Source organism: Aliidiomarina maris, assembly GCF_003987335.1.
Classification (GTDB): Bacteria; Pseudomonadota; Gammaproteobacteria; order Enterobacterales; family Alteromonadaceae; genus Aliidiomarina; species Aliidiomarina maris.
The window spans coordinates 1-115343 of sequence record NZ_PIPK01000004.1 but is presented as its reverse complement, the minus strand read 5'-3'; the positions used below and the strand labels follow the sequence as shown (position 1 = coordinate 115343).

The following is a 115343-nucleotide window of genomic DNA, read 5'->3' as shown; positions in this document are numbered from 1 at the left end:
ATAAAGATGTCGCGATGATGGCGCGCACTCACGGCCAACCAGCTACGCCGACCACAATGGGCAAAGAATTTGCGAATGTCGCGATTCGTCTCAAGCGCCAAATCAACCAGCTACAAGCCGTGCCTTTACTGGGTAAATTGAATGGTGCTGTGGGTAACTATAACGCTCACTTAGCGGCCTACCCTCAAGTTGATTGGCATCAGATATCTCAGCAATTCGTCGAATCACTTGGGTTGACTTGGAACGCGTACACCACGCAGATTGAGCCCCATGACTACATCGCAGAATGGTTTGACGCATTAGCGCGCTTTAACACCATTGTGATTGATTTAGACCGTGATTTATGGAGCTACATTGCGCTTAACCACTTCAAACAAAAAACCGTAGCTGGGGAAATTGGTTCCTCGACCATGCCACACAAGGTAAACCCAATCGATTTTGAAAATTCAGAGGGTAACTTGGGCATCGCCAATGCGATTATGGCGCATTTAGCGCAGAAGCTGCCGGTCTCACGCTGGCAGCGTGATTTAACGGACTCTACGGTATTGCGTAACTTAGGTGTTGGCATTGCACATGCGGTGATAGCGTACCAAGCTACCCTGAAAGGCTTGAACAAACTGGAAGTGAATCGCAGTAGCTTACTGAATGAATTAGACCAGAACTGGGAACTACTCGCTGAACCGATTCAAACCGTAATGCGTCGCTATGGCATTGAAAAGCCGTACGAAAAGCTAAAGGAACTGACGCGCGGTAAGCGTGTTAACCAAGCAGCAATGGCCGAGTTTATCGATTCGCTTAGCTTGCCTGCTGAGGTTAAGGCCGAACTTAAACAATGGTCACCTGCCAGCTACATTGGTCGTGCGGAAGCCTTTGTTGACGAGCTCGACACCGCGCTCGCTAACCTCGTATAGGGCTTGTAAACATGGCATTTGAATTTGACCGTGCAGTATTCGACGCCAAGAAGTTTCTGGCGCATGATTGGCAACGACAACCCCGCGTTTTTCGCCGAGTATTTGCAGACTTCGCCGACCCGATTAGCGCCGACGAATTAGCAGGCATCGGCTTAGAACCAGGAGTCGACTCACGCTTAGTTTCAAATGCCGACGACCAATGGCAATTAACCCACGGACCTATTGAAGATTTTAGTGCCGTGGGTGACAGTCACTGGTCCCTATTAGTGCAAGCGGTCAATGAACATTTCCCGCCAGCGCAAGCGCTGCTTGAACCGTTTAGATTTATTCCCGACTGGCGCATTGACGACTTAATGGTGTCATACTCAACGCCTGGTGGTGGAGTGGGCGCTCATCTGGACCAGTACGACGTATTTATTATTCAAGGCCAAGGTCAGCGTCGCTGGCAGGTGGGTGCTCGTGGCAATTACAAAGTACATACGCCCCACCCTGAGCTCAAGCAAATTGAAGGTTTTGTGGCTGACATCGATGTCGTGCTAAACCCGGGCGATATGATTTACATCCCAGCCGGTTTTCCCCACGCTGGTGAAAGCATCACTGAATGCTTGAACTACTCCGTCGGTTTTCGTGCACCCAGCCAAGCAGAAATGCTGTCGGCTCTCGCAGACCATGCACTCGATCAAGAGCTTTTAGCAACGCGCTACCAGGATGCTAACGACATCCTCGACTCAGACCAGCCTAGCTGGCATTTGAGTGACAAACAGATGGCGCATTTTCGCCAGTTCATTCGTTCTGGATTGGAAGATGATCAATTACTTAATACGGTGATTGCTAATATGTTGTCGCAAAATCCTCGTCCGCCGCTCTTGATTTGGCCGCAACGAGAGGTTACTGAATCTGGTTTAATCCGCTACTTGCAGCAATACGCCACCCTTCAGCGTGCGGTAGGCTTGCGAATGATTACTGCAAAATTGGATGGGCAACTAACCGGCTTAGTACAAGCTCAGCAATGGCCGCTTGATGAAAGCAGTCAGCTACTTTTTGAAACTCTGGTGAATACGCCTCTGGAAATAAGCTGCCAGACGCTACTACCACTGCTCAAAAGTGGTAGTGCGCGACAGCTTATGCTTGATTTACTCAATGAGGGCTTCTGGTTCGTCGGTGACGACGACGCATAGCTAGGACGGTAGTAGGCGTGGTATTACGCCTGCTGCCATAATTTTTCGTTATCTGACAACTGATATAGAGCTTCCGCATTACGCACTAACAAAGTCGCCATTTGGCGCTGTGTGGTATCGGCTGCGTCACCCAACGCCGCAATATTCTCGGCTTTCAGTTGCCATTGAAAACTAAAATAACGTACCGCCTCTCGTGCTGTCTTGGCCGCTTCAGCGCTGACATGGTCGGTGGTGACGCGGCCATTAATGACCCACACCCGCTTACCGTTTTGCAGTTTAAATTTCCACACTGCGATGTCTGGCACTAAATAACGCGACTCCTTGGTAAGAATCGTCTCGCTTAGCAAGCCACGTTCGGCCAAATAGCGATTAGCATTTTGAAATTGTGTACGTACCCACTCTTGGCGTTGTTCTTCAGTCATTGCAGCAGGCTGTTGATTTTGTTGTTGTGTTGTTTGCTTTTCGCTCATGATTCTACTTCTTTTTTACATCCTGAAAATTGAATCCTACCAACTTACGTTCTTAGTTGGAAGCCTACAGGCGTTATTTTATCTAGCCTAGCGCGGTGTAAACTCTAGTTGCTAAACGAGTGTTCGAATTTTATCTAATTTGCATCGTTGAAACTGGAGTTGCTTGCATTTAAGTGGTAGCTTACGCGCATTTTCATAGGCCACTCGGATATTGTGGTCTTATATAACAACACAATGAGGTCAACGGAACTTATGTCAGTATTTGATCATGCAGAATTTGATAACCACGAAGAGGTCGTGTTTTGTCACGATGAAGCTACCGGTTTGAAAGCTATTATTGCTGTACACGACACCACCATGGGCCCCTCTTTGGGCGGTACTAGGATGTGGAATTATGCAAGTTCTGAAGAAGCATTGACTGACGTATTGCGTCTTTCACGCGGGATGACCTACAAGAGTGCGTTGGCCGGCCTGCCTTTAGGCGGCGGTAAAGCAGTTATTATTGGTAATGCAAAAACTGATAAGTCGCCTGAGCTATTCAAAGCTTACGGCCGCTTTGTTGATTCACTGGGCGGTAAATACATTACTGCTGAAGACGTCAACATTCGCACCAGCGACATTGAGTTAGTCGCTACTCAAACTCGCTTCGTTGCTGGCACCGAAGGTAAAGCTGGCGATCCGTCGCCGCATACTGCATTAGGTACGTATCTTGGCGTTAAAGCAGCTGCCAAACACGCCTTTGGTAGCGACGACTTAAAAGGCCTGAAGGTTGCGGTGCAAGGCATTGGCGCGGTCGGCTATGACTTCGCGGCCTACCTGGCGAAAGAAGGCGCTATTTTAACCGTCTGTGATGTCAACCAAGACGCCGTGGATAAAGCAGTCAAAGAGCTTGGTGCCACAGCGGTCAGCATCGATGACGTTTATGATGTCGACATGGATATCTTTGCCCCCTGTGCCCTTGGCGCCACAGTCAATGATGCCACCTTACAACGTATTGGCGCTAAGGTTATTGCTGGTTCGGCGAATAATCAATTAGCCACGCCTGCGCATGATAAGATCGTGCAAGATATGGGTATTCTGTACGCACCTGATTACGTTATCAACGCAGGTGGCGTGATCCACGTCTGTTCAGAAGCCTCAGCAATGAGCACTGAGGAAACTGCGGCACGTGTGCGCGCTATTTACGACACCCTTGACCGTATCTTTACCCGTGCTAAAGCAGAAAACCGCCCTACCGGTGAAATTGCAGATGAAATGGCACGTGAAATCTTAGCCGCTAAAGCAGCGTCTCGCGGTTAACTGCTTACCACGCAAACTTTGCGAATTTAACCAACAGCCCGGCATTGCCGGGCTGTTTTGTTTTAACATAGCGCGTCTAACAAGTGTTGCAGCGGATGTTTTAACGGCTGCTGGGCAAAACGTTTGCTTTGGCAGCGGCAACTAAAACCACTTGCTAATGGTTGCGTGCTCTTACCAAGTTGCACCTGCCAACTCATCGCAAACAGTGCTCGGCTTTTGCTTTGATGCTCACTTTCATGACCATAAGTCCCCGCCATACCACAACAACCCACGGCTGGGATTTCACAAGGCACACCGACTTTAGCAAACACTTGTTGCCAAGCCGCACCGCTACCGGCTGCATTGGTTTGCTCCGTGCAGTGTAACAAGAGTTGCACGGGGGCACTGGCTTCATTCTGGGTTGGCTGCACATGCACGAAATCACGTAACACACTTGGGTCGATATCTTGTAGCAACCAATCCTGCACCAGTTTGACCTCAAAATTACCGCGCGCCTCGCCTAACACCTGGCGATACTCATCGGCGTAGCACAGCACGGTCGATGCATCGAGACCAACTAGGGGTAAGTTTAATGCGTCAGCACGGTTAAGTTGCTTTGCCTGGCGTGCTGCAATGTCGCGAAACTCGGATAAAAACCCTTTCACGTGGGCCGCTTTACCATTTGGCTGATAAGGCAATATCACCGCCTGAATCCCAAGCCGACCACATAATTTGATAAAATCTTCAACCAAGTCCGCTTCATAAAACGAGGTAAATGGGTCTTGTACCAAACCAACGTAATGACGTCTTTCTTCGTCCCCTAATGGTCCTTTCAAATGCTGGCTAAATTGCTCCAGCGTCATGGCCCGCGCGAACAAGTCGCGCTTGGCTAATGCGGGCACGGATAAGCTTGGCATATCCTCGTAGCCGAGCCATTTGCGGGTTAGCTTTTGAGTCACGCTAGCTTGAGTGATACGGTTAACCCAAGTCGCGTGCTTGGCCATACGTGGGAGCCAAGTTTCAATGTTCTTGACCACATAATCTTTCAACGGCCGTGGATATCGGCTGTGGTAATGGGCTAAGAAATTGGCACGGTGCGTTGGAATATCTACCTTGACCGGACACTGTGATGTACAGGCCTTACACGCTAAACATTCATCCATGCTGGCTTTGACTTCGTGATTGAAGTCCTGCGTTCGCGCCTTAGCTTTCCGTTTACCCCACCAAGACAAGCTCGCCTTCGGCGGATGCGACACGTCATAGCCTAAGCCCTCTTGGCGGCGCAGCCACTCGCGAATTAAACTTGCACGGCCTTTGGGTGAATAGCGGCGATCTCCCGTGACCCGAAACGAAGGACACATCGGGCTACTGGCTTCGAAGTTAAAGCATAAACCATTACCGTTACAGTCCATGGCGCTTTGAAAGCGTTGCTGGGTGGCAATTGGTATTTGGCGATCGAACCAACCGCGCTTACGATCGTCAACCCGAACCAGCCCTTCAACTGGATCGGAGTCTGCATAAGGCGTGCAAATTTTACCCGGGTTCAGCCTATTTAACGGGTCAAACGTCGCTTTGACTTTGCGCAGTTCTTCAAACAACTGTGGTCCGAAGAGCTCAGGCCCGTATTCAGAGCGAAAGCCTTTACCGTGTTCGCCCCACATTAACCCACCGTATTTGGCGGTTAGTTGCACCACCTGGTCACTGACTTGGCGCACCAAGCGCTCATCGGCTTCATCTTGCATATTTAACGCAGGGCGCACATGTAAAACACCTGCATCGACGTGCCCAAACATGCCGTAATGCAAATTATGGGCATCCAACAACGCACGGAACTCAGTGATATAGTCCGCCAGTGCGTGTGGCGGCACGGCGGTGTCTTCAACAAAGGCAATCGGCTTACGCGCGCCTTGAGTGGCGCCTAATAGCCCAACCGCTTTTTTACGCATGGCGTAAATGCGCTGAATGCTATTCGCATCGTCACACACTTGAAAACCAAGCACGCCTTTACCTGCTTGCATGTCGTCTTCTAACGTAGCCACTAAGGCTGCTACTTTTTGCTCAACCGCGTACTTTGAAGTCGCGGTAAATTCGACCATGTTAATGCCATCCATTGGCTGATCTGGCAGTTCCTGCAACAAGTCTTTCACACCGTTCCAAATGATGTCCTGGCGCGCTAAATTAAGAACCTTACTATCAATCGTTTCAACTGACGTGGCTTGTGCACGGACTAAATCTGGTGCATGGCGCAGTGCAGATTGAAAGTCGCTATATTTCACATTGACTAGCACTTTCGCTTTCGGCAAGCGAGTCATGTTCAATTTCGCTTCAGTCACCACCGCCAATGTCCCTTCGGAGCCAGCGATTAAGCGACTAAGGTCAATCTGCTGGGTATCAGCATCATAGCAATGCTTTAAGTCATAGCCGGTTAAAAAGCGGTTGAGTGCAGGAAATTTATCCACCACCGCGCCGCGCAAATCCACACAGCTCTTGATAGCTTGGCGATACAATGGTGCTTCGAAGGTGTCCAGTTCAGCTAGTTGCCGCGCATTTGCCAGTGGCACAGGAAAAGTGTCTAACCGTTCGCCCGACACCACATAACTGCCAAGGGCAAGAATATGGTCGCTGGTTTTACCGTAGACCAAAGAGCCTTGCCCGGACGCATCGGTGTTGATCATGCCGCCTATGGTGCAACGATTGCTGGTCGAGGTATCTGGGGCAAAGAAAAAGCCATATGGCGCAAGCGCCTGGTTCAGAGCATCTTTAACGATACCAGTTTCCACTCGAACCCAACCTTCGTCGGCGTTTATTTCAAGTACGCGGGTTAAGTAACGACTTAAATCCAGTACCAACCAATGGGTAAGCGACTGACCATTGGTGCCTGTGCCACCCCCGCGTGGCGAAAAGCGCACACTTTGATGCTCAGGACGCGCCGCCAAGCTAAGCAGAATACCAACATCGTCCTGGCTTTTCGGGTAGATAACTGCCTGTGGCATTTGCTGGTAAATACTGTTATCTGTCGCTGCGACCAACCGCCCCGCGTAGCTGGTATCAATGTCGCCCGCAAAGCGCCCTGCTTGCTTGAGCGTCTGTAATGCGCGAATAAATGCTTGATAATTTGCATCCAAGGCAGCTTCTTGCTGTTCTTGAATAACCGGCAAAACCTTATGCTGTGACAAGTAGCTACCTCATTTAAATAAATAGGGCATGCGATGCATGCCCTGTCTATGCCTCGCACTCAATGCAAACTGCGCATTGTGTGCCTTATGCATGAAAGGGCCGAACGTCGACCCGATTGCATTAGCCCAGTTCTTTACCTAAATATAGCCAAGTATCCAGCACTGTGTCAGGGTTTAACGACACAGAATCGATGCCTTGGTCTACCAGCCACTTTGCAAAGTCGGGATGATCAGACGGGCCTTGACCGCAAATACCCACATACTTGCCGCGTGTCTTGGCCGTTTGAATAGCCATAGATAACAACGCCTTAACTGCTTCGTCACGCTCTTCAAACAAGTGCGCAATCAGGCCAGAGTCCCGGTCTAAGCCTAGGGTTAACTGAGTTAAATCGTTCGAGCCAATGGAGAAACCATCAAAAATATCCAGGAATTTATCGGCTAACAGCGCATTGGACGGCAATTCACACATCATAATTACGCGTAAACCGTTCTCGCCTTGCACCAAGCCATGCTCTGCAAGTATTTCGATCACTTGACGGCCTTCGTCCAAAGTACGCACAAACGGGATCATAATTTCTACGTTAGTTAGACCCATTTGGTTGCGCACGCGCTTAATAGCTTCGCATTCAAGGGCAAAACAATCGCGGAAATATTCAGAGATATAGCGTGACGCCCCTCTGAAACCAAGCATCGGGTTCTCTTCCTCTGGCTCGTACTGGCGCCCGCCCACCAAGTTAGCGTATTCGTTCGATTTGAAATCAGACATGCGCACAATCACGCGCTCAGGCGAAAACGATGCTGCAATGGTAGAAATACCTTCAACTAAACGCTGAATGTAGAACTCTACAGGGTTTGCATAGCCTGCCATCATACGCTGAATTTCTTCTTTCAATTCTGCACTTTGCTGGTCAAAGTTAAGCAGCGCTTTTGGGTGAACCCCTATCATTCGGTTAATAATAAATTCTAAACGTGCCAAGCCCACACCCGCATGCGGCAAACGCGCGAATTCAAAGGCGCGGTCAGGGTTACCCACGTTCATCATAATTTTTAACGGCAGCGCCGGCATAGCGCCCACTTCAGATTGGGTCACTTCAAAATCGAGTTCGCCACGATAAATTAAGCCGGTGTCACCTTCTGCACATGAGACGGTGACCAATTCGCCGTCACTGATCAAGTCAGTCGCATTGCCACAGCCAACTACTGCAGGTATGCCCAATTCACGGGCAATGATGGCAGCATGACAGGTTCGCCCGCCGCGGTTAGTGACGATGGCGCTTGCGCGCTTCATGATAGGTTCCCAATCTGGGTCTGTCATATCGGTGACTAACACGTCGCCAGGTTGTACTTGGTCCATTTGCGCAATTGAGCTGAGTAAACGCGCGCGGCCTTTACCAATTTTCTGCCCAATGGCACGCCCAGAGGCGATCACATCCGACGTTTGTTGTAAGGTGAAACGCTCAATTGCCTGACCTTGCTCATTTGAGCGCACCGTTTCAGGGCGCGCTTGCACGATATACAGCTTGCCGTCATGCCCGTCTTTCGCCCACTCAATATCCATCGGACGACCATAATGCTTTTCAATCGTCACGGCTTGACGTGCGAGCTCTGCGATTTCATCGTCTGAAAGCGCGAAACGCTGGCTGCGCTCGCTGTCAATGTCTTGAATCTGCACTTGCTTACCGTGACTGGTATCATCGGAATAGACCATTTCAACCAATTTACTGCCCATAGTGCGGCGTACAACGGCTGGGCGGCCCGCGGCTAAGGTTGGCTTATGTACAAAAAATTCGTCTGGGTTCACCGCACCCTGCACCACCATCTCGCCTAAACCATAAGACGCAGTAATAAATACCACTTGGTCAAAGCCTGATTCGGTATCAATAGAGAACATCACGCCCGATGACGCTAAATCACTACGTACCATGCGCTGAATACCAGCCGATAAGGCCACACCACGGTGGTCGTAGCCTTGGTGCACACGATATGAAATAGCACGGTCATTAAACAGTGACGCGAACACGTGTTTAATCGCTTCCATCACGGCATCGATACCTTTTACATTCAAAAAGGTTTCTTGCTGTCCAGCGAATGACGCATCTGGCATGTCTTCTGCGGTGGCTGAGCTGCGTACCGCAAAGCTTGCATCTGGATTGCCTTGGCTAAGTTCTTGGTAAGCTTGGTGGATGGCGTGGTTGAGATTATCTTGGAAGGGAGTGTCGATTATCCATTGGCGGATAGTTTTGCCGGCTTCGGCGAGGGCTTTAACATCATCTACATTCAGGTTATCAAGCAGTTGGTAGATTTTTTCGTTAATCCCGCTTTGCTCTAGAAACTCGTTAAAAGCGTCGGCAGTGGTGGCAAACCCGCCGGGGACTGTCACCCCTGCACCTGCCAAGTTACTAATCATTTCACCGAGGGACGCATTCTTTCCCCCCACTCGGCCGACATCGTTCATACCTAGTTGCTGATACCAAAGCACGTATTCTTGCACAATAAAGTCCTTCCTAAGATTCAATCTATGCGTGGTGAGAAGCCACTATTTTACACATTGTTGCCCAACAAGTTAATATCTGTGTCACATTGAACTAAGGATTGCTGCCCATGCGTACCGCATTTTATATTTCCGATGGCACTGCGTTAACCTCCGAAGCATTTGGCCACGCCATGCTGTCACTGTTTCCAATGAAATTTAAGCATCGCACATTGCCGTTTATCGACAGCCTTGAGAAGGCTCAGCGCTGCGCCCATCAAATCAACTTAGCTGCCGCTGAAGACGACGAGAAGCCCTTGGTATTCCACACGTTTGTAAATACTGAGATTAAACGGCTGGTGACCCAAAGTGACGCCATTCATTATGACTTTCTAGATCACTTTGTCGGGCGTATGGAAGCCGAGCTTGGGGTTAAAGCTCAGCCCAAAACCAACCGTACCCACGGTATTCACCAAGACTATAATTTTCGCATTGATGCGGTCGATTACACCTTAGCCAATGACGATGGCGTTAGCACGCGAGAATATGACCAGGCCGACATTATCCTTATCGGCGCATCGCGCACCGGTAAAACACCGACCTGCCTGTATCTTGCTCTGCAATACGGCATCAAAGCCGCCAATTACCCGATTACCGAAGATGATATGGACAACCTGCAGTTAAGTTACGACTTGAAGATGCACCGGCATAAACTGTTCGGGCTCACCATCGACGTCGAACGCCTGCAACACATTCGTGAGGCGCGTAGAGCCAACAGCCGCTATGCGTCGCTTGAGCAGTGCCAACGTGAAATTGATAAAATTGAGAATCTGTATCGCCAGGAGGCTATTCCATTTTTGAACTCGACTCATGCATCGGTAGAAGAATTGGCAGCCAAGATCATGGATGAAGCTAAACTCGAACGCCATCGTTACTAACGATAAGGCATCAATTTGGCCCCAAAAAAAAGCCCACGCAAGCGTGGGCTGTGATACACAATAATTGACCTAGCCTTTGGCATTCGTGCTTTCAAAGATTTTGTCGGCTGACGCCGCAACAAAACCAGTGTAAAGCTCGCCGTCAGGCATATTGTAGCGCTTAGCAAATTCGTAAAAACAGCTTGGAATTTGTGCTGACTGGTCAGCAAATGCCACATCAATGCGATCCGCCATGGTGGATGACTGTTCTAAGAATACGTCTGGGTTGCCCTTTACTTCACCGCCAGCACTATTTAAAACAAAGCCTTCATCTTTGAGTTTTTGATTGACCTGCTCAACAGAATCGTAGCCCGGTAAACGATTCACGCTCACGGTAAAGTGGTTGGCGCAAAAGCCAAACGCGCTCATCCATGCAGCGTATTCGCTTTCCTCAAGTAAGCGGTCGTACTGCGCCTTAGTAACTTGCCAGTGCGTGCCTGAATATAAAAACTCAGCTTGCTCAACGGCTTTCGGGTCTATTGACGCAACCATGTCGACAATAATCTGTTGCACGTCATCAGGGAATTCTTCCACTAATAGCTCAGAGATAAAGATTTTTGGCAAATCTTTGTTGTCGTGCTCATAGTGTTTGGCGCGCAATTTTTTGGCTTCGAAATGGTAATCACCATTTGCGAAATACCCCATGTTTTCAAATAACTCAGCCAGCTTCTCAAGTTTGACTGGAGCAATATTGAAGGTTCGGAAAGCCACGTGATCGTTAATGATCTCGGCACCGCCTCCTAGCACTTGATGTACTTTGCCCGCAGATGGTGTTTTTTGCAGGTAATCTTGCCAAAGGTGCTCGAAAAATTGCTCTACTTGTTGCGACATGCCTATAAATCCTCGTTTAAATTAGTTGCCGTAGGAATTAACCACGGCCGTTACGCGCTTCGCGTAGGGTTTCGGCGATTAGAAACGCTAATTCTAGCACTTGATCAGCGTTCAAGCGCGGATCACATTGGGTCTGGTAGCGTTTTGCCAAATCTGACTCGCTAATTTGATACGCGCCGCCAGTGCACTCGGTCACGTCCTGCCCCGTCATCTCTAAATGTATACCACCTGCGTAACTATTTTCGCTTTGATGTACCGCAAAGAACTGTTTTAACTCGCGAATAATGGCATTGAAATTACGTGTTTTAAAGCCGTTGTCAGCTTTCACTGTATTGCCGTGCATTGGATCGCTCGACCAAACGACTTGGCGCCCCTCACGTTGCACGCGACGGATTAATGTTGGTAACTTTTCAGCTAACGCATCAGAACCCATGCGGGTAATCAATGTCAGGCGCCCAGCGGTGTTAGCAGGGTTCAGTGCATCCAGCAAACGCATGAGCTCATCCTCGTGCATTGACGGGCCGATTTTTACCCCAACCGGGTTATGAATACCTCGGAAAAACTCAACGTGCGCATGGTCGAGCTGACGGGTGCGCTCGCCTATCCATAACATGTGCGCTGAGCAATCATATGGCAGCCCAGTCAATGTATCCACTCGAGTCAGCGCCTCTTCATAAGGCAAAAGTAACGCCTCATGGGAGGTAAACAACTCTGTTTCATGAATGGTTGGATGGCTCTGGGCATTAATACCCAAGACTTCCATGAAGCGAAGCGATTCTTCAATTTGCTCGGCTACACGCTGATACTTGTCTTTCAATGGGTTAGCCGCCACAAAGCTCATGTTCCACTTATTCACTTTGTGTAAATCAGCTAAACCGCCCTGGGCAAATGCGCGCAACAAATTCAAAGTTGCCGCGCTTTGGTGGTAAGCCGTTAACATCCGCTCTGGCTGCGGTATGCGGGCCTGTTCCGTGAAATCGATGCCATTAATGATATCACCACGGTAGCTCGGTAAGCTTACCCCGTCGATAGTTTCAAGATCGCTCGAGCGCGGTTTAGCATACTGCCCTGCCATGCGCGCCACTTTGGTCACAGGGCAAGAACCCGCGAAGGTTAGTACGACTGCCATTTGCAGCATGACTTTAAAGGTATCGCGGATTTTTGGTGCATTGAAATCGTTAAACGATTCGGCGCAATCACCACCCTGGAGTAAAAATCCATGGCCATGACATACATCGGCCAAATGATGCTGCAAACGCCGTGCTTCCTCTGCAAACACTAAAGGTGGATAGCTACGAAGCTGGTCCTCAACATACTTAACTTGCGCGCTATCGGCATAAGTTGGTTGCTGTTGAATCGGTTTACTGCGCCAGCTATTTGCTTTCCATGAGGTCATCTTACTACACCTACCTTTAGTTATTAAAAATACCGTTGTTATATAAATTTCAATGTATTAAGAAGTGTTGTTAAAAGCAATCCTTAAAACATCGATTGCGATAATTTATTTAGGTCGTGCAATTTCAAACGGGGCGTCAATCCCAGCGTACTGTGCTCCGCCTAAACGCGCTAACGGGTTTAGCTTGCGGGCATCCACCATTAAACGCTCACTGGTATCACCATTGGGTTTGCGCACCGTATTGAATTGCGCGACCTCCGGGCTGATATAAATTTGCTCAATATGCGCGAAAACCAGGCTTTGGGGTGCCCCTTTTATCCCTTGTATATCGTGCAAGCGGCAACCATACGCCACGCTGCAGTTGGCCAAGCGTGGCATGTCGAAACCTTCGAACGGCACGGTTTCAAGGCCCGCGTGAACCAACTCAGATTCTTCTGCCGCCAGGGGTGCGGCAGTCTCTGTGACCGCTGCAGCGTCACCTAACGATGGAATATGAATGGTAAAATACGGATGTGATGTAATGTTAACTTTGGTGTCCTTCCCTTCGCCCGGTGCTTTATCACCGACCGAAAAAACCAGTAAGGGAGGATCACTGGATACCGCAGTGAAATAGGAGAACGGCGCAAGATTAAAATGACCGCTTGAGTGCTTTGTCAGCACCCAAGCGATAGGTCTGGGTAATAAGGTTTGCGTCGTCGCATGGTAAATTTGCTGCGCACTCATCTTCGCCGTTTCGAAAATCAAAACCGTCCCTCCTGCAGCGCAGCAATGCGTTTTTCAATCGGTGGATGGCTTAAAAACAATTCGCTTTTCGCCCGTTTGCCTTTGATACCAAAAGCCGCCATGGTGGAATCTAACTGCGAATCTCGACCGGCATTCAGGCGTTGTAACGCGCTAATCATCTTGTGCGGGCCGACCAATTTAGCCGCCCCTGCATCCGCACGGTATTCACGTTGCCGCGAAAAGTACATCACGATAATCGAAGCCAAAATGCCAAATACAATCTCCAGCACAATTACAATGCCATAATAGGCAAAGCCACCACCGATAGTGTTGCCGCCGCCCTGCTGATTGCCGCGCATCGCATTATTAATAAAGCCAGCAACAACGCGGGCAAGGAAAATAACGAAGGTATTCACCACACCTTGAATTAAAGTGAGCGTTACCATGTCGCCATTCGCAACGTGACTCACCTCGTGAGCCAGCACCGCTTCAACTTCATCTTTATTCATTGCGTGCATCAGGCCTGTGGATACTGCCACCAACGAGTCGTTTTTACTCGGCCCAGTGGCAAATGCATTGGGCTCTGGGGATTGGTAAATCGCCACCTCTGGCATCTTGATCCCCGCTTGCTTTGCCTGACGAGCGACGGTTTCAACCAACCAACGCTCAGTCTCATTGCGCGGTCGCTCGATGACCTGTGCACCAGTCGACCGTTTTGCCATCCATTTCGACATCATTAAAGAAATAAACGCACCACCAAAACCAAAGATAGCGGCAAATACCAGCAGCCCTTGATAGCTACCAAAATCAAGGCCAAACATCGCCATCAGCACGTTCATGACAATGCTTAGTACCACAATGACCGCTAAATTCGTACCGATTAATAATGCAACTCGTTTCATATTGGTTTAGTTCCTTCATATCGCCAAATGGCGGTTTAACTTGCTACTAAGCAGTAATATGGGGGCGATAGCCAAGCCGATCAATCACTAACTACGATATTGTATGGAACTATAAGGTTCAGTTACCCTTACGCCTTTGTTTCCTTCAAAGGTGTTCACACATGTCTTCAGGATCTTCCCGCTTACTCTTGATCAGCGCCTCTAAAGCTGATGACACAGGTTATCTAACCCATGCCAAAGCTTGGCTTGAGGATCATATCGATGGCGCTGAGCTCTTGTTCATACCCTACGCAGGGGTAACCATTTCTCACCAAGATTACACCGCCAAAGTCCAACACGCGCTCGCAGATACATCGATTAAAGTGCGTGGTATCGAAAGTTTTGCATGCCCCAAACAAGCCATTCGCGACGCCAAAGCGATTGCAGTGGGTGGCGGCAATACTTTCGTGCTGCTGAATACCTTGTATCAGCTCGGGCTGCTCGATTTAATTCGCCGCAAAGTACAGCAAGGAACGCCTTATGCGGGCTGGAGTGCAGGCTCTAATATCGCGGGGCTTAGCATTCGCACCACCAACGATATGCCAATCGTCCAGCCGCCCTCGTTTAGTGCGCTTAAGTTGGTACCATTTCAGCTCAACCCGCATTACACAGATTTTGTGCCTGCAGGATTCCATGGCGAGACACGCGATCAGCGCCTCGCTGAGTTCAATCAGTTTGACCCGCACACACCTGTGTTAGCCATTCAAGAAGGGACCGCGCTCAAGATTGAAGGCAAGCGCATGCAGTTGCTCGGTCACAAACCCGGTTATGTATTTACCCGCGAGCGCAAACTTAAGCTGACGCCTCAGCGCGATTGCAGCCAATGGCTTTAATTAAACGCTGACGGGCTGGAGCAGGCCAAGCGGAGGTATCGTCAGGGCTATAGCCAAGGGTCACTAAGCGCTCTACCGGCATATGGGCCTCAAGATAGGCTAATGTCTCCGCTTGGCGGCTCATTGGCTGCGCTGAGACTTGGTTCGCTACCCAACCAACCAGCGGCGCGCCCGATGCCAACACAGCTTGCGCGGTCAACAATGCATGGTTGATACAACCTAGCTTAAGACCAACCACAATGATCACCGGCATGTTATGTGCTACCGCCCAATCGGCAATGGTTTCACGAGGATTCAGGGGAACACACCAGCCACCCGCACCCTCAACTACCACCACATCAGGTTGAGCGCTTTGTTTACCGTTATGGATTGGCGTTTTCAAAGCGTGTGTGTGACGCAGTCGCTCAAAGGCAGCATCAAACTCAGTATGCGACACTTCGATACCAGCTTCCAAAGCTGCAACATGGGGCGCAATCGCGGGCTCTAAACAGTATGGGTTTAGCGTCGCGTAAGGAATGTTTAATTGACTTGCATTGGAAAGACGCACCGCATCTTCATTCACCATATCACCGAGCGCCACTGCATGTAGTGACTGTACATCGGCTTTAGACGCCGCACGTGCACCACTTGCAATGGGCTTAAACCCGCATGTTAGTAGACACTCTTCCTGCAGGCTTTTAATAATCGACACTACTACATGGGTTTTACCACAGTCAGTATCAGTACCGGTTACAAATACACATTTCATCATGATTTTTTATCATCACCAAGGTTAACAGCTGACTGCTTTGTTAATATAAATACATAGCACTTCATAGTGTAATGGCAGTCCAGATGGTTCACGAAAATCTTCGTAATGCTGCATGAGTTGCCTATATAGGCGGGGTGTCAGCGCACGTGCTTGGTGGGTTTGGACATTGGCGCCTACACCTCGAATATCGCCTAGTAATTGGCGTAGCGTGGGGCTATAAACCGTCACTCGAGATGGCACCCATTGCACGTCAACCGTTGCACTATTGGGTAACATCTGTTGCCATTGCTGCAAGTCCAATTGTGAGTTAACTTGCTGTTTGCCATCGATACTGGCACGTAAGTCAGCCAGCGGTTGCATACCGCCGCTGATTAATGTGCTAATGAACGCATGACCGCCGGGGCGCAGACAATCGACCAAACGCTGTAGTAATGGTTTTGGCTGGCTACTCCACTGCACGGCTAAATTTGAAAATATAATATCGAGACTTGCCGGCGCTATTGGTAATGCATCCATATCCGCCTGCACCCAACGACAGCTAGCGCGCGTATCACCGGTTTCGATTGCCATCAGCTTAGCATCCTGCAAGCGTTGGCTTTGACGCAACATCTCAGCGCTTAAGTCTAAACCGATATACTGTGCACAGTAAGTCGACAAAACATCTAAGTTAACCCCAGGGCCGCAGCCTAAATCGAGTAAGCACGAAGCTTTCGGCTGCGCCTCATACACCCGAGCCATGCGTTGCAATAGCATGTTGCTGACCTGGCGCTGTAAATGCCCATGCTCACTATAGGTTTGGCTGGCACGGTCAAAACTGCGCGCGACCGATAGCTTTAACTGGTCATTCACTGCCTAAAGTTCCCATTGCTGAGGTGTGCCTAAGGTGTCAAGAAACCTATCTAGATCACCGCGACTATGTCGCGCGGATAAGGTCACGCGCAAACCCGTTTGAGTGGCCGGTACTGTGGGTGGGCGAATCGGCACACAGCGGATCTGAGCATTGGCTAACTGCATGCTAATACGCTGTGTTGTAGCAATGTCGCCAATCTGAATCGGCTGAATCGCATGATTCAAACCTGCATTTTCACTACTTGAGCGCCAACCGAGCTGTAACAGGCCTTGTTTGAAGTAATCAATATTTAGCTTTAATTGTCTGCGCCATTCAGGCTCATCACGAATCACTTGCATGGCCTGCTCGATCGCGCAGGCTTGTGCAGGCCCAAAGCCGGTGCTGTAAATAAAATGTCTGGCATGCTGCCAGCATGATGCGATCAGTTCATGGCTACCCACAACCATGGCGCCATGCAAACCAAACGCCTTACCGAAGGTCGCAGTGACGACTTCAACCTGCTGCGCATTGAATTGACCACACACCCCTGCACCATCATCGCCCATCACACCTAAACCGTGGGCATCATCGACCCACAGCAAGGCGTTGGCTTGGGTTTGTTTCAGTGCCACTAAATCACGCATTGGTGCAACGTCACCGTCCATGCTGAACACTCCCTCCGATGCAATCACCGTAGCTGACGCCAGCGGTGCTGCAAGGGTTTGCTGCTGACGCGCGAGCTGCTGGGTTAAGTGTGCAGTATCGTTGTGGCGAAAGCGCGCCAAGCGCTGGTTGGCGCCACTATCATGCTTAACTGCGTCATACATCGACGCATGGTTGCGCTTATCAAACCAATAATGGGGTGATAATGACGATAACCCCGCTGCCACCGCATAGTTGGCCGCATAGCCACTAGTGGTAAGTAACACTGCGTCTCGCCCTAACCAATCAGCCAAGCGCTCACTAAGGCGCTGGTGCGGCGTGTGAAACCCACTAATCAGCGGGCTGCCACCGCTACCACAACCATATGCCGCCAACCCAGTTTGGTACGCCGACACGACCTTGGGGTGCTGACTTAACCCTAAGTAATCGTTGCTACAGAAGTTAAGCTCGTGTGCTTGCAATGCTAACGGCTGACGCCAAAGCCCTTGAGCTTTGCGTTGTTCATGAAGCGCAGACAGTGTTGCTTGCCAATTTGGCTTAGTGCTCACTAAAGGTCTCTCTTACCGCATTACGATGCGCGTTTTACGCTCGTGTTGGTTGTGTGCTTAGCTGGGTAAAACAGCTCTGGCTCAGCACTTTGCTGGCTTGCTGCGACGGCTTCCATCGCCACCGCGGTGTGAACCTCATCGTCATAACCAGCAACGGCTTCTGGTTCGATACCCAAGCGCGCAAACAACAATTGGTCACGTTCAGCGTCAGGGTTTCCTGTGGTGAGTAACTTTTCCCCATAAAAAATTGAATTCGCACCCGCCATAAAACAAAGTGCCTGCATCTGCTCGTTCATCGCCTCGCGGCCAGCCGACAAACGCACATGAGAGTTAGGCATTAGAATACGGGCTACCGCGATACAACGAATGAAATCAAACGGGTCGAGATCTTCAACGTCAGCCATTGGTGTGCCGGGCACTTTGACCAACATATTGATCGGCACACTTTCAGGGGGCTGTTCAAGGTTTGCCAACGCGAGCAATAATCCAACACGGTCTTGGGCTTCTTCGCCCATACCAACGATGCCACCTGAACACACTTTCATTCCAGCACCACGCACATTGTCGAGGGTGTTGATGCGGTCAGCATAGGTACGAGTGGTGATAATCTGCTCGTAATACGACTCTGAAGTATCCAGATTATGGTTGTAGTAATCTAAGCCCGCTTGTTTTAAAACCATCGCTTGTTCGCGCGTTAACATACCCAAGGTCATGCAAGTTTCCATGCCTAGTTCACGCACCCCTTCAATCATTTTGATAATATAAGGCATGTCACGGTCTTTAGGGTTACGCCACGCAGCCCCCATACAAAACCGCGTCGAACCTATGTCTTTGGCTCGTTTGGCGGCCTCAAGTACCTTCTCGACTTCCATCAAACGCTCTTTTTCCAAACCCGTGTCATAACGCGCACTTTGTGGACAATATTTGCAATCTTCCGGGCATGCCCCCGTCTTAATCGACAACAATGTGCTCACCTGCACTTGATTCGGCTTAAAGTGCGCACGATGCACTTGTTGTGCGTCAAAAATAAGGTCCATAAATGGCTTGGCAAACAAGCCTTCAACTTGGCTGCGAGTCCAGCGCGGTGCGTTATCAGTCATAAAGATCACTTGTTGTTGTGCGTGTATGTATCGACATAGCTTAAGCACCGAGGGTACACTGTCAACTATTTACAACCAAATAAGTTAACTTATGGATGAATTTTGCACACCCGCTGATTTAGACTTCGACCAGCAACACTTATGGCACCCCTACACCTCGCTGCTTAACCCGTTGCCATGCTATGCGGTCGAGCGCGCCGAAGGTGTGACCCTTGAGTTAACCGACGGGCGTCAGCTGATTGATGGCATGTCGTCATGGTGGGCGGCCATTCATGGCTACAACCACCCTACACTCAACCAAGCTTTACTAACCCAAAGCCAGCGTATGAGCCACGTCATGTTCGGTGGCATTACCCATAAAAGCGCTATTGAATTAGGTCGGCGCTTAGTCGCGATGACCCCAGACAACCTTGATGCGGTATTCCTGGCTGATTCCGGTTCAGTCAGTGTGGAAGTAGCGATAAAAATGGCGCTGCAGTATCAGGTAAGTCGCGACCAAGCACATAAGAACCAATTGCTGACCATCCGTGGCGGCTACCATGGTGATACCTTTGCCGCTATGTCGGTATGCGACCCAGTTAACGGCATGCACGGCTTGTTCCAAGGCGTACTGCCTAAACATTGGTTTGCCGAACCACCACAATTGACCCCCAACGACCCTTGGGACCCAAGTGATATCGCTGATTTTCGAACGCTAATTGAGAGTAAGCATCAGAGTTTGGCGGCCGTTATTTTGGAACCCATTGTTCAGGGCGCAGGTGGTATGCGGTTTTATCATCCGCAATACCTTACTGAAGTCCGCGCGCTATGTGACCGCTTTGATGTGCTTTTAATCTGCGATGAAATTGCCACAGGTTTTGGCCGTACCGGTGCTTTGTTTGCCTGCGAACATGCAGGTATCAAGCCCGACATTATGTGTGTCGGTAAAGCATTGAGTGGTGGTTATATGACCTTGGCAGCGACTCTGGCCACGCGCCAAATTGCCAACACCATTGGCCAAGGCCTTGGCGGAGGTGCATTAATGCATGGCCCCACGTTCATGGGGAATCCGCTTGCATGCGCGGTGGCGTGTGCCAGTTTAGATATTGTCGCAACGGGTGCATGGCAAGCCCAAGTCGCGAGCATCTCAGCCCAGCTTGAAGTTGAACTAGCCCCGTGCAGGGACTTATCTAGTGTGGCAGACGTACGGGTATTCGGTGCGATTGGCGTGGTTGAAATGAAACAAGCATTGAACGTTGCAAACGCGCAGAAGTTGTTAGTCGAACGCGGCGTTTGGATCCGGCCATTTGGCAAGCTTCTGTATGTAATGCCACCTTACATCATCAGCGCTCAGCAACTCAGTCAGCTTACCGCCGCGATGTTCGAATTAGCTAGTTCCGAAGTTTAGGCAGCGGCGGTAATTGGCTAGCTGCTATAGGCACGAATAAAGTAACCTAAAATACCAGCACCGGTCGCCAGCAATAACATTAAATTGACCCAAATATGAGTGCGTTTAGCACGATACAGATAAATGTTCAGCGCCAGCGCGACTAAGCTCACCAATATGCCGACGCTCATGAAGAATATAAACATATCCGCATAGGTTGCGTCCCATGATGCGTTGGGGCGTGTATCTAAAATAGTGTCGTAGAAATTATCGGGGTCTGGGGTAGCGTAGTGGAACATGTACAACGCAATAATAAAAAATACCCAGCCGATTAAGCTTAATACCCCGAGCGTCTTGTTAAGAATGATGAGGCGCATGACGGTACTTGGCGCGACAGCATTTTTAGCACGGGTGCGTCGACTCGATCGCGAGCTCTTAGGTTGCCCTCGCTGCGGTGTTCTTGTAGTAGCCATGCCTACGATTCCTTGAAGTAATTACACCTTCAGATACTAGTTTTTGTTAATTTTGCTCGCTTTTACTGCTTTATCCACTTGAGTCTAGCGTAAAGCGCGGTAACATAGCAGCCCAAAGACTTAAAACTAGTAATCTTTACCATTGGAGTAACCTTTTAATGCAATACGCTGCTGTTAAGGATGTTCTTGCTGGCCAATACAGTGCGGGCGAAACCGTTACTGTGCGCGGCTGGGTGCGGACTCGTCGCGATTCCAAAGCGGGCATTTCATTTGTAAACGTACATGACGGATCATGTTTTGATGCCATCCAAGCCGTGGTACCGAGCGACTTAGATAATTACAGCAGTGAAGTGCAGAAACTGACGACAGGCTGTTCAGTGGCAGTTACCGGTACTGTTGCTGCTTCAGCGGGCCAAGGCCAGGACTTTGAGCTCCAAGCCAGTTCTGTACACGTGTACGGCTGGGTTGAAGATCCTGACACCTACCCGATGGCACCTAAGCGTCATAGCATGGAATACCTACGTGAATTCGCACACTTACGTCCGCGCACCAACGTTGCAGGTGCGGTGACTCGCGTACGCCATTGTCTAGCCCAAGCCGTGCACCGCTTCTTCCACCAGCATGGTTACTATTGGATTAGCACGCCAATCATTACCACGAGTGATGCCGAAGGTGCCGGCGAGCTATTCCGTGTATCCACACTGGACATGCAAAACCTACCGAAAGATGACAAAGGCCAAGTCGACTATAGCCAAGACTTTTTTGGTAAAGAGGCGTTCTTGACGGTGTCCGGTCAACTTAATGTTGAAGCATTTGCATCATCGCTATCCAAGGTTTATACCTTTGGTCCTACATTCCGTGCCGAGAATTCTAACACCAGCCGCCACTTAGCTGAGTTTTGGATGATCGAGCCTGAAGTCGCTTTTGCCGATTTGAATGATGTCGCCAAGTTGGCGGAAGACATGCTCAAATTTGTTTTCAAAGCGGTACTCGACGAACGTGCCGATGACATGGCGTTTTTTGCTGAGCGCATCGACAAGCAAGCCATTAGCCGTTTGCAACACGTGATCGACAATGATTTCGTGCATATGGATTACACCGATGCCATTGAAGTGCTGCAGAACTGCGGCAAACAGTTTGACTACCCAGTGGCTTGGGGGGTTGACTTGCAATCGGAGCATGAACGCTATTTGGCTGAAGAACACGTCGGTGCACCGGTGATCTTGAAGAATTACCCACGTGACATTAAAGCGTTTTATATGCGTCAAAACGATGATGGCAAAACCGTCGCAGCAATGGACGTGTTAGCCCCAGGCATTGGTGAAATCATTGGTGGCAGCGCCCGTGAAGAACGTCTGGATCTACTTGATAAGCGCTTACGCGAGATGGATTTACCTGCAGAGGAATATAGCTGGTATCGCGATTTACGTCGTTACGGTAGTGTGCCGCATGCTGGGTTCGGCTTGGGCTTTGAACGCCTGGTCGCGTATGTCACCGGCATGACCAATATTCGCGACGTTATTCCATACCCACGTTCACCTAAAAATGCTGACTTTTAACGCGGCTATTTATAAAAATACCGGCTGTGAATATACTCACAGCCGGTTTCTCTCTCTCGAACTTCTCACCAATATTTAGCGGACTTTTGGCACCACTTCCTGTGGCGTAATCCAAAACTCCAAACCAAATTCATCACAGTTATGCCGCCGTGGACATAATTCACAGTCTTTCATCACTTTTTCAGGCCAGCGTGATTTGTCTGCGTCTTTAAACCCAAGGCGACGGAAAAACTCAGCCGCACGAGTCAGTACTATCACACGTTTAATGTGCAGCTCGCGGGCTTGCCCCATCAAAAAATGCACCAGCGCTGCACCCAGCCCCTGCCCTTCGAGCCCGGGCTTTAAGCCCAATGAGCGGATTTCAGCGAGGCCTGTGCCATAGACATAGAGTGCGCTACAACCGACGACCTTCTGATCCTGCTCAACCACTGCAAATGTATGAATCGCCTGCATGATATCAGCTTTCGGGCGCGGTAAATGCTCGCCTTTACCGGTCCAATAGGTGATCAATTCATGAATCGCATCTACGTCGGATAAACGTGCTTGACGTACCTGCTTGAGTTCGGCTTTTTGCGCATTAAATTGCAACATTGCACGTTTCAAAGCAGCATCAACCTGGGCACGCGAGGTGCCGCCAAGGGCGCCACGTGCCTGCAAACCTGCTTCAAGCTCTAATACCGCATATACGTCGTCTTGAATATCTGGGTTAATCCGCTGCATCTCAGCTAATTCAAGCTGTCCTAGGGCACAGCCTTTATCAATGGCCTGCAACACCAATTGACCACTTTGTTCGTGGGCATCACGAAATGGCACGCCAAGGCGAACCAGATAATCTGCCAAGTCCGTCGCGTTGCTGTAACCAAGTTCAGCGGCATCACGGCCCGCTTGCTGGTCAACTTCAATATGCCCAAGACTGTAAGTAATAATACTTAACGCGTCGTGCCATTGGGTCATCGCGTCAAACAAGCATTCTTTATCTTCCTGTAAGTCTTTATTGTACGCCAGGGGCAAGCCTTTTAGCGTCATCAACATCGCTTGCAGGTGACCGGCAACACGTCCGGTCTTGCCACGCACCAGCTCGAATACATCCGGGTTTTTCTTTTGCGGCATCAAAGAAGAGCCACTGCTAATCGCATCGCCAAGTTTAAAGAAGCCAGCTTCGCCGGAGCAATAGAACACCACGTCTTCACACAAGCGTGATAAATGCACCATCGACAAGCTGGCAAGCGCCAGCGCCTCAACAACGAAATCACGATCGGATACCGCATCCAGGCTATTTTCACTCGCGCTATCAAAACCTAGTTGCTGCGCCAAGGCTTCACGGTCAATATTTAACCCCGTTCCTGCCAATGCCCCACACCCCAGTGGTGATTGGTTCATATGCTTCAAACAGGCTTGTAAACGCATGTGATCGCGTTCCAGCATTTCTACATAAGCCAACGCCCAATGCGCCACTAACACCGGCTGAGCACGCTGCAAATGGGTGTAGCCTGGAATTACTGCTTGTTGATGCAGCTGCGCGAACTTCAACAGGCCTTGAATACAACCGAGTAGCGACTCTTGAATATGACCTAAGCGTGCTTTGAGCCACAATTTTAAGTCCGTCGCGACCAAATCGTTGCGGCTACGCCCCGTGTGAAGCTTTTTACCCACCGCACCAAGGGTATCTTGCAACTTAGCTTCTATCCAGCTGTGGATGTCTTCCGCCCGATCACGCACGGGTAAATCAGGTGTTTGCGCCAACTCGTCGGCTAGTTGTTCCAAGCCACCTATCAGTGCTTCACATTCCTCAGCGCTCACAATACCAGCGCCTTGCAGTGCCTTGGCCCATGCTTTGGATGCTTCAACCTCAAACGGCGCTAACACATAATCGAATGGCAGCGAGTCGTTGAAGCGCTTGAATATGTCTGCTGTGGGCGCCGCGAAGCGCCCTCCCCACATACTCATATTCCCTCCTTGCTCGGGTTACGCTGCTGATCATGCAAAGCGCGAATCCGGCTCGCTAAGCTATGTAAGCGAATAAACCCAGCCGCGTCTTTCTGGTTGTAGACATCGTCGTCTTCGAATGTCGCGAACGCTTCTGAGTAAAGGCTTTGTGGAGACCGACGTTGGCTGACCACAGCTTGGCCTTTGTATAAGGTCAGTACCACTTCGCCAGTCAGAACTTTAGCTAAATCTTGCGCTGCTGCACATAACGCCGTGCGCACTGGAGTGAACCATTGCCCGTCGTACAACAGGTGGGCTAACTGCTGAGACAGGTAGCGCCGTAGCTGGATACTCGGGCGATCCATGGTCAATTGCTCGAGCCCTTGCAGGCCAACGTACCAAAGGGTTCCGCCCGGCGTTTCATAGCAACCACGGGATTTCATGCCAACTAAACGGTTTTCGACAATATCAATCCGCCCAACACCGTGGCGCCCACCGAGTTGGTTAAGCTCTTCCAGCATTGAAGTCAACGTACCGTGACGGCCATTAACCGCGCTCAAGCTACCTTGGACAAACTTCAAGCTGACTTGCTCAGCGGTATCTGGTGCTTGCTGTGGGCTTTGGCTTAACGTCCAAACTTTGTCTGTAGGTGCTTGCCATGGGTCTTCTAATTCCCCCCCTTCGTGGGAAATATGCCAAAGGTTGGCATCGCGGCTATACATCTTGTCTTTGCTCGCGGCACAAGGAATATTGCGCTCAGCAAGGAAGTTTAATAAGTCCTCGCGCGATTTGTACGGCCACTCACGCCACGGTGCAATGACTTTCAATTGCGGCGCTAATGCAGCATAGGCACCTTCAAAGCGCACCTGATCGTTACCTTTGCCCGTACAACCATGGGATACTGCATCCGCGCCAATCTCAAGGGCCAATTCAACCTGTGCTTGGGCAATAATTGGCCGCGCTAATGCGGTACCCAACAGGTAGTCACCTTCATAGTGCGCACCGGCTTGCATCGCTGGCACCACGACATCAGCTAACATCTTTTCTTTTAAATCGACGATATAACAAGCCGATGCGCCTGATTGCTTGGCTTTTTGCTCAATGCCTTCAAGTTCTTGGGCACCCTGGCCGACATCAGCCACAAAGGCGATGACTTCACAGGCATAGGTTTCTTTCAACCAAGGCACGATGGCAGAGGTATCCAGGCCACCAGAGTAGGCTAAAACGACTTTTTCAATCTTGCTATGTTGACTCTGGCTCATACCATGTCTCCTTGTAGAATTAATGCTAATAAGGCTTTTTGCGCGTGCATACGGTTTTCGGCTTGGCGCAATACCACGTCTAACTGGTTGTCTAACAAACTACTTTCAATTTCTTCATCGCGGTGTGCAGGTAAACAATGCATCACATGCTCGGCGCCCGTTTGCTGCATTAATACATGGGTCAATGCGTAGGGTTGAAATTGCGCCTTTTTCTCATCCGCGCCTTGCCCCTCCTGGCCCATGGATATCCAAGTGTCGGTGTACAGCACATCACAGCCATCTAAGTCCGCGAGCGCATGGCTGACTTGCACATTGTGATCTGGATAGTGCTGTGCCAACTGGTTAGCAAATTCAGAGGTGGGTGCAAAACCTTGTGGCGTCACAACCCGCATCTTGAGCCCCAACGCGGCAGCGCCCAGCATCAGCGACTGACACACGTTATTGCCATCACCGACGTACCCTAATTGCACCTGGCTCAAGTCATCGCCATACAGTTCCTGCAGCGTCATCAAATCGGCCAAGGTTTGACATGGGTGATGCTCGTCACATAGCGCATTGACCACAGGCACCCGACCTTGGGCCAATTGTTGCAAAGTAGTGTGTTGATACACACGTGCTACGATAGCCTGGGTCCAGCAGGCTAAGTTATTAGCAATATCTGTAACCGTTTCACGCGAACCTGGACCCACTTGCTTGCTATCTAAGTAAACTGCGTGGCCACCTAATTGCTGAATACCCACATCGAAGCTTACCCGAGTGCGCAAGCTCGGCTTTTCAAACAGCAGCGCCACCGACTTACCTGCCAGGCATTGACGGTAATTCGCAGGGTTCGCTTTCATTTCATGGGCCAGCGCTAAAGTTTGCTTAATTTGCACAGCGCTTAAGTCAAACAAGGATACACACTGCGTGATCGCCGCATTCGGCGTGTTCACAGGTTGAGTTGTTGATGTTGCTTTCATGATGCTTCCTCACAACGCCCTCGCAGCATGGCTTACAGCAGCTCGGTGAAGGCGGTTATCATTACAATCAGTTGTGGTGGGCGTGTTACGCCCTTATCTTGCAGAACCTTACGCGTCGCTTTGAACGCCAAGAATTCGAGTGGCCAGCGCATGGCCGGTGAAATGTGCGGCTAGCTCAGCTTGGCTATACCAAGCAGCAACCGCGGTGGTTCGTCGCGACAAGGTTGAAGCGGCGAGCGCAGCTTCAAGTTTGACTTTCATGCCGCCCACAACAACGCCAGAGGCTATTAAGACCTGTGCCTGACCCTGGTTTATTGTATCCAGCACAGTGCCGGAGGCATCTAAAATTGCGTCGACATCCGTCAGCAGCAACAAGTCAGCGTCAAGCACTGCGGCGACTGCAGCGGCTGCTAAATCTGCGTTGACGTTTGCTAATCTACCGTTAGCGAAAACACCCACGGAGTTCACTACTGGCAAATAGCCGCCTGCAAGTAGATGCACTAAATATTGAGCTGCGCTTTGCTCGACAAGCGGTATGCCAACCTGCCCACGTAGCGTGTCTTGAGTTAAATGACACCATGCGTCATCAGCCAACGACACCCCCACGGCATGCGCTTGATTTGGGTGTAATTGGTTAAGTTGCGCAACTAACTGGGTATTCAATGCACCCGCTAATGCACCTGCGATAATCGGCATTTCTGCCTGCTGAGTGACACGCAAGCCGTCTTGCTTAACCACTTGATGGCCAAATTGTTGTAACCAAGTATCAATTAATGCGCCCCCCCCGTGGACCAGAACACATCCACGCTCCGACTTCGCATTGACTAGTTTCTGCAATAGTGGCGTTAACTGTTCAGGATGGTCTAAACCGCGTCCGCCAACTTTTACCACCAAGGGGCGATGTGAGGATGCCGAGGCCGATACTGTCATAGTAGCGCCTCCATTTGTGGCCAACCGAATTTAACATTACACGCCTCAATAGCTTGAGATGCCGCGCCTTTCAGTAGGTTATCAATGGCACTTATCACCACCACGTGCTGGCCTTGTACTTTAATAAACAGATCACAAAACGGCGTATGAGCCACATCATCCGCTTGCGGCGGCTGATTGCGCAAACGAATACTGGGGTTGTTTTGATAAGCGCTTTCGAACGCTGCTTGCACCTGGGCTGGACTCACGCCTGCTTGCACACGCGCTGCACAGGTCGCCACAATACCGCGCTTAAAGTTACCTAGTTGCGGAATAAACATGACTTCGAGCCCCAAATTCTGGGCTATTTCACATTGGTGACGGTGCTCAAGCACACCATACGGACGTAAGCTTACTTCACAAAAACTTGTCGCTAAACTGGCTTTGCGCCCTGCCCCAGACACCCCACTCACAGCAGAAATAACTGGGGTTTGCGTGGTATCTAAAAGCTTATTTAATAGCAACGGCGCTAACGCCAAGCTGGCTGCCGTCGGGTAACAACCCGGCATGCTCAGCAATTGGTGTGCCTGAATCGCAGCAATGGCCTGTTCTTTTTTATCATGCTTTGGAACTGGTAGCGCGTGAGGTAGTGCATAACTGCGTTGTTGCAGCCACTCTGGATGGGTGTGAGTAAACCCATAAAAAGTTGGATAATTATTCAAATCGCGCAGGCGGAAAGCGGCGGATAAGTCGACCACACAGCAGCCAGCAGCTAAGAATTTCGGCGCTAGCTCCAAACTTGCTTCATGTGGCAGTGCCAAGAATACAATATCCACTCCGGCAGCTTCATCAAGGACTTCGTCCTGCCACTGCTGCAACTGAATATCAACCTGCATAGAGAGGTGAGGAAACAATTCGGGCAAAGGCATAGCATTTTGAGCGCTAAAGGCAAAAGCGCGGGCTAATTGCATGTGCGGGTGACGGCTTACTAAACGACAAAGCTCAGCGCCGCTATAGCCACTCGCTCCTAAAATCCAAACTGTTTTTTCGGCTTTCATCTTGGCTCACCACTACGTCTACCAACTGATAGGCGCATGGTAACCAAGGCAAAAACCGATGTAAAGAATTATTATGCAGAAATTATGAATTTATATCTATTTTTGCCATTCGGAAAATTGTATTTTCTTTTGCCGGCTTAATTGGCGTCGGCACTGCTGGCGTACCAACATATAAGAAACCAACAATATCGTCGTGATCAGCAATGCCCAATCCTGCTTTAACTGTGGCTGAGTGCGTATAAGGGCCACTACGCCAAATGGCCCCAAGGCCCTGCGCAAAACACGCCTGTTGCATCGCCATGGTGGCACATGCAGCGGTCGCAAACTGTTCAGTTTTGGGGACTTTATCGTGATCTTGATACGCAGTGCTGACAACAATCAGCATGGGGGCGCGCAGTGGCAACTGTGCCGCTCGGTCAACATCTTGGGAATTAAAACCCGCTTCGGTGCGGGCCGCTTTTTCAAACAACTGCCCCAAGGCAATTAAACTATCGCCTTGCACGATATCGCAGCGCACTGGCATCAATGCCATGTGATCAGGCACCCGTAGTGCGGCTTGCTGGATTAGCGCTAGACTATGCGCATCCGGGGCGGGTGCAATTAAGCGCGGCATTGACGAACGTGTCGTAAGTAATTCGATAGCATCCATAGTCAGTTGCATACCTCTGAAAGGTCATAGATTCGGCGGGCACCATAGCATATCTGTAGACTTTTGTTACAAAGTGATAGGTGTTTGTTCGCTGCTTTTTAGCTACTATAGCTTTTTATAATCTTAACTGTGCTTGCAGCTCTATGGGTATCAATTTATGAAGTTCTTACGTCAGCTTTTTGCCAAAATATGGCGGGTGCTTAATTCCATCCGTATCATATTGTTAAATGTGATTTTTTTCTCGTTACTGATTATTATCATCGCGGCCATGAGCAGTGGCGAAGATATCCCTGAGGTGCCGCAAGACGGCTTACTCGTGCTTAACTTATCTGGCTTCCTGGTGGAAGAAGAAACCTATGTCGACCCGTTTGAGCAAATTATTCAAGAGTCATTCAGTGGCGGCAGCATTATCCCTGAAATTAATTTGTATCACTTATTAGCGACTATCGAGGAAGCGACCAACGATGAACGTATCGGTGGCATCGTGCTCGATTTACGTTACTTCTTAGGTGGTGGACTGAATAAAATGACCTTGGTTGGTGAGCAGCTCAATGCATTCAAGGCAACTGATCGCCCGGTGATCGCAGTCGGCGATTACTACACTCAGAATCAGTACTTCTTAGCCAGCCACGCAGACACTATCTACCTGAACCCAATGGGCGCAGTCGCACTTGATGGTTTGCATTACTATCAAATGTACTATCGTCAGTTGCTGGAAAACTTGAAAATTACCCCGCACATTTTCCAAGTTGGTCAGTATAAATCGGCGGTTGAACCATTCATGCGCGACGATATGTCTGCAGAAGCGCGCGAAGCGAACGAAGCTTGGTTGAACGAGCAATGGACGATGTTCCTTAACGGCATCGCGTTGAACCGTGACCTTGACCCTCAAATCACTTCTGGTCAGTTAGATGATTTTATGGCGTTAATGGAACGCGCAAGCAATAACCAAGCACGCTTAGCGATTGAAGCCAACTTGGTCGATGAATTGCGTTCACGCCAGCAAATGCGTGAAGCATTAATTGACTTAGCGGGTCTTGATACAGATAACCACAGCTATCGCCATATTACCTACGACGACTACCGTCGTGTCATTCAATCACAAACCAGCCCGGCAGAAGCGATGCTGGACAACCGCCCTAAAGTGCAAGTGATTGTTGGTCGTGGTGTGATTATGGATGGTAGCCGCCAGGCCGGAGAAATTGGTGGTGATACCATGGCAGCGCAGTTACGCGAAGCACGCAATGACGATGACGTCAAAGCAGTGGTACTGCGCATTGATAGCCCAGGCGGAAGTGCTTTCGCATCGGAACTGATTCGTCAGGAAGTATTAGAGTTACGCAAAGCTGGTAAACCTGTAATTGCGTCAATGAGCTCAACTGCTGCCTCAGGCGGTTACTGGATTGCTGCAGGTGCGGATGAAATCATCGCTGCACCCACTACGATTACAGGCTCAATTGGGGTCTTCGGTTTATTAATGACGTTTGAAGATAGCTTGGATTACATCGGTATCAATACCGATGGCATTTCAACCACCGAATTACCGTACTTGAATTTAGGTAAGCGTCTGGACCCAGCAGCTGAGCATATGATTCAAGCTTCAGTTGAGCAGGTTTACACTGACTTTTTAACGATTGTGGCTGAGGCACGTAACATGAGCGTGGCTGACGTGCACGAAGTAGCGCAAGGCCGTGTGTGGACAGGTCAAGCCGCATTGAGCTTAGGCTTGGTAGATGCCCTTGGCGAAACCGACCTTGCCATTGCACGCGCTGCCGAGCTGGCGCAACTTGAAGCCGATTCGTTTAGAGTGGCATGGCCAGAGCGCAAGATGTCACCTTTTGAAACCTTCATGGCGGATATTTTTGGCACCACCGTGGCTTGGTTACCGCAGCGTGAGAATGACACAGCCTATGGTTTGGCCGAAAAAGCTTTGATGCAAGTATGGCAAGATGTGAAAATTCTAAATGAATTTAACGCTCAAGATGGGGTTTACACCCGTTGCTTGCAATGTAAGGTTGATTAAGATTGACACAAAATAGCCGTAAACGCGTGTATGTAGCTTATACAGGCGGCACCATAGGCATGAAAAAATCGGCGCAGGGTTATGTCCCTGCGCCGGGTTTTTTAACCGAAACGGTGCATAAACTACCCGAATTTACCCGCCCTGAAATGCCTGAGTTCGTGATCAACGAGTATCAGCCATTAATGGATTCATCTGATATGTCGCCAGCAGACTGGCAGCGCATAGCGGACGACATTCAACGTAACTATAAAGCTTACGACGCCTTCGTGATTCTGCATGGTACAGATACCATGGCGTACACCGCGTCGGCGTTGTCATTTATGTTTGAAGACTTAGATAAACCCGTCATTATCACTGGCTCGCAAATACCTTTAGCGGCGCTGCGTTCAGACGGCCAGATCAACTTACTCAATGCGTTGTATATTGCGGCCTACTACCCGATACATGAAGTGACCCTATTCTTTAACAACCGTTTGTTCCGTGGGAATCGCGCGACCAAATCGGACGCCGATGGGTTTGATGCATTTAGCTCTCCCAACCATCCAGCGCTGTTAAAGGCAGGCATTGAAATTGAATTGCTGAACGGTGAAATTGGCCTCAACGTCAACCAAAGTCTGCACGTTCAAGCGGTCATTCCGCAAGACATTGGCGTGGTCACGCTCTACCCCGGTATGAGCAGCGCGATTATTGACAGCCTTGTGCAGCAACCGGTAAAAGCGCTGATATTACAAAGCTATGGTGTAGGCAATGCTCCGCAAAATAGTGCCCTTCTCGGCAGCTTGCAGCGCGCGATTGAGGCCGGCGTCACGGTAGTCAATTGTACCCAATGTTATAAAGGCACGGTCAACATGCACGGGTATGCAACTGGCAACGCGCTAGCCGACATTGGCGTCGTCAGCGGCCAGGATATGACGGTCGAAGCGGCTTTAACCAAACTGCATTACTTACTCAGCCGTGGCGACACAGGGCGTGATTTGCAAAATGCATTAGAACGCTCGTTGCGAGGTGAGCTGTCTATCAACAAACGCAGCCGTATTGAGCGCCTGCGCAAAGATCATTAAACATCGTTGGTTAGTAGGCTGGCGTTGGGGCTGAATTAAGCGAGCACCCAACGACTGCCTCCTGCCCTCTTCGCCTCATAGGCGGCATGGTCGGCACGGGTTAAAAGTTCTGCATAATTATCGTCGCTTGCTAAACGCTGACAGATACCTACACTTAACTTTACATTTTGTGCTTCTTGATTCCGTTCACCTAATTTCGCCACTGCGCGGATCAAGCCATCCGCCACTTGCTGCGCACGCTCTAAGGTACAGCCGGGTAACATCACCACAAATTCGTCACCGCCTAAACGCCCAATCACGTCACTTTCTCGGGTGAAGCTTCGCATCACCTGTGCCACATCACTCAGTACTCGGTCGCCAAAGGCGTGACCATGGGTGTCATTGACCTGTTTAAAGTTATCCAGGTCAATCATCACTAATACCAAGGGTTGTTGGTTCTCGACACTGTGCTGAAACGATTCATGCATGGCTTTTTCTAAACCCCGGCGATTAAGCAAGCCTGTTAAGGTGTCTTGCAAAGCGGCGTGACGTAACGCATCAATCTTTTCCCGCTCGCTGGTGATATCAGTCACCGTACCCACGTGCCCCACACATTGTTTATTTAATAATACCGGCGATGTCTCTATACGTAACCATACCAACTTGCCATCGTTATGGCGCAACTGAACCTCAACCGAAGCCGTGGCTACATCGTCAATGGCCTGTTTAACTTTGCTGGTGAAATGCGCGCGATGTTGTTCATTGAGCTGTTTGACAAAGCCGTTTTTAATTAAGTCTTTGGTATCGTAGCCTGTCATATCCACCATACGCTGATTCACATATTCAATCTGGCCTTTGCGATTGGCCATGAACAAACCAGCGGACGAGGTTGCCAGGATTTGGTCTAAGTAGGCTTGGCGACGTTGCAGGCTTTGCTGTGAAGCCGCATTTTGCGCCAATAGATTATTAAAACGGTACACTAAATTGCGCAGTTCTAGAATGCCAGGTTCCGTCAGATGTTCTTGATGCCCGCGTTGCACCGCAGCGACTTCGTCCTGCAAACGAGTTAACGGCCTTAAATAAGCGTGGATAATGACTGACAATAAACCGAGGGTTACCACTAATGCGACAAAGCCTAAGACCCACTGCACATTACGCACAAACCGAACTGGACGCATCGCTTCACGCAAACTTACTTGCGCAACCACGATCCATTTACCAGCCGCTACTGGTTTTACGGCTTGTAAAATCTCCTCACCGTTAATCCCAACGGTTTGTTCGACGCCCTGCCAGCCCGACTGAATTGCGCTGAAAACCAGCGGCGCCTGGCTCGCACTTAATTGCGAGCCCAATAACAAACGATCCGGATGCCCAACCACATACCCCTCGTGGTCGACGATCGCGACATGCCCACTGTCGCCAATACGAGTTGTTACTATTCGATTTAACACCTCATTATTGCGCAGTGAAAAGACGCCGACGACCGCGCCTAAGAATGAGCCGTCGCTATCAAACACTGGCACACTGGCATGTACGACCATTTCATTGTTGTAATAAGAGGGCTGCGGCGCAGTTAAAATGAAGTTATTTCCATCGAGCAAACTCTGAAACATAGAGTTTTGTGACAAGTTAAGACGTTCCTGAGCAGCACCAATACGAGGCCATTCATCGATAACCACACCAGCGCGATTCACTACCCAAACGTGATCAAACAATTGACGTAATCCAGCTTCATCCGCAAGGCCTGGGTGGTCCTCACCCCAGCGTTGCAGGTTATCCGCTAAATTCACTAAACCTTGCTGGCGGGTATTCAGTATCACATCAAGATTAGTCTGGAAGGCGCTTGCTACGCGGTCTAGATTCTGCTCTGCCTCGTCTATTAGCGTACGCTGCTGGATGTTGACAGACACCATAATCAGACTCAAGGTTGCGATGGTAAAGCATAAGCTAACAACCAAGTATAACTGTATGGATAACCTACGAAAAAAAGTCCCCAAACTGACCTCAAAAACTACTTTTGCTAATTTTATGTAAACAACTGACGAAAAAACTAGCAATTAAAATGGCTTGTTCTACAATGAAAATATGTAATGAATTTGCCAGTTAGCGCACGGCTCAATCCCATTGAGCCATTCCCCTGAGCTCGGGGTCCTAGTGACCTCGAGCCTTTTTTTATTCTGTAATATTTGGCCGCTTCGCCAGTGCAAATAAGCGATAAAAGTTATCTCGCGTTACTTGTGCAACCTCTTCAATACTGACACCTTTTAGTTTTGCTACAAACGCTGCCACGTCTTTCACATAGGCTGGCTGGTTTTCCTTACCACGATGCGGCACAGGTGCTAGCCAGGGTGAGTCGGTTTCGATGAGCAATCGCTCAAGTGGAACCTGGCGCACAACCTCGCGTAATTCATCCGCGCTATTGAAAGTAACAATGCCTGAGATTGAAATATAAAAACCAAGATCTAAGGCTTGCTCAGCCATCCACTGATTCTCGGTAAAACAATGCAGTACCCCGCCACACTGCTGCGCTTGTCCAGCTTTTAGCATTGCAATGGTGTCTTCTCTTGCATCCCGGGTATGAATAATCAGTGGCTTTTGCAAGCTATTAGCAAGCTCAATATGATATTCAAAGCTTTGCTGTTGACGCGTGTGATGGTCTTTATCATAGAAGTAATCCAAGCCCGTCTCCCCCACGGCGACCACATCTGGGCGGCTACAAATCTGCTTAAGCTCTTCAAAATCGATGCGATTCTCGACCACATAGAGGGGGTGCAAACCGCATGACATGCTCACGTTATCGGCGCCCTCAACCAATTTAGCCATTGGATAGAAGTCGTCTAACGTGACGCCAACACACAGCATATGCTCAACGCGCTCGGCTTTTGCATGCCGCAGCACCGAATCTAAACCTTGTTGCTGGACTTGCTTGATTTTGTCTAAATGACAGTGAGAATCGACAAACATACTACCTTCCTATTCTCGCTTATGCTGGTTGCACGGCGGTGCGCATTTGAATGAGTAACTCTTGTAATGCTAACTGAACGTTCAGCCCTTTCGGGCCTTGTAACATGCGCCGGGCCTGTTGGCAGGCGCGCTGCGCATTCATTAGTTCGCGGCGTTTAAAATGGCTTGGCGGCCATTGACGAATTGCTAATGTATCACAAAGTTCAGGCAGTCGGCAGCCTGCAAGGGCCCCCCCCTGTGCTAACCAGCCAATATCGCGTAGTAATGACTCCATATGGCTAATCAGGAACAAGCCTTGCTCGGGCGTCGCTAAACTTTTATCGACGCTGGCATGACTGAGCAGCGTATGCAAATGCGCTTGGCTGAGGTGCTCTGCACCTGCTGCCTGATTATCCTGCGCTGTGGAAAAGTGGCTTAGCGCTAACAGCGGCTTTGCACACCATGGGCGCAACGATTCCTGAGCAGCAACTGGCGTATGGGCATACTGGCTTAACCATTGGGCAAGGCCCTCAATATCCGGCGCGTATATCGGATAATACTGCAGCCGACTGCGTATTGTTGGCAGCAAGCTTTGCCAGCGAGCCGGCGCGATAATGATAAGGACATCACCAGGCGGCTCTTCCAAAGTTTTTAGTAACGCATTCGAAGCCGCGACCGTCAGCATATGCGCATTCGCGAGTACCGCAACTTTACGTCCGCCTTGGTGAGAGGATTGTTGCAGCTTTTGCTGCAAGTGCCGCACGTCGTCGACACCAATGGAATCACTGGCTTGCTCACCAAACCGAATGAAATCAGGATGGTGACCAGAGGCGAGCAACGTACAGCTTTTGCAGTGTCCGCACGCCTGCATACTATGCTCACGCTGCTGACATAGCGCCCAATGGCTCAATTGCGTGATTAATTTGTCGCTGCCCAGTTCTGGCTGCCACGGCAAGGCGATACCATGGGCTAAACGCTGTTGCTGCGCGCTTTGCATGATCTGCTGCCAACACTGGCGTAACCATGGCATTTTCATCTTGCAAGACTCAAGTGTCGCTGCATCACCGTGCGAATATCCTGTTGCACTTGTGCTAGCGGCTGCTCGGCATTCACGATATGGGTATTGGGATTTTGCTCGGCGAGCTCAAGGTAGCGCGCGCGCGTGCGCTCAAAAAAATCTAAGTTTTCCAACTCGATCCGGTCTAGCTCACCGCGGCCACGCGCTCGTTGCAGGCCTACAGCTGGGTCAATATCCAGATAAATAGTCAAGTTAGGTACGAAGTCACCCAGCGTCATTTGCTTCAGTTGGGCTAACATCTGCTGACTTAATTGACGTCCGCCACCCTGGTAGGCTTGTGACGACATATCATGACGATCGCCAATCACCCACTCGCCGCGCGCCAGTGCAGGCTGAATCACATTGCGGACTAGTTGCACCCGAGCGGCATACATCACCAGTAACTCGGCTTCAGCACTGACATGCTCCTGCCAAGACTGCTTGATTAGATTTCGCAACGCTTCAGCTAACGGCGTGCCTCCGGGCTCACGTACTTGAGTATGCGGCAGCCCTGCTTTTTCAATACAGGCTCTAATAACATCCACCGCGCTACTTTTGCCTGCGCCTTCCAGACCCTCAATGACAATAAAATGACCGCTCATCGATTCCTCTGGTATTTATACACTGCCCGATTATGCTCTTCTAATGTACGGGAAAACACATGTTGTCCGTCGTTACTGCTGACAAAGTAAAAGTAGTCTGATTCATCCGGCTGCAGTGTGGCGCGGATGGCATCATAGCCAGGCATCGCAATTGGCGTTGGCGGTAAACCATTAATTCGATACGTGTTATATGGGGTGTATTGATTAATATCCGACCGATAAATAACGCCACGGTAGTTATCACCCAAACCATAAATAATGGTCGGATCTGACTGCAGGCGCATCCCCGTATGCAAGCGATTTACAAATACCGATGCCACTAAACCTCGCTCATGCGCTGCGCCGGTCTCTTTTTCAACAATAGAGGCCAAAATAAGGGTCTGATAAGGAGAGCTAATTGGCAAATTATCGTGTCTTTGTGGCCATAGTTCATCTAACGTACGCTGCATGCGCTGATAGGCTTGGCGTAATAGCTGTAGGTCTGTGGTACCAGCAGTAAACCGATACGTGTCTGGAAAGAATAACCCCTCGGGGTGTTCCCAGTCACTGTCTGGAGCTACTCGCTGCATAATCTCCGCATCACTTAAATCGTCAAGTACCGAGGTCAGGTAGGTTTGGTTACTCAACTGCTCGCGCCATTGGCGAAACTCACTCCCTTCAATGAAGGTAATTTGAAACTGGTGCTGTTGCCCTGCAGAAATACGTTCCCAAATACTGCGTGGACTATCGGCGGGGTGAATCGCATACACGCCGGCCCGGATCTGATGGGCATCTAAAAACAACCGCGCGGCCCAAAAGTTAAGCGTCGGATGATCGATATAACCTTGCTCCGCCAGCATCTCAGTTAAGCGACGAGCATGGGTACCGCGGGGCACTTCAAACAGCACAGGTGCAAACATGTCTGCTTCTTGCATGGTCACTTTAGGTTGCTGGAACCACCAATACAATGCACCTAGCGCTGTTCCGAACAACAAGGCGCTGAGCATCAGCAATGCAACGACATATTTTAAAATACGAATCATGTTACGGCTCTTCTTGGCACATGTGAGTGGTTAATTGCTGCGTAAAGTCTGATATTACCGAAAATTGCGTTGATCTTGTAGCGTGTTGACGAATCTCTCCTACGCTCACAAACCCCATTAAGGCATTGCAGATGATAACGTGCTCTGCTTGGATTAAAGCGTCTAACGACCACGCACCAAATTCGACCTTATGCTGGCGCGCGAAAAACTCGGTTGCTGTTCCCTTAATGCCACCAAACGCCAGATCTGGTGCATACCATTGCCCTGCTCGCGACCAAATGATATTTGCCATACTCGTCGCGGTTACCTGCTCACGCGTATTTAGCAGCAACACATCATCTGCGTCAGGATAATCAGCCAGCTCTTGCTTCGCTAGCACCTGTTCTAATCGATTGAGGGTCTTGAGCCCATTTAAACTGGGTTGGTGCCCAACTTGTTGGCGCGCGAGGTGCAAGCAAACGCCCTGGGACTGCCAGTTAGCATAATGACTTGGGTAATCGCTCGCAGCAACGATAACCTGCAGCGTTGCGTCCTGCGGCGGTGCATAACCACGCCCGCCTACGCCCCGAGTCACGGTAATGCGGACCACAGCTTCAGACGCCCCATCGATTGCACGCAAACACTGTGCGTACAAAGTATCAGGCTGCAATTGCGGATCATGCTGATTAAAGCCTAGGCGCTGAGCGCAAGTTTGTAACCTAGCCATATGCGCAGGCCATTGCACCAAACGCCCGGCTGCCACCCGCAGCGTAGTGAAAAAACCATCACCATACTGCAGGCCGCGGTCATTAACCGCAACATAATGACTCGCTTGGCCATTGATTAAGGTAACGCCGGTCAATGCAAAAATACCCCTGTATGATCGCCCGTTTGCTAAATAGCATAAAACAAAAAGCGGCATGACTGTATAGTATGCCGCTTAACCTTAGCGCGCTCAATCACAGGCGAGCATTTCTACCTGTCACAGCTGAATTTAATTGCCTTTCAGGCGACTAAATAGCAATGAACCGTTGGTACCGCCAAACCCAAAGGAATTACATAAACTCATATCAAACGCTAAATCGCGCGCGGTATGTGGCACATAATCAAGGTCACAGCCTGGTGCTGGGTTATCTAGGTTAATGGTCGGCGGTATTTTTTGATCAAACAATGCCTGGATACTGAAAATCGCTTCAATCGCACCCGCTGCGCCCAATAGATGCCCAGTCATCGACTTGGTCGAGCTCACAGGCACCTGATAGGCATCATCACCAAACACAGCTTTAATCGCTTGGGTTTCGGCAATGTCGCCGGCACCAGTTGAAGTGCCATGGGCATTGATATAACCGACTTGCTGAGGATTTACGCCCGCGTCATTCAAAGCGTTGCGCATCGCAGCCGCAGCGCCGCGTCCATCTTCCGGCGGCAATGTCATGTGATAGGCATCTGAACTCATGCCAAAACCACTTAGCTCCGCATAAATACGCGCGCCACGGCGCTTGGCTTGTTCATACTCTTCCAGCACCACGACCCCTGCACCGTCACCTAAGACAAAGCCATCACGGTCTGTGTCCCATGGGCGGCTGGCCGCTTGTGGGTCGTCGTTGCGTGTTGACAGCGCACGGGCTGCATTAAAACCTGCGATGCCAAGCTCGGTGGACGCTTTTTCTGCGCCACCAGCCAGCATGGTGTCTGCGTCACCATAGGCAATCATGCGCGCTGCTTGTCCGATATTATGGACACCAGACGTACAGGCCGTGACTATCGCTAATGTGGGACCCGTGATGCCATAATGCATAGAAAGCTGACCAGACAGCATATTGGTAATCGACGCTGGGACAAAGAACGGTGACACTCGACGCGGCCCACTATTCATTAGCTTGGTGTGATTTTCTTCAATGCCGAGAATACCGCCAATCCCAGAGCTGACCATCACCCCAATACGATGGCGATTGCTGTCGTTAATGTCCAACCCCGCATCAGCGACTGCCTCCATGCCTGCCACGACACCGTATTGAATAAAGATGTCCATTTTTTTGGCATCTTTCGCCGACATATACCGGCTAACATCGAAATCTTTCACCTGACAGGCAAACTTAGTGGCAAAGTCACTGGTATCAAAATGGGTAATCGGGCCTGCACCAGAACGGCCGTCAAGTAATGCCGACCAAGTATCTGCTGCGGTTAGGCCCAAAGGCGTTACCATGCCAATACCTGTTACTACTACGCGTCGCTTTGTCATCGTGGTGTCCTCACATTATGATTCTTGCTTTACAGACACAAAAAAAGGCGGAATGGTCCATTCCGCCCTCTTTCTTAGTACTTGCTTACTCTTCAGAGTGAGCAGTTACGTAATCGATTGCTGCCTGAACGGTACGGATTTTTTCCGCTTCTTCGTCAGGAATTTCAGTTTCGAATTCTTCTTCCAGCGCCATCACCAGCTCAACTGTATCCAGAGAGTCAGCGCCTAGGTCGTTTTCAAATGAAGCTTCTGGCTTCACTTCTTCTTCTTTAACACCTAGTTGCTCAACGATGATTTTTTTTACGCGTTCTTCGATAGTGCTCATTATTATTCCTCAAAAATAGGTATAGCTCGTCTTCATTTGCGAGTAGTGTAGTAAATCGGCGCAGCAGTTAAAAGGAAAAATTTAGCTTAACCTGCGAGGTCTTACCTCGCAAGCGCAGAAATCACCCTAAAATGGCACCTAAATCTTGTTCTTGATCCATAACCAGCGGCTTTATACCGGTTTAGACCATGCTCATGCCGCCATTGACATGAATGGTCTCACCCGTGATGTAAGCTGCTGCCGGCGACGCTAAAAATACCACCGCAGCGGCGATTTCTTCCGGCTTGCCTAAGCGCGCCGCAGGAATACCGCTAAAAATGCTCTCTTTTTGCTCATCCGTCAAGGCTTGGGTCATATCTGTGTCAATAAAACCAGGCGCAACTGCATTCACGGTAACACCGCGGGCCGCTATCTCTTTGGCCAATGACTTAGTAAATCCGATCAAACCAGCTTTGGCTGCGCAGTAATTGGTTTGCCCCGGGTTACCCGTGGTGCCAACGACTGACCCAATATTAATGATGCGGCCATGGCGTTTTTTCATCATGCCGCGCATGACTGCTTTCGAGGTGCGGAATACCGACGTCAGATTTGTGCTCATGACGTCATTCCATTCCTCATCTTTCATGCGCATCAATAAGTTATCTTTAGTGATACCCGCGTTATTGACTAAGATATCAATGCCGCCATGGGTCTTCTGGATGTCACTGATAACTTGATTAACCGACTCTGCATCGGTCACGTTCAGCACCATACCAGCCCCTTGGTCGCCCAAATACGCACTAATGGCGTCGGCACCTGAGGCTGAAGTGGCGGTACCAATCACAAATGCCCCTTGCGCTGCCAGACTTTCAGCGATAGCACGTCCAATACCACGACTTGCGCCTGTCACTAATGCAACTTGTTCATTCAATGAAAACATTATTTTGCCTGCTCCTTGATTATCATTTGCACCGACTCCGGATCGTTGACGGCTTGCGTGTCGAGTGCTTTATCAATACGTTTACTTAAGCCCGTTAACACTTTGCCTGGACCTATTTCATAAACCTTAGTAATCCCATCGGCAGCCATTCGCTGCATCGTTTGCGTCCAAAGTACCGGTGAGTGCAATTGCGCCACGAGATTTGCTGCGATGGTGGATGCGTTCGCCTCACTGACATCGACGTTATGCAACACAGTCATGTCCGGGGCCTGAATTGAGACTTGCGTCAACGCATCTGCAAGTACCTCTGCGGCTGGGCGCATCAATTCACAATGCGAAGGGACACTGACAGGTAACGGCAGCACACGTTTGGCACCTGCCGCTTTACATGCGTCGCCTGCGCGCGCAACTGCATCTTTCTGGCCCGCGATGACAACTTGGCCAGGCGAATTGTAATTCACCGGCGCAACCACCTCGCCTTGAGCCGACTGCTCACACGCGATGGCAATTGCCTCGTCGTCCAAACCAATGACCGCCGCCATCGCACCCGTACCCTCTGGCACTGCTTGCTGCATAGCTTGACCGCGCAATTGCACCAGTTTGATAGCGGACGCAAAGTCTAATGCGCCACTGCACACCAGCGCTGAATATTCACCCAAGCTATGACCTGCCATCAATACAGGCTGACCAATATGCGGCGCCACGCAGCGATAAATGGCGACACTTGCCGCGAGCAATGCCGGTTGCGTGTATTCAGTTTGGTTAAGCTTGTCGTCTGGGTTGCTTTGCACCAAGTCCCATAAGTCATACCCCAGAACCTCAGACGCTTGCGCAAACGTTTCTTTCACTGCGGTGTATTCGTCCGCAAGGTCAGACAACATGCCGGTTACCTGCGAACCTTGCCCAGGGAAAACCAACGCAAATTGTGATGCCATGTAAACCTCGTTATTGCTATGAAATATTTAAATATTAATAAGTTACCAGCGCCGAACCCCAAGCGAAGCCGCCGCCGAAAGCCTCTAATAATAGCTTGTGTCCGCGTTGAATGCGACCATCGCGTATGGCGACGTCTAACGCAATAGGCACCGACGCGGCACTTGTGTTACCCGTGTATTCGAGGGTTAGAACCACCTGCTCAAGGGACATATTAAGCTTTTTCGCGGTCGCTTGAATAATTCGACGGTTCGCTTGATGCGGAATGAGCCAGTCTAACTCTGCTTGGCTAACTTGATTATGCGCAAGTGTGTCGGCCACTAACTCACTGAGCTTATTCACTGCGACTTTGAATACTTCGCTACCTTTCATGTAAAGCCATGCGTCATCGTCACTAGCAGCTGCGTTAAAGGCATTGACATGCCCAGCGCCGAGTAATTCAGAAAATTCACCCGCACTATGTAAATGGGTCGAATGCACCCCTGGCTCCTCGCTGGCAGACAGTACCATCGCACCGGCACCGTCCCCGAACAACACAATAGTATTGCGGTCATTTGGATTGCATAAACGTGCGAGTACGTCAGCACCAACCACCAATATATGTTTGGCTTGGCGATTTCGAATGTATTGGTCGGCTATCGACATTGCGAACATAAAGCCAGCACATGCAGCGCCAACATCAAATGCAGGGATATCCGTCACGCCCAATGCATGCTGAAGTTCGCATGCAGCACTGGGAAACGCTTTATCGGCAGAGGTGGTCGCAAGGACGATCATATCTAAATCTTGGGCATGCAACCCTGCCGCCGCCAATGCCGCTTTTGCTGCAGGTACGCTCATGGTGACTACGGTCTCGTCAGCCCCAGCGATACGCCGCTCAGCTATGCCGGTGCGATCGCGAATCCATTGATCTGAGGTATCAACGCGCTGTTCTAAATCATGGTTGGTCAAGCGTTGGCGAGGGAGATAATGGCCTGTTCCAGAAATTCGTGCGTGCATTGTCAACAATCAGCCTTATATAGGCGTGCTGACCACTATTCATTACGGTTATCGGAAACCTGTGCCAGCAACGCATGTTCAATTCGGTCATGAATTCGTTGGGGAAGCTCCACACTGGCTTCGTCAATGGCATGTGCAATCGCACTAAAATAGGCATTTGCAGACGCATTCCCATGGCTTTTCATGACCACGCCACGCAATCCTAACAGACTCGCACCGTTGTACTGGTCGGGGTTGAGCCACTGCCATGATTTTTTATGGCGTTTGAAAAGCAACTTGGCGAGCACTTTAGTCAAGAGATGGCCTTGAATGCTCTGTTTTAAATTATGATAAAGTAGCTCTGCCATACCCTCGCAAGCTTTTAATGCAATGTTGCCAGTAAAGCCATCACAAACAATCACATCAGCACGACCTGAGAACAAATCGTTGCCTTCCACAAAACCAATGTAGTGAATACCCGGAGTTGCTTTAAGTAACTGCGCAGCCTGCTTCACCGTATCATTACCTTTCAAGTCTTCGCGACCCATGTTAAGTAAGGCTACACGAGGATAACTTTGGCGATTAATTTGTTGCGCCATCACCGAACCCATGATGCCAAACTGGCACAAAGTTTCCGCGTCGCACACTGGGTTGGCACCCAAATCGAGTAATAAGCTTTGACGCCCGTCTTGCTGTGGTAAAGGAGCAACAAGTGCAGGCCTGACAACCCCTGGAATGGGTTTTAAGGTAAGGTAAGCCATCGCCATTAATGCACCGGTATTACCCGCGCTGACACAGGCATCGGCACTACCATTATTGACGAGATCTAATGCAGCACGCATGGATGAATCAGGCTTGGCGCGGACAACGGCACTAGGTTTATCGTCCATAGCAACCACTTGACTGGCATGCTGTAGCGTTACCCGAGGCGATTGTGAAATAGCCGGATAACGGTCAAGAATCGGCTGCAGCACTTGCTGGTCGCCGACTAAGATAAAATCAACTTGCGTATACGAAGACAGCGCTCTTGCGAGCGCTGTCACCACGATGTCGGGGCCTTGATCACCCCCCATCGCGTCTAACGCAATGGTTAGTTCAGTCATACACCTTACTTGGCGACGACTTGCTTGCCTTTGTAATAGCCATCAGCAGACACATGGTGACGACGATGCGTTTCACCAGAGGTTGAATCCACCGACAGTGTAGGCCCGCTCAGCGCGTCGTGAGAGCGACGCATGCCACGTCTTGAACGTGTCTTTTTGCTTTTTTGTACAGCCATTTACCCTATCTCCTAAACTATTTACTTACGTTTTAAACCTTGTAATACCGCAAATGGATTCGCTTTTTCTTCCGCCTCAGGCGGTAGCTCACCATAAGTCATGGTATCACGGTCAACTTCACATTCTTGCGGTGCATGCATGGTGACGATAGGTAATGCCAAAAGAAGTTCATCTTCGACAACATTATGCAGCATGACTTCACCCAATTCGTTCAGCTCGACGCCCTCATAGGCTTCTGGCAGCTCATCTTCTTTTTGGCGCTTCGTTAAAGGCGCGTATTGAAAATCGCTGACTAGCTGTAACTGCATCGGTTTATTACAACGCTGACACAATACCTCAACCGTCGCTTCTGCATGACCTGCGAAGAAGCTGATTTTTTGTTCATCAACACCAAACCGTAAGGACACCTCAATGTCTTGCGGTGTGTTGACGACTGCTTCCCCGAGCCGGAGCATTTTTCCTGATGGCACAAGGCCGTCATAGGTCAATCGCTTCTGCGCGCTCTTAATGGGGTCTACCGATATCGGTATTCTTACCTTTTGCATAGCGCGCGAATGATATAGGCTCTGCCCCTTAGAGTCAAAGGAAATTCTTGTTTATTCCCAGTTATGTAAGAGGTACACCATGGGCACAACCACCACCCGACCAATACTATTAGCCTCGAGTTCACGTTACCGGCGCACATTATTAGACAAGGTTGGCTTGCAGTTTAGCAGCGCAAGTCCAGATATTGACGAAACGCCACTAGCCGGCGAATCAGCACCGCAACTCGTCGCGCGGCTGGCGGCAAGTAAAGCTCAGGCGCTTACTAGCCAATACCCTGAGCACATTATTATTGGTTCTGACCAAGTCGCAGCATTAGCCAACGATGACGGTAGCAGCCAGATACTCGGCAAGCCAGGTAACTACGCCAACGCCGTGCGCCAATTAGGCGCCTGTGCGGGGCGTCGAGTGGTGTTCTATACCGGACTAAGTGTGCTATCGGCGGCTGACGACACCCAAGATACCATGATCAGTGAATTTGAAGTTAAATTCCGGGACTTGTCGTTACAAGAAATTGAAGGCTATATAAAGAAGGAAGAACCTTTTGATTGCGCTGGCAGTTTTAAAAGCGAGGGTCTAGGAATTACCTTATTTGAATATTTACGCGGCGATGACCCGAATAGCTTGATTGGGCTACCGCTGATTGCACTATTGCGCATTTTGCGTCAACAATATGCGATCAACCCACTGACGACAGCTTAATGCTCAATGTTGCACTCGCTTACCCTGCCAGCAGTAGGTCCTGCAATGCGGTGATATCATCAATCACCGCATAGGGCGCTGCGTCTGCGAGGCGCTGTGCTGAATGTACACCATAGGTCACGCCAATGCCGACAACGCCGGCGTTACGCGCCATGTGCATATCATGAATAGAATCGCCGATCATCAACGCCTGATGCCCTTGCACGCCGACTTGTTGCAAAATTTCATTCAGCATTTGCGGGTCAGGCTTGGATAATACCTCTTTGGCGCACCGAGACGCACTAAAGTAATGGCCTGTATTGGTTTGTCGCCAAGCCCGCTCCAAACCAGGGCGCGCTTTCCCCGTCGCGACCGCCAATTGATAACCTGCCTGCTGCAATGCACTGAGCACACCTTCCGCACCTGCAAACATTGGGGTTGGCGTTTGCTCACGCTCTACATAAATCTCGCGGTATACATCAATGAGCTGCTCTTGTTCAGCTTCACTGACGTTAAAAAGACGCGCTAATGCGACGGGCAAACTCAGCCCAATAATGTCATGAATCGCTGTGACGCTCGGAATCGGTAGCTTGCATTCCCGAGCCAGAGTCTGCAATGCCGAAACGATACGAGGCACGGAATCCATCAAGGTACCGTCCCAATCAAAGATAACCAACGGATGGGTATGCGGAGTAAACCGAGTCGAAGCGCCCACAGTCATCAAGCCTTAAATCTTAGTTAGTTTATCAAGTACGCTGAGTAATTCAGTATCTAACGGTGCCGATACTGTGAGCCATTGCTGCGTTTTGGGATGCGTAAAGCTTAAGGTTTCCGCATGTAAAAATAATCGGCTCAAACCCAATTGTTGCATCTGATGTGAAAAAGCTTCATCGCCATACTTGTCATCCATCGCAATAGGATGGCCAGCCGCCTGGCTATGCACGCGAATTTGATGGGTACGACCCGTCACTGGGCTTGCTTGTACTAACGTACCTTCGGCAAAACGTTGGCGAATTTTAAACCGGGTTTCAGATGCTTTGCCCTCACCGTCTACCCGCACCATGCGCTCACCACTTTGTAGTACCTGTTTCTTCAGTGGCGCTTTAACGGCGCGATCAAGTTTACTCCACTCACCCGCAACTAAAGCCACGTAGATCTTCTTCATGTCTTTATCACGCAACTGAGCATTCAGCCCGCGCAGCACACCGCGGGTCTTTGCGACTAGCAAGCAGCCAGAGGTTTCACGGTCTAATCGGTGCACCAGTTCGAGGCTATCGTCACCCCGCAAACTACGTAAGGCTTCAATGAGTCCGAAACTTAACCCTGAGCCCCCATGCACCGCCATACCCGCAGGCTTATTCACCACAATTAATGCATCGTCTTCAAACACGATACGACTATCGAGTTGTGACACGATATTAAGGTTGGGGTTTGGGCCTTCGGTTTTTGGTGCAACGCGCACTGGCGGAACACGAACCTCGTCCCCGGCCTGAAGCTTGTAGTCTGGCTTGATGCGTTTTTTGTTCACTCGCACCTCGCCTTTGCGCAAAATGCGATAGATCATACTTTTGGGCACGCCTTTGAGCTGCGTGCGCAGAAAGTTGTCGATGCGCTGGCCTGCCATATCTTCATCAATATGGAGCCATTGCACTTGTTGTTGAGTCGTTTGCTGGGTATCTGTCATGGCGCGCATTCTATTAAACTCTGCTTGTCAAAGCCAGCGAAACAATGCGACAATAAGTCATTGGATAAGTAGGCGGTGAGAACCTCGTCAGCATACGGTTAGAGATGTTGATGCGTCAGGTCCAGTAAGCACAATTAAAGAGCGTACATGTTTAGTTGTGTGACACCACCCCCTACATCAAATCCATGTAATCAGAAGCAACAGCACCAACACGGCGTAACGTGTGTAGGCTTAGTAAAAATTTTTAATTACACGTCACTGTAATTGCAGGTAATACCAATGTGGGTCAAACCCTTGGTCTCGCACGACGGGTAATAGCATTTAGAACTGTGTCAGGACCCTTAGTCTTACCAGACCGTTAGCACGAAGGCCGTTATTATCGCCTTCCTGCAGTTCTAAATGAGCAAAGAAAGCGCATAAAAAGCAAACAGATACGTACGTACACGCAGAGGCGTGTGCCGTGTAGTGTTGTGGCTATTTTCGTAACTTTTATGAAGAGTCACAAACTATGAAAAGAATGCTAATCAATGCCACGCAACAGGAAGAGCTCCGGGTTGCGTTGGTGGATGGCCAAAAACTATATGATTTGGATATCGAAAGTCCAGGTCATGAACAAAAGAAGTCAAACATTTATAAGGGTAAAATTACCCGTGTTGAACCCAGCTTAGAAGCTGCTTTTGTTGACTACGGCGCAGAGCGCCATGGTTTCCTACCGCTTAAAGAAATCGCTAAAACTTACTTCCCGAAAGGCTATAAATTCGAAGGCCGCCCGAACATTAAAGACGTTATTCAAGAAGGCCAACAAGTCATTGTTCAGGTCGACAAAGAAGAGCGTGGGCAAAAAGGCGCAGCCCTAACCACTTTTATTTCATTAGCTGGCAGCTACCTTGTTCTGATGCCAAATAACCCGCGTGCAGGTGGTATTTCTCGTCGCATCGAAGGCGATGAGCGCAGCGAGTTAAAAGACGCGTTATCAAGCCTAACATTGCCTGACGGTATGGGCTTAATTGTGCGTACAGCGGGTGTCGGTAAGTCTGCTGAAGAACTTGCGTGGGACTTAAAGGTATTACTGCACCATTGGCAAGCCATTGAAGAAGCGTCTGAATCGCGCCCTGCACCATTTCTTATTCACCAAGAAAGCAATGTTATTTTCCGTGCTATCCGTGATTATTTACGTCGTGATATCGGCGAGATCCTGATTGACGATACGACTATCTTTGAGCGTGCGAAAGAACACATTAATTTAGTCCGTCCCGATTTCGTGCAACGTGTGAAGCTGTATAAAGGCGACGTACCATTATTCAATCATTATCAGATTGAATCGCAAATCGAATCTGCATTTCAGCGTGAAGTTCGCCTGCCCTCTGGTGGCTCAGTGTCTATTGACCCAACAGAAGCGTTGACCTCAATTGATATCAACTCTGCCAAAGCAACCAAAGGCGGTGATATTGAAGAAACAGCCTTACAGACAAACTTAGAAGCCGCAGAAGAAATCGCACGCCAGTTACGACTGCGTGACGTGGGTGGTCTGATTGTGATCGACTTTATCGACATGACACCGCCGCGCCACCAACGTGAAGTCGAGAACCGTTTGAAAGAAGCGCTCAAGCAAGATCGTGCCCGCATTCAAACCGCACGTATTTCACGCTTTGGCTTACTCGAAATGTCGCGTCAGCGTCTACGCCCATCTTTAGGTGAATCGTCGAACCATGTGTGCCCGCGTTGTAACGGCCAAGGCACCATTCGTAGTAACGAGTCATTGGCGTTGTCGATTCTGCGTTTAATTGAAGAAGAAGCACTGAAAGAAAATAGCGCGCAGATCAATGCCCAGGTGCCTATCGAAGTCGCGACCTATTTGCTCAACGAAAAGCGCGCGTCGGTCAGCGATATTGAAACTCGCCACAAAGTGCGCGTGTTGGTAATTCCAAATCAGAACCTTGAAACCCCGCATTTTGACGTACAGCGGTTGCGCAAAGATGAATTAGACGGTGCTCAAAGCATTGAATTAATTGCACAAGCGGACGCGAAAGGTTTAGTGATTTCGCCAGTTAAAGAGCGTGTCGCTGATGAGCCAGCGTTAAAGACCTTGGTTGCACCCGAGGCTCCTGCCCCAACCCCTGCTCCTGCGGTGAAAGCGAAGCCAGCCAGTGCGCAAGCGTCGGTATTGACGCGCCTAGCCAATTGGCTTAAAGGCTTGTTCAGCAGCGATGAAGAACAAACGAAAGAGCAAAAGGCACCACAGCGCCAGGCAAATCAACAAAACCGTCGTGGTGGACAAAATCAGAACCGTCGTGGTGGCCAGAATCGTCGTCGCAATCAGGATGGTCGTTCTGGTCGTCGTCCAGCCAAAGCTGATGACAGTAATCAAAAGACTCAAGAGCAGCCAAATACGCGTCAGGACCAAGCGAACGATAACGACAACCGTGAGCCGAAGAATGCGGATAACAAAGGTCGTCGTAATCGTCGTCGCAAGCCATCTCAGCGTTCTGATGCACAAGAGCAAAGCCAAACGGCGAACCAGGCACGTCAGGAACAACAACCACAAACTGAGCAGCTAAAAGAGCGTCGCCAGCGTCGCAAGCTAGACAAATCAGTGCGTGTAAAAGGTGTGCCTACCCAAGCTGACGCCAACGCGAACAAAGATGCGGCCCCTGCGCCTGCTGAGTCAAAGGTAGTCGAGACTAAAGCGCCTGCAGCTGAGCCGCAAGTCGCTGAGCCAACTCAACCTCAGGCACAAGTTGATGTGCAACAGCCAAAAGCAGCAGACGTTGTTACTCAAGTTGAAGACACCCAACAAGCGCCTGTTAACCAGCAAGCCAAAGTGAACACGACCAGTGAAGCACCGACGCAAGCGGCTGATAGTGAGCAAGCGACGCCGGCAGACGCCGACAGCGAGATCAAGGAAAAACCGGAATCTAAGCCGAAAGGACAACGTGATCGCCGTTCTCCACGCCATATGCGTGCAGCGGGTCAGCGCCGTAAGCAAGAGCAAGCCGACGAGCAAGCGAGTCAAACCGCTGAACCTGTGCAGGCACCATCAGATGATGCTGTTGCTAGCGCGGTAAGCACTGAAACGCAGCGCGAGCAACCTGCAGCAGAGATGCCGGCCGCCAAGCCAGCACAGCAGCCTGTTGACTCGAATGTGGTTGCTGAGCCAAGCACGCCAGCTGAGCCTGTTAGCAGTAGTGAGCAAGTTGCGAGTACTGAGCCGGTGGTGGAAAGCGAGCCAGCTCCGAAAGATGAGCCACAGCCAGTCGCTGCAGAAGCAGTGGCCGAGGCGCCTGTTAGTGCTAAAGCATCGGCTAACAAGACCGTTCGCCACTCAGCGAGTGCCGCAATGACAAAAGCGAGTCCATCAGCGGATGACGATTTAGGCCAAGCCCTGAATGTCGCAGCTGACGATAGCCGTCAAGCGATTCAGTCGCCACAACAGGTTGCGACCTTAGCACAAGCTAAGAATAAGGCATCAGCCCAAGCCGCTCGTTGTAGCGTAGACGCTTAAGCCATCGGGCAGACCAAAAGCCCGTCAATACTCCGGTATTGGCGGGCTTTTTTCATCTTAACTTAAAGCTCGATTTTGTCTTTATTGTCTTCTAGTACTTTGACCCCTAGACCGCGCACTTGCAGCAAGTCTTCGATATCTTTGAACCCACCGAGCTTTTCACGCAATTCAATAATAGCTTGTGCACGAGCCAAGCCAACACCACGTAGCATACGTGCTAGTTGCTCTGCTGATGCTTGGTTGATATTGATTTTCTCGTCTGCAGCGACCGCCCCCGATGTCATCGAGCTAGTTCCTTGGAGGGCAACATTCACAGCATGCGCAGTTGTGCCAGCCAGCGCAGGGGTTAAACACAATGGAGTTAATACAGCAGCTAAAAGAAGTGTTTTTGTGAACATAGAATTTCCTTATTAAAAAGGCTGCATCCATTGCAGCCTCTTTATTCTAGCTCACCTGTTGAATCGCGTAATTAAAAGACGCGATTGCCCACCATTAGTGCAAGTTTTGCTGAATTTTCTTCAACACGTCATTGGGTGACTGAGCGTCGCGTATCGGGCGCCCCATCACCAAATAACTTACACCCGCACGAATCGCCTCTTCAGGCGTCATAACACGCTTTTGATCATGTTGTTCACTGCCGGCTGGGCGAATACCAGGGGTTACTAACAGAAAATCCGCACCTAAACTTTCACGTAGCAAATGCGCCTCTTTAGCCGAACATACTACGCCATCCAAACCGCACTGTTTTGCCAGTTGGGCTAAAGTAAGTACTTGAGCAGTCAATGGCTTGTCAATGCCCACCGCTTCTAAATCGTCTTGTGACATGCTGGTTAACACGGTGACCGCAATAAGCTTTGGTGCTTTAGCACCATAAGGCTCAAGGGCTTGCTTCGCCGCTTGTAGCATTGCCTCGCCACCACTGGCATGTACATTCACCATCCACACACCAAGTTCAGCGGCGGCGGCTACGGCTTTGGCTGTTGTTGCTGGGATATCATGAAATTTGAGGTCTAAAAACACATCAAAATTAAGTGCATGGAGTTCGCGGACTAGATCAGGGCCAGCGCTCGTGAAAAGCTCTTTACCAACTTTGACTCGGCATAATTGCGGGTCTAACTGATGGGCAAAAGCCAATGCTTCTGCAGCGTCAGCATAGTCTAATGCGACTATCACTTTTTTCATGGTTGCTCCTTTCAACGTGTTGATTATTCACCGTCGAGCCCTTTGGTTGGTTTCATGGTGGCCCAAAACTTACACGACGGACAATGCCAATACAGGGTTTGCCCAGCAAAGCCGCAATGGCGGCACATGTACTTATTACTTTGCTTCAAGCGCTCCGCGACCATGTTTCTTAGCATCACCAAGCTGTCTTTTGCTTTACCTGATTCCGCGCGCTGTACATGCAATTGAATTAACTTATGGAAACCTTTCGTGGTAGGGTTTTGAGCAAGGGCTTGGAACAAAAACTGCTCGGCTTCCTCGACGTGGTTTTGTTCAGCGATTAAATCTGCCAGCATGATCACGACACTTGCACTCGGGCTCTTTTGCACACATTCGTGTAAATAGCTGACCAAGCCTTGAGTGTCCTCGATTGCAATATAAGCATCTTTAATCAAGGGTAATGCTTCACCGATAAACTGAGGGTCTTGATCAATAATCCTTGTCAGTAAACCCAGCGCTTTTTTATAACGTCCCTGCCCCATCCACCAGCGACCAAGGGCCAGCGTTGCCCGTACACACTTTTTATCATGCTTAAGTGCCTTATCATAAAACTTAAGGCTGCTTTCAGAGCTATCTTGAATGTCAGCGAGTTCGCAGTAAAACTGCGCTATTGTTGGTTCAACCGACTTGTCGGTACGAGATATTTTTAACCCAACTTTAATTGCCTTGTTCCACTCATGGGTGGCTTCGTATATTGCGATTAAGTGGTACAAGCTAGCTTCACGGAACTTAGGCTGGCGTTGTAGATCAGTAAACATGGACTCGGCGCGGTCATAGAGGCCGGCAGAAAGGTAGTCTTCACCCAATTCAAATAGTGCCTGATGGCGGTCGTGCTCAGACAAGGAAGGCCGCGAAATTAGGTTCTGGTGAATGCGAATGGCACGCTCAACTTCACCGCGGCGGCGAAAAAGTTTACCCAGCGCCCAATGGGTATCGAGGGTTTCACTATCAACATCTAGAATATCAACAAACATGTCGACGGCTTTATCACTTTGATCGGATAACAGCAAGTTAATGCCAGTCACATATTTTTGCGAGAACTGCTCTTGCTCTTTTCGTTGCTCATTACGAACACTGTTGCGCCCCATAAACCAACCATAGGCGGCGGCTATTGGCAGTAACAGAAACAACAACTCAAGCATATGGGGCTCAGTGCTTCTGTTTAGCGAGTGCTTTACGTAATCGGCGATTACGCAGCTTTTCGCGACTGTAGCTTAGGGTCATACTGAGCGCACCGAAGAAAAACCCAATCCCTAGAAAAATGCCAAGCAAACTAGCCACTGTCATGTCTTTTTGTGCTGCAATAAAGTTGACTGGGATAACCATTTTGTTGTGTGCGCCAAATACCAGTGCAAACACAAACAAGACAAGCAAAGGTAAGAGAATGAATAACGCTCGCCACATAAAGTCGTCCTTCCCACTTAGTTTCAACACTTAAAAATCAATCAGTTATCAAAAAAAAGGCATGCTATTATAGCATGCCTTTTTAGTGAACCTAAGGTCAAGCGCTATGCGCTGCGTTAACTCGGTCACGAAGTGCTTTACCTGGCTTAAAGTGCGGGACGTATTTACCGTCTAATTCCACCTTTTCACCCGTTTTAGGATTACGCCCTACTCGTGGCTCGCGATAATGCAGCGAAAAGCTCCCAAAACCTCTGACCTCGACTCTATCGCCACTGGCCAGAGCTTGTATTAACGACTCAAGAATATCTTTCACCGCTTTTTCAACGTCTCTGGGGCTTAAATGTGGCTGCCTGTCAGTTAAACGTTCGATCAACTCTGATTTTGTCATACCTGATCCTCAATTAACCTGTTAGCAGCCACTTCGCTTACTAAAGAATTAGTCTTCTTTAGCCGCTTTGAAGGCTTCAGCCATTGCGTTACCGAATGCGCTGTCGTCTTGCTGGTTGTTCACCGATTCTACCGCTGCTTTCTCTTCAGCTTCGTCTTTCGCTTTGATAGACAAGCTTAATACGCGGTTCTTACGGTCAACGCCCATGAAACGAGCTTCAACGGTTTCGCCAGCTTTCAACACATCGCTCGCGTCTTCAACACGGTCACGCGAAATGTCTGCCACACGGATATAACCTTCAACGCCTTCAGACAACTCTACAGTTGCACCTTTAGCGTCAACTTCTGTAATAGTACCAGTAACAATAGCACCCTTCTTGGTAGCTGTCAGATAGTTGTTCACTGGATCTTCAGAAATTTGCTTAACGCCTAATGAAATGCGCTCGCGCTCTGCGTCAACCTGAAGTACCACAGCTTCAACTTCTTCACCTTTCTTGTACTCACGCACAGCTTCTTCGCCAGCATTGTTCCAAGAAATGTCAGACAAGTGAACCAAACCGTCGATGCCACCGTCTAGACCGATAAAGATACCAAAGTCAGTGATAGACTTGATCTTACCGCTAACTTTATCGCCTTTCTGATAAGCTTTTGCAAATTCTTCCCATGGGTTTGGTTTGCACTGCTTCAGGCCAAGTGAAATGCGACGACGTTCTTCGTCGATTTCAAGTACCATAACTTCAACGTTGTCGTCCAAGTTAACCACTTTAGAAGGATGTACGTTCTTGTTGGTCCAGTCCATTTCAGACACGTGTACCAAACCTTCAACGCCTTCTTCGATTTCAACGAAGCAACCGTAGTCAGTTAAGTTGGTTACACGACCAGTCAAGCGAGCGCCTTCTGGGTAACGAGTAGCGATATCGCTCCACGGATCTTCGCCTAACTGCTTCAGGCCTAAAGATACACGTGTACGCTCACGATCAAACTTCAACACTTTACAGTTGATTTCGTCGCCAACGTTAACGATTTCACTTGGATGCTTAACACGCTTCCAAGCCATGTCAGTGATGTGCAGAAGACCGTCAACACCGCCTAAATCTACGAACGCGCCGTAGTCAGTCAGGTTCTTAACGATACCAGTAACTTCCTGGCCTTCTTGCAAGTTCTCAAGCAACTCTTCGCGCTCAGCACTGTTTTCTTTCTCGATAACAGCACGACGTGAAACAACTACGTTGTTACGCTTCTGGTCAAGCTTGATAACTTTGAATTCTAAGTCTTTACCTTCTAAGTGACCCGTGTCGCGTACTGGACGTACGTCAACCAATGAGCCAGGTAAGAACGCGCGAACACCGTTTAATTCAACAGTGAAACCGCCTTTAACTTTACCGTTGATAACACCGATAACAGTTTCTTCATTCTCATAGGCTTTTTCAAGCTGCAGCCAAGCTTCGAAGCGCTTAGCTTTCTCACGAGAAAGGATGGTTTCGCCGAAGCCGTCTTCTACTGCATCCAGAGCTACGTCTACTTCATCACCAACTGCAATTTCAAGTTCGCCATTGGCGTTCATGAACTGTTCAGCTGGGATAGCACTCTCAGATTTAAGGCCTGCGTCAACTAAAACGAGGTCTTTCTGGATTTTAACAACAGTACCTTTAACGATGGCACCTGGGCGAGTTTCGACTTCTTGTAAGCTTTCTTCAAAAAGCTGGGCAAAATTTTCGGTCATATGATTAGATACTTTAAGTTAAGTTACATCCAATGACGTCACTGTCAAATGGGGTTGTGAATGATTATCGCCGCCTCCTTGGCAGCGACCGTGATAACTCAGCGAACTGAGCCTAGAATACGTCTCTGACGATGGCTTCAAACTGACAACTGAGTATGGGCATATTGCAACACCGTATCCAGTACAGCCTCAATAGGCATTGAGGTCGAATCCAACATAAGAGAACCTTCCGCTGGCTTCAATGGCGCCGCAGAGCGATTTGTATCCCGTTCGTCACGCTCACGAATTTCTGTGACGAGTGCTTGCATATTAGCATCCAAGCCTTTTTCTTGCAATTGGTTAAAACGTCGCCGCGCGCGCTCTTCAGCACTCGCAGTGAGGAATATTTTAGCTTTTGCGTCTTTAAACACCACAGTACCCATGTCGCGACCGTCTGCGACCAGGCCTGGCAACTCACGAAATGCACGTTGTCGGCGTAGTAGCGCTTCGCGCACACGTGGTAATGCAGCGACTTTTGAAGCTTGATTCGCCACCTCTTGGGTACGAATTGCCATGGTCACGTCTTCGCCCTCAAGCACTACATGCGTAAGTCCGCTTTCTTCGTTGGCAATAAATTTGACGTCTAAGTCAGTCGCCAGTGCCACTAAACTCTCTTCGTCCTGAGGGCCAAAATTATGGTGCAGTGAAGCAACCGCCAGAACACGGTAGATGGCGCCACTGTCTAACAAGTGCCAGCCTAGCTTTTCCGCCAACAAACGGCTAATTGTTCCCTTGCCTGAACCGCTTGGTCCATCGATAGTAATGACCGGAGCCTGATCTGACATAATGTCCTCTATGCTGGTTAAATTAGGTCACGGCAGCTGATTTTTACAGACTGCCGTTAATGAGGCGGCATAATTATACGGATTTTTGTAAAAAAAGCCATGTAACAGTGTCGTTACATGACTAGCTTAAGGCTTATTTTTTACAAACAGATTGAAAATCATGAAAGAAATTAGGATAGGTTTTCGCACAGCAATCCGGGTCTTGAATAGTGACCCCGACGTCACTGAAGCCAAGCAAAGCAAAGCACATCGCCATGCGATGGTCGTTATAGGTCGCTATGCTGGCGTGCTGTAACTGCTGTGGCGGCGTAATACGGATGAAATCTTCACCTTCAACCACTTCGGCGCCGACCTTTTTTAACTCTGCAGCCATCGCACTTAGCCGATCAGTTTCCTTCAGTCGCCAGTTATAAATATTGCGAATCTCGGTCGTACCTTCGGCAAACAAAGCCGTAGTGGCAATCGTCATCGCAGCATCGGGAATCGAGTTAAGGTCAAACACCCCGCCACGCAGCGCGCCCTTGGATACGCTAATGAACTCGTCGCCCCATTCCACGTTAGCGCCCATTTGCGCTAATACCCGCGCGAATTCTTTATCCCCCTGCAAGCTTTGCAGCCCCACCCCATCAACTCGAATGGGTCCGCCAGCAATTGCAGCGGCAGCTAAAAAGTAAGAGGCGCTTGAGGCGTCGCCTTCAATTAAATATTGCTGAGGTGATTGATAGCTTTGCTGCGACGGTACGCGGAACTCGCGCGCACTTATGCGCTCTACTTCCACACCAAACCGCGCCATCATGGCCAAGGTTAGCTCAATGTATGGAAGCGACACCAACTCGCCAGTTAACGTCACCAGGGTGTCTTCTTGGTTATAGGGTAGCACCATTAATAATGCACTAATGAACTGACTCGACAGGCTGCCGTCAATACACACACTGTGCCCGCTAAACCCTTGGCCGCGAATCAATAAGGGCGGGTAACCCTCTTGTTGCTGGTAAGTAATCTGTGCCCCGAGCTGCTCAAGCGCATCGACTAACGGCCCAATCGGGCGCTCAGCCATCCGCGGCTCGCCCGTTAATTCGAATTCACCTTGGCTAAATGCTAAGGCCGCACATAATGGTCGCATTGCGGTGCCAGCGTTGCCTAAAAACAAACGCTGAGGTTGCGGACAATTGAATAGCTGCCCTAGCCCCTGCACTTCAACTTGTAATTCTCCGTCGATATCACGAGTTTGCAGTTGCACACCCAGTTGCCGCAGCGCCGCGCGCATGTGGCGGGTATCGTCACTGTCCAGCATGTTACGCAGCACTGTCGTGCCTTCGGCCAACGCAGCCAACAATAACGCGCGGTTGGCGATACTCTTGGACCCCGGTAAACGAATACGCCCCTGTGCGCCTGTATAGGGCTCTAGATGCAATTCAGGTACTTCTTTCATGACGATAAAATACGCTCCATCGCCGCACAAAAGGCATCGTTTTCGTCCGCTAAGCCAATGCTCACACGCAAATGATTCGGCAGTTCATAACCAGCCACTGGACGCACAATCACCCCAGCTTCCAGCAATTGCTGATAATACTTACCAGCTTGCGGGCCTACTTCTATGGTCAAAAAATTGCCGTGCGAAGGAATATAATTTAACCCCTGAGCGTCACAGAAATCGATGAGTTGGCGCATGCCACGGCTATTTACCGCAATCGAATCAGCTAAGAACTTTTCATCCAACAAAGCAGCTAATGCCGCAGTTAGCGCGAGCTGATTCATATTAAATGGTTGGCGAATACGGTTCATGAGATCGGCAACATCCGGGTGTGATACCGCGAAACCTGCACGCAAGCCGGCCAGACCATAGGCTTTGGAGAAGGTGCGCGAAACCACTAAATTAGGATAACGATCAAGCCATTGCATCGAGGGCGCGCGCTCATGCTCAGGTACGTACTCGTAATAGGCTTCATCCAGTACCACTAGCACATGGGTCGGAATCTTATCCAAAAATGCCTGAAGCTGCTGCTTAGTTAAGAAAGTACCGGTTGGGTTATTCGGGTTGGCGATAAAAATCATCCGTGTTTTCGACGTCACGGCTGCAGCCATCGCATCTAAGTCGTGACCATAGTCTTTGGCCGGTACTTGCACTGGCGTTGCACCAATGGCTTTGGTCACCAGTGGATACACTACAAAGGCGTGCTGGGAGAAAATAACTTCATGCTCGGGCTGGACAAAGGTGCGCGCCAGCAGCTCAAGTACATCATTTGAACCATTGCCCAAGGTGATTTGACTTGCATCTACGCTGAATTTGGTCGCCAACGCATCTTTCAAATAGAAACCATTAGCGTCAGGGTATCGGGCGAGGCCCTTGACTGCCGTCGTCAGAGCCACTTGTACAGCCGGACTGACTCCTAATGGGTTTTCATTTGATGCTAATTTCACAATATTTTTAATACCTAACTCGCGCTCAAGCTCTTCAATCGGCTTTCCAGCCTGATAAGGTTGCAGGCTAGTAATACCTGGCAGGGCCAATTCAGCGGCCTTAAATGTTGTTGTCATAAGGTTACCTGTTGTGTTTTTTATTTCAGTTTAACCGTGCTGCTGCGCGAAACGGGTCATAAAATCGACCAGCGCTTGAGCCCCTGCGTATGGCATCGCGTTATACATGCTTGCGCGCATACCACCGACAAATCGATGCCCTTTCAAAGCAATTAAACCTTGCTCTGCCGCCTGGCTTAAAAACACGTTGTCGAGCTCGGGTTTAGCCAGTTGAAATGGAATGTTCATAATCGAGCGATTGCGCGGATGCACTTGGTTGCGATAAAACGGATTGTTATCAATACACTCATATAGCAGCCGTGCTTTGGCGTGATTTTGTTCACCCATAGCGGCAACGCCACCTTCCCGTTGCAACCACTTGAACACTTCACCTGATAAGTACCACGCCCACGTATTCGGGGTGTTATACATCGATTTTTCAGCAGCTTGAACCTGATAGTTCATTACCGTGCAAACGCGCGATTGCCGTGTTGCCAATAAGTCTTTGCGAATAATGACCACAGAAAACCCTGACGGACCGATATTTTTTTGCGCACCCGCGTAAATCACGCCGAATTTGCTGACATCAAGTGGTTCCGCCAATATCACCGACGACATATCAGCCACTAAGGGCGCTGCAACATCTGGCACCTCATGCAATGCAATGCCATCGACAGTTTCGTTCGGACAATAGTGCACGTAGGCGGCACCATCTGAAAGCTGCCAGTCCGCCACAAGTGGAATGGCTTTGCCTTGTGGGGTTTCTTCAGTTTGCGCAGCAAGGTTAACGTGACGCACATATTTCTTGGCTTCATCGAACGCAATTTGAGACCAGCTTCCAGTGGTTACGTAGTCAACGGTTGCGCTTTCATCGGCAATATTAAGTGGTACCGATGAAAAGTGATTACGGCCGCCACCATGCATGAATAGCACCGCATAGTTGTCAGGAATCGACATCAAATCACGCAGATTCTGTTCAGCCTCTTCCGCTAGTGCGATGTATTCAGGGGACCGGTGACTCACTTCCATCACCGAAATGCCACGCCCCTGCCAATCTAATAATTCAGCCTGCGCCTTCTTTAGCACAGCAGCCGGCAGCATCGCCGGCCCCGCAGAAAAGTTATAGATTGTCATCTTGCTCGTTTCCAGCTACATCGTTAGCGTCAACTTCTTCGCCTTCGACTGCGTCGGTATCGCTATCAGCAATACGTTGCAAGCCAACCACAACTTCGTCGTCCGCCGTACGAATTAAGGTCACGCCCTGAGTATTACGGCCCACTTGCGACACTTCATCTACACGAGTGCGCACTAAAGTACCGCGGTTACTGATAAGCATCATCTGCTCACCAGGCACGACTTCAAGTGCACCCACAACGGCGCCGTTGCGCTCGCTGACTTTGATCGATACAACCCCTTGAGTTGCTCGGCTCTTCGCTGGGTACTCACTGAGTAAAGTTCGTTTACCAAAGCCATTCTCAGTGACCGTTAATACAGCCCCTTCTTGATCACTGCCTTCCAAAGTACGCGGTACAATCAGTGACACCACACGTTGGCCGTCGGCCAAACGAATACCACGCACACCTGTTGCAGTGCGGCCCATTGAGCGCACTTGGTCTTCCTGGAAACGCACCACTTTACCAGCATCTGAGAACAGTAAAATATCCTGGTGGCCGTCGGTAATATCGACACCAATCAGTTCGTCGTTATCAGCAAGGTTCAGTGCAATAATGCCGCTTGAGCGTGGACGAGAATAATCAACCAATGGCGTCTTTTTCACCGTACCGTTACGCGTTGCCATAAACACAAACTTGTTATCTTCAAAGTCAGTAATTGGCAGAATCGCGGTAATTCGCTCGCCATCCTGAAGCGGCAATAAGTTAACGATTGGTTTACCGCGCGACGCACGGCTAGCCAGCGGTAACTGGTAAGTTTTCATCCAATACACGCGGCCATGAGTCGAGAAACACAAAATCGTGTCGTGGGTATTCGCCACCAATAGACGTTCAATAAAGTCTTCGTCCTTCATTTTGGTCGCTGCTTTACCTTTACCACCGCGCTTCTGCGCTTCGTATTCAGTCAACGGCTGATACTTTACGTAGCCTTGGTGTGACAAAGTGACAACCACGTCTTCTTGTTCAATCAAATCTTCTAAATTAATGTCATGGGCAGCCGCGGTGATTTCAGTACGGCGGGCATCACCAAATTCCGCTTTGACTTGTTCCAGTTCTTGCTCAATCACTTCCATCAAGCGCTCTGAACTATTCAAAATGTGTAGGAATTCAGCGATTTTCTCGAGCAGATCTTTGTATTCACCAAGGATCTTTTCATGTTCAAGACCGGTTAGCTTGTGTAAGCGTAATTCTAAAATGGCTTGTGCTTGCACTTCAGTTAAGTGGTAAGTGCCTGACACGACGCCAAAACCGTCCTCAACCCAGTCTGGGCGTGCCGCATCAACACCAGCACGCTCTAGCATCACGGCAACGTCGCCCAGGCTCCAGCCGCGCGCAATCAAACTCGCTTTTGCTTCAGCGGGTGACGGCGATGCCTTAATTAGTTCGATAATTTCTTCAATATTGGCCAGCGCTATTGCCAGGCCTTCCAACGTATGCGCACGCTCGCGAGCTTTGCGTAGCTCATAAACAGTACGGCGAGTCACCACTTCACGACGGTGTAAAATGAAGGCTTCAAGGATTTCGCGCAAAGTGAACAGCTTCGGTTGGCCGTTATCCAAAGCTACCATGTTGATACCGAACACCACTTGCATTTGGGTATTGCGGTACAAGTGATTGAGCATAACTTCGCCAGATTCGCCGCGCTTCATTTCAATCACTACGCGCATGCCGTCTTTGTCCGATTCGTCACGCAGGCCACTAATGCCCTCTAAACGCTTCTCTTTGACCAGCTCAGCAATTTTCTCGATCAGACGTGCTTTGTTCACCTGATATGGCAATTCATGCACGATAATGACATCGCGGCCGCCGTCTTCAATCACTTCAGCACGGGCGCGAATATAAATTTTGCCACGCCCGGTACGGTACGCATCGATAATGCCTTGACGCCCTGAAATAATACCCGCAGTTGGGAAATCTGGGCCAGGAATGTACTCGAGTAACTCGTCAAAACCGATATCTGGGTTTTTGATCATCGCCAAACAACCATCAACAACTTCGTTCAAGTTATGTGGCGGAATGTTGGTGGCCATACCTACAGCGATACCGGATGAACCATTAGCCAGCAAGTTAGGGATACGAGTCGGTAATACGTCTGGGATTTGCTCTGTACCGTCATAGTTAGGCACAAAATCGACGGTTTCTTTGTCTAAATCGGCCAATAGCTGATGGGCAATTTTAGACATGCGCACTTCGGTGTAACGCATCGCTGCAGCACTGTCGCCATCCACCGAACCAAAGTTACCTTGGCCGTCGGCAAGCATGTAACGCAAAGAGAACGGCTGGGCCATCCGTACAATGGTGTCATACGCTGCGCTATCGCCATGTGGGTGATATTTACCAATCACGTCACCGACCACACGCGCCGATTTTTTATATGGCTTATTGTAATCGTTCCCCAACACACTCATCGCGAACAATACGCGGCGGTGCACAGGCTTTAAGCCGTCGCGCACATCCGGCAAGGCGCGACCAATGATGACGCTCATCGCATAGTCAAGATAAGAGTTTTTCAGTTCGTCTTCGATATTTACCGGAACCACGTCCTGGGCATGCTCGGTCATACACAAATTCCCTACACTTATTGAGCTAGTGAATAGCTAGCTTTAATTATCTGCGTTGTTTACGCTTGTCATTGTTATTCGCGCTCGCTCACCAAATCGGTCTGAGAGCGCGCAAATCATTACGTTCCGCGTGAACTTGCAGGTGATGCGATTTAACGCCCTAGGATGGCGTCTAGCAAGCTCTTAATTGAGTGCAATGAGCATACCACAGGGTAATCATCTTGACGAGGGAGAAAGCGATTCACGATTGGCTGATATCTAAGCGTGCAGACCCACTTAGTCTGGTATCCCTGGATGAGGTTCAGTACACTATCAACCACTTCATACTGCTTTTATAGGAAAGCCCCTTTCATGTCGCAAAATGTGGATGCTCAGGAAATTGATAAATTTAGTGCCGTCGCCTCACGTTGGTGGGACCCAGAGGGCGAGTTCAAGCCCTTGCACTTAATTAATCCACTGCGGGTCAATTACATCGAAACCCATAGTGACGGCTTATTTGGTAAGCGAGTGCTGGATGTCGGTTGCGGGGGCGGATTGCTGTCTGAGGCGATGGCAAAGTTGGGTGCACAAGTGAGTGCCATTGATATGAGCGCTGAAGCATTAGACGTTGCGCGTTTACATGCACTAGATGCAGGTGTTCAAGTTGATTATCAGCAAAGCACCGCAGAGCAATTTGCCGAACAGCATGCTGGTGAATTTGACGTCGTTACCTGTTTAGAAATGCTTGAACACGTGCCAGACCCCGAAGCCGTGATTGCCGCCTGCGCGCGCCTCGTTAAACCGGGTGGCGAGCTATTTTTCTCAACCTTGAATCGTAACCTCAAAGCGCGCTTGCTAGGTGTCATTGCGGCCGAGTACATTTTACGCTGGGTACCTAAAGGCACCCATGACCATCACAAGTTTATTAAACCGAGTGAGTTATTAGACATGGCCGAACGTCATGGAGTGCATGCCCATGATATGACTGGGCTGCATTATAACCCGCTTAGTCGCGAGTTTTTCCTCAGTAATCGCAATGTGGATGTTAATTACATTGTGCATTGCCGCAGCGAGGCGTGAGCGGATGACCCTAAGACGTCCGCGTGGGGTGTTATTTGATTTAGATGGCACCCTGTTAGATACCGCTGCCGATTTACACCATGCCTTAACTCAAGTGCTGAATACCCACAGGTTGCCGTTGGTGTCTCTTGAGCAAGCACGCCCAGTCGCATCCCATGGCTCTGCAGGTTTACTTAGCCTCGGCTTTGGCTCTAAATTCAATGCCGACACCCAAGCGGATCTGCGTGCGGCGTTTCTATCGGTGTATGCGGCTGACCCTTACAGTCGCACCCAGTACTTTGACGGCATCAGCGAGTTACTCACCCAACTGGATGCGCAAGATGTGCAATACGGTATTGTGACCAACAAGCCCACACAATTTACTCAAGCCTTATTACCCCACTTCCCGCAATTGGCAGCTTGCCGAGCGGTGGTGTGCGGCGATACGCTCGATGTGGCTAAACCGCACCCTGCACCACTTTACCTCGCTGCAGAGCAACTTGGCCTTGAACCAAACGAATGTTGGTACGTCGGTGACGCTGAACGTGACATCCAAGCTGGCCGCGCGGCTGGTATGCTGACCGTGTTGGCGCACTATGGTTACGTTAGCGAGCAAGATACCCCCGCTTTGTGGCAAGCCGACACTGAGATACAATACCCTTTACAATTGCTGGATTTGTGGACGTAAATTCGCGCTCACGCAGCAGGTTCGTGGTGCTGCGAGCGTTAGAATAATGTCAACCATTTTAATAACCAAACAATCTGAATCCCACGGCATAAATCATTAGCCGTTTAAACTCGTGGGGTATAGCAACAATTGCAAAATCTCAACCCTAAAAAGACGAAAAACTTGCAATTATTAGGCTTGAGAAAGACCCACTTGAGGTCTAGTATATCGGCAAACTCCCAGACACAATATATAGTGTGAATTTCACGCAGTAGTCACACATTAACACTATATATAGTGGTTACAACTTAGCCATCAGGCAGCGCTAACAGGTATAATAATCATGAGCCAATCTATTCAGGTTACGAAACGCAATGGTGTCCGTGAACCCCTCGAACTCGATAAAATTCACCGTGTCATCAGCTGGGCCGCAGAGGGTCTTAAAAACGTCTCTGTCTCACAAGTAGAAATCAAGTCACATATCCAGTTCTACGACGGCATCAAAACCTCAGATATTCATGAAACAATCATTAAAGCCGCTGCGGACCTGATTTCCGAAGAAGCCCCTGATTATCAATATATGGCTGCTCGGTTAGCTATCTTCCATTTGCGTAAACGCGCGTATGGCCAATTTGAGCCGCCCCACTTATTCAAGCACGTCAGTAAAATGGTTGCAGACAACCGTTACGACAAGCACTTGCTTGAAGACTACAGTGAAGAAGAATTCAATCAGATGAACGATTTCATCGATCACTGGCGTGACATGAATTTCTCTTACGCTGCGGTGAAGCAGTTAGAAGGCAAATACTTGGTACAAAACCGGGTCACTGGGGATGTCTATGAAAGTGCTCAATTCCTCTACATCTTGGTAGCTGCGTGTTTATTTGCAAAATATCCGAAAGCCCAGCGTCTTGACTATGTGCGCCGCTTTTATGACGCAACCTCTGAATTTAAGATTTCTCTGCCGACTCCAATTATGTCGGGTGTGCGTACGCCGACGCGTCAATTTAGCTCGTGTGTACTGATTGAGTGTGGCGACAGCTTGGACTCAATTAACGCGACCGCCAGCGCGATTGTCAAATATGTATCTCAACGCGCCGGTATCGGGATTAATGCAGGCCGTATTCGTGCCCTTGGTAGCCCTATTCGCAATGGGGAAGCTTTCCACACGGGTTGTATTCCATTCTTTAAGTATTTCCAAACGGCCGTTAAAAGCTGCTCTCAAGGTGGCGTTCGCGGCGGTGCAGCCACCCTGTTCTATCCAATTTGGCATTTGGAAGTGGAATCATTGTTGGTGCTGAAGAACAACCGCGGTGTTGAAGAGAACCGCGTGCGCCACTTAGATTACGGCGTACAGTTCAACAAACTGATGTACCAGCGCCTAATTAAAGATCAACACATTACCTTGTTTAGCCCGTCTGACGTACCTGGCTTGTATGATGCTTTCTTTGCAGACCAAGACGAGTTTGAGCGTTTGTACGACCAATACGAGCAAGACGAGAGCATTCGCAAGAAGCGTATTAAAGCGATCGAGTTATTTGGTTTGTTTATGCAAGAACGCGCTAGCACAGGCCGTATTTACTTGCAGAACGTTGATCATACCAACACCCATAGTCCGTTCGATCCGAAAGTTGCGCCTATTCGCCAAAGTAACTTATGCCTGGAAATCGCGTTACCTACCAAGCCGCTGACCCATGTGAACGATCCTGAGGGTGAAATTGCATTATGTACACTGTCAGCTTTTAACTTGGGCTCGATTCAGTCGTTAGATGATTTTGAAGAGATGGCCGACCTTGGCGTGCGCGCATTAGATAGCTTATTAGACTACCAGGACTACCCAGTGCCTGCGGCTTGGAATGCAACCAACGGTCGCCGCACCCTTGGTATTGGTGTGATTAACCTGGCGTACTATTTAGCTAAGAACGGCGTTAAATACTCGGATGGTAGCGCCAATGGCTTGGTACACCGTACCTTTGAAGCCATGCAATACTACTTATTGAAAGCATCGAATAACCTAGCCAAAGAAAAAGGTGCGTGTCCTAAGTTCAACGAAACCACCTATGCCCAAGGCATCATGCCAATCGATACCTATAAAAAAGATGTCGATAGCATTTGTAATGAACCATTGCATTACGACTGGGACGCACTGCGCGAATCAGTAAAAACTCACGGTTTGCGCAACTCAACATTGTCCGCGTTAATGCCGTCAGAAACCTCATCGCAAATTTCCAATGCGACCAATGGGATTGAGCCACCGCGTGGGCACATTAGCGTGAAATCATCGAAAGATGGCGTGATGAAGCAGGTTGTACCGGAATACGACACGTTAAAAGATGCTTATGAGCTGCTTTGGTCAATTCCAAGTAATAAGGGCTATATCGAGCTGGTTGCGATTATGCAGAAGTTTATCGACCAAACTATTTCAGCCAATACCAATTACGATCCAAGTAAGTTTGAGAGCAGCAAAGTACCGATGAAGCAGCTGCTACAAGACTTACTGTATGCCTACAAACTTGGGGTCAAAACGCTGTACTACCACAACACCCGTGACGGCGCTGCGGACAACCAAGCCAATGTTGCTGGACGTAAAGCACAACCTGAACCGCAAGCGCAGCAAGCTGTCACTGCGGTGATGGACGAAGACGATGATTGTGCTGGCGGAGCATGTAAGATTTAACCGTAAGTGTGCCGGCACTCTTACGAGTGCCGCAATTTTCAAGGCCACAGCAGGCAAGTATTAGGTATCAGTCCACATGAAATATTCGACTTTTAATCAGGCGCACGTTAACCCACTGGGTGAACCGATGTTCTTTGGCAATTCAGTCAACGTCGCCCGTTACGATCAACAACGTCACAGTATTTTCGAAAAACTGATTGAGAAGCAGCTCAGCTTTTTCTGGCGCCCTGAAGAAGTTGACGTAAGCCGCGACCGCGTTGATTTTCAGGCCATGAGTGAAAGTGAGAAGCACATTTTTATCTCTAACCTGAAGTACCAAACTTTGCTCGATTCCGTGCAAGGTCGCAGCCCTAATATCGCGTTTTTGCCCATTGTATCGCTGCCAGAATTGGAAACTTGGATCGAAACCTGGTCATTTTCTGAAACCATCCACTCACGCTCTTATACGCATATCTTGCGTAATTTATTCAGCGACCCGAGCGCGGTGTTTGAAGACATCGTAGTGAATGAGGAAATTAAGCAGCGTGCGACTGATATTTCTAAGTATTACGATGATTTAATTTTCCATACCCAGTTATGGCAAACCCACGGTGAAGGTGAAATCACTATCAATGGTGAAACCTTCCTGGTGACCAAGCGCGAACTAAAGAAAAAGTTGTTCTTGTGCATGAACTCGGTCAACGCCCTAGAAGCCATTCGCTTTTACGTCAGCTTCGCCTGCACCTTCGCATTTGCTGAGCGCGAAATGATGGAAGGCAATTCGAAAATTATTCGCCTGATTGCCCGCGATGAAAACCTGCATTTAACCTCAACCCAGCATGTGCTTAATTTGTGGCAGTATGGTGAAGACGACCCTGAGATGCAGGAAATTGCTGAGGAACTTAAAGACGAAGCCTTAGCCATTTTTACCGCGGCGGTTGAGCAAGAGAAAAAGTGGGCACATTACCTATTCAAAAATGGTTCGATGATCGGCCTTAACGAGCAAATGCTGTGTCAGTACGTTGAGTACATTGCCAACTTACGCATGGCGGCGATTGGTATGGAGCCACAGTACGATCAAACCAGCAACCCATTGCCTTGGATGAACAAGTACTTAGTCTCGGATAACGTGCAAGTGGCACCGCAAGAAGCAGAAATTAGCTCGTACTTAGTCGGTCAAATTGACAGTGAAGTTAGTGCGACAGACTTCGGTGACTTCGATTTATAAAGACCAATGTGGCGATGAGTAAAACTTTGTGGATTAACGTCACTCGTACGAATCAAGACGATGTGACGTTTAGCGTGCCAACTGACGAAGCGTGCTCGCTGCTGGTCAGTATGGAACGCGCAGGCATAGATACCCACTACCATTGCCGTAATGGCTTTTGTGGCGCATGCCGCACTCGACTATGCGCTGGCACCGTCGAGTACACCACCGACCCACTCGCTTTCGTGCGACCGGGTGACATACTTCCCTGTGTCTGCATTGCGACAAGCGATTTAGACTTAGAGCATTAAGGTTAGGCTGCAACACGCAGTTATGGGTATGAAATAGATAAAAGTGATTAAAGGTATCGTTTTAATCTATTTTATTTATAAGTGCCCGTTTCTGTATACTACTGCCATTGTTTATAATGACTACTAAGCGAAACCGCTCGTATTCATTCGCCAAGCGGCAATTCGATTCATAAGCTTGGGCCACATGCGCATTCATTTTAATTGGGAGTTATCATGTTAACAGTTATTTTTGGTCGACCGGCATGTCCATTTTGTGTTCGTGCAAAGCAAATTGCAGAGCAACTTAGTGAAGAGCGTGATGATTTTGAATATCGTTACGTTGACATTCATGCAGAAGGGATCAGCAAAGCCGATCTAGAAAAAACCATCGGCAAGCCGGTATTAACTGTGCCTCAGATTTTTGTTGATGAGAACCACATTGGTGGCTGCACAGAATTTGAAGCCTATGCACGTGAGAACTTAGGCTTGTATCAACAAGCGTAATAGTACCAAGGCGACATCAGTCTACAGATAAGAAAGCCCGCAGTTGCGGGCTTTCTTATGTCTGGCTGTGGTTCCCCAGTTACAACGCCGCTAAAGCTTGCTGCAGGCGCTGCTCTGATACTGGATACGCCGTACCTAATTGCTGCGCAAACAACGATACCCGCAATTCCTCTAGCATCCAGCGGAAGTTCAATAGCGCCTCACTTGGGCTGTCTCCCTTCGGTACCTGCTTCAATTTTGCTTGCCATTGGCTTTCAAGCTTCTCAATCGTTAACATGCGCAGACGATCACGATTCGGATCCACCGCCAATTTCTCTTGTCGCTGTTGTAGCGCTTTTAAGTAGCGTTCAATATCCGCCAAGCGCCCACGACCAAATTCACTCACAAAGCCTTTAAACACCAAAGTATTCAAGTGTGCTTTGATATCTGCGTACGACTGCACTTGGTCAAAAGGTATTTTACCTTTCAAATTTTTCTGCAGCCCATGACTTAGTACCAGACAACGTTCTACTGCCTTAGCGATATCCAGCGTCACTGTGTTCAATTCGGCACGAATCGTATCAAGGGCCTGCTTAAACGATGCTTCGTCATTGACCTGCATGCTCGCAAGCAATGCATCAATCGCGGCATCGATACAGTCCTCTATCAGCGCCTCAACCCGACCCCAAGGGTTAAAATACATCGCCAATTTGGACTTATTAGGTAAGTTTTCGCGTAAATACTTCAGCGGCGACGGCACGTTAAGCAGCACTAGCCGACGTAAACCTTGCTGATGCGCCATGGCAGCGCGTTCAGGGTTATCGAATAACTCAATAGCCACCGAATCTTTGGTATCGCGTAGCGCAGGATAAGCTCGAATCGCGAACCGTCCCTGATGCTTTTCAATGCTTTGCGGTAATTCGCCAAACGACCACTGGGTCAAGCCTTGCTGTTCGATACTATCGCCTGCTGTCGCCACCAATGTGGCTTTTACCTGACCTTGCAGTTGATGCTGCAAGGCTTTCAAGTCGCGGCCTTGAGCAAGCAGATTACCGTCGTTATCAAACACCTTGAAGTTCATACGTAAATGAACTGGCAGCGTCGACAAATCCCAGTCTTCAGTGGTTAGGCTTACACCACTCATACGCTTTAGCACCCGACTTAATCCATCCAGTAAAGACCCCTCACCCACCTGCATGGCTTGCAGCGCCGCTTGCGCGTAATTAGGTGCTGGTACGAAGTTTCGGCGTAAACGCTTGGGTAAGCTTTTAATCAACGCCACCACTAATTCTTCGCGTAATGCCGGAATTAGCCAGTCGAAGCCATCATCCTGTACTTGATTGAGGATGCCTACCGGTAGTTCAACACTCACGCCATCGTCCTCTGCGTTGGGGTCAAACTGATAGCTCAATGGCAAGCTTAGGCTGCCTTGACGCCATTCATCAGGGTAGCTTTGCTCGGTTACAAAAGACGCTTCCTGAAGCATCAATTGCTCACGGGTAAAGACTAAAATATCTGGCGAACGCCGCTGTGCTTGACGATACCAGCGCGCTAAGCTGCGATCGTCATAAATGTCAGCAGGTAATACTTGCTCGTAACAAGTAAATAAAGCCTCTTCGTCGACTAAAATATCTCGTCGCCGCGATTTATCTTCAAGGGCTTGAATCTGCTCAATCGTAGCTAAGTTCTTTGCAATAAAACCTAGTGGCTTAGCACTATGCTCACTGATCTGGCCGTTAACTAGCGCTTCACGAATATAAATCTCGCGCGCCACCACAGCATCAATAGGGCCATATTGAACCTTGCGCTTAGGTACAATCACCACGCCATACAAGCTGACTTGCTCAAAGGCCACCACCGCGCCACGCTTCTTCTCAAAATGTGGCTCTGAATGACTGCGTTTGACCAGATGCTTAGCAAGTGGCTCGACCCATTCGGGCTTGATCATGCCAACAGTACGCGCGAACAAGCGCGATGTTTCGACTAGCTCTGAGGCCATCAGCCACTTTGGTGGCTTTTTAAATAAACCCGAGCCAGGAAACACGTAAAACTTGCGGCCGCGTGCGCCATGAAATTCATGGCCTTCATCTTTCATCCCAATATGCGACAGCAGACCTGCCAATAGTGCTTGGTGGACTTGCTCCAAACTGGCTGGTTCGTCATTAATCGGTAGCTTTAACTCACGCACCGTTTGACGTAACTGAGTGTAAAGGTCTTGCCACTCACGAACGCGCAGATAATGAATGTATTCTTGCTTACACAACTTACGGAACTGGCTGTTCGACAACGATTTCTGCTGAGCCTGGAGGTAATCCCATAAACTTAAATACGCCATAAAATCTGACTGCGGGTGGTGAAAACGCGCGTGCTTTTCATCCGACTTTTGTTTTGCATCCGCAGGCCGTTCACGCGGGTCCTGTATCGACAAAGCTGCCGTGATGATCATAAGCTCACGCACCGCACTGGTATCGCGCGCAGCCAACACCATTCTAGCCAAACGCGGGTCAATTGGTAGCCGTGCAAGCATGCGGCCACTGTCCGTTAAGCGAAGTTCGCGCTGTCGTCTTGAGTGAATCGCATGCAGCTCTTCAAGTAAACTTAAGCCATCGTTTACGAAACGTTCATCGGGGCGCTGCAAAAATGGGAACTGACGAATATCGCCAAGACGCAACGATGTCATCTGCAGAATAACCGACGCAAGATTGGTACGCAGGATTTCGGGATCCGTATAATCGGGACGCGACAAAAAGTCATCTTCGCTATACAAGCGAATGCAAACGCCCGGCCCTACCCGACCACAGCGGCCTTGACGCTGATTGGCACTGGCTTGAGACACTGGCTCTATAGGTAAACGCTGAACTTTGGTGCGATATGAGTAACGACTTAAGCGTGCAAAACCAGGGTCAACGACATAACGAATACCGGGCACGGTAAGCGACGTTTCCGCCACATTGGTGGCCAGCACAATACGCCGCCCTGCATGGGGCTGAAATATTCTATTTTGCTCACTTGCCGATAACCTGGCAAACAAAGGCACCACTTCCAGCCCTGTTTGACGACCCAACTCACCGGCACGGTAAGCATCATTCAAAGCATCTGCACTATCGCGAATTTCTCGCTCGCCACTTAAAAACACCAAAATATCGCCAGGGCCATAAGCAATTAACTCAGCGCACGCAGCGACGATGCCTTGATACATATCCTGATCGTCACTGTCATTAAGGGGCCGATACCAAGTTTCCACAGGGAAGGTTCGCCCTTCAACACTAATCACAGGCGCATCGTTAAAGTGTTTGGAAAAGCGCTCAGTTTCAATCGTTGCTGACGTAATGATGAGTTTAAGGTCGGGTCGCTTAGGTAGTAGCTGATGCATTACACCAAGCAGAAAATCGATGTTCAAAGACCGTTCGTGGGCTTCATCAATGATGATGACTTCGTACTGACTCAAGTAGCGGTCATTTTGCAGCTCAGCCAGCAAGACACCGTCGGTCATTAATTTTACTGACCCTTGGTCACTCGATGTATCTTGAAAGCGAACCTTATATCCGACGCTGGCTCCAACGCTTTGCCCTAACTCTTCTGCAATTCTTGTGGCTACTGAACGTGCCGCTAAACGACGAGGCTGGGTATGCGCGATAATGCCTTTCGCACCATACCCCATCGAGAGTAAAATCTTTGGTAATTGGGTGGTTTTACCCGATCCGGTTTCACCCGCAACTATCACCACTTGGTGGTTGGCTATTGCATCCCGAATACCACTTTGATGCGCGACCACCGGCAGCGATTCAGGAAAGCTAATCTTGGGTAATGCCGCCGTGCGCGTGGCCACTTGTTGAATTGACGCCTGAATAGCGTGCGTGAGCTGTTGCTCAGCTTGGTCTCGTTGTTCACCAGACAGCTGCTTAAGTCGTTTTAGCTGTTGGGATAGCTTAAAACGATCGGCACTACGACAAAGGGGGATAGCTTGCGCTAAAGCTTGAATAGAAGCGTTCATGAATGACCTATTTTAACTACTTAGCGCTATTTTAACAGCCAAGCGCAGTTGTCGCCAAACATGAACGCTGCAAATTAACTAAGCATGGTTCGCAAATGCATCTTTTAGGTGCAAATGAATCGCTTTCAACACTTGGCTACGGCTTATGACACCGACCAACTTTTGTTGATAATCGACCACCGGATACACCTTAGGCCGATTAGCGCCAAACTGCTGAGCTAAATCGACAATCGCCATGTCCATGTTGACACTCAACACCTGCGCACTCATACAGTCAGCGACCGTTGCCGATTGCTCATTATGGTAAGTGCCCTCCAGCATCATTTTTAAACAATCCTGCTCAGATAAAAAACCCACCACTTGCTTAAGATCATCAATCACGGGGCCACCGATCGACTGCGCATCAATCAACCGTGCAACAGCCTCTTCAATTGGCATGCTAGGTTTTAACACCGCAGGGTGGCGACTCATATAATCAGCCACTTTTAATGAACGTAACGGCATATGTGTTACTCCTCGTCGCGATAAATTTTAACGTCCAATGGCGAAGACGAACTCTGGCTGGCACGGTACATCCCCTCTGTGTTGAACGGCATGTGGATATTGCCTTGCGCGTCAATAATAATCACCCCGCCAGTGCCGCCCGCTGCCACTAATACATCGTGAATCACTGCATCGCCTGCTTCTTCAATACTTTGGCCTTGATACTTAACCCGCGCACAGATATCAGCGGCCACATGATAGCGAATGAAATACTCGCCGTGACCGGTTGCAGACACTGCACAGCTTTGGTTATCTGCCCATGTACCAGCACCAATAATGGGCGAATCGCCAATTCGGCCATATTGCTTCGCGGTCATCCCACCAGTCGATGTGGCGGCGACTAAGTTGCCATCGCGATCAAGGGCGACCGCACCCACGGTGCCCATATTGAATGCAGGGTCCCAATCAACCAGCGCAATCTGGTCGCCCGTAGTCGAGCTTTGTTGTAACCGCTCCAACGCCTCTTGTAACTGTTGATAACGGTGTTCAGAGTTAAAATGGTCATTGTCGACCTCTGCGTAACCAAGCTCGCGGGCGAATTCTGCTGCGCCTTCACCACTTAACATCACATGGCGAGACCGTTCCATCACATCACGGGCAAGCTGTATCGGGCTCTCAATAGTTCGTACACCAGCAACGGCACCTGCATCCAGGGTGTCGCCGCGCATAATTGAGGCGTCCAATTCGTGGCCACCATCAAAGGTGTACACCGCGCCAACGCCTGCATTGAACAACGCATCACGTTCCATTGACTGCACCGCCGCGATCGCAGCATCGAGACTGCTACCACCTGCCTGCAGAATCTTATACCCCACTTCAGTTGCGTGGGTTAATGCTGCTTCAAATTGAGCTTCACGCTCAGGGCTCATATTGTCGCGAGTAATTGTGCCTGCGCCACCATGAATAGCGATGGCGATTGGCGCATCGTCGGCTGCAACGGTTTGCCACATAGGGCTAAGGCCAAGGCCTATGGTCACTGTTAAGGTCGTTATTTTATGTGCTAACGTCATTGGGTTCCCTTCATTCAATTACTTAACTCAGTTACATTCTATTCAGTTTCATTATGGACATGATTGTGCCTCGCGTACAACACCCGTGCGATGGTATGCTAATCCTATGAATTGAATCACTGATGCTAAGACTCTATTTGCAATGACAAAAACTTTATACTGGTATGATTTTGAAGCGGGCGGCGCCAATCCGCGCGTTGACCGCCCCAGCCAATTTGCGGGGGTCCGTACGGACGAACAGTTAAATATTATCGGCGAACCGCTGGTTGAATATTGTCAGTTAGCACCAGATTACCTGCCTCACCCTGAAGCTTGTTTAATTACTGGTATCACCCCACAAAAGCAACGTCGTGAAGGCTTGATAGAAGCTGAGTTTGCGGCGCTCATCCATGCGCAGTTTAGCACCCCAGGCACAACCATCGCCGGTTACAACAACCTACGCTTTGACGATGAGATGACGCGCTTTATGCTCTATCGTAATTTTTACGACCCCTATGCGTACAGCTGGCAGAACGATAATAGCCGGTGGGATTTAGTCGACTTAGTTCGCGCGTGTTACGCACTGCGTCCTGACGGCATTGAGTGGCCGCAAGTGGATGATAAAGTGAGCTTTAAATTGGAGCTTTTAAGCCAAGCGAATGGCATCGCGCATACCCAAGCCCATGACGCGATGTCCGATGTCTACGCGACCATCGGGATGGCGCAGCGAATTAAGCAAGCGCAACCTCGACTCTACGATTATTACTATCAAAAGCGACGTAAAGCCGCAGTCGCTCAGTTGCTTGACGAGGCGTTAGTACAAGCCAAACCACTGGTGCACATTAGTGCGCATTATGGCACCGAGCAAGGTAATGTAAGTTGGGTGTTGCCCCTCGCGCACCACCCATCTCAAGCCAATACCGTCATTGCATGGCGTCTCGATAATGACCCAAATGCCTGGCGTATCCATAGCCCCGAGGCAATACGCGAGGCGCTTTACACGCGCAAAGCCGACTTGCAGGAGCAAGGTATTGCTCGCCCTGGTTTAGTCACAATTAGCACCAACAAGTGCCCATTTATTGCGCCTGCAAGCACACTTGAAGCGAGCCGAGCCGAGACATTCGGGCTCGACTGGGCCGCTGCGATGCAAGCAAGACAAACGTTGATCGATAACCACGAACTGCGTGACAACCTATTACAGGTGTTTCAGTTAGCCGAACCACCTGCGCCCACGGATGACGATGTCGATGCCGCATTATATTCAGGTCCATTCTTCTCGCAGCAAGCGAAAAGTCAAATGGAGATGATTCGAGGCAGCCACCCAGACCAACTAGGAAGCTTAGCGCTGCCATGGGACGATGCGCGCTTACCCGACATGTTATTTCGCTACCGAGCACGTAACTTTGGCCACACCCTTTCCCACGCAGAACAGCAAAAATGGCGCCGGTTTTGCCAGGAACGCTTAATGCACGGCTACCCGGGTGGGCTCAGTGTGGATGACTTTGTATTAAAGTTAGAACACTTGGCGGAAGTAAATCAGCAAAACAGCCGTAACATGGCTATTTTGAAAGCATTGGCTGAATACATTCAAAGCCTTTAAACAAAATTATAAAAGTAAAACTCAGTAAATAAAAAGGCCACTTCATCGAAGTGGCCTTTTAACGTTTGGCGTTAGCAATCAAGCCCTACGCTTTGTCTGTACCTTTGTTGGCATCTTTCGGGCCAACACGCAGCAGGTGTGCCAATGCAGGGATCAAGATCAGTGCCCCCAGCATGTTCCAAATAAACATAAAGGTTAGCAAGATACCCATGTCTGCCTGGAATTTAATTGGTGACCAAATCCAGGTAGCGACACCGATAGCGAGAGTAAGCCCTGTGAAGCCAACCGCTTTACCCGTTTTGGTTAGCGCGTACTCGTAACTTTCAAGCAGCGACAAGCCTTCACGCAACGCTTCACGCATTTTGCTGTAGATATAAATACCGTAATCGACACCGATACCGACACCCAATGCGATCACCGGCAACGTCGCCACTTTAACCCCTATACCTAGGGTCGCCATCAACGCTTGGCTCATAATGGTGGTAAACATCAATGGCAGCACGATACACAGCACAGTGCGAATGCTTCTAAAAGTTAACAGACACAGTGCGATAACCACACTGTACACCCAAATGAGCATCTCAATTTGCGCGGTCTCGATGACCTTGTTGGTCGCCGCCTCGATACCAGCATTACCCGCTGCCATCAAGAAATCGAGCTCTTCAGTCGGGAACTCTGTCGAGAACGCCCGTACTTCCTCAACTACCCGGTTCAGGGTCTGCGCTTTGTGGTCATTCAAGTAGATAACGATCGGTGCCATCGAGCATTCTTGGTTCATCAAGCCACTTGGCGCTTGGGAAATCGAGGCATTAATCACGAAATCGTCGCGATTCACGCTATACCACTTCAGGTTACCTTCATTGGTGCCGGCCATGCCCATTTTAGATGCATAGACAATAGAGCGAACCGCTTGCACGCCATCCACGTTTTCCATGTGCCATTGGAAGCGATCCATCAGCGCCATATTGTTATAGGCAATACACTGACCTGGTTGGGTTTCCGCCATGACCACGAAAATGTCCGTGCTCGCGCTATAGTTTTCCACCATAAAAGCGTTATCAAGGTTATAGCGCGAATCCGGACGCAACTCAGGCGCACCGCTGTCCAGATCACCGATTTCCTGATACTGACCTTTCCACAAGCCGAACATCGCAAGCACCAGTGAAACAGCCACTGCTCCCATCGCCCAACGCGGCGTAGCGAAGCGAGTAAACGTTGCCACCACTGGGTGCTTAGCATGACGCTTAGATTCTTGGTACTGCAAACCACGCTTCGATACATCTAAATAAGACGTCAGAATCGGCAATAAACCTAAGTTGGTCAGCACAATGACGGCCACACCAATACTAGCGGCAATCGCAAGCTCTTTGATCACCGCGATGTCAATCACCATCAAGGTCGTAAAGCCAATCGCATCTGACGCCAGCGCGGTGAGACCCGCAACATATAAGCCGCGGAATGCATAGCGCGAAGCCAACATTTTATCCGCACCGTCAGCACGATTTGCCATCACCGCATTGATAATTTGCACGCCGTGGCTGACACCAATTGCGAACACCAAAAACGGTACCAGCATCGAATACGGGTTAATACCAGAACCAATCAAGTGAATGATACCCAACTGCCAGATTACCGCGATAATTGAACAGCTCAGTACAATAAGTGAGCTGCGAACGCAGCGACTGTATAAGAACAGCATCACAAAAGTGATGATCATCGCAAACACGAAGAACATACCAACCTGGTTGGCGCCCTCGATTAGATCGCCGACGACTTTCGCGAAACCAACAATCTGAATATTAATGGTATCGGAGCTGTACTGCTCACGTACTAAGCGCTCTAAGTTCTGCGAAAACTCAGCATAGTCTAGTTGTTCGCCAGTTTCAGGATTGATCTCGCTAAGCGGCACGTACACCAATGCCGAGCGGAAATTGTTCGCGACTAGGTTACCTACTTCACCTGAACGCAATACGTTTTGACGCAACTGCTCCAAGCTCTCTTGGCTACCGTCGTAACTATCAGGAATCACGGGGCCGCCAACAAAGCCTTCTTCGGTTACTTCTGACCAGCGCACGTTTGGCGTCCAAATCGAACGAATTTGCGAGCGATTCACTCCCGCGATATACGACAATTCATCGGTCACTTGACGCAAAATGTCTTGGTACTCAGCGTCAAAAATTGTGCCTTCTGTGGTTTCTACCGACACCCGAATGGCATTACCTAACGCGGATAAATCATCCTGATACTGATAAAAGTTCTGAATGAACTCGTGGTTTTCCGGAATCATCTTGTTAAAGCTGGCGTCCGGACGAACCTGCATGGCGTTATACAGTAAGAAGGCGGTAATCACCGCAAACCCAACTAGCCACCCCGCGCGAAAACGAAATAACAGGTTCTCAGCCACGGAAGCTCGACCCTGAGAGAATTTAACTTGGCTATCACTCATTACGGAATCCTTTTAGCGTGCTGGAACTTGAGGGGACAGGAACTGCATGACACCGCCGCGGCCTACCAAAATAAACTCGCTGCCAGCATCTTGTAGTACGCCACTCAACGGCACGTTACTGCTGTGCTCAAAGCGTTGCGCCTCTAGCGTGTCTTGATCGAAAAACACTAACGTGCCCGAATGACCTGCCAACACCACGGTGCCATCAGCCATTAAAGTGCCGCCATTTAGGTTGTATCGTGTGTTTGAGCTGAGCGCACTAAAGGTGTCCCCGTTGTCTTCAGACACAAATACGTTGCCGCGCAAACCATAGACCCAAAAGCGCCCTTGTTGGTCAAATAAACCACCAAAGAACGAGCCCTGATAAGGTGAATCTAACAATTCAAAGCTAGCGCCATTGTCGTCGCTACGAAACAGTTGGCCTGCTTCAGCAATAACAAAAATATCGCCTGCGTCATTGCTGACTAATTTGTTGAGGTGAAATGCCGTTGGGTTATCTAAACGCTCACTGACAATAGCCCATGAGCTGCCGCCGTCGTGGGTTTCAAGCAACATCCCAAACGCGCCGACCGCAAAACCGTGCTCAGCGTCAGTAAACAACACATCAAATAATGGTTTGGTTGGACCTACGTCCTGCTGAATTTCAGCTGCCTGAACTTGAAATGAGAGTTCATCGAGTAAAAACTCATACTCAGCCGCTTCATCGTCATCTTCTGCGTCTTCAATGCGCGTTAGCAAGGTCGCTTCACGTTCTTGTAACCACTCCAGTTCTATATTGAGCAACTGAAAGCCGTCCAACATGCGCTGCCAACTTGCACCAGCGTCCTGGCTACGTAACAACACGCCATCATGACCCGAAACCCAAATGGTATTCGCATCGACATAATGCGCTGATGTGAGTAACACACTGGTTGGCACCTCGGCTTGCTGCCAATCCTGCTCCCCCTGTTTGGTCAAGATAGTACCAAACGCCCCAACAACAATGGTTTGGTCTAAATATCGATTCAACCCAACCATAACCCCTTGCTGCGCTCGTTGTGCTTGCGGGGATGGGGCAAAAATAACGTCGTAATCGTCGCCAGCTTGCTGCGCATGTGCTGAAAAGCTAGCCAGCAAGGCTGTACAGATTGCGATCCACTTCATTTATATCTCCTGAGGCGTCCATATCGCTGTGAACTCCGATTGTATAGTCTAACAGGCGTTTGAAAACCCCTTAGTTAAAAAAAACTCATAAAAGGATTAAATTTAACGGGGCTTAAAAGCGGGTGAGCCTAGTGTAAAGGATGTGAAACTTATGTTTTACTCTCTGGTCTTACAAATAGTTGCAAAAATGTAATATTGCTCTCATTCTAAGCAGGTGAGGCAATGCTTATTTTATTTTGGTATTTTTTGGTGTAGCTTACGCGATTATAAGAAGCCCTTATAACAAGTATAAGCACAGTAACAAGGACAAAGACGATGAGAAAAACTCTATTAACCGCTGGTGTAATGGCGCTTTCGCTGGTGTCAGCTAGCGTTTATGCAGCAGTGTCAGAGCAGGAAGCTGCGCGTCTTGGCAACGATTTGACACCGATCGGTGCAGAACGTGCTGGTAGCGCAGATGGTCGAATTCCAGAATGGACCGGTGGTTTGTCACGTCCAGGTGAAGACGTGAACCGTCCGCGCAATCCATTCGCTGACGATGAGCCACTTTATACCATTACCCGTGACAACCTTGACGAGCACCGCGATCGCTTATCGCCAGGCCAGATTGCCCTTTTCGAGCGTTACGACACTTTCTACATGCCGGTGTATGAAACACGCCGTACATCGACTTATCCGCAAGAAATCTTTGACATTATTAAGCGTAATGCCACCCGTTCTGAATTAGTGCAAGGCGGTAACGGCTTAGAGAACTTCGAAGTCGCTATCCCATTCCCAATTCCAGAAAATGGCTTGGAAGTCATTTGGAACCACCTGGCCCGTTACCGCGGCGGTGCCGTTGAACGTACTGTGGCGCAAATTCCAGTGCAGTCGAATGGTCGCTTCGAAGCGGTTCGCTTGCGTGAGCTGTTAGTATGGCCTGAGTACCTTGAAGGTGGCCGTGATGCGAACGATGACAACGTACTTTTCTACTTCCTACAGCAAGTATTGGCCCCAGGTCGTTTAACAGGTACCGTACTTCTGGTTCACGATACCATTGATCAGGTTCGTGAAGGCCGCCGCGCTTGGATTTACAACGCAGGTCAGCGCCGTGTGCGTCGTGCACCAAACGTTGCCTATGACGGTCCAGGTACTGCAGCTGACGGTTTGCGTACGTCTGACCAGTTAGATATGTTCAACGGTGCTCCAGACAAGTACAACTGGGAATTAGTCGGCAAGAAAGAAATGTATATCCCGTACAACAACTACAAGCTTTTGAACACCGACTTGTCGTACAGCGATATCATTATGCCTGGTCATGAAAACCCAGAGTATACTCGTTACGAGTTGCACCGTGTTTGGCACGTAGAAGCGACGTTGAAAGAAGGTGAGCGCATGATTTACTCGCGTCGTTCATTCTTCATCGACGAAGACACTTGGACAGCATCAGTGATTGACCAATATGATGGCCGTGGTGACTTATGGCGTATTTCGCAAGCCTACCATATTCAATTCTACGGCAACGATCTGCCTTGGATGGCGATGGAATCGGTATACGACTTAAATAACGGTCGTTACATCACCCTAGGCCTTGCCAACGAAGAAAGCCAGTACATGAACTTTGACATTACACCTCGTCGCAGCGACTTTAGCACCAACGCCCTGCGTCGCATGGGTATCCGTTAAGATTCAATGCGATTCGTTAGATGCTGAGTTAAATGCTCAGTTAAGTAAAAGCCCCGCGAATTGTGGGGCTTTTTATTGCCAGCACAAAAATCGTGCTTCAGTGCGTCACTAATGGAATTTGACTAAACGTGCCATCAATGACGAGGTGTCCCAGCGCTCACCACCGAGCGCTTGCACTTCAGCATACAGCTGGTCAATCACCGCAGTGACAGGCAAAGTTGCGCCATTTTTTCTCGCTTCTTGCATCGCAATGTTTAAATCTTTGCGCATCCAATCCACCGCAAAGCCAAAGTCGTATTCACCCTGCCACATCGTGTGAGAGCGATTTTCCATTTGCCAACTACCCGCAGAGCCTTTGCTAATTGCAGCGACCAAAGCCTCTGGGTCAAGGCCTGCACGCTTACCAAATGCTAAGCCCTCTGATAACCCTGACAACACACCAGCAATACATATCTGATTCACCATTTTCGCTAACTGGCCACTACCTACAGGCCCTTGCAAACCACTGTGGTGTGACATGACATCTAACATAGGTTGCACTTTAGCAACGGTGTCCGCACTACCACCCATCATAATCGTCAATTTGGCATTTTCGGCGCCGGCTTGGCCGCCAGACACTGGTGCATCAAGGAACTCGACGCCTTGCTTTTCACAGGCTGCGCCAAGTTCGCGCGCTAGATCCGCCGATGCTGTGGTATGATCAATCAAAATACTGCCCGGTTGCATATTGGCAAGCACGCCCTCTTCGCCATATACCACACTACGTACATCATCATCGTTGCCAACACATACAAACACGACCTCTGCATCCAAAGCTGCCGCTGCTGGGGTGCTTGCCGCGCGGCCGCCATGCTGATCACACCAAGCCTCTGCTTTACTCGCGGTACGGTTATATACGCAGACATCATAACCGGCTTGCTGTAAGTGACCTGCCATGGGGTAGCCCATCACGCCCATACCGATAAATGCTAATTTCTTACTCATTATCACTCCTAGGTTAAGCCAAATGACTAAATTATAAGTTGCCAATCATTGTTTAGCGCTCACTACGCAGTAGCAAATGCTGGTAACGACCCAATTGCCGGAACGGGTCTTGCTGGCGATACAAAAGCTCCATTGCAACTAAATCGTCACGAGCTTGGTCTTCCCGCTCGCGCAAATAATCATGAATGCACCGCACGCCACTGTGCTTGAATACGGTGAGCTGTTGAGCCAATGCCCAATCTTTTACGTGCTCAATATAAAGAGGCCGCTGAGGACTAAAGCGTACTTTCTTTTTGACTTCAAGCCCTGCCCTAACATAATCAAAGTTACCGTACACTAAGTTTGCCATCTCTTTGGCACGGCGATTATAAAACATCAGCGACACCCAACCCTGCTCAGCCAACAATGGCCGCAGCGTTGCAAGGGCACGTTCTGGTTGCGCCAGCCATTCAAGTACTGCATGGCATAAAATGACATCAAATGTTTGCCCAGCGAGCCGCTCTGGTAGCGCCTGTAACCCCGCCACCTCATAACGATACTGTGCACACAAGCCAGCTTGTTGATGCGCTTGTTGCGCCGCTTGTACCATTTGCGGCGCAATGTCGGTGTGCACAACCTGATGACCTTGCCTGGCGAACAGCTGATTAACCTGACCAATACCAGCACCCACGTCTAACACCCGTAGTGGTTTTTCACTCGCAATTAACGCGGCCAGGTCAGCTGCTAAAACTGCTTGGCGAATAACCCCTTTTGAGGTCTGGTAAATATTTTTCTCAAACCGTGCTACATCGTCGGCGAACGCGCGATCATGTGGTTTATGCGGGACTGTCAATGTCAATAAACTCCACGTTAATGTTCAACGTCTGGGCGAGCGCTTCACCCAGTGCTCGCGCGCCGAAACGTTCCGTTGCATGATGGCCTGCCGCTAAATAGTGAATACCGCGTTCACGTGCAACATGCACAGTTTGCTCTGATATTTCACCACTTATAAAGGTGTCGGCGCCTGCATCACAGGCAGCATCAATGAAACTTTGCCCACCACCGGTGCACAGGGCAACACGCTGAACTTGATGGCCACCACCTGATACCTTAGCTACCAAGTTACGACCCACCGCAGCGCTTAAGAGCGCAGCAAACTCATCGAGTTCCACATTGCCTGCTAGCCCTTGATAAACGATACCCTGAGGCATTATCTGCGTCACGGGCTGAATATCCTTTAAGCTAAGTGCTCGCGCTAAGCCTATGTTATTACCCAGTTCCGGATGCCCGTCGAGGGGCAAATGATACGCGATCAGGTTCATATCGTGGGCAAGTAACCGCTTGATGCGCTGATACTTCATGCCAGTAATGACCGCCGACTCGCCTTTCCAGAAATAACCATGATGCACTAATAACGTATCAGCACCGCGCTCAACGGCTGCATCGATTAACGCCTGGGACGCAGTCACCCCAGTTACGATATGGCCAATAGTTGCCTGTCCTTCCACTTGAAGACCATTTGGACAGTAATCCTGATAGTCCTGAGGCCGTAACCAAGTATTTAATGTGTCGAGTAATTCGCTACGGGATACAGACATGAGCTCTCCTTGACTTAATGGCTAGTCACATGAGTCCAAATTTGTTGACAGGCTCGCTGGGCAACAAGCTGGAAAATTAGACAGTTGTTAAAAAGTCGGTTATATAAATATCTTGCGAAAATAAATAGTAACACAACAGGACCAAACGAAGGACTAACCGAATGAGTGAGCTGGATAAAGATCAGGTACTTGAAGACTTTGAAACTGCGTATAAAAAGGCCCATGGCAAAGCGCCCAAAGTTGAGGCTAATAACGGCTGGTATAGCGTTGATGGCGGCAAGAATATGCGCTTAGCGCAACTTGACGAGTGGACTCAAGAGTTGAAGTCATCAAAATCGACAGCAAAAGCCGATACAAAACCCAAGACAAAGGCCAAGACAAGTTCGGCAACAAAGCCAAAGAAAGCAACTAAATCAAAAACCAAGAAATCAGCGGGTGGAAATTTCGCGGCTGAAAGCTGGCAGAAATATTTAACCGCACTACCAGCAGATTGCAAGCCGCCACGTGGCATGCAAGGCACTCGTCATAAATAGGTTGTGGGTTGCATGGGCTCGAGTTACTGACTCGATGCCCTGTTGCTCTAATTGAGCTTAGCCCCGAACCAGGGGAACGCGTACCTTACGGTGACGGTGAATTAAAAAGGCACTACGGTGAAATTTGAGCTTTTGTGGCCCGAAATCTCCCATACTTATTTCGTAGTTGTCGTCATCTAGTTCGCGTACGACTTGACCCATTTTACCTTGGTGCTCACCACGCTTGATGAACACCGTTTGACCCAAAAACTGACGACTATTGTACGTAAAACAAACACCAGCCATGACAGCCTCTTATCGCAATGAACTAAATCTATACACGTCAAGCCGATTATTACCGTTAAACTCGACTCTCTAGTCATTATCGGCTAGCTGGCAAAAAACTCAAGTGCTACAACCCTAGCTTTGCGGGTTACGTTCAATGTAAATTGTGATATCGCCAACGTGAAAGCCAAAATAGGTCATACGTGTACGATTAATCATGCGGTCTTCGTCTATAAGATACATCCAATCATCAAGCGTCACTTTGAGTTCACGCCCACCAGCTTCGACTTGCAACTGATACACCCAATTTAGGGCTAAACCAGAGGTCGTGCCTACGGCCGTGCCGACTACATCACCGGCGGTGCCCTCGTAGGTGTTCGGCCCCGTTTTAGTTAAATACCAAATACGCTTTTCTTCACGACCATCGTCCCAAAAAAAGTCTTCGTCCAGAACACCTTCATTGCCGTCCCATGTGCCTACCATGGTGGCAGTAAAACGACCTGTGACCTCGCCTGAACGACTTTGCACGACACCATGAGCAGTCAGTGGTCCATTAAAAAATTCTTCAAGCTTGAGCTCCGGTGTGGTGCCTGCATAGTCATCAATACTGGCCGAGCAACCCGTTAAAATAAACAAAGCTAGGCATACCGCGAAAAATTGTTTCATTATCGTGCTCCCACTAACTCGTCACGATTGCGACGAAAACTTGATTGTTCGCTTAACCAAATCGCTAGAAAACGCTCAGCGAAGTTCTGATCATCAATTGCACCTAGCAAGCCTTGATCGTTGTAAAACCTGATCTGTTGGTCAACGTGGCGTGCAATCAGACAATCACCTTGGCTGACGTCAGGCCATATTTGACCAAGCTGTGCAAGCCAAGCCTCGGCCTCAGCGTCGACGCTGTAGCCTAATTTGTTCCATTCATCGCGCGTAGTATCAATTAATTGCTGAGCACGAATGTCGCGTAAGTAATTAAGTTGCAACGCGGTTTCTTGCTCATCGGGATAAGCGCCTGATGCGGTAAATAAGGTCGCATCGTAGACACGAAAGAAATACACACGCAAACGGGTCTCACCGACCTTGCTAAGATCGTCTGTCACGTCAGCATAGCATTGCTGCTGTGCCTGCGCCGTTGGCACCATAAGAACACTCGCAGCAAACATGATTGCTGCGCAGCAAGATACCCAAATACGATTTAACTTACACATAGCGTTGTTCCTTATCCTGTCCAAGTGCAACCATACGAACTACCAGCAGCATTAATAGTCCCCAAATCAATGAGTAGCCTACAGCCATTAACATCGGGCTAGTTAAGCGCTCAGCGGCACCTAAACCAACGCCAGCAAAGTATGTAATTGGCCCGAAGATCACACCTGCAATGAACGCCAACACATAACGCCCCTTCAGCCATGTGAATACAACCAATGCCATCGCGGCGAAACCAAGCCATAGTAGAATTAACCACGCTGGAAGCAAGTCAGTGCCGGTAAAACGGATCGCGCCCATTGCAACCATCAGGTATTCAGCTAGCAAGCCCACGCCAATTAACGTGATTAACATGTATCGTCGAGCCCACAAATACCGCCAAGCGCTGGCGTATAGTGCTACCACACTTAACGCCGTCAACCACAACCAATCTTCCCGACCCCAAACAGCTAGAAACCAGACTAAATCAAAGAAAAAGAAATGAACAAGCCGGGTAATTTGGCTTAGCTGGTTGCGCAATAATTGCCAGATACTGTTCGTAACGCCTCCTTAGCTGACGGCTTGGTTGCCATCAACTGAACCGCACTCACGCGGCGCTCAATAAACCCGCCCTCACAATAGCTCAGGTAATAATTCCAGAAGCGTGAAAAGCGCTCGTCATACCCAAGTGTCTGCAGTTCGCTATGCTTCGCATTAAAAGCTACACGCCAATCTTCCAGCGTGCGGGCATAATGTAAGCCGATATCATCCACTTGGCGTATGACCATATCCGTATGTTTACGCGTCAAGGTGTGTAACAGTTCATTGGATGGTAAATAACCACCAGGAAAGACGTGTTGCTGAATAAAATCAACGTCGCGGTTGTAGCGCTGCATTCGCTGATCCGCAATGGTGATCGCCTGAAGCACCATCCGCCCTTGCGGTTTCAGCAGACGACTACATTGCTTAAAGAAGCTTGGTAAATACTCTTTACCCACCGCTTCGATCATTTCAACCGACACAAGCTTGTCAAACTGACCAGTTAGATCTCGATAGTCTTGGTTGAGCAATGTGACTTTGTCACTAAGACCCAAGGACTCCACCTTACTTTGCGCATACGCCAACTGTGCGTCTGAAATCGTGGTAGTGGTGACATGGCAGTCGTAATGTTGTGCGATGTATACAGCAAGACCGCCCCAACCTGTGCCAATCTCAACGACGTGATCGCCTGGCTGAATGTCGAGCATGTCGCATAAGCGCTGCAATTTGTGCTGTTGCGCCTGGTCCAAGCTTGCTGCAGGATTTGGATACACCGCACTGGAGTACTGCATTAACGGGTCCAGAAAACGGGTGTAAAGCTCATTGCCTAAATCATAATGCGATAATATGTTTTGCTTGGCTTTGGACTTTGAATTGCGGCGAGCTAAAAACGCCAGCTTTTGGAATGGCCATGTTAACCAGCCGTAACGCTGGCTAATGGCGTCCATCGCGTCTAAGTTCTGGGCAAATAACCGAATCACCGAGGTCAAATCTGGACTGCTCCAGTCACGGTCGATGTATGACTCACCGGCACCAATGTCACCATTGAAAATAAAGCGCCGATACATGCGCGTGTGGTGCACATCAATGCGCGCCTTCAATGGGTCCTGTTTGTTACCAAACTCTCCTACCACTACCCCGTCTTCAGTCAAAACAAGGTAACCATGCTGTAATTGGGTTAAAGCGCGGAGTGCGATATCGCGACTTACCTTTTCAGCAAAGTTTGCGGTTTGCGTGGCGCTCATTGCTCGTTGTTGTTCGGTCATGCTGACAATACCTTTTTATTAAAATCTAGCTTCGTTACGAGCCAGTATCTTGTCCTTTTACGGCAGCCTTATGTTCGGGTGTTCGAATAAAATGGGACTCGCTTCACGAATAGCTTTAATGCCTGCCAATAAATTCCCCAAACGATACGAATGGTCATCACTGGGAATGTTTTTAGTACGTTATTAATACCTTGCTGGTTCAATGTCTGACGTTTTAACGCCATACTGGCGTCAAACACCAGTTGACCAGCTTTATGTGCCTCAATATGAACTAAGGCGCTTTGGCTGGGCTGTGAAATTTTCCACTGATATACCATGTCCATTGGATTAAACGGCGACACATGGAAGGCCTTCTCAGTTGGGTCTTGAGTCGCTAAATCAACTAAATAGTAATGCCGCTGATTCCACGGGGTATTACTCACCTCGGCCATCATATGGGTGAATTTGTCGCCTTGCTGCAAGAAATAGCAATTAATCGGACTGAAGAACATCCCCCAACAGCGCAGGTTGCCCAGAAAGAAAATCCGCCCGGTGAGTTCTGCTTGGCCAGCGTGTTGCGAATGAAGATGATTCATCTGTGCTAAGACCGCTTGCTCCAGCGACGTCGCACCCCCCCACAAGCCTGGCAGGTAATCGCGGCTGTTAAACGCCAGCGCAGCAAACTTGGCGTCAACTTTAAAACGCTTGCTCAATTGGGCTATTTGCTCTAATTCATCAAGGGCAAGCCACCACTGCATAAAAGGATAGTTAAAGCTGTGGGAGCGCGGCGTCATGCGGCGGTGGCGCACTGAGCCTTGGTATATCGCACTATCCATGACTGCGCTCAAGCTCCGCTACATGTGGCGCTAAATTAAATCGTGCAGCGACATCAAAAGCGCTACGCACGCCGTCTTCATGGAAGCCGTTATACCAGTAGGCCCCTGCGAAATGGGTACGCTGATGACCACAAATCGTGTCTCTTTGCTTACGCGCAGCCATAGACTTCAACGAGTATTCCGGGTGATGATAAATGAACGAACGCAAAATGAGCTCTGGCTTTATTTGCGCTGTGTTGTTTAAGGTCACACAGTAAGTTTTACCGGCATCGAGGCCTTGTAAAATGTTCATGTTGTAGGTGACTGAAGCCAACTGTTCGTCTCGCGCAACGCCAGCTTTGGTCGGCGGTAGCCAGTAGTTCCAACTGGCCCAGGCAGCTTTTCGCTTTGGCAATAAAGCCTCGTCATTATGCAACACCACTTCATTGGCTTGATAACCAATCGCACCGAGCACTGCCTGCTCTTGAGCCGAGGCGTCTGCCAGCATGGCCAGGGCTTGGTCGCTATGACAGGCCAAAACCACGTGGTCAAAAAGCTTGACCTCACCCTTGGCTGTAGTGAGTTCGACGCTATTCTCGTGGCGTACAACCTTAACAATTGCCGTATTTAGGTGAATTTTATCCGCAAACGTGCGCGTCATTGGTTCAACATACGCACGTGAACCGCCTTCAATCACAGCCCACTGTGGTCTGTCACTCACATTAAGCAGACCGTGGTGCATGAAAAAGCGCAGGAAAAAGCCTAGTGGAAAATGAGCCGCTTCTTTTAACGTAGCTGACCAAATGGCGGCGCACATCGGGTATAAGTAGTTGTCTTTAAACAGTGGCCCGACCTTCAACGCATCAACAAACTCAGTCAACGTGGTGTTGTCTAGTTCATCTAACCGGTCGCGGTTGGCCTCATACTCATTTTTCGCAGCTTGATTAAAACGCAATATATCCCGCAGCATGCGGTAAAAAGAAGGTCTCAGCAAATTGCGTTTTTGCGCGAACAAGGTCGCTAAACTGTGTCCGTTGTACTCTAAACCAGTGTCTGGATTATGGACGCTAAAACTCATTTCAGTGTCTTTCCACGCCACGCCTAACTCTCGCATTAGATGACGAAAACGTGGATAGGTTCGGTCATTAAACACAATAAAACCAGTGTCGATAGCCAAGCCGTCGACATCTACGGTTGCGGTGTGACCACCAATATAATCGTTTGCTTCAAATACTTCGACGTCGTGCGCTTTGCTTAATAAGTAGGCGCTAGTTAGTCCGCCAATCCCAGACCCAATGACCGCTATTTTCATTACTTAAGAATCCTTCATCCGACGCGCTATGGCTAATTGCACAGCCGTTGGTAACTTGTGCATGACACGTAAAATCCAACCAAATACGCGCGGGAAATATATTGTTTGTTTGCCCTTTTCAAGCTGCTTGCGCAGTGAGGCTGAGGCCTGCTCCACCGTAATGCGCATCGGCATCGCAAAGTCATTGGCGTCTGTCATCGGAGTTTTGACAAAGCCAGGAGACACCGTCACCACTCGTATACCCTTTGGATGCAAATCCACACCCAGGCTTTGAGCGAAATAATATGTTGCCGCCTTGCTGGCACCGTAGGCTTGTGCGCGCGTGAAAGGCAGTAAGCGGCTCATGCTGTCAATAAAGGCGATGGTCGTGTTGGCGCGCATTTGCGGCAGCAATGCAGCTGCACAGTTCACCATACCAAAGAAGTTTGCCGCGAAAACCCGTTGCACCAAGGATGGGTCATAGTGCTGCGCATCATCAATGTACTCACAGACCCCAGCACTTAAAATCACCAGATCAATATCCTGCAGCGGGCTAAGATACTGTTCACACGCTTTTACGTCACTCACATCGAAGGCCAACGCAGTGACTTGCTGCGGTTTGAGTTCAAGGGCAGTAAGCGCCGCAAGTTTCTCTTGGTTGCGCCCACACACGTAGACACGATGCCCGGCAAGAATATAATCGCGAGCAACCTGTTCACCGATACCTGAGGTAGCGCCTGTTATCACTATATTCATTAGTTTTTCATCCGTGATTTGACCTGATTGGTCAGCCAGCCCATGACGGGAACATGCTCATACACCATAGCGCCCATATCGTAATAATCCGTGTGCTCAAGGATACGCGCACCGTCAGCAGTGAACTTTAATTGCGTTACACCCGGCACCACCACCTCTTCACCACGTTGAATCTTGGGATGCGCAAAGCGCATTTGCCAGGTCAGGTAGCCACCTTCACTATTCAGTAACTGGTGGGTAAAGTCGAAATGACAGTATGAGACATTCTTAATACTGTTGACTAGATAAGTTTTCAACGCAGGTAAACCATCTACCCGGTGCACGGGGTCACTAAACGCGACATTGTCCGCGTACACTCGGTTCAACTCATCCACATTCGCCTCTTCCATTTTGGCGTAGAAATTCTTAAGTGATTGAATAACATCATCTTGGGACGACATACTCATTTTTTCAGTCCTTTAAATGTGGCGATAAAATCGTCTCGGGCTTGGCTATGGTCGACCATAGGTTGTGGGTACTTGGTATCGCTATTCTGTTCTGAACCACGGGCCCTAAGGTAATGATGCGGTTCATGAATGTATTTATTTGGTACATCCTTCAACGCGCTCACCCATTTACGGATATAGCGCCCCTCGGGATCAACTTTTTCACTTTGTCGGGTCGGATTAAATACCCGAAAATAAGGTGCCGCATCCGTACCCGTAGAAGCGCTCCATTGCCAACCGCCATTGTTCGCAGCGAAGCTACCGTCAATCAGGTTCTGCATGAAATGACGCTCGCCCAGGCGCCAATCTAAACGTAGGTCTTTGACTAAAAAATTTGCCACTATCATGCGCACCCGGTTATGCATCCAACCCTCAGCTTTTAGCTGGCGCATACCGGCATCAACGATAGGAAACCCAGTGTTGCCTTCACACCAACGTTTGAAATCGCTATCGTTTGCGCGCCATGGATATGCGTCGGTGTATTCCAAAAATGCTTTACCCATGCTCAAACGTGGCACTGCATACATGAGGTGAAGATAAAACTCGCGCCACGCGAGCTCACTCAGCCAAGTGTGCGCACCTTGATTCAACCCGTGTGGAAAGTCTGGGCTTTGTTGCTGTAGCATTCTGGCAACCGTTACGGGTGAAATCACTCCCAATTCGAAAAACGGCGATAGCCTAGAGGTTGCATCTAGCGCCGGTAAATCACGCGCTCGCGCGTAGTCTTGCACTTGTTCGTCTGTAAACCGACGCAAACGCTGTTTAATCGCATCTTCGCTCGCAGCCCAGCTTGACGCATCGCGTTTGTCGTAGCGAATCTGAATTGGAGTAAATTCGCATTCAGAGCGACTCACTATGCGGCCCGGCTGCGTTAAGCCGCGATGCGCTAACAGTGCAAGCCAACTCTTAAAAAACGGGGTGAACTTTTTATAATAGCCAGCTGTTTTTGGCGTCACACTACCTGGCTCTAACAGCACGTTACTATCAAACCAATGGCATTCAATTTCGTGCTCTTCGAGCCAGGCATTCACCGCGCGGTCGCGTCGCACCTCATCCAATGGGTAGTCGCGGTTCGCATAAAGGGCTTCGACGTTGTGTTTTTGGCAGAACTGATGCAAGGCTTTGGGGGTGCCAGCATAAGTATCCAGTTCAATATGGTGAAGCTGAATTCCTTTGGCTGCTAACGCTTGCCCCAAATGATTCGCTTGACGCTCGTATAAATCTGCTTTGATTGGTGCCCAATCATGCTGCTGCCATTGCTCTGGCCAACTACATACCACGGCAATTACATGCTGATGATTGCTACATGCCTGTAATAGCGCCTGATTATCCGTGATACGTAGGTCTTGGCGAAACCACACTAATGCTGTCATAACCTTACCTTTCAAAACTATTCAACAGGGTGATTACAAGCCATAACGCAGTTTTAGATCATCAGGGTAAGGTTGCAGGTAGCTCTGCTGCTGCAAGTAATCGCTTGGATGTTTACGTAAATAATGCCGAACCAAGGTTAAAGGTGACATCAGTGGCACCACGCCGTCGTGATATTGCATAATCAAATCGCTTAGCTCCTGACGCTCTACCCCATCGAGTTCGTCACTAAAAAAGCCCTGAATATGCTGTAATACATTAGTGTGGTTCTTGCGACTGGCAGGCTTTGCCAATGCAGCCATTAAAGTCTCGATGTAATAAATGGCAAATTCTTGAGTCATTGGAGACGTCGCCGCGAGCTCGCGACCTAAACGGCGATAGACGGGCTGATTGTGGGCCAATAACGTAAACTTTTGCGCAGCGTGAAATGCCTGAATATCCGCCGTCGTATACGGCTGAGGAATAGCTTTCCAGGCAGCATACACAAAGACTCGCAGGACAAAGTTCTCGCGCAAAAGGGGATCATTTAAACGACCGTCTTCTTCAAGTGGTAACGCAGGTTGCATGCGCTGCAATTGGCGCGCAAAGATACCCATGCCATCCTTTTGATTAGCGTTTTCACCGGGTGTATAGACTTTTACCCGCTCCATACCACAACTTGGCGACTTGGCACACAGCACATATCCGCTCAGTTGCTTAAATTGCTCGTTACGTTGAATTGCAAAGTCGACTAGTTGTTGGGTAACATTAGCGCCCGTTTTTGGAATGACTGCTTGTGGATTTTCAACTTCCCCTTCCAGTCGAATCGTCGGCCTGGGTGTCCCCAGACCAATCCCGACTTCAGGGCAAAAAGGAACCAATTCAATATGTCGACGTAATTCTTTGTCGCAAAATGCAGAGCGTTTGTGGCCACCGTCATAGCGAACTTTTTGACCGACAAGACAAGCACTTATTCCTACTTTTATGGTCAATTTAATTCTCCGTTGCGTATAAATAGACTAACCTTTCGAAAATTACGTGCTTATTAATTAATTGGATCGCGCTTTATTTAAGATCCATTCAACTGGTGAGTGCGTATTTATTAGTTAAGTTAAGCCAGAAACCTTGAAGTAACCTATGTCAAATTTAGAGCAGTCAAAAATTGCATTGTTTCCGCTGACCTCGCATGTGTTGCCAGGTGGGCGTTTGCAGCTGCGTATTTTTGAGCAGCGCTACATTCGCATGGTCAAAGAAGCGCTTACCGCCCAGTCCGGGTTTGGTATCTGTATGCTTAACCCGAAAGGCAAGACCGAAGACAATACGCACATTCTACCTATCGGTACATTGGTACACGTAGTCGACTTTGAATCACTTCCTGACGGAATGCTAGGAATTACTGTAGCTGGTGAACAACTTTTTGAAATTCAGGACATTGATACCGCCAAAGATGGCCTTCGTAGTGGTGACGTGACCTTGCGCGAGCACTGGCCAACGTCAGCCATCACCGACGAAGACATCTTGCTACGCCAGCGTTTACAAGAGGTGTTTGACGCGTATCCAGAGCTTTCCCAACTATATCCTGAAAAGAAGTTTGACGATGAACCATGGATTTGTCAGCGCTGGCTTGAAATTCTGCCGTTAGAGCCACAGAAGAAACAAGAGCTGCTTTCCAGTAAGCATACGCAACCAGTGAAAGAGTTCATTCGCCAGTTAGTTGAATGATCTTTTACGCTTCCTTTGCGTATCTAATCTTGAGTCATCGATTATACTTGTTATCGTGTACGAAAAGTTGTGGTTTAAAGTTGTCGCAATAGCTGGCATAGTGGTAGGTGGAAAGGCAGGATCACTTTCCATGCTTAATCTTCCAGTTCAGCGATTTGGCATAGTAATCGAACACTTAATAAGGCACTTGTGACTTAATCACCAGTGATAATAACAGGCAAAATTATGATGCGATTAGCACCTCAAAGTGAAGCGCCGCGCGCTGCAGTTACTTCCCCGAAGTCTGCCGCTACTGCAGATGACGCCCAACATCTTGCAGGTCTTTTAGCGAGCATTGCCAATTCCCGTTGCCGCCGTTCTTTCAGCGAATTGTTTCGCTATTTTGCACCAAAGCTTCTTGCTTACGGTTCGCGCCAGTTTGGCAATGAACAGATAGCTGCTGACTTGGTTCAGGAAACAATGACGAATGTTTGGCACAAAGCACACCTTTTTAACGCCGACAAAGGCGCTCCCGCGACTTGGATTTTCACCATCGCACGTAACATTCGTTTCGACCTTCTGCGCAAGAACAAACACCGCCGTGATGAAATCAGTGCTGATGAATTATGGCCAATCTTATCTGAGCAGAATGAGTCGCTGGAAGATGATTACGCCCTTGACCGTGAAATTCTGATGCAGGAAATTGGTGCTTATTATGCTCAATTACCCGAAGCACAACGCGAAGTGATTGAGAAGATTTATATCGAAGGTAAGTCACAGCAAGAAGTATCTGATGCCCTAGGTATTCCCCTAGGCACAGTAAAATCTCGCACTCGACTTGCTTTGATTAAATTGAAAGAGCTGATTGCATAAATGATTAAAGCGCATCCAACCGATGCCATGTTGCATGCCTACGTGGCAGGTGAATTAAATTCAGCCTCTGCTCTGGTCGTGTCGACACACCTAGACATGTGTCCACATTGCCGCAGAATGGCGAATGCAGTAGAAGAAGAACTCGCTTGCGAGTTTGAATCTGCCCCTGCCGCACAATTAGACGGCGACGACATGCATTTAATGTTGGATGCGATTTTTAGCTCTAGCGCATCGAAATTCGACACCGAAGTTTCGCCCTACCCAGCCCAGGCTGAGGCCCAAGCTCCAGTCAAACCCAAAGACGCTATGATTACGTTGGAAGGTAAACGCTTTCAACTGCCACGCTCGCTTGCTAATCAGAAGCACCGCATTGGTCCATGGAGTAAAATGATGGGCAACATGTGGCGGGCCCCAATCAACCTTGGTACGGATGAAGTTGCCAATCTTATCTATATGGATCGCGCAACTAGTGTCCCGGAACATACCCACCGCGGCACTGAGCTTCAATTAGTGATTAACGGCGTATTCAAAGATGAATACGGCAGTTATAGTGACGGTGACATGTTGGTGTTAGACCATACCCACCAACATACACCAGAAACGACTGACGAAGACTGTTTAATTTTGGCAGTCATGGATGCCCCGCTGCATTTCACATCGGGTATCAGTCGGTTATTGAACCCGTTTAGTAGTTTGTTTTTCCGTTAGGCATAGTTCGAGTCTAAACTCATTAGTTACCTCTGTTTGGCTCAAAACAAAAGCGCTAAACAGCAGACACAAAAAAGCACGCTATTGCGTGCTTTTTTATTGTCTGGGAGCCTACTCAAGATTTAGCGTCTTCAACTCTTACCTTAAGCTTTTGCCCAGGCCGGAATGTCACCACTCGACGCGCTGAAATTGGGATATCCTCTCCCGTCTTCGGATTCCTTCCCGGTCTCTCTGACTTATCGCGAAGCTCAAAGTTACCAAAACCTGATAACTTAACCTGCTCGCCATTTTCAAGCGCCGAACGAATTTCCTCGAAAAAGAGCTCCACCATATCCTTGGCGTCTTTTTTGTTTAAACCATTCTTCTCAAACAAGTGCTCAGCTATTTCAGCTTTTGTCAGTGCCATAATATTTAGCCATCCCTTAGTACCGCATCGAATTCACTTTTGAGTAATTCGACCACGCCGTCGACAAACTCGTTCACTTCGTTTTCTTCAAGGGTGCGTTCGATATCTTGCAATATCATTGACAGCGCCAAGCTCTTCTTACCAGCTGGCGTATTTTGCCCTTGGTATACGTCAAACAAGTTTAGGTCAATTAATCGGTTTTCGCCAAATTTCTCAATAACAACAAGGATTTCGCCAGCTGGCGTGGTTTCATCCACCAGCACAGCCAAGTCGCGGCGAATAGATGGATAGCGCGATACCTTAGTCGCTTGCGGCAGCGAGCGCTGCAACAATGCCGATAACGCCAGCTCAAATACAAATACGCGACCTTTTAAACCGAAGGTCTTGCTGAACTGAGGATGCACTGCACCCAAGGTACCAACAAACTTTTCTCCCTGATACACAGCAGCACTTTGGCCCGGATGTAAAGCACTGTGCTGGTGCGCTACAAAGCGGAACTGCTGGGCGTGCCCAGTTAACCCTAAGATATTTTCAACATGACCTTTAAGATCATAAAAATCAACCGCTTGTTCGCCGTCAGACCAATGTTCGCCTTGTACATTACCCACTATCACGCCAGCCAACATCGCTTCCTGACGTACGCCATTTTCAGCCTGACTATCAGGGACAAAGCGCAAGCCCGTTTCAAACAGCCGTACACTCGTGCGCTGGCGCTTCTGGTTATAACCAACCGCGCTTAACAAACCTGGCCATAGGCTTAAGCGCATTGACGACATTTCCACCGAAATTGGATGTGGCAAAGTCAGTGCAGCTTGCTCTGGAAATAGTGCAGCTTGGTGTTTCGGGTCAACAAAGCTGTAAGTGATAGCTTCCTGATAACCTAAAGACTGCAAACTCTGCTTCACTGTACGCAAGCTTAAGTCAGACTCCTGGCGTCTGCTCATGCGCAACTCAGCCCGTGGTGCGACCGAGGGGATATTGTTGTAACCATACACCCGCGCAACTTCTTCAATTAAATCTTCTTCAATCGCAATATCAAAACGATACGTCGGTACTTCAACGTGCCAGCCAGCACTTGTTTGCTGCACGCTAAAGCCTAAACGATTCAGAATTTCAGTCACTTGGCTATCTGCTACTTTCACGCCTAGCAAGCGTGCCAAACGCTCGCGGCGCAACGCTACGCTGGCTGCTTGTGGCAGATGGTTCTTCGCCACTGACTCGCGCACAGGCCCTGCCTGACCGCCACAAATCTCCAATAGTAGCTGGGTGGCCCGCTCCATCGCTGTGCGCTGAAGTTCAGGGTCAACACCGCGCTCATAGCGATGTGAAGCATCGGTGTGCAGACCAAAACGACGGGCGCGCCCCATAATGGCTTGAGGCGCAAAAAATGCACTTTCTAATAGGATGTCTTGAGTCTGAGCCGTCACGCCACTTTGTTGACCGCCGAAAATACCGGCCATCGCTAACGCTTTCTGGCTATCGGCAATCACCAGTACATCGTCTTGTAAGCTGACTTCCTGCCCATCTAATAACGTCAGCGTCTCGCCTGGCTGTGCCATGCGCACCTCAATATCACCTTCTATCGCATTTAAATCAAATGCATGCATCGGGTGACCTAGTTCAAGCAATACATAGTTGGTCACATCGACCACCGCATCGATTGAGCGCACACCACTGCGACGCAAGCGTTCCTGCATCCAAAGCGGTGTTGGTTGGCTCAGATCAAGCCCTTTAATGACGCGACCTAAATAACGAGGGCACGCAGCTGGAGCTTGTAATTCAATCTTGACCGCGTCCTCGATCGTTGCCGCCACAGGGGTTACGCTCAAGTGCTCGACATCTAAATTGTTCAAAACCCCTACTTCACGCGCAATGCCTTTGATACCAAGACAATCAGCGCGGTTAGGCGTCAGGTCGACGTCTAAAGTCACGTCATCAAGACCAAGCCAATCGCGGTAATCTTTACCCACGGGTGCATCGGCTGGCAGCTCAATAATACCGCCGTGATCGTCATCTAAGCCAAGCTCTTTACTTGAACACAACATGCCGTGGGATGGCTGACCACGCAGCTTGGCTTTCTTAATTTTAAAATCACCAGGCAAAGTCGCGCCTACGGTTGCGACAACAACTTTAAGGCCTTGCCGACAATTCGGTGCGCCACATACGATATCGAGTAGCTCGTCTCCACCCACACTTACCTTGGTTACTTGCAGTTTGTCGGCATCCGGGTGCGGGCCACACTCGACAACTTCGCCGACAAACACGTTGTTGAACTTTGCTGCAACAGGTTCTATACCGTCGACTTCCAAACCGGCCATACTTAACTGCTCGGCCAATTGTTCACTGGTAAGCTCTGGGCTCACCCATTCACGTAACCACTGCTCTGAGAATTTCATGGGTGGGCTCCTTATTTAAACTGCTCGAGGAAACGAAGATCGTTTTCAAAAAACGCGCGTAAATCATTCACGCCATAACGCAACATAGTAAGACGTTCAACGCCCATACCGAAAGCAAAGCCGGTGTATTTTTCGCTATCGATGCCTACTGCTTTTAATACATTGGGGTGAACCATGCCACAGCCAAGAACCTCTAACCAATCACCGCCCTTACGACGCACGTCCACTTCTGCAGAAGGCTCGGTAAATGGGAAATACGATGGTCTAAAACGAATTTCTAAGTCTTCTTCGAAGTAATGATGCAGGAAGTCATGCAAGATGCCTTTTAACTCCGCAAAGCTGACATCGGTATCTACCATCAAGCCTTCAACCTGATGAAACATCGGCGTGTGCGTTTGGTCGTAGTCATTTCGATACACTCGGCCTGGCGAGATGATTCGAATCGGCGGCTGTTCAACTTCCATAGTACGAATTTGCACACCTGAAGTCTGCGTGCGTAACATCGTACTTGGGGTAAAGTAGAAGGTATCGTGATCAGCTCGCGCTGGATGCTGCGCAGGGATATTCAAAGCGTCAAAGTTATGGAAGTCGTCTTCGACTTCAGGACCTTCTTTGACACTAAAGCCCAGTTGTCCGAAGTAATCTTCAATGCGCTGAATGGTGCGTGTCACCGGGTGCATGCCACCGCGCTCACTGCGCCGACCGGGCAAGGTCACATCAATTTGCTCAGCGGCTAGTTTAGCGTTCATCTCAGCTTGTTTAAGCTCGTCATTGCGGGCGTTCAACACTTGCTGAAGCTCTTGCTTGGCTTGGTTAATTAACTGCCCTGCTTTGGGCCGCTCTTCGGGAGATAGCTTACCCAGCTGTTTAAGCTGCTCTGTTAATAAACCTTTTTTGCCCATGTAATTGACGCGTACTTCGTCTAATTCGGCGGGCGAATTGGCCCCAGAAACCGCTGTTTTGGCTTGCGCCAATATCTCGTCTAACTGCATGATTCCCCTCAAAACTTTTGCATTTCAACCGGCAGCTGACGCGCCGCGATCAATGTGGATTCTGCGCATATAATGAAAGCCGCAATGATACCTGAAAGTGCACAGAAAAGGGAGACATTAACCAGTACAAACCAAGCAATAAAATCAAGCCAGCCTCGGAAATAAAAAACCAAGGCTGGCATCTTATTTGCAACAATCAAGGCTGGCATCTTATTTGCAACAATATAAATCTCTACAAACAAACTAATGATGCAAAATTATGGACGTTTCGTTTTCTGCCAACCAAACTTATGCTCTGTCTCACATATCATCGGTTAAGAGTGTCAAGCAGACTATGCCTTCAGAGAATACAACCAAGTCAGACGCTCCTCCAGAAGCCAGTCTCGAGACAATAAAGAAGCTTGGTAGTCTGGTCTTAGGAAAAGGAAACATCGAGCGGTGGGAAGCCGAAGGCCTGGAGCTGGACGATGCGGTGTATGAAAAAGCCTATGAAGCATTTAATGAAGCCTTTAAATGGGGGCAATCTCAGGGAAGTGGGCTTTCCAGCATAAGCCATTCGTTTAACGCACATGATATTGTCGCATCCGCTCAGGAAGTGCCTGCATGGTTTGAAGCGGAACGTGCGCAGTACATCGATCAGCATCAACACCCTGCCGTTCGCGAAGCTTTTGCAGATGGCGCTTTGTGGTATGGGCATATTAATTCAGTCTTTGCCTGATACCACTTACCAGCAGGCAATGTATTGCCGACCCTGCAAGAAAAAAGTGAGTCAGCGACCAGTACAAGCCAGATAATTTGCTAATCATATCTATAAAGGTACTAAGAATTATACAAGCTATATTTAAAAACATTTTATTAACATAAACTTGATCTATGGCGGCATATTGTTAATATAGATCGAATATATTAAGATAAAATGGAGAATATTATGAAAACGTTAAATCAACTTTTTATTTACATTACTTTCATCTTAACATTAATTGCTTTCCCAGCTTCTTCATCTGAAGAATATGCTGATATCAAAACTCCTAAGGAATTAGGCCTACCAGCTCTTTTATGGGAAGGATTAGATGAAACAGATAAAAAAACTGAAGTACTTCAAAGTAGCTGGTTTGACAGTGGCTCGGGACCTGGTCAATTAGAGTGGCAAGATCAGTATTATCAAAGCCAACTTTTGAGTACCGCCTTTGCTTCTGGTTATATGACAAGCATCAACTACAGCTGGTCTGGAACTTTTAATGGCTGGAACAACGTAGAAGTATATTTAGCTATTGTAGCTCCAGATGGGCAAGTTGTTGGTTCTGCTGATGTTACAAATTCTTCAAGCGGAACTCTATCCGTCCCTTCACAAGAGTACCCCGCTAGCTACTCTATCGGTTTTGTATACATCGTAAATCAACAACCAAGAGTGATGATATATCAGGGACCATTTTTTGGAGGAGTAAGCGTAACCGTTCTTTACCAGTAATAATGAAGCCAGCCTTGAGCATGAAATCCAAGGTTGGCATTTTATTTGCATATTGAAAAGAGTTCTTAAGATAAATTGAAAGGTGCAAAATATGAATATTTCGTCTTCTGTCAGCCAGACTTATACTCCCTCTCAAACCTCACCAGTTCAAGAAGCAAAACAAACAGAGCCCGCAAAAAACACAGCAAAATCAGGTGACACTCCAGAGATATTATCCGGGGTCGCTATGATGAAGATGTTAGGTGCTAGTGTGCTGGGGAAAGATAACATCGAACAATGGGAAGCTAAAGGGCTGGAGCTGGACGATGCTGCTTATGAAAAAGCCTTTGAAGTATTTAACGAAGCCTTTAAATGGGGAAATAGTCAGGGGGGTGACCTGTCCGGGATAAGCTATTCGTTTAACGCTTACGATATTGTCGCATCGGCGCAAAATGTACCAGAATGGTTTGAAACGGAGCGTACACAGTATATCAAGCAACAGCAACACCCTGGCGTTCGCGAAGCTTTTGCTGATGGCGCTCTGTGGTATGGGCATATTAATTCAGTCTTTGCCTGATACCACTTACCAGCAGGCAATGTATTGCCGACCCTATATAAAAAACAAGAAAAAAGGGCCTTATAAGGCCCCTTCTCTAATCTTACTTACTCGCGAGAGTGACTGACTTACGCCAGACCTTCTTTTGCTTTCTCTACCAGAGCAGCAAAACCTGCCTGGTCGTGAACCGCGATATCAGCTAAGATTTTGCGATCGATCTCGACAGAAGCTTTCTTCAGACCGTTGATAAAACGGCTGTAAGATAAACCACTTTGACGCGCCGCAGCGTTGATACGAACAATCCACAATTGGCGGAATGTGCGCTTCTTCGCACGACGGTCACGGTATGCGTATTGACCTGCTTTCGTGACAGCTTGTTTCGCTACACGATAAACACGACTACGTGCACCGTAATAACCTTTCGCTTGCTTCAGTACTTTCTTGTGACGCGCACGCGCGACCACACCACGTTTTACTCGTGCCATGCTCTATCTCTCCTAACGTCTATGACTTATGCGTACGGTAACATACGGTCAACTAATGCTTTGTCATTCTGGTGTACCATAGTTTTGGCACGTAAATGACGCTTACGCTTAGTCGACTTCTTAGTCAAAATGTGACGCAGGTGAGACTGCTTGCACTTGTAACCGCCTGAAGCAGTTTTCTTGAAACGCTTAGAAGCGCTCTTTACAGATTTCATTTTAGGCATTGCTAAAACTCCGCATTGTAAAACTGGCGATGCCAGTGTAATTAAAATGTGACAGGGTGAAACGCGGCTTCTGTTGCCAGAAGTCGCGTTTACTTGTAAACCACAATCACGACTTAGAGGGTGCCAAAACCATAATCATTTGGCGACCTTCGGCCCGACGAGGGAAGGATTCGCAGGTTGATACTTCTTCGAGGTCATTTTTAATGCGCTCTAAAAGCTCAATACCCAACTCCTGGTGTGCCATTTCCCGGCCACGGAAACGGATGGTGACTTTAGCTTTGTCACCGCCCTCAAGAAAGCGACGCAGGTTGCGCAGTTTGACCTGGTAATCGCCTTCATCAGTTCCAGGACGGAATTTAACTTCCTTAACCTGAATCTGTTTTTGCTTTTTCTTCTGTTCTTTCTGCTGTTTACTCTTTTCGTAGAGAAACTTGCCGTAATCCATTACACGACACACAGGCGGCTCAGCATTAGGGCTGATTTCCACAAGATCAACGCCAGCAACAGATGCTGCGTCCAGTGCTTCACTTAAGCTGACAACACCGATTTGCTCGCCTTCTAAACCAATCAGGCGCACTTCTGATGCGTCAATATCGTCATTAATCCGGGTTTTATCGGCCTTTTGGCCACGTTTTCCGCCTTTAATGTTGTATTCCTCCAAACAGAATTATAATTTGCGTGTATCGACATCGTCGCTAAGGTGCTTGGCAAATTCTTCAAATGAGAATTTACCTAAGTCATCACCCTTGCGCGTTCTAACGGCTAACTCGCCGTTTTCAACCTCTTTGTCACCAACGACAACGAGATAAGGTACACGCTGTAAAGTATGCTCGCGAATTTTAAAGCCTATCTTCTCATTTCTCAAGTCAGCAGTCACTCTAAAACCTTGTTTTTTCAGTTTTGAAGCGACATTTGTCACATAATCAGCCTGTTTATCGGTGATATTCATGAGCACGACTTGAGTTGGCGCTAGCCAAGTTGGGAACAAACCTGCGTATTCTTCAATCAAAATACCCATGAAGCGCTCGAGTGAACCCAAGATAGCGCGGTGGATCATCACCGGAACGTGGCGCTCGTTATCTTCGCCCACGTACGTTGCACCCAAACGATTTGGTAACGCAAAGTCTAGCTGAATCGTTCCGCATTGCCAGTGACGACCTAAGCAATCGAATAAGGTAAATTCAATCTTAGGGCCATAGAATGCGCCCTCACCCGGCAAATACTCAAAGTCGATATCGTGGCTCTTTAATGCTTGCGCCAAAGCAGCTTCTGAACGATCCCACATTGCATCGTCGCCGAGACGTTGCTCAGGGCGCGTAGATAATTTGACATCAATTTTATCAAAGCCAAACGCTTGGTACGTTTCATATACCATGCGGATACAACCTGCGACTTCTTCTTGTACCTGCTCTTCAGTACAGAAAATATGCGCATCGTCTTGCGTAAAACCACGCACGCGCATTAAGCCATGTAATGCACCTGACGGTTCATTACGGTGGCAACAGCCAAATTCAGCCATCCGCAATGGTAAATCACGGTAAGACTTCAACCCTTGATTAAAGATCTGCACGTGACCTGGGCAGTTCATTGGCTTAATCGCGTAATCACGCGATTCTGAATGCGTGGTAAACATCAGCTCCGAGAATTTCTCCCAGTGACCTGATTTCTCCCACAACACGCGGTCCATCATGAACGGGCCTTTGACCTCTTCATAATCAAACTCGCGTAGCTTTTCGCGAATGAACTTTTCCAGTTCCTGAAAAATAGTCCAGCCATTGTGGTGCCAAAACACCATACCTGGCGCTTCTTCCTGCCAATGGAATAAGTCTTGGGTCTTACCAATTTTACGGTGGTCGCGTTTTTCAGCTTCTTCCAACCGTTTCAAATAGGCATTAAGCTCTTTTTTATCCGCCCAAGCGGTGCCGTAAATGCGTTGCAGCATTTTATTGTCCGAGTTGCCACGCCAGTATGCACCTGCCACTTTCATAATTTTAAAGTGTTTACAGAAACGCATATTTGGCACGTGCGGGCCACGACACATATCAATATATTCTTCGTGATGATACAAACCAGGGCGGTCATCACGTGCCACGTTCTCATCTAAAATTTCAACTTTGTATGGTTCATTGCGTGCTACAAAGGTTTCGCGCGCTTCGGCCCAACTAACCTTCTTCTTTACCACGTCGTATTCAGTTTTCATCAGCTCTTGCATGCGCTTTTCAAGGGCTTGCAGATCGTCTTGGCTAATTGGACGATCAATATCAACGTCGTAGTAGAAACCATTGTCAATGGTCGGGCCGATCGCCATTTTGGTGTCCGGCCATAATTGCTTAATTGCATGCCCTAATAAATGCGCACAAGAATGGCGAATAATTTCAACGCCTTCGTCGTTTTTCGGGGTAATAATTTCCAGCTGAGCGTCGTGTTCAATCACATCAACTGCATCGACCAAGGTGCCGTTGACACGACCAGCGACGGTTGCTTTGGCTAAACCAGGGCCAATGTCATTAGCAACATCGAGGACTGAGACTGGGCGATCAAATTCGCGTTTACTACCATCGGGAAGAGTAATTACAGGCATGCTTGTTCCTTTTCACAGTGGTGACACCTACCAAGTGCCACATGTATTTTGTTTTCAGTTCATGATTTGAATGCGTTAAACTAGCCGCCGAACTATACCGAATGCGGCACTGAAGCGCAACGAAACGAGCACCTATGACTGTGATTCTTGGCCAACTTGCAGCGCTTAGCGCAGCACTATTCTGGGCACTGGCTACCCTTTTATACAATCGCTCAAGCTTGCATTTATCCGCCGCACAACTGAACTTAGTTAAAGGCTTAGTGGCTTGCCCCCTACTAGCGCTATGTATCTATATGTTTGGTTTCGGTTTAGCCCTTGACGCAGCATCGCCAGCACTCTGGCTGCTGCTATTAAGCGGCGTCATCGGGATCACAATTGGTGACACCTGCTACTTTTCCGCCTTACGCCGTCTTGGCCCCTGGCATACGATTTTGCTCGAATATTTAGCGCCACCGTTTGCAGCCATTTTAGCTTGGTGGTTGCTCAAAGAACGCCTCTCTTTACTTGAAATCATTGCGGCATTTACCGTCATAGCAGGCGTCATCTTTGTTTTGACCGAAAAGCGCCAGCGAATACAAACCACGCGGTTAAGCCGTTCAGGGGTAGGCTTCGCGATTATAGCGGCCTGGTGTCAGGCGGTCGATTTGGTGATGGCGTTTCATGCCTTGCAGGCGTTTGAAATCAACGCCCTGCAAGCTGCGCTAGTACGCTTAAGCGGCGGTACGGTGGCATTAACCTTAGGGCTACTGGTTTTTGCGCCCAAGCTACTTTTAAGTACGCGCCAAGCCTTGGCGCAAACCCGGTTACTCCCATTGCTGGTAGCGATTTTTCTCGGCACTTTTCTGGCCATCGGGCTGCAACAATTAGCCATCGCCCATGTGACCCCAGGCATTGCCCAGACGTTGCTCGCCACTGCTCCGTTGTTTATGATTGCTATCAATACTTTACAGGGTAAGCCCACTTCGTTACGTGCCATACTCGGTACCTGTTTAGCCCTCGCCGGGATCGGCTTACTGCTGATGCCAAGTTAAACGAGCTCAATAGTCGAGCGCGCGAAACCAGACAGCTTTGCTACACTCAAAATATGACGCATAACCGTGTTTGGGGTGACCAATGAGCGAAGCCAAAGTGAAAGACACCGTAGTCCAATGCCCCATGTGTGGGCACACCATTCATTTAGACATAGATATCAGCGTGGAAGAACAGGACTATCAGGACGAATGCCCAGCTTGTGGTGAAAGCATTCATGTGCGCCTGCATCGCGAAGTCGGCGATGACAGGCTGCATGTTAAAGTGGATGCCGACGATGAGCAGTATTACTAATCGGGCGCCGTAGCGCTTAAGTTAAAGCACGTGCAGCCAGCACGCGTTTAACCGTTTCCACGGTCGTAATAGTTTGTTGGTCGGCTTCAATATTGACCCGGCCACCCTCGCGAATAGCGCCTAATGTAGTGGCCTGTAAGGTTTCTGGGATTAGGTGCAACCAAAAACCTTGCGCATCGGTTTCACCAACCGTCAAACTCGCGCCATCCACCGCCACAAAGCCTTTGCTTAATATGTATTCCATCCATTGGCTGGGCACTTCAACCCGCATGCTGCAATTATGCTCGGTATCATTGCGCTGGCTAATCGTGCCCGTGCAATGAATGTGGCCGGACACAATATGCCCACCGAGTTCGCGCCCTACGGTTAATGAACGCTCAAAATTAACCTGATCGCCCACTTTTAACGTACCTAGGTTAGTAAGCCGCAAAGTTTCATCAATGACATCAAAGTGGGCATAACCATGTTCACTGTCTTCATGGAACTGGACAACGGTTAAACAACAACCATTAATCGCAATACTCGCGCCAATTTCCAAGTTTTGTAGGTAGCTTGGCTTGACCTTTAGACGTAAATGACGAAACTGGTCTTGCGCAGTATTTTTATCTTCAATGGCGTCAATCAACGCTTGGGTTTGAACAATACCGGTGAACATGCGAACTCCCATCTTTGACAACATCTTGGTAAGCACGCGTCATTTATATGAACGGGTGCGAACGTGCAAGGGCATAAGTGTACTTGCTTTGGTGCGCGTGCAAAAGCAAAAGGCGCGTTTAGTGCTTGGCTGTTTGATCGGGGTCTGTATGCTCAGCGCCTGTAGCGATCGAGGTGGGTTAGAAAGCGACTGGCAGCGCTACCAGGGGCGTCTAACTCATTTACTTAACGAGGATACCGCGTCCCCCAGTCCGACGCCGATGCCAATTATGCCGCGCAGTGGAGATATGCGCATCGAAATTGATCGCTTAAGTATTAACTTGCTGGATAGTTTTCGCCTTGACCGCTGCCGCCTTGGGCAAGTTATCGCGCAGCGCAATAGCGCGCTGGGTAATGTGCAGTCGACCAGCGCAAGGCTACGCTATGAACTCGATAGTATGCTAGCAATTGAAGAGTGTTTAGCCACGCAAGTCGCTGAAGACCCCCGCTTGGTCGAGTTGTTGTCAGAAGCTTTGGCACATAAACGCCAGACCTTACCTCTTTATATCGACCAGGTGCTCACGCGCAGCGACGAATTTCGTCACGCCATGCGCGCTGCAAACCGAACGCTGGTGGTCGGCGACGCACCAGGCTATGACGCCACCCTTGCTGCATTAAGTTACTTTGCCACGCTGTTTGAGTCAGCACTTAACGGCGATACCGATGCGATCAACCTAGCACCATACAATAACCATATGCAGCATTTGGCGCAGAGTGACTTTCTCCCACGTTATTGGCGTACCATGCAGCAAAACGCTGCCTGGCTCGAACAGCTAAATCTCACCTTGACCGACGCCGGCGACAAAATTGGCTGCCGACCACCATCCATTCCAGAGCGCGCAACCTACTTGCATAACGTGATGATGAATATCTTTGCTGCAGAAATACAGCCTGCCTTAGCGCGCTGGTCGATGTACCATAGTGACCTCGCGCCCGTGCTGGCGCAATTACGTGATTACAGTGTGCAAGGCGCTTGGCACGCCTATGTTGACGAGCTTATCGCCGAAGGCAGCCATGCCGATCATGTAGCGTTACGTACGCTGCGTCATGCACGGTTATGGCAAGCGGCCTTGGCGCAATGCAATATGCAGCCAGGGCGCAATTAACCCCAGTTGCGCAGGCTTAATTCTTGTGCTGGTATTTATTCGCGGTGTTAATCACATTTTGCATGTCAAAAGCGCCCAAATGCCAACGCCGCGCGACCTTTTTAAGCATATTAACACCAGCAATACTATTGCCATGCTCATCAAGTGCGGGACCAATGGTACTGATGCCCATACGACCGGGCACCACCGCCATGATAGCGCCGGAAATACCGCTTTTTGCAGGTATGCCCACATCCACAGCAAAGCGCCCTGAACCTTCGTACATCCCTGTGGTGAACATTAAGGTCAACACGATGCGCACGGTTTCTTCACTGATGAGTGCTTTGCCGGTTTTTAAGCAACGCCCCGCGTTGGCAAACACCGCGGCAATACGGGCTAAATCCAAACACGTCACTTCAATCGACGTTTGTTTAAAATACGGCACTAGTTTGTCTTCTTCGCGCCCTACCACTAACCCCTGCCCGCGCAAATAGTAGAAAATTGAGCGATTAACATCCTTTTCCTCTTCCTCCACCATTTTTTTGTTGTAGTCGATATCCTGATTGTCAGCCAAGTCGCGCACGAACTGCAGCAACCGCGCGAAGCGCTCATCCCCGTTTTTACCTTTGATGTGAGCGGTACATACAATCGCCCCCGCGTTAATCATCGGGTTTGACGGCAACCCGTTTTCACCTTGTTCAATCGCAGCCACCGAATTGAACTGATCGCCACGCGGCTCACATGCCACGTGCCTAAATAAATAGTCGGCGCCGACGTCTTCCAAAGCAAGCGCAAGCCCAAGTGCTTTAGACACACTTTCCAGTGGAAACTTAGCCCCTGCCTCAGCGCCCTGCTCAACACGCCCATCGGTGCCTACCGCCGCGATGCCAAACAGTTCTTTGTCCTCAAGGTCAACCACATCCATCGTGGTTGCAGTGTCCCCTTTGTGCTTCTTTTGCTGTTCTTCCTTGACCACTTCAGCCATAAACGCTGACATATCTTCACTAATGCACTGCATAGCCGCTCCAGTTTACATTTAACCTACGCATCAATACCTTGGTATCAAATCCATTACGCTTAGCTTAGTCGAATTAAACCTAGTTGAAACCGCTTGTTGTTGCAGGTGTGACAGAACTTGCCGATACGCTCATGATTTGTGCAAACAGTCGGTGGCGTGACAAAAAACACTTGCACCCTTAGTAGCAACTCTCTATTATTAGCGCCGTTCGCAGGCACAAGCCGCGTACCATGCGTCCTTAGCTCAGTTGGTTAGAGCGCTGCCTTGACATGGCAGAGGTCGGTAGTTCGAATCTACTAGGACGCACCAGATACTGAAAAGCCCCGTTACGCAAGTGACGGGGCTTTTTGTTATGGCCACTTTCAACCCCAGAAAATCCGCAATTCAGGAACAACAAAGCGCCCACTAGCATGACGTTAACCTGTTTACATGTGCTTAGGTTATTGTCAGCCATGGGCGCTCCTTGAGTGATCCTTGTCTGGCCTTACTTGCCAGAGGCAGGGGTTGAGCGAACTCGCTATCTCATTTAGTTACCAAAATCGTCATAGCGAACCCGCGCTGAGTCTACGTTAAGCTCTTTAAGCATAGCTAAGGTAGCGGCAAGCATGCGCGGCGGACCACAAATATAGAAATCGTATTCGCTTATATCCTGCTGCTCAAGCCATGCTCTGGCAACTTCGTGCACAAAGCCCTCAGCATCACCCCACTGACAAGTTTTCCGGGGCTCCGAAAGAACTGCAGTAAAACTTACCTTATTGAGATTGTTGAGCGCAACGAACTCATCAGTATAGAGTAACTCACCACGATTGCGCGCACCGTAGAAAAACCGCATCGGCCTTGGCTGCTGGCTTTGCAGTTCTTCCTGGATCAACGCTCGCAATGGCGCCATACCGGCTCCGCCACCAATGAAGCAAAGCTTACGCTCGTCGCCTTCAAGGCGTTGGAAGTCGCCAAACGGGCCTTCAGCAACGATAGTTTCACCAGGCTTTAAGTTGCACAGATACGAAGACCCCACACCTGGAGCTGGCGCTCCTGGTGTCTGTGGTTGATAGCGCACAGTAAATACCAGTTCATTGCCGCCTGCGGCAGTTGCCATGGAATAACTGCGGCGTACCGAGTCATGTTTAAACTCGCTTGCCTCAATCGCATGCCATTCCTCTGCAAATTCTTCAGGGACGTCGGCCGGACGACTCCGCCCTGCACCTGCCGGAATCAAAAATTGCAGATACTGGCCGGCAGCGTATTCCACTTCGCCTTCTCCCTCAATAACAGCAAAACGCAACTCTTTGAGCATAGGGGTAATAAACCGCGAATTTATCAGCTGTAAAGCATACTTGCGTGCCTCAACTGCCGGCACTTCAACCTTGTGCAGAGTCTCAATGCTGTGTTGACAAGCCAGACGATAGCCTTCATCTAGCTGAGCTTGCGACAACTGGGCACGGTCACTGACCGTAATTGGCGTGTCAGGTGCCGTTTTGACCGTACAAAAGCCACACGTACCACCACCGCCACAGCCGCTTGCCACCGCTATGTCGTTATGTTGCAGAACCTGCAACACTGTTTTATGGGCTTTATCGTTGAACTTAAATTGTTGCTCACCAACACTCGCGGTCAGCGACGCTTTACGTAAAGTGAAGCGCATTTCACCGCTATTCAGTAACTTAACCAGTAGGATAAAGCCGGACAACGCGAACCACAGGGTCATCACAGCGAAGGCAATCGCTACCAGATTATTAAAATTCCGGCCACCGGTGTAGTCGATAAAATGAAGTCGGAACATCCAGTCAGCAACCACCCAGGGCGTATTTCTATGGTCGATAACGGTGCCCGATGCTCTATCCACATATACCCGGGTATTCAAATCATCGTCAAAATCGATCCGAAAACCTTGTCCTCGCCAGTCATGTAACTCGCGAGTACGCTCAATCGGCGTCGCCCGGACCATACTGCCGGGGCCAGAATAACTTGCCTGCGCAATTTGTTGCGCAAAGTCCTGATCTGTTTGCCACTCACTACCATCACGACCGTCAAGATAACGAATGCCGTCCTGATGATGAACTTCGACCCGCGGCAGACCTTGCGTTGTGTAGCTATGCACCTTAGTCACGCCACTGAGATCATCCCACCAGCTCGCTGAAATATTGGTTAACTGGGTTTGGCTGAGCGGTTCCGACTGGAGCGGTTGATAATGTTGCCGACCGCTCATGCCATGATGGTCAACCAGAGCGAAATACAAACCACTGACCGTCCATAGTAAGAGCTGAATCAACAGGATTAATCCGGTCCAGCGGTGTAACCATTGTAAAAACTTCATACTGGTTTCCTCCGCGACGCCCAAATGGTTTGTAATAGCAGCACAGTGCCAGTAAACAGAAAGGCAAAGGTGGCAAAGATAAAGGCTCGCAACCACCAGGTGGTAATGTCCACACGGTCCTTGTAATCCATAATATGGAACATCCACATAATGTCGAAGCCACGCCAGAAATCGTGGCGTCGGACGGTCATTTCACCGGTCTGCGGGTGCAGATATAAACTGGTATTGCCAAAATCTTTAAAATCGACCCTCCAGATAGGTAAGAAGCGCTCATTGAGCTCGCTTGGGGCAACGTCTTCAAGGTACTCGACAGCACTAATGTTCGGCTCGCCTTTGGCGTAATACGCTGCTGCCAGATCTCGAATATCGTCTGCCGTAAGTTCAACAAGTGCTAAGGTATTTAAATCGACTAGAAACTTACCAGTGTCCGAATGTAATTGCGCAAAGTCCTGAAACTCTCCCTTCACAAGGCGATTTACCAGATGGATCTGAGTTGCCTGTGGATAGCTGTCGAGCACTGCCGGCAAACGGTTCACCATTGACGAATCAAGAATTTCCCCATCCGCCTCCTCGGTCAGATGCTCCCCGTGAATAAAGGGCAGCTGAACAATGACCATGTAAGCGCCAGAGATAGCCCAAATGACCATCTGCACGCCGACAATAATCCCTAACCAACGATGCCAGGTTCGAAACACAGAGGATTGATATTGCATAGATTTACCTCAAGAAGAGGGCGACCGTTGCAATCGGCCGCCCACACTGGTTAAAACTCATAACGTACCTTGGCGTACAATTTACGGCCCATCAGGTCGTAGGTCATGGTGTCTGTATTCGCATCCGTCCAGCTTTGGATATAAGGCGCTTTTTTATCAAACAGGTTGTTCGCACCTACAGTCATGCTCCAGTTGTCAGTCAGGAAATATACGCCCTGCAGATCGTGATAGAACACATTCGGCGCTCGCGCTCCAATGTCTCCGGGTGACGCATTGATGTCCGTCGCCGAACCTATCATGCGAATGTTGTAGTTCGCCTGCCAGGTATCGGTGCCCATGGTTATCGATGCATCCGAGCGTAAGCGGGCATAACTACCGCTACCACCAGTGATATGGCCTGCATACTCAATTGGTTGAGCTCCAGCAAAGGGTTCTACCGTGTACTTGTCCAGATAAGTCATATTCAGATTGAAGGACGTATTTAGGCCAACAAGCTGGGTACGATAGTGAACAGACGCGTCAACACCCGACACATTCTCAGTGGCTACGTTTGCGACCTGTGAAGATAAGTAGTCGATCGCCCCCGTTAACGGATCGCGAGTAAAGCTACCGTCATTACAGAACGGATGCGACAGGTCTTCAGAGTTATAACAAGCATTCAGCTTAGTGGAGCCTGCAACTCCGCGAATGGCGTTCTCAATTTTGATATCAAAGTAATCCAGAGTCACCTGGAGCCCTTCGACAAAATTAACATCCCACACCATACCAGCGGTAAAGGTACTCGCATCTTCAGGCTGGAGCTCAGGGTTACCGCCGGTTTGGGTTAATACACTTGAGCCTAGCTGGGTGTAACCTGTTGGCACTCCGTCCGCCTGACAGTTAGCTGCCACGGTTGAATTCGTGCCAAGTTGGTCCCAACCAGAACACGGATCGGTCGTGGTTAAATTACCCTCCCCAATACCACCAAACAACTCAGGGATATTTGGCACCCGGAATGCAGTAGACTGTGTCGCGCGTAATTTAAGGTCCTGATTGACATTCCAATGCAGACCAAGCTTATAATTTCCGTCGCTGCCGAAAGTGTCATAGTCTGAATAACGATACGCAAAATCTACTGCCACGTAATCCGCGAAACGCTGCCCATCGATAAGTGGAATCGAAGTTTCTACGTAGGCTTCATTAACCTGATACTGGCCACGCAAAGGCTCTTGACGGTTAGTGTTCATAATGCCCGCAACCACCGATGAATCTGGCTCACTCCAGCCACGCTCAGTGCGGCTTTCCACGCCAAATGCGATAGGAATCACACCCCGGGCCGTTTCAAACAAGTCACCGGCAATGTTCGCGGTGATCGAGCGTTGCTCGTTACCACCTTCGTTGCTCGTACGAAACAGCATATAGTCGAGAGCTTCCTGGCTCACATTGCCGTAGCCCAGCAAATCGGCACAGGGTACTCCACCGGTGCCGCAGGTGTCCGGATTGATGGTCCGTTGCATGCGCTCGAGGTTCACAACGTTGGTGGAGGCGTCTGTGCCACTGGTGCGACCGAAGTTATATGCCACTTCCCAAGCCCAGTTGTTATTCCACAGACCGTTAAAGCCGGTTACCACACGGAACGTACTAATGTCCTGTTCGAAGCCACGTGGCCCAGCTTCTTCCAGTCGGCGCTGCACGATACGTATGTCTTCGCCCACCGGGTTGTGTGGATGATCCGCAGCATAATCGATATCGCGCAACGTACCGGGCGCCCCAACCTGATTTGAGCGACGATTGTTATAAAGCAGTTCGGCAAAGGCGGTGGTCTCTTGACCCAAACGATAATCACCAAAGCTGGAGAAGCTTAGCGTTGTCACTGGATTGACTGCGTTCAATGTAGCGAATGAGTTCACATTGTGAAGGCTCGGATCATAGGGTAAATAGCCGCTAGGATCTTCGGCTCCCGGTTGATTAAAGTTAATCATGCTGCCCTGGTTGGGGCCACTGGTAATTACCGCCCTGCCACCTGGCGTCGAGGCGCTGCCCACACAATTCAGTTCACCTGGAACAGTTTCAGCGAGGGCGCAAGGAGCGCGGTCAGCCATATTAACTTCTTCAGTGCTACGGTAACTTGCCGTGGTAACAATCCGGCCGCGGTCAGAACTGCTCCCGAACATCATGTTAACCTGTTGCTCGCCCCCGTCACCGCGGTCACTACCAGCCACCCGGGCCTCCGCCATGAACCCTTCGTAACTTTTACGGGTAATCACGTTGACTACACCCGCAACCGCGTCGGCGCCGTAGATTGCTGATGCGCCGTCTTTTAACACTTCAATGCGATCAACCATGGTCAGAGGAATAGTGTTCAAATCCACTGAACTATTCGCCCCAGTACCGCCGTTAACTACCCGACGGCCATTCAGTAGAACCAGTGTGCGGTTAGCGCCAAGCCCGCGCAGATTGACTTGGGTCGTTCCCCAGCCCCCACTGTTCCAATAGGCGCTGGTCTGGTTGCCACCATAACCAGCAGACGCTGACATACGCTGCAGGACAAGTTCCATTGATGTCAGGCCGGTGGCCTCAATATCTTCCGCTGTAAAGACCTGCACCGGCGCTGCGCTCTCTTCCTCAGTGCGCAAAACTCGTGAACCCGTGACTGCGATGCGCTCGTAACTTTGCTCAGCCGTAGACTGATTTTCGTCCTGAGCTAATAACTGCTGGGCTGGTAACAAACCGAGACTGACGGCCAGGGAGATTTTTGAAATTTTATTCATTGTCGTGTTCTCCGCTTATTGCACATTAAATGATCGAACACGTTATTGATAACAGTTATAAAGATGTATATGCAACTTCGGATTTTTCCGATTTTTCTTATTAAAGCCCCTATTACAGGCTTTCTATACAACTGTAAAAGTTTCAAAATCCATTCCGGGCGGCCTAGTTGTATAGTCAACTATATTACTACATTCGTACCAGGTTAGTCGGCTTCAGCTGGTCGTATTTGCTTCCGCCGATTAGTTGTACATGAATTTATATATTCTATAAGTGAATAACAATTTATAAAATAGAGTTAAAATAGTTTAAAGAATGATCAATGATTATGTTGATCGGCTTCCATCTCGATAATCACGAAGTCCTGTTCCTGACGTTCGACCTTGACCTTAATCTCGTCCCCTTCACTCAAGTGATCTGTACCAGTACTTTTGGACACCGAGCTAAGTGAGTAAAATCACTTAACGAGGTGAATCATGAAAGCAAATAAAATACGCAAAGTCCACACACAAGAATTTAAAGCAGAAGCCCTGAAAT

General features: G+C 49.2%; 106 protein-coding genes and 1 tRNA gene (1 of these 107 running past the window's edge). 30 read left to right on the top strand and 77 right to left on the bottom strand.

Features of this window, described 5'->3' with window-relative positions:
• Both purB and CWE07_RS06060 read left to right on the top strand, forming a co-directional pair.
• A protein-coding gene (gene purB, locus CWE07_RS06065) for an adenylosuccinate lyase (RefSeq protein WP_111568995.1) crosses the window boundary here: on the top strand, positions 1-911 show its 3' portion. It extends 481 nt beyond the left edge of the window; only the last 911 of its 1392 coding nucleotides appear in the window; its start codon lies beyond the left edge, outside the window; the stop codon is at positions 909-911.
• Between the two features lie 11 nt (positions 912-922).
• Complete coding sequence (locus CWE07_RS06060; protein ID WP_111568994.1) at positions 923-2089, top strand: cupin domain-containing protein; 1167 nt, start codon at positions 923-925, stop codon at positions 2087-2089.
• 23 nt (positions 2090-2112) lie between these two features.
• Here CWE07_RS06060 and CWE07_RS06055 read toward each other — a convergent pair whose 3' ends face one another.
• Positions 2113-2559, bottom strand: coding sequence for a DUF4826 family protein (locus tag CWE07_RS06055; protein WP_111568993.1), 447 nt, complete (start codon positions 2557-2559; stop codon positions 2113-2115).
• Between the two features lie 252 nt (positions 2560-2811).
• On the opposite strand from CWE07_RS06055, the gene CWE07_RS06050 reads away from it, so the two are divergent.
• On the top strand, positions 2812-3858 hold the full coding sequence (locus CWE07_RS06050) for a Leu/Phe/Val dehydrogenase (protein WP_111568992.1): 1047 nt from the start codon (positions 2812-2814) through the stop codon (positions 3856-3858).
• A 62-nt stretch (positions 3859-3920) separates the two neighbouring features.
• Here CWE07_RS06050 and ydiJ read toward each other — a convergent pair whose 3' ends face one another.
• On the bottom strand, positions 3921-7013 hold the full coding sequence (ydiJ, locus tag CWE07_RS06045) for a D-2-hydroxyglutarate dehydrogenase YdiJ (RefSeq protein WP_241974080.1): 3093 nt from the start codon (positions 7011-7013) through the stop codon (positions 3921-3923).
• 121 nt (positions 7014-7134) lie between these two features.
• On the bottom strand, positions 7135-9504 hold the full coding sequence (gene ppsA / locus CWE07_RS06040) for a phosphoenolpyruvate synthase (RefSeq protein WP_111568991.1): 2370 nt from the start codon (positions 9502-9504) through the stop codon (positions 7135-7137).
• Between the two features lie 110 nt (positions 9505-9614).
• On the opposite strand from ppsA, the gene ppsR reads away from it, so the two are divergent.
• Positions 9615-10421 (top strand): posphoenolpyruvate synthetase regulatory kinase/phosphorylase PpsR, encoded by an 807-nt coding sequence (gene ppsR, locus CWE07_RS06035; RefSeq protein ID WP_111568990.1) that lies wholly within the window; start codon positions 9615-9617, stop codon positions 10419-10421.
• 69 nt (positions 10422-10490) lie between these two features.
• Here ppsR and CWE07_RS06030 read toward each other — a convergent pair whose 3' ends face one another.
• From CWE07_RS06030 to htpX, 4 genes are all read right to left on the bottom strand, one after another.
• On the bottom strand, positions 10491-11291 hold the full coding sequence (locus CWE07_RS06030) for a DUF1338 domain-containing protein (protein ID WP_111568989.1): 801 nt from the start codon (positions 11289-11291) through the stop codon (positions 10491-10493).
• Positions 11292-11328: 37 nt separating this feature from the next.
• Positions 11329-12687, bottom strand: coding sequence for a class II 3-deoxy-7-phosphoheptulonate synthase (locus CWE07_RS06025; RefSeq protein ID WP_111568988.1), 1359 nt, complete (start codon positions 12685-12687; stop codon positions 11329-11331).
• Between the two features lie 105 nt (positions 12688-12792).
• A complete protein-coding gene (locus CWE07_RS06020) occupies positions 12793-13431 on the bottom strand; it encodes a flavin reductase family protein (RefSeq protein ID WP_181452257.1) in 639 nt (212 codons plus the stop codon).
• A complete protein-coding gene (gene htpX / locus CWE07_RS06015; RefSeq protein WP_111568987.1) occupies positions 13428-14312 on the bottom strand; it encodes a protease HtpX in 885 nt (294 codons plus the stop codon). Before htpX ends, CWE07_RS06020 begins: the two co-directional genes overlap by 4 nt.
• Positions 14313-14473: 161 nt before the next feature.
• Here htpX and pepE point away from each other — a divergent pair, with 161 nt between their 5' ends.
• Positions 14474-15184, top strand: a complete 711-nt coding sequence (pepE, locus tag CWE07_RS06010; protein WP_111568986.1) for a dipeptidase PepE — start codon at positions 14474-14476, stop codon at positions 15182-15184.
• Here pepE and bioD read toward each other — a convergent pair.
• The 4 genes from bioD to bioB are packed head-to-tail and all read right to left on the bottom strand — an operon-like array spanning position 15144 to position 19075.
• Entirely contained in the window at positions 15144-15935 is a 792-nt protein-coding gene (gene bioD / locus CWE07_RS06005; RefSeq protein WP_111568985.1) for a dethiobiotin synthase, read from the bottom strand. The two genes, pepE and bioD, sit on opposite strands and share 41 nt — an antisense overlap.
• A 21-nt stretch (positions 15936-15956) precedes the next feature.
• Positions 15957-16784, bottom strand: coding sequence for a methyltransferase domain-containing protein (locus CWE07_RS06000; RefSeq protein WP_111568984.1), 828 nt, complete (start codon positions 16782-16784; stop codon positions 15957-15959).
• A gap of 3 nt (positions 16785-16787) precedes the next feature.
• Complete coding sequence (locus CWE07_RS05995; RefSeq protein WP_111568983.1) at positions 16788-17975, bottom strand: aminotransferase class I/II-fold pyridoxal phosphate-dependent enzyme; 1188 nt, start codon at positions 17973-17975, stop codon at positions 16788-16790.
• A gap of 20 nt (positions 17976-17995) precedes the next feature.
• Positions 17996-19075 carry a biotin synthase BioB gene (gene bioB, locus CWE07_RS05990; RefSeq protein WP_111568982.1) on the bottom strand — a complete coding sequence of 360 codons (1080 nt, stop codon included), beginning with the start codon at positions 19073-19075 and terminating at the stop codon, positions 17996-17998.
• 91 nt (positions 19076-19166) lie between these two features.
• On the opposite strand from bioB, the gene bioA reads away from it, so the two are divergent.
• A complete protein-coding gene (gene bioA, locus CWE07_RS05985; protein WP_111568981.1) occupies positions 19167-20462 on the top strand; it encodes an adenosylmethionine--8-amino-7-oxononanoate transaminase in 1296 nt (431 codons plus the stop codon).
• Positions 20463-20479: 17 nt separating this feature from the next.
• Here bioA and CWE07_RS05980 read toward each other — a convergent pair whose 3' ends face one another.
• Positions 20480-20914: a hypothetical protein gene (locus CWE07_RS05980; protein ID WP_126818982.1), complete on the bottom strand. Its 435-nt coding sequence runs from the start codon at positions 20912-20914 to the stop codon at positions 20480-20482.
• A 158-nt stretch (positions 20915-21072) separates the two neighbouring features.
• On the opposite strand from CWE07_RS05980, the gene asnS reads away from it, so the two are divergent.
• Complete coding sequence (gene asnS, locus CWE07_RS05975) at positions 21073-22473, top strand: asparagine--tRNA ligase (protein WP_111568979.1); 1401 nt, start codon at positions 21073-21075, stop codon at positions 22471-22473.
• A 75-nt stretch (positions 22474-22548) separates the two neighbouring features.
• On the opposite strand, the gene argH is transcribed toward asnS, so the two are convergent.
• From argH to CWE07_RS05945, 6 genes are all read right to left on the bottom strand, one after another.
• Positions 22549-24420 (bottom strand): argininosuccinate lyase, encoded by a 1872-nt coding sequence (argH, locus tag CWE07_RS05970; RefSeq protein WP_111568978.1) that lies wholly within the window; start codon positions 24418-24420, stop codon positions 22549-22551.
• Entirely contained in the window at positions 24417-25661 is a 1245-nt protein-coding gene (locus tag CWE07_RS05965) for an argininosuccinate synthase (RefSeq protein ID WP_111568977.1), read from the bottom strand. The genes argH and CWE07_RS05965 overlap by 4 nt, the downstream gene beginning before the upstream one ends.
• Complete coding sequence (gene argF, locus CWE07_RS05960; protein WP_111568976.1) at positions 25658-26620, bottom strand: ornithine carbamoyltransferase; 963 nt, start codon at positions 26618-26620, stop codon at positions 25658-25660. Before argF ends, CWE07_RS05965 begins: the two co-directional genes overlap by 4 nt.
• Before the next feature lie 108 nt (positions 26621-26728).
• Positions 26729-27550 carry an acetylglutamate kinase gene (argB, locus tag CWE07_RS05955; protein WP_111568975.1) on the bottom strand — a complete coding sequence of 274 codons (822 nt, stop codon included), beginning with the start codon at positions 27548-27550 and terminating at the stop codon, positions 26729-26731.
• Entirely contained in the window at positions 27547-28587 is a 1041-nt protein-coding gene (gene argC, locus CWE07_RS05950; RefSeq protein WP_111568974.1) for an N-acetyl-gamma-glutamyl-phosphate reductase, read from the bottom strand. The genes argB and argC overlap by 4 nt, the downstream gene beginning before the upstream one ends.
• Positions 28588-28669: 82 nt before the next feature.
• On the bottom strand, positions 28670-29236 hold the full coding sequence (locus CWE07_RS05945; protein WP_111568973.1) for a nitroreductase family protein: 567 nt from the start codon (positions 29234-29236) through the stop codon (positions 28670-28672).
• A gap of 157 nt (positions 29237-29393) precedes the next feature.
• On the opposite strand from CWE07_RS05945, the gene sppA reads away from it, so the two are divergent.
• Both sppA and ansA read left to right on the top strand, forming a co-directional pair.
• Positions 29394-31259 carry a signal peptide peptidase SppA gene (sppA, locus tag CWE07_RS05940; protein ID WP_111568972.1) on the top strand — a complete coding sequence of 622 codons (1866 nt, stop codon included), beginning with the start codon at positions 29394-29396 and terminating at the stop codon, positions 31257-31259.
• A gap of 2 nt (positions 31260-31261) precedes the next feature.
• Positions 31262-32320 carry an asparaginase gene (ansA, locus tag CWE07_RS05935; RefSeq protein WP_275541008.1) on the top strand — a complete coding sequence of 353 codons (1059 nt, stop codon included), beginning with the start codon at positions 31262-31264 and terminating at the stop codon, positions 32318-32320.
• 35 nt (positions 32321-32355) lie between these two features.
• Here the strand turns inward: ansA and CWE07_RS05930 are convergent, their stop codons facing one another.
• From CWE07_RS05930 to yceD, 14 genes are all read right to left on the bottom strand, one after another.
• Positions 32356-34212, bottom strand: coding sequence for a sensor domain-containing diguanylate cyclase (locus CWE07_RS05930; RefSeq protein WP_126818981.1), 1857 nt, complete (start codon positions 34210-34212; stop codon positions 32356-32358).
• A 259-nt stretch (positions 34213-34471) separates the two neighbouring features.
• On the bottom strand, positions 34472-35263 hold the full coding sequence (locus tag CWE07_RS05925; RefSeq protein WP_111568970.1) for a TatD family hydrolase: 792 nt from the start codon (positions 35261-35263) through the stop codon (positions 34472-34474).
• Positions 35264-35282: 19 nt separating this feature from the next.
• Positions 35283-36278 (bottom strand): hypothetical protein, encoded by a 996-nt coding sequence (locus CWE07_RS05920; protein ID WP_111568969.1) that lies wholly within the window; start codon positions 36276-36278, stop codon positions 35283-35285.
• On the bottom strand, positions 36275-36901 hold the full coding sequence (tmk, locus tag CWE07_RS05915) for a dTMP kinase (protein ID WP_111568968.1): 627 nt from the start codon (positions 36899-36901) through the stop codon (positions 36275-36277). Before tmk ends, CWE07_RS05920 begins: the two co-directional genes overlap by 4 nt.
• On the bottom strand, positions 36898-37923 hold the full coding sequence (gene mltG, locus CWE07_RS05910) for an endolytic transglycosylase MltG (RefSeq protein ID WP_111568967.1): 1026 nt from the start codon (positions 37921-37923) through the stop codon (positions 36898-36900). The genes tmk and mltG overlap by 4 nt, the downstream gene beginning before the upstream one ends.
• A gap of 1 nt (position 37924) precedes the next feature.
• Positions 37925-38764, bottom strand: coding sequence for an aminodeoxychorismate lyase (gene pabC, locus CWE07_RS05905; protein WP_157983230.1), 840 nt, complete (start codon positions 38762-38764; stop codon positions 37925-37927).
• A 132-nt stretch (positions 38765-38896) separates the two neighbouring features.
• Positions 38897-40144: a beta-ketoacyl-ACP synthase II gene (fabF, locus tag CWE07_RS05900; RefSeq protein ID WP_111568965.1), complete on the bottom strand. Its 1248-nt coding sequence runs from the start codon at positions 40142-40144 to the stop codon at positions 38897-38899.
• 85 nt (positions 40145-40229) lie between these two features.
• A complete protein-coding gene (gene acpP / locus CWE07_RS05895; protein ID WP_111568964.1) occupies positions 40230-40469 on the bottom strand; it encodes an acyl carrier protein in 240 nt (79 codons plus the stop codon).
• Positions 40470-40650: 181 nt separating this feature from the next.
• Positions 40651-41388 carry a 3-oxoacyl-ACP reductase FabG gene (gene fabG, locus CWE07_RS05890; RefSeq protein ID WP_111568963.1) on the bottom strand — a complete coding sequence of 246 codons (738 nt, stop codon included), beginning with the start codon at positions 41386-41388 and terminating at the stop codon, positions 40651-40653.
• Complete coding sequence (gene fabD, locus CWE07_RS05885; RefSeq protein WP_111568962.1) at positions 41388-42323, bottom strand: ACP S-malonyltransferase; 936 nt, start codon at positions 42321-42323, stop codon at positions 41388-41390. The genes fabG and fabD overlap by 1 nt, the downstream gene beginning before the upstream one ends.
• A gap of 34 nt (positions 42324-42357) precedes the next feature.
• Positions 42358-43320, bottom strand: a complete 963-nt coding sequence (locus CWE07_RS05880) for a beta-ketoacyl-ACP synthase III (protein WP_111568961.1) — start codon at positions 43318-43320, stop codon at positions 42358-42360.
• A 35-nt stretch (positions 43321-43355) separates the two neighbouring features.
• On the bottom strand, positions 43356-44402 hold the full coding sequence (gene plsX, locus CWE07_RS05875) for a phosphate acyltransferase PlsX (protein WP_111568960.1): 1047 nt from the start codon (positions 44400-44402) through the stop codon (positions 43356-43358).
• A 5-nt stretch (positions 44403-44407) separates the two neighbouring features.
• Positions 44408-44578: a 50S ribosomal protein L32 gene (gene rpmF / locus CWE07_RS05870; protein ID WP_111568959.1), complete on the bottom strand. Its 171-nt coding sequence runs from the start codon at positions 44576-44578 to the stop codon at positions 44408-44410.
• Positions 44579-44599: 21 nt separating this feature from the next.
• Entirely contained in the window at positions 44600-45124 is a 525-nt protein-coding gene (gene yceD / locus CWE07_RS05865; protein WP_111568958.1) for a 23S rRNA accumulation protein YceD, read from the bottom strand.
• Positions 45125-45203: 79 nt separating this feature from the next.
• On the opposite strand from yceD, the gene CWE07_RS05860 reads away from it, so the two are divergent.
• A complete protein-coding gene (locus tag CWE07_RS05860; protein WP_111568957.1) occupies positions 45204-45824 on the top strand; it encodes a Maf family protein in 621 nt (206 codons plus the stop codon).
• A 19-nt stretch (positions 45825-45843) separates the two neighbouring features.
• On the opposite strand, the gene CWE07_RS05855 is transcribed toward CWE07_RS05860, so the two are convergent.
• Positions 45844-46518, bottom strand: coding sequence for an HAD family hydrolase (locus CWE07_RS05855; protein ID WP_241974079.1), 675 nt, complete (start codon positions 46516-46518; stop codon positions 45844-45846).
• 12 nt (positions 46519-46530) lie between these two features.
• Entirely contained in the window at positions 46531-47487 is a 957-nt protein-coding gene (rluC, locus tag CWE07_RS05850) for a 23S rRNA pseudouridine(955/2504/2580) synthase RluC (RefSeq protein WP_198679887.1), read from the bottom strand.
• 508 nt (positions 47488-47995) lie between these two features.
• Here rluC and rne point away from each other — a divergent pair.
• A complete protein-coding gene (rne, locus tag CWE07_RS05845; RefSeq protein WP_181452256.1) occupies positions 47996-50989 on the top strand; it encodes a ribonuclease E in 2994 nt (997 codons plus the stop codon).
• Positions 50990-51051: 62 nt separating this feature from the next.
• Here rne and CWE07_RS05840 read toward each other — a convergent pair whose 3' ends face one another.
• The 11 genes from CWE07_RS05840 to gyrA form a co-directional block, all read right to left on the bottom strand.
• Positions 51052-51387, bottom strand: a complete 336-nt coding sequence (locus CWE07_RS05840) for a ComEA family DNA-binding protein (RefSeq protein ID WP_111568954.1) — start codon at positions 51385-51387, stop codon at positions 51052-51054.
• 94 nt (positions 51388-51481) lie between these two features.
• A complete protein-coding gene (pyrF, locus tag CWE07_RS05835; protein ID WP_111568953.1) occupies positions 51482-52171 on the bottom strand; it encodes an orotidine-5'-phosphate decarboxylase in 690 nt (229 codons plus the stop codon).
• Positions 52172-52194: 23 nt separating this feature from the next.
• A complete protein-coding gene (gene lapB / locus CWE07_RS05830) occupies positions 52195-53352 on the bottom strand; it encodes a lipopolysaccharide assembly protein LapB (protein ID WP_111568952.1) in 1158 nt (385 codons plus the stop codon).
• A 7-nt stretch (positions 53353-53359) separates the two neighbouring features.
• Entirely contained in the window at positions 53360-53614 is a 255-nt protein-coding gene (locus CWE07_RS05825; protein ID WP_111568951.1) for a lipopolysaccharide assembly protein LapA domain-containing protein, read from the bottom strand.
• 97 nt (positions 53615-53711) lie between these two features.
• Complete coding sequence (gene ihfB, locus CWE07_RS05820; protein ID WP_111568950.1) at positions 53712-54002, bottom strand: integration host factor subunit beta; 291 nt, start codon at positions 54000-54002, stop codon at positions 53712-53714.
• 48 nt (positions 54003-54050) lie between these two features.
• Positions 54051-55724, bottom strand: a complete 1674-nt coding sequence (gene rpsA / locus CWE07_RS05815; RefSeq protein ID WP_111568949.1) for a 30S ribosomal protein S1 — start codon at positions 55722-55724, stop codon at positions 54051-54053.
• A gap of 137 nt (positions 55725-55861) precedes the next feature.
• Positions 55862-56548 carry a (d)CMP kinase gene (gene cmk, locus CWE07_RS05810; RefSeq protein WP_111568948.1) on the bottom strand — a complete coding sequence of 229 codons (687 nt, stop codon included), beginning with the start codon at positions 56546-56548 and terminating at the stop codon, positions 55862-55864.
• Between the two features lie 133 nt (positions 56549-56681).
• The gene (aroA, locus tag CWE07_RS05805) at positions 56682-57980 is read right to left on the bottom strand and encodes a 3-phosphoshikimate 1-carboxyvinyltransferase (RefSeq protein ID WP_111568947.1); all 1299 of its coding nucleotides are present in this window, start codon (positions 57978-57980) and stop codon (positions 56682-56684) included.
• Entirely contained in the window at positions 57977-59086 is a 1110-nt protein-coding gene (gene hisC, locus CWE07_RS05800; RefSeq protein WP_111568946.1) for a histidinol-phosphate transaminase, read from the bottom strand. Before hisC ends, aroA begins: the two co-directional genes overlap by 4 nt.
• Positions 59087-59116: 30 nt before the next feature.
• Positions 59117-60199: a 3-phosphoserine/phosphohydroxythreonine transaminase gene (serC, locus tag CWE07_RS05795; RefSeq protein ID WP_111568945.1), complete on the bottom strand. Its 1083-nt coding sequence runs from the start codon at positions 60197-60199 to the stop codon at positions 59117-59119.
• Entirely contained in the window at positions 60186-62798 is a 2613-nt protein-coding gene (gene gyrA, locus CWE07_RS05790; protein WP_111568944.1) for a DNA topoisomerase (ATP-hydrolyzing) subunit A, read from the bottom strand. Before gyrA ends, serC begins: the two co-directional genes overlap by 14 nt.
• Before the next feature lie 351 nt (positions 62799-63149).
• Between gyrA and ubiG the strand changes: the two genes are divergently transcribed.
• From ubiG to CWE07_RS05760, 6 genes are all read left to right on the top strand, one after another.
• Positions 63150-63857: a bifunctional 2-polyprenyl-6-hydroxyphenol methylase/3-demethylubiquinol 3-O-methyltransferase UbiG gene (gene ubiG, locus CWE07_RS05785; RefSeq protein ID WP_111568943.1), complete on the top strand. Its 708-nt coding sequence runs from the start codon at positions 63150-63152 to the stop codon at positions 63855-63857.
• Between the two features lie 4 nt (positions 63858-63861).
• A complete protein-coding gene (locus CWE07_RS05780; RefSeq protein WP_111568942.1) occupies positions 63862-64524 on the top strand; it encodes an HAD family hydrolase in 663 nt (220 codons plus the stop codon).
• 322 nt (positions 64525-64846) lie between these two features.
• Positions 64847-67180: a class 1a ribonucleoside-diphosphate reductase subunit alpha gene (nrdA, locus tag CWE07_RS05775; RefSeq protein WP_111568941.1), complete on the top strand. Its 2334-nt coding sequence runs from the start codon at positions 64847-64849 to the stop codon at positions 67178-67180.
• A 76-nt stretch (positions 67181-67256) separates the two neighbouring features.
• Positions 67257-68387, top strand: a complete 1131-nt coding sequence (gene nrdB, locus CWE07_RS05770) for a class Ia ribonucleoside-diphosphate reductase subunit beta (protein WP_111568940.1) — start codon at positions 67257-67259, stop codon at positions 68385-68387.
• A 14-nt stretch (positions 68388-68401) separates the two neighbouring features.
• A complete protein-coding gene (gene yfaE, locus CWE07_RS05765; protein ID WP_111568939.1) occupies positions 68402-68677 on the top strand; it encodes a class I ribonucleotide reductase maintenance protein YfaE in 276 nt (91 codons plus the stop codon).
• Between the two features lie 213 nt (positions 68678-68890).
• Positions 68891-69160 carry a GrxA family glutaredoxin gene (locus tag CWE07_RS05760; protein WP_111568938.1) on the top strand — a complete coding sequence of 90 codons (270 nt, stop codon included), beginning with the start codon at positions 68891-68893 and terminating at the stop codon, positions 69158-69160.
• 79 nt (positions 69161-69239) lie between these two features.
• Here CWE07_RS05760 and hrpA read toward each other — a convergent pair whose 3' ends face one another.
• The 3 genes from hrpA to CWE07_RS05745 form a co-directional block, all read right to left on the bottom strand.
• On the bottom strand, positions 69240-73133 hold the full coding sequence (hrpA, locus tag CWE07_RS05755; RefSeq protein WP_111568937.1) for an ATP-dependent RNA helicase HrpA: 3894 nt from the start codon (positions 73131-73133) through the stop codon (positions 69240-69242).
• Positions 73134-73211: 78 nt separating this feature from the next.
• On the bottom strand, positions 73212-73637 hold the full coding sequence (locus CWE07_RS05750) for a CBS domain-containing protein (protein WP_111568936.1): 426 nt from the start codon (positions 73635-73637) through the stop codon (positions 73212-73214).
• Positions 73638-73642: 5 nt separating this feature from the next.
• Entirely contained in the window at positions 73643-74686 is a 1044-nt protein-coding gene (locus CWE07_RS05745; protein ID WP_420836540.1) for an isoaspartyl peptidase/L-asparaginase family protein, read from the bottom strand.
• A gap of 142 nt (positions 74687-74828) precedes the next feature.
• Between CWE07_RS05745 and sbcB the strand changes: the two genes are divergently transcribed.
• The gene (gene sbcB, locus CWE07_RS05740; RefSeq protein ID WP_111568935.1) at positions 74829-76265 is read left to right on the top strand and encodes an exodeoxyribonuclease I; all 1437 of its coding nucleotides are present in this window, start codon (positions 74829-74831) and stop codon (positions 76263-76265) included.
• 85 nt (positions 76266-76350) lie between these two features.
• Here the strand turns inward: sbcB and CWE07_RS05735 are convergent, their stop codons facing one another.
• Positions 76351-78711: an efflux RND transporter permease subunit gene (locus tag CWE07_RS05735; RefSeq protein WP_111568934.1), complete on the bottom strand. Its 2361-nt coding sequence runs from the start codon at positions 78709-78711 to the stop codon at positions 76351-76353.
• A gap of 12 nt (positions 78712-78723) precedes the next feature.
• A complete protein-coding gene (locus tag CWE07_RS05730) occupies positions 78724-79854 on the bottom strand; it encodes a WD40/YVTN/BNR-like repeat-containing protein (RefSeq protein ID WP_111568933.1) in 1131 nt (376 codons plus the stop codon).
• Positions 79855-80169: 315 nt separating this feature from the next.
• On the opposite strand from CWE07_RS05730, the gene CWE07_RS05725 reads away from it, so the two are divergent.
• The gene (locus tag CWE07_RS05725; protein WP_111568932.1) at positions 80170-81519 is read left to right on the top strand and encodes a DUF1329 domain-containing protein; all 1350 of its coding nucleotides are present in this window, start codon (positions 80170-80172) and stop codon (positions 81517-81519) included.
• 108 nt (positions 81520-81627) lie between these two features.
• Here CWE07_RS05725 and CWE07_RS05720 read toward each other — a convergent pair whose 3' ends face one another.
• From CWE07_RS05720 to CWE07_RS05710, 3 genes are read right to left on the bottom strand one after another with little or no spacing between them, the layout of a single operon-like run.
• Complete coding sequence (locus tag CWE07_RS05720) at positions 81628-82503, bottom strand: NAD(P)-dependent oxidoreductase (protein ID WP_111568931.1); 876 nt, start codon at positions 82501-82503, stop codon at positions 81628-81630.
• A 52-nt stretch (positions 82504-82555) separates the two neighbouring features.
• Positions 82556-83341 carry a methyltransferase domain-containing protein gene (locus CWE07_RS05715; RefSeq protein ID WP_241974078.1) on the bottom strand — a complete coding sequence of 262 codons (786 nt, stop codon included), beginning with the start codon at positions 83339-83341 and terminating at the stop codon, positions 82556-82558.
• A complete protein-coding gene (locus tag CWE07_RS05710) occupies positions 83319-84080 on the bottom strand; it encodes a Nif3-like dinuclear metal center hexameric protein (RefSeq protein WP_111568929.1) in 762 nt (253 codons plus the stop codon). Before CWE07_RS05710 ends, CWE07_RS05715 begins: the two co-directional genes overlap by 23 nt.
• A 161-nt stretch (positions 84081-84241) precedes the next feature.
• On the opposite strand from CWE07_RS05710, the gene CWE07_RS05705 reads away from it, so the two are divergent.
• Positions 84242-84613: a hypothetical protein gene (locus tag CWE07_RS05705; RefSeq protein ID WP_111568928.1), complete on the top strand. Its 372-nt coding sequence runs from the start codon at positions 84242-84244 to the stop codon at positions 84611-84613.
• 57 nt (positions 84614-84670) lie between these two features.
• On the opposite strand, the gene CWE07_RS05700 is transcribed toward CWE07_RS05705, so the two are convergent.
• From CWE07_RS05700 to CWE07_RS05650, 11 genes are all read right to left on the bottom strand, one after another.
• Entirely contained in the window at positions 84671-84898 is a 228-nt protein-coding gene (locus CWE07_RS05700; protein WP_111568927.1) for a DUF3912 family protein, read from the bottom strand.
• A 114-nt stretch (positions 84899-85012) separates the two neighbouring features.
• Positions 85013-85543, bottom strand: coding sequence for a DUF3833 domain-containing protein (locus CWE07_RS05695; RefSeq protein ID WP_111568926.1), 531 nt, complete (start codon positions 85541-85543; stop codon positions 85013-85015).
• Positions 85543-86085, bottom strand: a complete 543-nt coding sequence (locus tag CWE07_RS05690) for a chalcone isomerase family protein (RefSeq protein ID WP_241974077.1) — start codon at positions 86083-86085, stop codon at positions 85543-85545. Before CWE07_RS05690 ends, CWE07_RS05695 begins: the two co-directional genes overlap by 1 nt.
• Positions 86078-86602 carry a DUF2878 domain-containing protein gene (locus CWE07_RS05685; RefSeq protein ID WP_157983229.1) on the bottom strand — a complete coding sequence of 175 codons (525 nt, stop codon included), beginning with the start codon at positions 86600-86602 and terminating at the stop codon, positions 86078-86080. The genes CWE07_RS05690 and CWE07_RS05685 overlap by 8 nt, the downstream gene beginning before the upstream one ends.
• Positions 86587-87867 (bottom strand): SAM-dependent methyltransferase, encoded by a 1281-nt coding sequence (locus CWE07_RS05680; protein ID WP_111568924.1) that lies wholly within the window; start codon positions 87865-87867, stop codon positions 86587-86589. The genes CWE07_RS05685 and CWE07_RS05680 overlap by 16 nt, the downstream gene beginning before the upstream one ends.
• 68 nt (positions 87868-87935) lie before the next feature.
• Positions 87936-88694: a DUF1365 domain-containing protein gene (locus tag CWE07_RS05675; protein ID WP_241974076.1), complete on the bottom strand. Its 759-nt coding sequence runs from the start codon at positions 88692-88694 to the stop codon at positions 87936-87938.
• Positions 88675-89973 (bottom strand): NAD(P)/FAD-dependent oxidoreductase, encoded by a 1299-nt coding sequence (locus CWE07_RS05670; protein WP_111568922.1) that lies wholly within the window; start codon positions 89971-89973, stop codon positions 88675-88677. Before CWE07_RS05670 ends, CWE07_RS05675 begins: the two co-directional genes overlap by 20 nt.
• A 3-nt stretch (positions 89974-89976) precedes the next feature.
• Positions 89977-90708 (bottom strand): SDR family NAD(P)-dependent oxidoreductase, encoded by a 732-nt coding sequence (locus tag CWE07_RS05665; protein WP_111568921.1) that lies wholly within the window; start codon positions 90706-90708, stop codon positions 89977-89979.
• Entirely contained in the window at positions 90708-91154 is a 447-nt protein-coding gene (locus tag CWE07_RS05660; protein WP_111568920.1) for a nuclear transport factor 2 family protein, read from the bottom strand. The genes CWE07_RS05665 and CWE07_RS05660 overlap by 1 nt, the downstream gene beginning before the upstream one ends.
• On the bottom strand, positions 91151-92566 hold the full coding sequence (gene phrB / locus CWE07_RS05655) for a deoxyribodipyrimidine photo-lyase (protein ID WP_111568919.1): 1416 nt from the start codon (positions 92564-92566) through the stop codon (positions 91151-91153). Before phrB ends, CWE07_RS05660 begins: the two co-directional genes overlap by 4 nt.
• A gap of 33 nt (positions 92567-92599) precedes the next feature.
• Entirely contained in the window at positions 92600-93535 is a 936-nt protein-coding gene (locus CWE07_RS05650; protein ID WP_111568918.1) for a YbgA family protein, read from the bottom strand.
• Positions 93536-93680: 145 nt separating this feature from the next.
• Between CWE07_RS05650 and CWE07_RS05645 the strand changes: the two genes are divergently transcribed.
• The 3 genes from CWE07_RS05645 to CWE07_RS05635 all read left to right on the top strand — a co-directional run bounded on the left by CWE07_RS05645 (position 93681) and on the right by CWE07_RS05635 (position 95825).
• Positions 93681-94265: an LON peptidase substrate-binding domain-containing protein gene (locus CWE07_RS05645; RefSeq protein WP_111568917.1), complete on the top strand. Its 585-nt coding sequence runs from the start codon at positions 93681-93683 to the stop codon at positions 94263-94265.
• Between the two features lie 225 nt (positions 94266-94490).
• A complete protein-coding gene (locus CWE07_RS05640) occupies positions 94491-95117 on the top strand; it encodes a sigma-70 family RNA polymerase sigma factor (RefSeq protein ID WP_420836539.1) in 627 nt (208 codons plus the stop codon).
• Positions 95118-95825: a ChrR family anti-sigma-E factor gene (locus CWE07_RS05635; protein WP_111568916.1), complete on the top strand. Its 708-nt coding sequence runs from the start codon at positions 95118-95120 to the stop codon at positions 95823-95825.
• Between the two features lie 115 nt (positions 95826-95940).
• Here the strand turns inward: CWE07_RS05635 and ihfA are convergent, their stop codons facing one another.
• The 4 genes from ihfA to CWE07_RS05615 are packed head-to-tail and all read right to left on the bottom strand — an operon-like array spanning position 95941 to position 99861.
• Positions 95941-96231, bottom strand: coding sequence for an integration host factor subunit alpha (ihfA, locus tag CWE07_RS05630; RefSeq protein ID WP_111568915.1), 291 nt, complete (start codon positions 96229-96231; stop codon positions 95941-95943).
• Positions 96232-96236: 5 nt separating this feature from the next.
• Positions 96237-98627, bottom strand: coding sequence for a phenylalanine--tRNA ligase subunit beta (gene pheT / locus CWE07_RS05625; RefSeq protein ID WP_111568914.1), 2391 nt, complete (start codon positions 98625-98627; stop codon positions 96237-96239).
• A gap of 11 nt (positions 98628-98638) precedes the next feature.
• Positions 98639-99619, bottom strand: a complete 981-nt coding sequence (gene pheS, locus CWE07_RS05620; RefSeq protein ID WP_111568913.1) for a phenylalanine--tRNA ligase subunit alpha — start codon at positions 99617-99619, stop codon at positions 98639-98641.
• Between the two features lie 8 nt (positions 99620-99627).
• Positions 99628-99861: a hypothetical protein gene (locus CWE07_RS05615; RefSeq protein WP_126818980.1), complete on the bottom strand. Its 234-nt coding sequence runs from the start codon at positions 99859-99861 to the stop codon at positions 99628-99630.
• A 17-nt stretch (positions 99862-99878) separates the two neighbouring features.
• Here CWE07_RS05615 and CWE07_RS05610 point away from each other — a divergent pair, with 17 nt between their 5' ends.
• The 3 genes from CWE07_RS05610 (at position 99879) to CWE07_RS05600 (ending at position 101643) form a co-directional block, all read left to right on the top strand.
• Positions 99879-100337 carry a hypothetical protein gene (locus tag CWE07_RS05610; RefSeq protein ID WP_111568911.1) on the top strand — a complete coding sequence of 153 codons (459 nt, stop codon included), beginning with the start codon at positions 99879-99881 and terminating at the stop codon, positions 100335-100337.
• A gap of 210 nt (positions 100338-100547) precedes the next feature.
• Entirely contained in the window at positions 100548-101087 is a 540-nt protein-coding gene (locus CWE07_RS05605) for a hypothetical protein (protein WP_111568910.1), read from the top strand.
• A 91-nt stretch (positions 101088-101178) separates the two neighbouring features.
• Positions 101179-101643: a hypothetical protein gene (locus CWE07_RS05600; protein WP_111568909.1), complete on the top strand. Its 465-nt coding sequence runs from the start codon at positions 101179-101181 to the stop codon at positions 101641-101643.
• A 107-nt stretch (positions 101644-101750) separates the two neighbouring features.
• On the opposite strand, the gene rplT is transcribed toward CWE07_RS05600, so the two are convergent.
• The 4 genes from rplT to thrS form a co-directional block, all read right to left on the bottom strand.
• Positions 101751-102107 (bottom strand): 50S ribosomal protein L20, encoded by a 357-nt coding sequence (gene rplT, locus CWE07_RS05595; RefSeq protein ID WP_111568908.1) that lies wholly within the window; start codon positions 102105-102107, stop codon positions 101751-101753.
• 26 nt (positions 102108-102133) lie between these two features.
• Positions 102134-102331, bottom strand: coding sequence for a 50S ribosomal protein L35 (gene rpmI / locus CWE07_RS05590; RefSeq protein ID WP_111568907.1), 198 nt, complete (start codon positions 102329-102331; stop codon positions 102134-102136).
• Positions 102332-102437: 106 nt separating this feature from the next.
• Positions 102438-102992, bottom strand: coding sequence for a translation initiation factor IF-3 (infC, locus tag CWE07_RS05585; RefSeq protein WP_181452255.1), 555 nt, complete (start codon positions 102990-102992; stop codon positions 102438-102440).
• A gap of 6 nt (positions 102993-102998) precedes the next feature.
• Positions 102999-104912, bottom strand: a complete 1914-nt coding sequence (gene thrS, locus CWE07_RS05580) for a threonine--tRNA ligase (protein ID WP_111568906.1) — start codon at positions 104910-104912, stop codon at positions 102999-103001.
• Positions 104913-105046: 134 nt separating this feature from the next.
• On the opposite strand from thrS, the gene CWE07_RS05575 reads away from it, so the two are divergent.
• Both CWE07_RS05575 and CWE07_RS05570 read left to right on the top strand, forming a co-directional pair.
• A complete protein-coding gene (locus CWE07_RS05575) occupies positions 105047-105943 on the top strand; it encodes a DMT family transporter (protein ID WP_111568905.1) in 897 nt (298 codons plus the stop codon).
• A gap of 82 nt (positions 105944-106025) precedes the next feature.
• Positions 106026-106235 carry a zinc ribbon domain-containing protein gene (locus CWE07_RS05570; RefSeq protein WP_111568904.1) on the top strand — a complete coding sequence of 70 codons (210 nt, stop codon included), beginning with the start codon at positions 106026-106028 and terminating at the stop codon, positions 106233-106235.
• A 16-nt stretch (positions 106236-106251) separates the two neighbouring features.
• On the opposite strand, the gene CWE07_RS05565 is transcribed toward CWE07_RS05570, so the two are convergent.
• Entirely contained in the window at positions 106252-106890 is a 639-nt protein-coding gene (locus tag CWE07_RS05565) for a riboflavin synthase subunit alpha (RefSeq protein WP_111568903.1), read from the bottom strand.
• A gap of 97 nt (positions 106891-106987) precedes the next feature.
• On the opposite strand from CWE07_RS05565, the gene CWE07_RS05560 reads away from it, so the two are divergent.
• Positions 106988-108034: a DUF3080 family protein gene (locus tag CWE07_RS05560; RefSeq protein WP_157983228.1), complete on the top strand. Its 1047-nt coding sequence runs from the start codon at positions 106988-106990 to the stop codon at positions 108032-108034.
• 16 nt (positions 108035-108050) lie between these two features.
• Here the strand turns inward: CWE07_RS05560 and glsA are convergent, their stop codons facing one another.
• On the bottom strand, positions 108051-109031 hold the full coding sequence (gene glsA / locus CWE07_RS05555) for a glutaminase A (RefSeq protein WP_111568901.1): 981 nt from the start codon (positions 109029-109031) through the stop codon (positions 108051-108053).
• A gap of 232 nt (positions 109032-109263) precedes the next feature.
• Here glsA and CWE07_RS05550 point away from each other — a divergent pair.
• Positions 109264-109340 (top strand) — tRNA-Val (locus CWE07_RS05550).
• A 217-nt stretch (positions 109341-109557) separates the two neighbouring features.
• Here CWE07_RS05550 and CWE07_RS05545 read toward each other — a convergent pair.
• Genes CWE07_RS05545 through CWE07_RS05535 form a run of 3 tightly spaced genes read right to left on the bottom strand, consistent with a single transcriptional unit; the run spans position 109558 to position 114808 of the window.
• Positions 109558-111345, bottom strand: coding sequence for a 2Fe-2S iron-sulfur cluster-binding protein (locus CWE07_RS05545; RefSeq protein ID WP_111568900.1), 1788 nt, complete (start codon positions 111343-111345; stop codon positions 109558-109560).
• Positions 111342-112058, bottom strand: coding sequence for a PepSY domain-containing protein (locus CWE07_RS05540; RefSeq protein ID WP_111568899.1), 717 nt, complete (start codon positions 112056-112058; stop codon positions 111342-111344). Before CWE07_RS05540 ends, CWE07_RS05545 begins: the two co-directional genes overlap by 4 nt.
• Before the next feature lie 50 nt (positions 112059-112108).
• Positions 112109-114808: a TonB-dependent receptor domain-containing protein gene (locus tag CWE07_RS05535; protein WP_111568898.1), complete on the bottom strand. Its 2700-nt coding sequence runs from the start codon at positions 114806-114808 to the stop codon at positions 112109-112111.
• Between the last annotated feature and the right edge of the window lie 535 nt (positions 114809-115343).

Bases quoted from the DNA above. Each gene is read 5' to 3' on its own strand.
- CWE07_RS06060 (WP_111568994.1), top strand. From the start codon at position 923: ATGGCATTTGAATTTGACCGTGCAGTATTCGACGCCAAGAAGTTTCTG.
- CWE07_RS06055 (WP_111568993.1), bottom strand. From the start codon at position 2,559: ATGAGCGAAAAGCAAACAACACAACAACAAAATCAACAGCCTGCTGCA.
- CWE07_RS06050 (WP_111568992.1), top strand. From the start codon at position 2,812: ATGTCAGTATTTGATCATGCAGAATTTGATAACCACGAAGAGGTCGTG.
- ppsR (WP_111568990.1), top strand. From the start codon at position 9,615: ATGCGTACCGCATTTTATATTTCCGATGGCACTGCGTTAACCTCCGAA.
- CWE07_RS06030 (WP_111568989.1), bottom strand. From the start codon at position 11,291: ATGTCGCAACAAGTAGAGCAATTTTTCGAGCACCTTTGGCAAGATTAC.
- CWE07_RS06025 (WP_111568988.1), bottom strand. From the start codon at position 12,687: ATGACCTCATGGAAAGCAAATAGCTGGCGCAGTAAACCGATTCAACAG.
- htpX (WP_111568987.1), bottom strand. From the start codon at position 14,312: ATGAAACGAGTTGCATTATTAATCGGTACGAATTTAGCGGTCATTGTG.
- pepE (WP_111568986.1), top strand. From the start codon at position 14,474: ATGTCTTCAGGATCTTCCCGCTTACTCTTGATCAGCGCCTCTAAAGCT.
- bioD (WP_111568985.1), bottom strand. From the start codon at position 15,935: ATGATGAAATGTGTATTTGTAACCGGTACTGATACTGACTGTGGTAAA.
- bioB (WP_111568982.1), bottom strand. From the start codon at position 19,075: ATGACTGATAACGCACCGCGCTGGACTCGCAGCCAAGTTGAAGGCTTG.
- bioA (WP_111568981.1), top strand. From the start codon at position 19,167: ATGGATGAATTTTGCACACCCGCTGATTTAGACTTCGACCAGCAACAC.
- CWE07_RS05980 (WP_126818982.1), bottom strand. From the start codon at position 20,914: ATGGCTACTACAAGAACACCGCAGCGAGGGCAACCTAAGAGCTCGCGA.
- asnS (WP_111568979.1), top strand. From the start codon at position 21,073: ATGCAATACGCTGCTGTTAAGGATGTTCTTGCTGGCCAATACAGTGCG.
- argH (WP_111568978.1), bottom strand. From the start codon at position 24,420: ATGAGTATGTGGGGAGGGCGCTTCGCGGCGCCCACAGCAGACATATTC.
- CWE07_RS05965 (WP_111568977.1), bottom strand. From the start codon at position 25,661: ATGAGCCAGAGTCAACATAGCAAGATTGAAAAAGTCGTTTTAGCCTAC.
- argF (WP_111568976.1), bottom strand. From the start codon at position 26,620: ATGAAAGCAACATCAACAACTCAACCTGTGAACACGCCGAATGCGGCG.
- argB (WP_111568975.1), bottom strand. From the start codon at position 27,550: ATGACAGTATCGGCCTCGGCATCCTCACATCGCCCCTTGGTGGTAAAA.
- argC (WP_111568974.1), bottom strand. From the start codon at position 28,587: ATGAAAGCCGAAAAAACAGTTTGGATTTTAGGAGCGAGTGGCTATAGC.
- CWE07_RS05945 (WP_111568973.1), bottom strand. From the start codon at position 29,236: ATGGATGCTATCGAATTACTTACGACACGTTCGTCAATGCCGCGCTTA.
- sppA (WP_111568972.1), top strand. From the start codon at position 29,394: ATGAAGTTCTTACGTCAGCTTTTTGCCAAAATATGGCGGGTGCTTAAT.
- CWE07_RS05930 (WP_126818981.1), bottom strand. From the start codon at position 34,212: ATGGTGTCTGTCAACATCCAGCAGCGTACGCTAATAGACGAGGCAGAG.
- CWE07_RS05925 (WP_111568970.1), bottom strand. From the start codon at position 35,263: ATGTTTGTCGATTCTCACTGTCATTTAGACAAAATCAAGCAAGTCCAG.
- CWE07_RS05920 (WP_111568969.1), bottom strand. From the start codon at position 36,278: ATGAAAATGCCATGGTTACGCCAGTGTTGGCAGCAGATCATGCAAAGC.
- tmk (WP_111568968.1), bottom strand. From the start codon at position 36,901: ATGAGCGGTCATTTTATTGTCATTGAGGGTCTGGAAGGCGCAGGCAAA.
- mltG (WP_111568967.1), bottom strand. From the start codon at position 37,923: ATGATTCGTATTTTAAAATATGTCGTTGCATTGCTGATGCTCAGCGCC.
- fabF (WP_111568965.1), bottom strand. From the start codon at position 40,144: ATGACAAAGCGACGCGTAGTAGTAACAGGTATTGGCATGGTAACGCCT.
- acpP (WP_111568964.1), bottom strand. From the start codon at position 40,469: ATGAGCACTATCGAAGAACGCGTAAAAAAAATCATCGTTGAGCAACTA.
- fabG (WP_111568963.1), bottom strand. From the start codon at position 41,388: ATGTTTTCATTGAATGAACAAGTTGCATTAGTGACAGGCGCAAGTCGT.
- fabD (WP_111568962.1), bottom strand. From the start codon at position 42,323: ATGGCATCACAATTTGCGTTGGTTTTCCCTGGGCAAGGTTCGCAGGTA.
- CWE07_RS05880 (WP_111568961.1), bottom strand. From the start codon at position 43,320: ATGCACGCACGAATTTCTGGAACAGGCCATTATCTCCCTCGCCAACGC.
- plsX (WP_111568960.1), bottom strand. From the start codon at position 44,402: ATGACTGAACTAACCATTGCGTTAGACGCGATGGGGGGTGATCAAGGC.
- rpmF (WP_111568959.1), bottom strand. From the start codon at position 44,578: ATGGCTGTACAAAAAAGCAAAAAGACACGTTCAAGACGTGGCATGCGT.
- yceD (WP_111568958.1), bottom strand. From the start codon at position 45,124: ATGCAAAAGGTAAGAATACCGATATCGGTAGACCCCATTAAGAGCGCG.
- CWE07_RS05860 (WP_111568957.1), top strand. From the start codon at position 45,204: ATGGGCACAACCACCACCCGACCAATACTATTAGCCTCGAGTTCACGT.
- rluC (WP_198679887.1), bottom strand. From the start codon at position 47,487: ATGACAGATACCCAGCAAACGACTCAACAACAAGTGCAATGGCTCCAT.
- rne (WP_181452256.1), top strand. From the start codon at position 47,996: ATGAAAAGAATGCTAATCAATGCCACGCAACAGGAAGAGCTCCGGGTT.
- CWE07_RS05840 (WP_111568954.1), bottom strand. From the start codon at position 51,387: ATGTTCACAAAAACACTTCTTTTAGCTGCTGTATTAACTCCATTGTGT.
- pyrF (WP_111568953.1), bottom strand. From the start codon at position 52,171: ATGAAAAAAGTGATAGTCGCATTAGACTATGCTGACGCTGCAGAAGCA.
- lapB (WP_111568952.1), bottom strand. From the start codon at position 53,352: ATGCTTGAGTTGTTGTTTCTGTTACTGCCAATAGCCGCCGCCTATGGT.
- CWE07_RS05825 (WP_111568951.1), bottom strand. From the start codon at position 53,614: ATGTGGCGAGCGTTATTCATTCTCTTACCTTTGCTTGTCTTGTTTGTG.
- ihfB (WP_111568950.1), bottom strand. From the start codon at position 54,002: ATGACAAAATCAGAGTTGATCGAACGTTTAACTGACAGGCAGCCACAT.
- rpsA (WP_111568949.1), bottom strand. From the start codon at position 55,724: ATGACCGAAAATTTTGCCCAGCTTTTTGAAGAAAGCTTACAAGAAGTC.
- cmk (WP_111568948.1), bottom strand. From the start codon at position 56,548: ATGTCAGATCAGGCTCCGGTCATTACTATCGATGGACCAAGCGGTTCA.
- aroA (WP_111568947.1), bottom strand. From the start codon at position 57,980: ATGAAAGAAGTACCTGAATTGCATCTAGAGCCCTATACAGGCGCACAG.
- hisC (WP_111568946.1), bottom strand. From the start codon at position 59,086: ATGACAACAACATTTAAGGCCGCTGAATTGGCCCTGCCAGGTATTACT.
- serC (WP_111568945.1), bottom strand. From the start codon at position 60,199: ATGACAATCTATAACTTTTCTGCGGGGCCGGCGATGCTGCCGGCTGCT.
- gyrA (WP_111568944.1), bottom strand. From the start codon at position 62,798: ATGACCGAGCATGCCCAGGACGTGGTTCCGGTAAATATCGAAGACGAA.
- ubiG (WP_111568943.1), top strand. From the start codon at position 63,150: ATGTCGCAAAATGTGGATGCTCAGGAAATTGATAAATTTAGTGCCGTC.
- CWE07_RS05780 (WP_111568942.1), top strand. From the start codon at position 63,862: ATGACCCTAAGACGTCCGCGTGGGGTGTTATTTGATTTAGATGGCACC.
- nrdA (WP_111568941.1), top strand. From the start codon at position 64,847: ATGAGCCAATCTATTCAGGTTACGAAACGCAATGGTGTCCGTGAACCC.
- nrdB (WP_111568940.1), top strand. From the start codon at position 67,257: ATGAAATATTCGACTTTTAATCAGGCGCACGTTAACCCACTGGGTGAA.
- yfaE (WP_111568939.1), top strand. From the start codon at position 68,402: ATGAGTAAAACTTTGTGGATTAACGTCACTCGTACGAATCAAGACGAT.
- CWE07_RS05760 (WP_111568938.1), top strand. From the start codon at position 68,891: ATGTTAACAGTTATTTTTGGTCGACCGGCATGTCCATTTTGTGTTCGT.
- hrpA (WP_111568937.1), bottom strand. From the start codon at position 73,133: ATGAACGCTTCTATTCAAGCTTTAGCGCAAGCTATCCCCCTTTGTCGT.
- CWE07_RS05750 (WP_111568936.1), bottom strand. From the start codon at position 73,637: ATGCCGTTACGTTCATTAAAAGTGGCTGATTATATGAGTCGCCACCCT.
- CWE07_RS05745 (WP_420836540.1), bottom strand. From the start codon at position 74,686: ATGACGTTAGCACATAAAATAACGACCTTAACAGTGACCATAGGCCTT.
- sbcB (WP_111568935.1), top strand. From the start codon at position 74,829: ATGACAAAAACTTTATACTGGTATGATTTTGAAGCGGGCGGCGCCAAT.
- CWE07_RS05735 (WP_111568934.1), bottom strand. From the start codon at position 78,711: ATGAGTGATAGCCAAGTTAAATTCTCTCAGGGTCGAGCTTCCGTGGCT.
- CWE07_RS05730 (WP_111568933.1), bottom strand. From the start codon at position 79,854: ATGAAGTGGATCGCAATCTGTACAGCCTTGCTGGCTAGCTTTTCAGCA.
- CWE07_RS05725 (WP_111568932.1), top strand. From the start codon at position 80,170: ATGAGAAAAACTCTATTAACCGCTGGTGTAATGGCGCTTTCGCTGGTG.
- CWE07_RS05720 (WP_111568931.1), bottom strand. From the start codon at position 82,503: ATGAGTAAGAAATTAGCATTTATCGGTATGGGCGTGATGGGCTACCCC.
- CWE07_RS05710 (WP_111568929.1), bottom strand. From the start codon at position 84,080: ATGTCTGTATCCCGTAGCGAATTACTCGACACATTAAATACTTGGTTA.
- CWE07_RS05705 (WP_111568928.1), top strand. From the start codon at position 84,242: ATGAGTGAGCTGGATAAAGATCAGGTACTTGAAGACTTTGAAACTGCG.
- CWE07_RS05700 (WP_111568927.1), bottom strand. From the start codon at position 84,898: ATGGCTGGTGTTTGTTTTACGTACAATAGTCGTCAGTTTTTGGGTCAA.
- CWE07_RS05695 (WP_111568926.1), bottom strand. From the start codon at position 85,543: ATGAAACAATTTTTCGCGGTATGCCTAGCTTTGTTTATTTTAACGGGT.
- CWE07_RS05690 (WP_241974077.1), bottom strand. From the start codon at position 86,085: ATGTGTAAGTTAAATCGTATTTGGGTATCTTGCTGCGCAGCAATCATG.
- CWE07_RS05680 (WP_111568924.1), bottom strand. From the start codon at position 87,867: ATGACCGAACAACAACGAGCAATGAGCGCCACGCAAACCGCAAACTTT.
- CWE07_RS05670 (WP_111568922.1), bottom strand. From the start codon at position 89,973: ATGAAAATAGCGGTCATTGGGTCTGGGATTGGCGGACTAACTAGCGCC.
- CWE07_RS05665 (WP_111568921.1), bottom strand. From the start codon at position 90,708: ATGAATATAGTGATAACAGGCGCTACCTCAGGTATCGGTGAACAGGTT.
- CWE07_RS05660 (WP_111568920.1), bottom strand. From the start codon at position 91,154: ATGAGTATGTCGTCCCAAGATGATGTTATTCAATCACTTAAGAATTTC.
- phrB (WP_111568919.1), bottom strand. From the start codon at position 92,566: ATGACAGCATTAGTGTGGTTTCGCCAAGACCTACGTATCACGGATAAT.
- CWE07_RS05645 (WP_111568917.1), top strand. From the start codon at position 93,681: ATGTCAAATTTAGAGCAGTCAAAAATTGCATTGTTTCCGCTGACCTCG.
- CWE07_RS05640 (WP_420836539.1), top strand. From the start codon at position 94,491: ATGATGCGATTAGCACCTCAAAGTGAAGCGCCGCGCGCTGCAGTTACT.
- CWE07_RS05635 (WP_111568916.1), top strand. From the start codon at position 95,118: ATGATTAAAGCGCATCCAACCGATGCCATGTTGCATGCCTACGTGGCA.
- ihfA (WP_111568915.1), bottom strand. From the start codon at position 96,231: ATGGCACTGACAAAAGCTGAAATAGCTGAGCACTTGTTTGAGAAGAAT.
- pheT (WP_111568914.1), bottom strand. From the start codon at position 98,627: ATGAAATTCTCAGAGCAGTGGTTACGTGAATGGGTGAGCCCAGAGCTT.
- pheS (WP_111568913.1), bottom strand. From the start codon at position 99,619: ATGCAGTTAGACGAGATATTGGCGCAAGCCAAAACAGCGGTTTCTGGG.
- CWE07_RS05610 (WP_111568911.1), top strand. From the start codon at position 99,879: ATGGACGTTTCGTTTTCTGCCAACCAAACTTATGCTCTGTCTCACATA.
- CWE07_RS05605 (WP_111568910.1), top strand. From the start codon at position 100,548: ATGAAAACGTTAAATCAACTTTTTATTTACATTACTTTCATCTTAACA.
- CWE07_RS05600 (WP_111568909.1), top strand. From the start codon at position 101,179: ATGAATATTTCGTCTTCTGTCAGCCAGACTTATACTCCCTCTCAAACC.
- rplT (WP_111568908.1), bottom strand. From the start codon at position 102,107: ATGGCACGAGTAAAACGTGGTGTGGTCGCGCGTGCGCGTCACAAGAAA.
- rpmI (WP_111568907.1), bottom strand. From the start codon at position 102,331: ATGCCTAAAATGAAATCTGTAAAGAGCGCTTCTAAGCGTTTCAAGAAA.
- thrS (WP_111568906.1), bottom strand. From the start codon at position 104,912: ATGCCTGTAATTACTCTTCCCGATGGTAGTAAACGCGAATTTGATCGC.
- CWE07_RS05575 (WP_111568905.1), top strand. From the start codon at position 105,047: ATGACTGTGATTCTTGGCCAACTTGCAGCGCTTAGCGCAGCACTATTC.
- CWE07_RS05570 (WP_111568904.1), top strand. From the start codon at position 106,026: ATGAGCGAAGCCAAAGTGAAAGACACCGTAGTCCAATGCCCCATGTGT.
- CWE07_RS05565 (WP_111568903.1), bottom strand. From the start codon at position 106,890: ATGTTCACCGGTATTGTTCAAACCCAAGCGTTGATTGACGCCATTGAA.
- glsA (WP_111568901.1), bottom strand. From the start codon at position 109,031: ATGCAGTGCATTAGTGAAGATATGTCAGCGTTTATGGCTGAAGTGGTC.
- CWE07_RS05545 (WP_111568900.1), bottom strand. From the start codon at position 111,345: ATGAAGTTTTTACAATGGTTACACCGCTGGACCGGATTAATCCTGTTG.
- CWE07_RS05540 (WP_111568899.1), bottom strand. From the start codon at position 112,058: ATGCAATATCAATCCTCTGTGTTTCGAACCTGGCATCGTTGGTTAGGG.
- CWE07_RS05535 (WP_111568898.1), bottom strand. From the start codon at position 114,808: ATGAATAAAATTTCAAAAATCTCCCTGGCCGTCAGTCTCGGTTTGTTA.